Source organism: Streptosporangium sp. NPDC002721, from assembly GCF_042888905.1.
GTDB lineage: Bacteria > Actinomycetota > Actinomycetes > Streptosporangiales > Streptosporangiaceae > Streptosporangium.
On record NZ_JBIAQI010000024.1, the window covers coordinates 1 to 115,343 of the forward strand.

Here is a 115,343-nt window from a genome sequence, read left to right on the forward strand (position 1 = left end):
CGGGGGGTGCGCGGGCTCCCGGTACTGGCGGCGCCCCGGGGGGGCGGGCGGGGCCCCCGCCGGGGGCGACGGCCCCCTGACGAAAGTAAGGGGGGCGCCGGGGGCCCCCCCCCCGCGGCCTCCCTCTTTTCGCCGTTCCGGGTACGCCATCACTGGAACGCGTTCCACCTTTTTCCCGCTTCATTACTCGCGAGTAGCTTAGGGTTCCAGGGAGAAGAAATATTCTGGAATAGAACACGTTGCAGTTCGTTCCCGGCCGGTCGTACAGTCGGGGTATGCGGACACGTGTTACCGACATGCTCGGTATAGAGTTGCCGATCTTCGCTTTCAGTCACTGCCGTGACGTCGTCGCCGCGGTCAGCCGCGCGGGGGGCATGGGCGTGCTCGGCGCCCTGTACTTCACCCCCGAGGAGCTCGAGATGGAGCTCAAGTGGATCGACGACCACGTCGACGGCAAGCCGTACGGCGTCGACGTGGTCATGCCCGCCTCCTACGCCGGCTCCGACCTCGGCGTCGACTCCCCCGAGGACCTCGTGGGACGGCTCCAGGGGATGATCCCCCAGGGGCACCGGGACTTCGTCGACGGCCTGCTCGCCGCCCACGGCGTGCCGCCGCTGTCGGCCGACGCGGACGCGGGCAGGGTGCTGCTCGGCTGGACCGACGCCACCGCCCGCCCGCAGGTCGAGGTGGCCCTGCGGCACCCGATCGCGCTGCTCGCCAACGCGCTGGGCCCGCCCCCCGCCGACGTGGTCGAGCAGGCCCACGCCAAGGGGGTGAAGGTCGCCGCGCTCGCCTCCACCCCCCGGCACGCGGTCAAGCAGGTCGAGGTCGGCGTGGACATCGTCGTGGCCCAGGGCACCGAGGCGGGCGGGCACACCGGGGAGATCTCCACGATGGTCCTCATCCCGCAGGTCGTGGACGCCGTCGACGTCCCCGTGCTGGCCGCGGGCGGCATCGGCGACGGCCGCCAGATGGCGGCAGGGCTCGCGCTCGGCGCCGAGGGCGTGTGGACGGGGTCGATCTGGCTCGCCGTGGAGGAGGCCGACACCTCCGAGACGGTCAAGCGCCGCATCCTGGAGGCCACCTCGCGCGACACCGTGCGCTCGCGGTCCTGGACCGGCAAGCCCGCGCGGCTGCTCAGGAACGAGTGGACCGAGGCCTGGGAGTCCCAGGAGTCGCCCGGCACGCTCCCGATGCCGCTGCAGTTCATGCTGATCTCCGACGCGCTCCGCCGGATCGGCCGCTCCGACGCGACCGAGCTGGCGACCTTCCCCGCCGGGCAGATCATCGGCACGATGAACCAGGTCAGGTCCACCCGGGACGTCGTCTTCGGCATGATCGAGCAGTACGTCGAGACAATGGAACGATTGGGCCGCATTACCGACGAGTAGGTAGCTCATACCTGGACGAATGGGCTAAGAACTCATCAGAGCCGATGAGTTTGGAGAACGATGGCGTCGCCCCAGGTCACCGACCGTGCCCCCAAGCCCCCGACGAGGGCCGCCCGGCCCTTCCCCGGGAGCCGGCGGGTGCTCGGCGCCGCGCTCGTCCTCGTCACGGCCCAGCTCGTCTGGCGGGCCCTGGTCCTGCAGCGGGGTGGTTTCTTCGGCGACGACCTCAACATGGTGGGCCGGGCCGCGGCCGAGCCGTTCGGGCTCGACTACCTCTTCGGCGTCTACTCCGCGCACGTGATGCCGGTCGGGATGATCGCCAACTCGGTCGTCACCTCGCTCGGCGCGTACAACTGGACGGTGACCGCGGCGGCGCTGCTGCTCTTCCAGCTCGCCGCCTCGCTCGCCGTGTACCGCATGCTGCGCGTGCTGTTCGGGGCCCGCTGGGCGATCCTGGTGCCGCTGTCCCTCTACCTGTTCACGCCGCTGGCCCTGCCCGCCTTCTACTGGTGGGCGGCGGCGGTCCAGGCCCTGCCGCTGCAGATCGCCATCGCGATGGCGGTCGCCTCCCACGTGACGTTCCTGCGGTCGGGGCGGGGCGTGGACGCGGTCGTGACGGGCCTGTGGTTCCTGTTCGGGCTCGGGTCCTTCCACCTCAAGGCCGTCTTCGCCATCCCCCTGCTGCTCGTGCTGGTCACCGTCCTGTACTTCCCGGTCCGCGAGCGCCTGCGCTCCCTGGCGGTCGTGTTCGGCGCGTACGCCGTCATGGCCGGCGCCTACTCGGTCCTGTTCGTCCTGCAGCTCGACCGCCTGCACGGGCAGAGCATCGGGGCGCCCGCGTCGGAGGTGGCGGGCCGGGCGACGGCGCGGATGCTGGGCGTCACCCTCCCGGTCCTCGCGGCAGGCGGCCCCGGGCCCTGGTGGTTCAAGTTCTACGCGGTCCCGCCGCAGGTGATGATCGGCGCCGCCTGGGCGCTCGTCGCGGTGGTCGTCGCCGTCACCCTGTTCTTCCGGCGCGGGGCGTGGAAGGCGTGGCTGATCATGGCCGTCTACCCGCCCGTCCTCATGGTGCCGATCCTGGCCGGGCGCTCCCTGGACCGCGCCCTGGGCGAGGAGGCCCGCTACCTCGCGGACGTGACCCCGGTGATCGCGCTCTGCCTGGCGCTGGCGATGCTCCCGCTGCTGGGCGAGGCGCGCCCGTACCGCAGAAGGATCCCGGCCCGTGCCGCCGTCAGGACCGCCTGCGCGCTGCTGGCGGCCGGGGTCGCCGCCTTCTCCGTCTACTCCGCGCACAGATACGTGACGGGGACGGAGCCGGGACGGGCCGAGATCCGCTCCTACCTCGCCTCGGTGCGGAACACGCTGGCCGCCGCCCCGCCGGGCAGCGACGTCTACCCCCAGCAGACCCCCTACGACCAGTTCGGCTTCGGGTACGGCGACGAGGGGCTCAGCAACCTCACCCTCAGCCCGCTCGCCCCGCCCGAGCTGGCCGCCCTGATGCGCAACCCCCGGCCCGCCGCCGCCCCGCTCGTGCTCGACCGCTCCGGGCGCCGTCTCCTCCCGGCCCGTCTCACCGGCCCCTACGTCGCCGCCCCCGGAGGCTGCTTCCCCCAGCGGGGCGGCCTGATCTCGGTCCCCCTCTCGCACAAGGGCGGCATGGTCGTCCTCGGCCTGGACTACCGCTCCAGCGCCAGGACGGCGGCCTACGTGCGCGTCGGGGAGCAGGAGACCGAGGTCGTCTTCGAGCCGGGAGCCGGCAGGATCCACATTCCCTTCACCGCCCCCGGCGCCTCCGTACGGCTGGAGATCCTCTCGGCCGATGTCCAGGTCTGCGTCATCGGCGGCCTCTTCGGCGGCCCGGTTCCGCGCTAGAAGGGTGATTCCGGGGCATCCCGCCCCTTAGGGAGGCGACATCACACCCTTCTGCTGTGATGAGTGCGACTTTCGTCGATTTATGGCAGAAAGGTATGGGCAAGTCGAAGATCTTGCCTTAGATTACGGCGCAGAGCAGCGTTAGCCTCCTGCGTCACAACGAAAGAGACCCGGCGCCCGCCGTCCGATCGGCCATACCGGCGGTGCCGCAACCCCCCGTGCCGCGTTCGACGCGGCACCTCACCGAGATGGGACCGGCCATGCGGAAAATACCCCTGTTATCCGTCTCACTGCTCACCGCGCTCTCATGGCTCGTCGTACCAGCTCAGGCGCAGGCGGCGGTGCCGCCGCAGCAGCCGGGTGTCACCCTGCGCACCTACGACGTCCAGGTCGAGCTGTCCAAGCTCTGCACGCTCAAGCCCGGCCAGACGCCCAACGTGGACAAGCTGATGCCCACGATCGACTGGACCTCCGACGCCGACTTCGGGCTGGTCGACACGTTCGTCACCGAGGCGATCGGCAACATCTCCATCGCCACCGCGGGCACGTACGAGTTCCGGCTCACCAGCGACGACGGCTCCCGGCTGCGCATCGACGACACCGTCGTGATCACCAACGACGGGCGGCACGCGCCGATCGCCGTGGACGGCACGATCAACCTGACCACCGGCTACCACGCGCTGCGCGTCGACCACTTCGAGCACCTGTACGGCCAGCAGCTCAAGCTGGAGTGGAAGCCGCCGGGCGCCTCGGGGTTCACCGTCGTGCCGAACTCGGTGCTGAGCACGGACGCCGACGTGGTGCGGGTCACCGCCCCGGGGCGCAAGGAGTGCGAGAGCGGCGCCGACTCCCCGGGTGACGGGCTGCCGCTGGAGTCGGTGCACCCCGACTTCACGCTCACCGACCTGCGACCGGCCGGTTTCGAGCCGCAGGTGAGCGCGATGGACTGGCTGCCCGACGGCCGGCTGGCGATCGCCACGTGGGGCGGCTCGGAGAAGACGCTCGGCGAGGTCTACCTGCTCGACAAGGTCACGGGCGACACCTCACCCGCGAAGGTGACCACCAAGAAGATCGCCAGTGGGCTCCAGGAGCCCATGGGCATCAAGTACGTGGACGGCAAGCTCTACGTGTCGGAGAAGTCCCGGCTGGTGGAGCTGAACGACACCAACGGCGACGAGGTCGCCGACAGCCTCAGGACCGTGGCGACCTGGCCGTTCGGCGGCAACTTCCACGAGTTCGCGTTCGGGATGCTCTACCGCGACGGCCACTTCTACATCAACCTCTCCGTCGCCATCAACTACGGCGGCGCCACCACCGACCCGCAGCCGGCGCGGGACCGGGGCACGACCATCAAGGTCAACAAGGCCACCGGCGAGATCGAGTACGTCGCCGGCGGCCTGCGCACGCCCAACGGGCTCGGCTGGGGCCCGGAGGACGAGCTGTTCGTCATGGACAACCAGGGCGGCTGGCTGCCCGCCTCGAAACTGGTGCACGTCAAGAAGGACCGGTTCTTCAACCACTACACCAACCCCGACGGCCGGTTCGACAACAACCCGGTGACCGCGCCCGTCCTCTGGCTGCCGCACAACGAGATCGCCAACTCCCCCAGCACGCCGCTGCTCCTGAAGGAGGGCAGGTTCGCGGGGCAGATGCTGTTCGGCGACGTCACCTACGGCGGGCTCCAGCGCGGCTACCTGGAGAAGGTCAACGGCGAGTACCAGGGCGCGGTCTTCCGCCTCACCCAGGGTCTTGAGGCGGGGATCAACCGCATCAGCCTGGGTCCCGACGGCGCCATCTACACCGGAGGCCTCGGCGCCGGCGGTAACTGGGGCCAGACCGGCAAGCTCACCTACGGTCTGCAGAAGCTGACCCCCGGCGACAACAAGGCCTTCGACATCCTGAGGATGCGCGCGATCAAGGACGGCTTCGAGCTGGAGTACACCCAGCCGCTGTCGGACGCGACCGCCGCGTCGCTGGCGGCCAAGTACCAGGCCGTCCAGTGGCGGTACGCCGCGTCCTCCACCTACGGCGGCCCCAAGGTGGACGAGGAGCCGCTGCCCGTCACCTCCGCGGACCTGAGCTCCGACAAGAAGAAGGTCACGCTGAAGCTCACGGGCCTCAAGCCGGGGCGCGTGGTGCACCTGCGGTCGCCGCGCCCGTTCAGCTCGGCGTCGGGGCAGCCGCTGTGGAGCACCGAGGCCTGGTACACCCTCAACTCGATGGTCGACGGACCGGAGACGGACACCGTGTACGAGGCGGAGAGCGCCTCGCACAGCGGCGGCGCGAAGCTGAACACCGACCACCTGAGCTACTCGGGAAGCGGCTTCGTCGACGGCTACCAGAACGTGGGAGCGGCCACGCAGTTCGCCGTACGCGTGCCCAGGGAGGGCACGTACCACGTCGGCCTGCGCTACTCCAACGGCCCGAACCCCGCGCCCGGCACCAAGTCCCTGAGCGTGTACGTCAACGGGACCAAGGTCAGGCAGGTGCCGCTGCCCAGCACGGGGACGTGGGACCTGTGGGCCACCCGGGTCGAACCGCTCACGCTGAGGGAGGGCACCAACCTCATCACCTACAGGTTCGACAGCGGTGACGTGGGCAACGTCAACCTGGACTCCGTCACCGTGGCCGCGCAACGGGTGTTCGAGGCGGAGAACGCCACGCTGTCCGGTGGCGCGAAGGCGAACCAGAACCACCCGGGCCACACCTACAAGGGCTTCGTCGACGGCTACTGGAACCAGGGCGCGAGCACGTCGTTCTCCGTGTGGTCGGACTCGACCGGCACGCACAACGTGGGCCTCCGCTACGCGTCCGACACCGGCAGGACGGTGAGCGTGTACGTCAACGGCACCAAGGTCAGGCAGGTGCGGCTCGCCGCCACCGGCGGCTGGGACGCCTGGGCCGTCCAGACCGAGCCGCTCCCCCTGGTCCGGGGCACGAACACGATCGCCTACAAGTACGACTCCGGCGACTCGGGCAACGTCAACCTCGACCACATCTCCGTGTCGAAGGCGGAGCGGATCACGCTGTTCGACGGGTCCAGCCTGGCGGCGTGGGAGAAGCGGGCCGGCGGAGCGGCCACCTGGCCGGTCGCGAACGGCTCCGTGGAGTCCTACGGCGGCGACATCCGCACCCGGCGGACGTTCGGTGACTTCAAGCTCCACGCCGAGTGGTACGAGCCGGAGTACCCGCCGAACGTGACCGGGCAGCAGCGCGGCAACAGCGGCATCTTCCTCCAGGAACGCTACGAGGTCCAGGTCCTGGAGTCGTTCGGCGACACCACACTCGCCGCCAACGAGGCGGGCTCGATCTACAACAAGCGCGCGCCCGACCGCAACATGGCCACCGCCTCGGGGACGTGGCAGACCTACGAGATCACCTTCCGCGCGGCCCGCTACACCAGCGCGGGAGTGAAGACCGACAACGCGCGGGTCACGGTCGTCTGGAACGGCGAGGTGGTGCACAACGACGTGGCCATCGACGGCGGCACGGGCGACAACATCCCGGAGAACGCGGCGACGGGCGCGATCCGCCTCCAGGACCACGGCGACGCGGGCGAGAACCCCCGCTTCCGCAACATCTGGATCGAACCGGTCTCCTGACCTCGTCCGGCCGGCGGGCCGTCCCGTGCTCAGCGCGGGGCGGCCCGCCTTTCGTGTGGGGCGGGCCGCCCTTTGTATGGGGCGGCCCGCCGGGCCATGGGCGCGCCGCGAGGCCCTCGCCCTCCCCGCTGTCCGCCCGGGAACCGGGCTCCGCCCGTGGCGGTGCCGTTCACGACCGCTCGGGCCGTACCGCCCCTCCGGCCAGTTCCCGGACGCCCTTGAGGAGCCTGTCGACGTCGGACTCGTCGGTGTAGGGCGCGATCCCGGCCCGGACCGCCCCGGCGTCGCCGAGGCCCAGGCGGCGGGAGCACTCCAGCGCGTAGAAGTTGCTCGCGGGCGCGTTGACGCCGCGCTCGGCCAGGAAGCGGTAGGCGTCGGCGGGCCTGAGGCCGTCGACGGAGAACAGCGTCGTGGGGGTGCGGCGGCGTGACGCCGAGCCGTGGACGGTCACCCCGGAGATCCCGGCCAGACCGGCGTCGAGCCGGTCGAGCATCGCCCGCTCGTGCTCCTCCAGCGCGGTCATCGAGACGGTCAGGCGCTCGCGCCGGGTCCCCTCACCCGGCACGAGACCGGCCAGGAAGTCGACGGCCGCCGTCGTACCGGCGAGCAGCTCGTACGGCAGCGTGCCCAGCTCGAAGCGCTCGGGCACCGCGTCGCTGGAGGGGAGCAGCTTGTCGGGGTGGACGCTCTCCAGCAGGCCGGGGTCGGCGGCGAGCACGCCCAGGTGCGGCCCGAGGAACTTGTACGGCGAGCAGGCGTAGAAGTCGGCGCCCAGCTCTCCGACGTCGACCAGGGCGTGCGGCGTCAGGTGCACGCCGTCGATGTAGAGCAGCGCCCCCGCCCCGTGCACCCGCTCGGCGATCGCCGGGACGTCCGGGCGGGTGCCCAGCAGGTTCGACGCGGCCGTGACGGCCACCAGCCTGGTGCGCCCGCTGAGCAGGCCGGCGACGGCCTCGACGTCCAGCTCGCCACTGGCCGGGTCAAAGTCGGCCCGGCGCACCGTGACCCCGCGCGCCTCGGCGGCCTGCACCCAGGGCCGGATGTTCGCGTCGTGGTCCAGCGTGGTGACCACGACCTCGTCACCGGGCCCCCACTCCTTGGCGAGCGCGCGGGCCATGTCGTAGGTGAGCTGCGTCATGCTCCGGCCGAACACGACCCCCTCGGGCGTGGCGCCGAGCAGGTCGGCCATCGCCCGCCGCGCCCCGGCCACGATCCCGTCGGCACGCCGCTCGGCGGCGGTCTCCACCCCCCGGTTGGAGACCGCGGCCCGCAGCGCCCCGGCCACGGCCTCCGCGACCACCGTGGGCACCTGCGAACCCCCCGGCCCGTCGAAGTGCGCCGCGCCCTCGTCAAGCGCGGGAAAGTGCGCCCGTACGGCCGCCACGTCGTATGCCATGAAACCTCCAGGATCGCTGTCGACATCGGTGTTCCGCCAGGCGTCCCCGTTGGATCTGCCCTTCACGGTACGAGGCCGGGGGCCTGTCCTCAAACCTTGGGCAGCGGGTTTGGGTGTTCGGGAAATCGGCGGTTTCCGCTGTCAGCGGAGATGAGCTGTTTCCCGAACAGCCGCCGAGCGTGAGGGTGAACCAGGTCAGCGTCTTTCCTCCGGAAATCGTTACGCCGGCCCGGCTGCCTGGGGGATCACCGAGCCGTGGACCCGCCTGAGATACTCCATCGCGTGTTCCGTGGCCGGATCGTGGTTCAGGCGGTCGCGGTAGAAGTGGAGACGGTCCTCGCAGTCGTCGATGATCTCGCTCCACGTCCTCGCCCAGATGCGGATGCCGCCCTCCCACTCGGCGATGCACCCCGGCGGGCGGTTCGGGGCCGTCGCGTCCCTCCGGACGATGTCGTCCATCTGCGTGGAGACGACCCAGAAATCCCAGGAGACACCGGCATCGCGGAACTGGGAATCCTCGGCGACCGCCTGTGCGTAACTCTTGATCTGGCCGACCTCCGCCTGGCCGATCCTCACCTTGGGAGCCTTGAGTTCGACGACGAGGTGCTCTCTCCCGGAACTTCCCCGGTGCGCCTTGCCCTGCATGAGGTCGACGATTCCCTGCCGGCCGTCCTCCCTGCGTACCGGATGGAGCCGCTCGGTCTCCGGATCCCGGCCCAGAGCCCTCAGATGACGAACGAGCACCGCGTCCAGGCTCTGGTCGCTGACCATAAGGGCGTACGCGTCCCCGAACACCCAGGTCTCACGCTCCAGGAGCTTGTGAAGCTCGCTCCGTTCCTTGAGCGTCCTGCTCATCTCCGGCTCGAACAGGAGTTTCTTGAGCGCGGCGACGAAGTCCAGCCGGTCGGCCACCTGCCCCGTCGCCTTGATCACCTCGGAGAGGCTCGTCCGCTGCAGGAGGCGCTTGAGCTCCTCCTGTTCCGACTGCGGCAGCCGGAACAGCTCGTCCAGCACCGGGTAGAGCCCGCCGGGATCATGGGCGATGATCTCCTTGAGGAGCCGGAGGGTGGTTTTCCGGCTCTGCTGGGAGCCGGGAAGGCGGCGGGCGATCGTGGTCGCCACCTCGTCGAACATCTGACGCTCGACCGCCTGCGCGGGCTCAGTGGGTTCCCCGGGGTAGGGGTAGACGTCCTCCTGCTTCCACTCCTGGATCTGCCGGGCCCTGCGCTGGCGGTCGCGGTCACGGAAGTGTGAGCGCAGCTTCTCCCTGGCCGCTTCGAGCAGGCCGGAGATCTCGTCCAGCTCCGCCAGATGCAGGTCGTTCCGGCGCTCGACGAAGCCGTCCCACAACAGGTACGCCGTGAAGTGGTAGCCCGGGGCCTGGATTCCCGGCGAAACCTCGTCCAGGACCACGCCGTTGGCGTCACAGAGGGCGAGCACCCGGCCCACGTCCTTGCGCCACTCGATGACGCGAAGGAGCGGGGCCGGCTGTTCGGGAGCGCTCTGCCAGGAGACGGGATACTGCTCCATGTCGGCCCAGACGGTCGCCGGATCGAGTCGCTTTCCCTGGTAGACGATGCTCACATCGGGGTTCGCGGCGAGAAAGGGAGCGAAGATCGAGGCCAGTTGCTGCGCGGTGTCGTCCTGGACCAGCCGGCTGACGTAGCCCGCGGGCACCGACGCCTCGACCCGCGTCCCGGCCGGGGCGTCCAGATACTCCGGTTCGGAGATGTCGAAGTCCGCGGGCCGGTCGATGGTGCCGCTGATGATCGTACGTTCGGTCCGGCCGTCGACCGTGGTGGCGACCGTGACCCACCGCACCTGCTCACCCAGCGCGAACGCCCGGAGCCTTCCCTGCCCGCTGTGGCCGTGCAGCCCGCGCTTCAGTTCGGACGAGACCCTGGCCTTGGTCTTCCACGAACCGCCCAGCCCGCTGAAGTTCTTCTCGCAGGAGGCGTTCGGCATCCCGTGGCCGTCGTCGCCGACGCTGACGTACTCGATGCCGCCCAGTTCGTTGGTCTCGACGTCCACCGTGATGGTGCAGGCCTCGGCGTCCAGCGCGTTCCAGATCATCTCCGCGACCGCGCCCACCGGGTCCTTCAGGCGGGCGAGGCGAAGGAGGTGATCCGGCTTGGCCTCGATGTGAATCGTGCGCACACGGTCACTATCCCAGGCCGTGTACGAGATCGCGCGGAAGACCGCCGTACGGGAAAACCATGAAGGGGGTCATTCGCCCCGGTAGGCGGCCGGGCGCTTCTCCCGGAAGGCTCGGGAGCCCTCCTTGGCGTCCTCGGAGCCGATGACGGGCCAGCCGATGGTGTCGGAGACCTTCAGGGCCTCGGCCTCGGGCAGGCCCAGGGTCTCGCGGTAGGTGCGCAGGATGGCCTGGACGGCGAGGGGGCCGCACTCGGCGATCTGGGCGGCGATCTCCAGGGCGGCCGTCAGCGCCTCCCCGTCGGGGACGACCCGGTTCACCAGGCCCATGGCCAGCGCCTCCCGGGCGGTGACGGCGCGGCCGGTGAGCAGGATGTCCATGGCGAAGGCGTACGGGATCTGGCGGGGCAGGCGGATCGCGGAGCCGCCCATGGGGAAGAGGGCGCGGCGGGCCTCGAACAGGCCGAGGGTGGCGGACTCGGCGACCACCCGCATGTCGGTGCCGACGAGCAGCTCGGTGCCCCCGGCCACCGCGTACCCCTCGACCGCGCAGACGATCGGCTTCGTCGGCAGCGCGCCGGAGTCGCGCAGCAGGCCCTTCCAGTGGAAGTCGGGGATGGCCGCGGCCCGCTCCCGCACCCGGGCGTCCTGCGACGGGCTGCCCATCGCCTTCAGGTCGGCGCCCGCGCAGAACGTCCCGTGCGCGCCGGTGAGCACGGCGACGCGGACCTCCGGCTCCTCCGAGACGTACGCCCAGGCGTCGGCCAGGCCGACCAGCATGTCGGTGGAGAGCGCGTTCTTCGCCTCCGGCCGGTCCATGGTGACGACCACGACGTGACCGTCACGCTCGACCCGGCAGTGCGGCGTGCTGATCGGCAGGAGTTCCACGGGACGACCTCCGTTGATTCACCAGGTGCCTGATGGGAAATTCTGGACTCGTGGCGTTCCCGCCCGGCTCCCCGAGAGGGCGGGCGAAGGGGTGCCGATCCTGCATTGAAAGGGTGGGGCACGGGCTGAGTCAAGCGCTTGCTAGGCGTACCTCACGGGGTTAGTCTGCCCATGCGTACAAGAACAGATTCTTGTTCTGAATACCCCGTTCCGCCAGGGCTTGTCGCGATAAAGAGAACGTGATTCACTCCGCCGTGCCGAGGCCTTTCCACCGAGAGGATTTCCGATGGGTACGCTCGGTTTCTGGAGATTGGCGCAGGCGGACCCCGACTGGGTGGCCGCCGTCGATCCGGACGGTACCGAACACCGCGCCGGCGACCTGCTCGCCCGCGCCAACCGTCTCGTCCACGGCCTGAGGGAACTCGGCCTCAAGGCGGGCGACGGTGTCTGCGGGCTGGTGCCCAACGGCTCCGACGGGCTCACCCTCTATCTCGCCGCCCTGCAGGCCGGCTGGTACTACACACCGATCAACTGGCACCTCACCGGCCCCGAGATCGGCTACATCGTCGCCGACAGCGAGGCGCGCGCCTTCTTCGTCCACGAGCGCTACGCCGAGGAGGGCCTGCGCGGCGCCGCCGAGTCGGGCCTCGCCGCCGAACGCCTCTTCGCGTTCGGGCGGGTCGAGGGGGCGCGGCCCGTCGAGGAGCTGACCGCCGGGCAGCCGGACACCGCCCCCGCCGACCGTACGGCCGGCGCCACCATGCACTACACCTCCGGCACCACCGGCAAGCCCAAGGGCGTGCGCCGCCCGCTCAGCGGCATGGACCCGGACGAGGCCGCCGGGCTGATGACGTTCCTGCTCACCCTGTTCGGCATCACCCCGGGCGAGGAGAACGTCCACCTGGTCACCTCGCCGAACTACCACACCGCCGTCACCCAGTTCGGGGGGACGGCCCTGCAGATGGGGCACACCCTCGTCTACATGGACAAGTGGGACGCCGAGGAGACGCTCCGGCTCTGCGAGAAGTACCGGGTGACCAACTCGCACATGGTCCCCACCCACTTCAAGCGCCTGCTCGCGCTCCCCGCCGACGTGCGCTCCAAGTACGACCTCTCCTCGCTCAGGTGGATGATCCACGCCGCCGCCCCCTGCCCGGTCCCCGTCAAGTGGGCGATGTTGGAGTGGTGGGGCGACTGCATCTACGAGTACTACGCGGCCACCGAGGGCGGCGGCACCATCGCCACCCCGGAGGGCTGGCGCAGCCACCCCGGCACCGTCGGCACCGCCTGGCCGATCAGCGAGCTGCTCATCGTGGACGAGAACCTGGAGCCCGTCCCGACCGGGACCCCCGGCACCATCTACATGAAGATGCTGGGTGTCCAGTTCGAGTACAAGGGCGACCCGGCGAAGACCGCGGCCAACCGGCTGCGCGACCACTTCACCGTCGGCGACATCGGCTACCTGGACGAGGAGGGCTACCTCTTCCTCTGCGACCGCAAGGCCGACATGATCATCTCCGGCGGGACCAACATCTACCCGGCCGAGATCGAGAACGAGCTCATGGTCCACCCCAAGATCGCCGACGTGGCCGTGTTCGGCATCCCCGACGAGGAGTGGGGCGAGCAGATCAAGGCCGTGGTCGAGCCCGCGGCCGGTGTCGCCCCCTCACCCGAGCTGGCGGCCGAGCTCATCGAGTCGCTGCGGGGCCGCCTGTCGAAGATGAAGTGGCCGAAATCCGTCGACTTCATCGCGGAGATGCCCCGCGAACCCAACGGCAAGCTCCTCAAACGCAAGCTGCGTGACCCGTACTGGGAGGGACACGAACGTGCCATCTAGCGAAGACACTCCGGCGCCGCTGCGGGCGCGGCACGTGCTGGAGTTCCCCGGCGGGTACACGCGCACGACGGGACCGGTGATCGGGCGCTTCCTCACCGAGCTGCGGGACGGGCGGCTCGTCGGGGTCCGCACCGCGGCCGGGCGCACGCTGGTGCCGCCGCTGGAGTACGACCCGGAGACCGGCGACTCCGTGACGGACGAGTTCGTCGAGGTCGGCCCCGCCGGAACCGTGGAGAGCTGGGCGTGGGTGACCACCCCCAGGAAGAACCACCCGCTGGACCGGCCGTTCGCCTGGGCCCTGATCCGGCTGGACGGCGCCGACACCTCGCTGGTGCACGCGGTGGACGCCGGGGACGCCAGGGCGATGCGCCCCGGGCTGCGGGTGCGCCCCCGCTGGCGGGCCGGGCGCACCGGGCACATCACCGACATCGAGAGCTTCGTCCCCGAGGTCACCAGGATCGTCTCCGAGGTCAGCGCCGAGTACACCGTGACGCCCGGCCTGGCGCTGACCCGCTTCCTTCAGGGGGTCGCCGAGGGCGTGTTCATCGGCTGCCGGTGCGGCAGCTGCCACAAGGTCTACGTGCCCTACCGACTGTCCTGCCCCGAGTGCGGGGTGGCGATCACCGAGGAGACGGTCGTCCCGGACACCGGCACGATCACCACCTTCGCCATCAACAACCTGCCCGACCCCCGGGCCCCCGAGGTGCCGTTCGTCTCGGCGTACATCCAGCTCGACGGCACCGACATCCCGATGATCGCCCTGGTCGGCGGGATCCCGGCCCACGAGGTGCGCCAGGGCATGCGGGTGCGGGCCGTGTGGGTGCCTGAGGAGGAGCGGACGATGTCCATGTCGAACATCAAGTGGTTCGCCCCCACCGGCGAGCCGGACGCGGAGCTGTAGATGCGGGAGATAGCGGTCGTCGCGTTCGCGCAGACCCGGCACAGTGCCGTCGACGAGGGACAGAGCGAGGCCGAGCTCATCCTGCCCCCGCTGGAGGAGGTGAGGGCCGCCACCGGGCTGCGCAGGTTCGGGTTCACCTGCTCGGGCTCGTGCGACTACCTGGCGGGCGCGCCGTTCTCGTTCGTCTCCGCGCTCGACGCGCTCGGCGCCTGGCCGCCGATCTCGGAGAGCCACGTCGAGATGGACGCGGCCTGGGCGCTGTACGAGGCCTGGGTGAGGCTCCAGCACGGCGACGTCGACTCGGCCCTGGTCTACGGCTTCGGCAAGTCGTCCCAGGGGGACCTGCGGGAGATCATGACGCTCCAGCTGGACCCGTACTACCTCGCCCCCCTCGGGCTGGACCAGGTCTCCTTCGCGGCGCTGCAGGCGTCGGCCACCGGGGCCGGCCGGGCCGAGCTGGACGAGATCGTGCGGCGCAGCCGCGCCGACGGCAGGGCGAACCCCTACGCCCTCGACCTGCCCGACCCCGCCGGGGAGGAGGCGGAGGTCGCGCCGCTGCGGCCGTACGACATCGCCCCGATCACCGACGGCGCCGCCGCGGTGGTGCTGGCGGCCGGTGACCTGGCCAGGGAGCTGTGCGAGCGGCCCGCGTGGATAACGGGGATCGCCCACCGCATAGAGCCGCATTACCTGGGCATGAGGGATCTCGCCCGGTCGACCTCCGCCGCCGACGCCGCACGCGCGGCGGGGGTCGGCAAGGGTGACGTCGACGTGGCCGAGCTGCACGTCCAGTTCAGCCACGAGGAGATCGTCCTGCGCGAGGCGCTGGAGCTCCCCGAGGGCACCCGCGTCAACCCCAGCGGCGGCCCGCTCGCCGCGAACCCGGTCATGGCCACCGGCCTCATCAGGATCGGCGAGGCGGCCGGGCGCATCATGGACGGCACCGCGGGCCGCGCCCTCGGGCACGCCACGAGCGGCCCCTGCCTCCAGCACAACCTCGTCACCGTGATGGAGGCTTAGAAGACCATGGGCAACCCTTGTGCCGTCATCGGTGTCGGCCAGACCCACTACACGACCAAGCGGCGCGACGTCTCCCTCGCCGGGCTGGTCCGCGAGGCGGCGCTGCGCGCGCTGGAGGACGCGGGCCTGACCTGGAAGGACATCGACGCGGTCGTCATCGGCAAGGCGCCCGACCTGTTCGAGGGCGTGATGATGCCCGAGGCATATCTCGCCGACGCGCTGGGCGCCGCGGGCAAGCCGATGATGCGGGTCCACACGGCCGGGTCGGTCGGCGGGTCCACCGCGCTCGTCGGCGCCTCGCTGATCCAGGGCGGCGTGCACGACCGGGTGCTGGTGGTGGCCTTCGAGAAGCAGTCGGAGTCGAACGCGACCTGGGCGCTCTCCACCCACCTGCCGTTCAGCGCCTCGCTGGTCGTCGGCGCGGGCGGCTACTTCGCCCCGCACATCCGCGAGTACATCCGCCGCTCCGGCGCCCCCGAGCACATCGGCCACCTGGTGGCCGTCAAGGACCGGCGCAACGCGCTGAAGAACCCGTACGCCCACCTGAGGATCCCCGGCATCGACCAGAAGATGGTCGAGTCGACGCCGATGCTCTGGGAGCCGATCCGCTACCTCGACACGTGCCCGTCCTCCGACGGCGCCTGCGCGATGGTGCTGGCCGCGGAGGACAAGCTCACCGGCAGCACTCCGGCATGGGTGCTCGGCGCGGCCTCGCGCTCCGAGCCGATCTTCCGCGCGGGCCGCGACACCGTGAACCCGCAGGGCGGCAAGGACTGCGCCGCCGACGTCTACCGGCAGGCCGGGATCACCGACCCGCGCCGGGAGATCGACGTGGCGGAGGTGTACGTGCCCTTCTCGTGGTACGAGCCGATGTGGCTGGAGAACCTCGGCTTCGCCGCCGAGGGGGAGGGCTGGAAGCTCACCGAGTCCGGGGCCACCGCCCTGGACGGCGACACCCCGTGGAACGCCTCGGGCGGCGTGCTGTCGAGCAACCCGATCGGCGCCTCCGGGCTGATCCGGTTCGCCGAGGCGGCGCTCCAGGTGCGGGGGATGGCGGGGGAGCACCAGGTGGACGGCGCCAGGCGGGCCCTCGGGCACGCCTACGGGGGAGGCGCGCAGTTCTTCGCGATGTGGATGGTCGGCAGCGACAAACCCTGATCCCCCAGGAGGGGTGCGAATGGAGTTCAACCACGCGGATCTGTTCGAAGGAGTCGCCGACGCGGTCGGGGGGCGCACGGCCGTCATCTGCGGGGACCACCGCATGACCTACGCCGAACTGGACGCGCACGCCAACCGGCTCGCGCACTTCCTCCAGGGCAGGGGGGTGCGCCCCGGGCAGCACGTCGGGATCCACCTGTACAACGGCATCGAGTACGTGGCCGCGCTGCTGGCCGCCCTCAAGATCCGGGCGGTGCCGGTCAACGTGAACTACCGCTACGTCGAGGCGGAGCTGCTCTACCTCTACCGCGACTCCGACATCGTGGCCCTGCTGTTCGACGTGGAGTTCGACGCCCGGGTGGCGGCCACCGCCCCGGACGCCCCCGCCCTGGAACACCTGATCGCGGTGGGCGGACCGTCCCAGGTCGAGGGCGCGGTGCCGTACGAGGAGGCATTGGCCGGGCAGCCGGAGACGCGCGGGTTCCCCGAGCGGTCGGGCGACGACCTCTACATCATCTACACCGGCGGCACGACCGGCATGCCCAAGGGCGTGATGTGGCGCACCGAGGACCTGTTCTTCGCCTTCGGCGGCGGCAACCCCTACGGCGAGCCGCGCGCCACCCCGGCCGAGGTGGTCGAGGCGGCCGTCGAGGCGAGCGAGATGACCATGATGGCCGCGGCCCCGCTCATGCACGGCGCCGCCCAGATGGGCACCTTCATCACCTGGTGCATGGGCGGCACGATCGCGTACGTCCGCAAGTTCGACGCGGCCGACGTACTGCGGACGATCGAGCGGGAGAAGGTGCTGACGCTCAACATCACCGGGGACGCGATGGCCCGGCCGCTGGTCGAGGAGATCGCCACCGGCGCCTACGACCTGTCCTCGCTGTTCGTGCTGAGCTCCACCGGCGCGATCCTCAGCGGCTCGGTGCGCGAGCGCCTGGAGGAGCTGCTGCCCGGCAAGATGCTCATCGACAGCTTCGGCTCCACCGAGTCCGGCTACACCGCCTCGGCGGTGCCCGGCTCCTCTCCCGAGTCCGGGCTGCGCTACCAGGCGAACCCCCAGGCCACCATGGCCGTGCTCAACGAGGTCCTGGAACCGGTCAAGCCCGGCTCGGAGGAGATAGGCACCGTGGCCAGGACCGGCCGCATCGCCTCCGGCTACTACAAGGACGAGGAGAAGACGGCCCGTACCTTCGTGACGGACAGGAACGGCGTCCGCTGGCTGCTCACCGGGGACATGGCCAAGGTCGAGGAGGACGGCACCATCGCGATCTTCGGCCGGGGCTCCGCCTGCATCAACACCGGCGGGGAGAAGGTCTTCCCCGAGGAGGTCGAGGCGGTGCTCAAGGGCCACCCGGCGGTCTTCGACGCGGTGGTGACCGGCATCCCGGACGAGCGGTGGGGCAACCGGGTCGCGGCGGTGATCGAGCCGCGCCCCGGCACGTCGCCGACGGCCGAGGAACTGGAGGCCCACTGCCGGGAGAAGATCTCCGGCTACAAGGTGCCCAGGGTCTTCGCCTTCGTCGACGAGATGGTCCGTTCCCCGGCGGGCAAGGCCGACTACCGCTGGGCCAGGACGACCGCCGAGGCCGCCCGTTCCTGACGCTCCCTTCCGTGTCACCCACCCCCCGGCGCCCCCCGGTGCCCCCTGGCGAGCCGATGAGCGGTCAGGGGCCCGGCGGCGGTTCGCGGGCGATGACGGCGACGGCGGTCAGGGGCCCGACGGCGGTACGAGGGCGACGGTGAGGGTTTTCCAGGGATGACGGCGACGGCGATCAGGGGTCCGGTGAGGGTTTTCCGGGGATGACGGCGACGGCGGTCAGGGGTCCGGCGAGGGTTTTCTGGCGATGACGGCGACGGCGATCAGGTGGTCGCGGTGAAGGCGGAAGGTGCGGCGCATGGCGAGGACGCGCCGGCGGGCGTCGGGATTGGCGAGCAGGTTCCGGACGAAGCGCAGCGCGCCGAGCGGGCCCTCGTCGGCGACGATCCGCCGGGGCCGCAGCAGGGCCATGGGCGCGGTGTCGACCCGCTCGACGACCAGTCCGTGCGCCTGGAGCAGGGACCGCCATTCGGTGATCGTCTGAGGGCGGGCGTTGACCTTGACGGCCCGGGCGAGAGCCTGGCGGATGCCCGTCTTGACCGGCTCGGGCAGCGAGTCGGGAGTGAGCCCGAGTTCATGGATGGCGTAGCGGCCGCCGGGCCGCAGCAGGCGGGCGGCCTCGGCGACGACGGTGTCCTTCGCCCAGTCGCTCCGCATGGTGAGCATGGCCTCGCCGATCACCACGTCGGCCGAGGCGTCGGGCAGCCCGGTGGCGGCGGCGTCGCCGAGGACGGCGGTGCCGTGCCCGGCGACGACGCGGCCGACCGCGGCCACCGCCACCGGGTCCTGCTCGACGCCGAGGTAGGAGCGCGGGTGCCGGTCGAGGATCTCCCGCGCGGTACGCCCGAGGCCCGGGGCGAACTCGACCACGTCGGCACCGGTGATCTCCGCCCGTGCCAGGAGGACCCGGGTGAGTTCGGCACCGCCGGGGCGCAGGACGCGTTTGCCCAGGCGGGCGAGGAGGGAGTGGCCCGGCGCGTCACCGTCGGCGCGGTCGCCCGGCAGGGACGCCCCGCCGGTCGGGCGTGGTCCAGGGCCGGTCGCCGATGGGTTCGAGTCGCCCGCTCGTGGTGCGGGGCCGGTCGTCCGCGGCCCGGGGCCGGCTGTCTGCGGCTCGCGGCCGGTCGTCTGCGACTCGGGCGGGAGCGGGACCGTGGTCATCGGACGGGGCTTCCGACGACGGGCGCCAGCACCAGGGCCTGACGGCCGCGGTGGACGGTGAGGTAGCTCAGCCCGTCGGGCCCGGCGGTGAAGGCGCGCCTGGACCGCCTCGGCAGCCACACCAGCTCGCCGGGCCGCAGGTCCAGGGTGTCGAGTTCGGTGGTGAGCAGGCCGGTGCCGTGCAGGACGTGCAGCAGGACGTCGAGGTCCGGGCCGGTGTGCGCGTCGATGGTGGCCTCGGGGGCGAGCTGGATCACGTTGGCGTCCAGGTCGCGCTCGCGCATCCCCAGTTTCCAGGCCGCGCCGGTCACGCCAGGGGTGACCGTGCCGGTGTCGTGCAGGACGCGGGGCAGCGGGGTGGCGGCCAGTTTGGTGATCCGGATCCGCCAAACCTTGGGGCCCTTGTCGAGATAGTCCCAGCCGTAGCCGCCGGGGTACTCGGCGTCGAACTCGTCGTGCAGGTGCCGGGGATCGTGGTTGTTGACCAGCACGAAGGAGCCGCCGACGGCGAGGGCCCCGTAGGTCGCGAAGATCGTCGGATGCTTGTCGGGCTTGGGCAGGGCGCGTACGTCAAGTTCCTGGTCGTCCATGAGATTTCCTCTCGTTCCCCCTATTTATACAATAACTTTTTGTATAAACTCAAGTCCATGACCCAAGTGATCGGACGACGACGTCTGGACGTGCTGGGCCGGGCCCGCGTGGAGGAGTGCCGGGGGGAGGGCACGTCATGAGCGAGATGCAGGCGCTCTCCATCGGCGCCGCCGTGACGTTCGTCTGGCTCGGCATGGTGCTGGCGATCTCGTTCCTGGAGGCGCCGCTGAAGTTCCGCGCCCCCGGTGTGACCACGAAGATCGGGCTCGGCATCGGGCGGCTGGTCTTCCGCGCCCTCAACACGGCCGAGACCGTGCTCGCCGCCGTGCTCCTGAGCGTGCTGGCGGTCGAGACCGCCGTCGTCTCCGGCCTCCCACCGGCCGGCGCCGTCACCCCGGCGGCGGTCGCGGTCGTGACCCTGGCCGTGCAACTCGCGGTGGTACGGCCACGGCTGATGCGCAGATCCAACCGGATCCTCGCCGGACGGGACGCGCCGCGCTCGAAGGGCCACCACGCCTACATCGCCCTGGAGATCGTGAAGGTCGTCGCCCTGGGCTCCGCCGGGGTCATGCTCCTGGTGAGCTGACCCTCACCGGTGTACGGCCCACCGGTCCGACGAGGTCCGAAGAGGGCCGGGAAGGTCCGGGAAGGTCCGGGAGGGGGATCGCGTACCTCGGTGGGGCGTGAACCGCCCGGGTGCCCGATCCGTTTCCGGGGTGTGATGCGTTTTCTGCGGACCGCCGTCCTGCTCCCGTTCCTCCTCGTGATCGGCTGCTCGGGAAACGGCACCACCGCCGCCGTCGAGACCGCCGCGCCCGCCGGGGAACGGCCGGGTGCCGTCGTCGTCCGGTACGTCAGCTGCGGCGGGATGACGTGCGAGGGCGGCGACAGCATGAGCGTCACCGCCGACGGGCGGGCCGTCTCGCTGCGCGACGCGGAGCTCGTCGCCGTCCCGCTCCCGGAGGCCGAGCTGCGCGACCTGCGGGCCGGGCTCGTCGAATCCCTGGCCGGGCGGGAGGGCACGATCGACCGTACCGGAGGGGCCACCGACCAGCCCTTCGCGGTCGTCACCGTGATCGACTCCGGTGGGAAGACCCACGAGACCCGGCTGGAGGGGACGCCGACGCCGGAGGACGCGCCGGTCGTCACCGCGACCGAGCGCCTCTCGAAGCTGACCGCCAGGATCCGCTCCACCGGCACCCCCGACGTCACCGCGCCGATCACGGTGACGATGTACGAGGACCCGAGCGCCCGGCCCATCCGGCAGGCGACCTGGCCCGAGGGCGTCACCACGCCGATCGAGGCCGGGACCGGCGGCAACTTCGGCACCCTGACCTACCGGGGAGGCGAGGCGACCACGCTGCGCGCGGCCCTGGGTAAGGCGGGGGACAACGTGACGGTGACGGCCGGGGGCAAGACCGTGATCGCCCGCTGGGAGGCTGTACTTCCCTGATCGGGAGATCTTTTGCAGGGCAGTCCGGCTCGTGTCACGGCCGGTAGGTCAGCCGCCGCGATGGCCGTTGCCCGACACGCCGGCCGAGGACATGGACACGGCCGGGCTGGCCAGGGGAAGGCGGACGACGAAGCGGGTGCCGCCCAGCGAGGAGTCCTCGACGTGGATCGTGCCGCCGTGGGAACTGACGATGTCGCGGGCGATCGTCAGGCCCAGGCCGGTGCCGCCGAGATCGCGGGAGCGGGCCTCGTCCAGCCGGATGAACCGGTCGAAGACGCGCTGCCTGTCGGCTTCGGCGATGCCGGGACCGTCGTCGGCGACGGTCAGGACGGCGTAGCGGGAATCGTTGCTCAGCTCGACCTCCACGACGTGTTCGGCGTGGCGCTGGGCGTTGTCGAGCAGCTCGGCGAGCATCCGGCCGATCTTCTCCGGAGCGGCCTTCACGAGGATTCCCGGCCGGCAACGCAGGTTGATCCTGTGCTGGTCCACCCGCCGGTAGACCTGCATCTGAAAGATCTTGGCCAGGTCGATCGCCTGGCACTCGCCGGCGCCCGTGCTCGCCTCCAGCTCCGCGAGAACGAACAGGTCGGTCACGATCGCCTGCAGCCGGTCGACGTTGCTCAGCGCGTGCGAGAGAAGATTCTCCAGGTCGGTGTTCTGGGGGTTGAGCGCGGCCTCTTCGAGAGAGACGCGCAGGCCCGCGATGGGAGTACGCAGCTCGTGGGAGGCGTCGGCGGCGAACCGGCGCTGCCGGCGGATCTCACGGCTCAGCTTGCATCGCATGCCGGTTATGGTGTCTTCGAGTTTGTCCAGCTCTTCGACGCATTCACGTAGATCGGTCATGTCCGGATTTCTCCTGCCCCTGACCTGCTGTGGGCCATTGAGAGCTTGCGTTTGGTTCCGCTCCGGCCTGGTGTCCGGGACGCGGTGACGCTCGGTGGGCGTCTCACCCATCTGGATGAGCGTTTCAGCTCGGAGATCTCCCTGCGGGGAGCACGAACCTTCGCTACCTGGTCATTCGATCCCGCGCTGTCCCATGGATGTCAACGGCCAGCCATATGCTTCCCAAGCCTTGGCCGGGGCGATCGCTGCGGCTCTTGGCCGCGCACCACCGCTTGCGAGGGGTATGGGCGCGACGGCACCGGAGGCTGTCGCCGTGCCGTCGCGCTGTTCTCGGAGCGTTGATCGGCTCAGGGCCTGGTTCGCCACAGGTCGAGATCTACCCGCTGTATGCGGTCCCACAGTTCGGCGGCACTACTGGCGTGGACGGTGCGGCACCGGGCCGGGTCGGTGCACTCCCATGCCTCGAACCGGCGGAAACGCAGGCTCCAGATGATCCACCAGGTGGGTGCGTACCGCTGCACCTGTTCGGCGGCGCGTGTCGCGTCGGCGTCATCGCGGGACGACATGGTCGGCCGTGAGGGCGTCGGCGAGCAGTGGCAGTTCGCTCTCCAGCACGCTGGTGGCGGGACGGGCGCGCAGGATCGTGTGGTGCTCGGCGAGCTGTTCGGCGGCGAGGGGCAGCGTCAGCTCGGAGCTGAGGAGGGGCGCGCCGGAGTCGCTGAGCTCGGGGCCGGTCCACCAGAACCTCTCGCCGTCGGTGTAGGCCAGCAGCCCGAGGAAGACGGACACGATGGCGTTGCCGGAGCGCAGCTCGTGCACGTCGGCCTTGATGCCGTAGACGTCGTCCAGGACGGCGGCCAAGTCCTCGGCGCGGCGTAAGGCGGGCGGCGATTCGGTGGTCGGCGGCGCGGCGGCGCACGTCTGGGACGGGGACACATCGCCGCGCCTGCTGGTGGGATCGTACTGCGAGGTCGCGTTCATGCCGCGACCTCTCGCCGGCAGGGCTGGTGCCGCCAGGACGGAGGGGTGTCCGGGGAACAGCCATGGCCGATGCCGAGCCGGTGGCGCGAGTCGAGGCGCTCGGCCATCAGCGCACCGGACGGCTGTGTGTACTCGTGGTCGGCGCTTCGGCCGGGGCAGCCGTGCGCGTAGGGGGCGTGCCCGCAGCCGGCGCAGCCCATCGGCAGAGGCGGCGCGTCGGTGAAGCAAGCGCAGTGCCTTGCTGCAGTTCGGTCGAGAACCGGAGCATTAGGGTTGTTCACGGGTCAGGAGAGCCTTCCTGATCAAGGGGCCCGTCCCGGTGTCAGCTACCGGTGGCGGGCTCCGCTTTTCTGTCGCGTCTCTTCACATCCAAACGCTGCGTAACCTGCCCGGTACAGGTGCACGTGGGGGACACTGGGGGACAGGCGGATGTCCCTCATCCCACGGAGGTGCGCTCATGGCCGCTGATGACCTGCCTGGATGGGCCTTACGGTTACGCACCGAACGGCACGATCGGCTGTGGGGTCAGCGCGAGATGGCGCGCGAGCTCATCAAGGCGGCCGACGGGCACACCGCCTTGCCGTCCACGGAGTCCGTCATACGCCGGATCAAGGCGTACGAGGCCGGGCACAACCAGCCGGACGAGCCGTACCGAACGCTGCTGTGCCGCGTGTTCGGGCTGAGTGAGGCCGAGCTGTTCGGGTCTGCGGACATGCCGCTTCCCGCTCTCGCCCTGCCGTCTCTCGCGCCCGACCCGGAGTTGTACGAACGGATCACGAAGGCGATCGGCGAACCGCGACGGGTGGACCTGGAAACGATCGAATGGCTGGAGCGCTGCCTCGCCGAGCATCGCCGCGCCGAGGACACGATGGGCAGCCGTCCTCTCATGCCCGTGGTCCGCGCGCAGCTCTCCACCGTGACCGATCTCGCCCGGGGCGTGTCCGGGGCGCCGGGCGACCGGATGGTGAGCATGGCCGCCCAGTACGCCCAGTTCCTCGCGTGGATGTGTCAGGACTCCGGCGATCTGGCCGCCGCGCTGGCGTGGTACGACCGCTCCCACGGCTGGGCGCTGGAGGCGGGAGACGCAGCCCTGGCCGCTACGACGCTCAACATGCGGGCGCACCTGTCATGGAGTGTCGGGGATCCACAGCGCTGCGTACGGCTGGCCGAGGCGTCTCGCTGGCACGACGGCCGCACAACCCGTGGCGTGCGGGGCATGGCCGCCCAGATGGCCGCTCGCGGACACGCGCAGATGGGGGAAGCGCAGGCCACGCGCTCCCTGCTCGGTGAGGCCGAGGAACTCATCAAGAGCGCGGCCGAGCGTCCCGACGACGAGCCGCCGTGGATGTACTTCTATGACGAGGGCTGGTTCCTCATGCAACGAGGTATGGCCGAGTTGGAGCTCGGCGACGGTCGGCGCGCGGTGACGCTTCTTGAACAAGGGCTGTCAAGGCTTCCGGAGTCGTACCGGCGCGACCGCGCGTGGTTCGGGGCATGCCTGGCGCGTGCCCATGTGATCGCGAGTGAGGCCGGAGCCGCGACGGAGACGGCGCTCAGCGTCGCGCCCGACGCCGTGGCCGTGAACACCTACGCCGTCCGGGACCTCCGGAAGGTGGCCAGGCTGCTCGACCGGATGCGCGCGCCTGGCGCGCGGGACATCGAAGAGGCGCTCTCGATGTCGGCCTGACCGGCAGAACGCCTCGCCGATGACCACCGGTTCGTCGCCGTACGGCGACGTCATGGAGCCGGTCGGCAGCGCCGGCCGCACGCGGAGATCGCGACGCGGCGAGACCCTACGACGGTCGTTCAGCCGAGTTGCCGGGTGATCGTCGGGTCGGTGATCGCCGTGTCGTCGGCCAGGAGGTACGCCTTCGAAAGGATCACCGACAGCGTCCCCCCGTCGTCCTCGAACGGCAGGAACTCCGATCCGGCCGCGCGCCCGTTCGCCGGGACGATGCACAGGTACGTGTCGTTGGGCTCCATCAGGATGTTCGTCGACCCTAGATGGATCTTGTACGTCCTCAGGTCACCCCGTACGAGAAGGAATCTGTCGGTCAGCTCCACCCGCGAGGCGATCTTCAGTTTCGGCAGCAGCCGTACCAGCGCCTCGCGCCGGGTCCTGGCCGTCTCCGCCAGCTCGCCGAAGCCGTGGGAGTGCCAGTAGCGTTCGTGGCCGGTCAGCGCCTGGTCGTCGCGGGCGACGGAGGCCACACCCACGGCGAGGTCGGCCTCGCGGAGGATCTCCGACAGCACCAGCGGCGGCAGATCGGCCATCGACGCCGGTTGCCCGTCGCGGTGGAAGGTGATGCCCTCGGTGGCGCACAGCATGGTGGTCCCCTCCCCGGGGGCGGAGACGATGTGCATGGCCCAGCGGGCCTGCCAGCCCGCCAGGTCGCGCACCACCTCGCCCTGGTCGCCGCCGTTCACGTAGTCCCAGTTGCCGATCGACCGGCCGGTCCAGCCGCGCTGGCCCAGAAGGGTCCGGGCCTGGCCGTAGCGCAGGACGTGGCCGGCGAAACGGTTGGAGAAGGTGCCGGTCCGCTCCTCGGCGGGGGTCAGCAGGTAGAGCTCGCGGAAGACCTGCTTGAACGGCTGGCGTACACCATTCTCAAGAAGACGGTCGCGCCACGCCGCCACCTCGTCGGCGGTCGCGTGGATCGGGTGCCACAGGCCTGCCACGGCGTCGGGGGCGGGTCGGTGGCCGGCCAGTTCCCAGCCGTCGGCGGTCTTGACCGGCAGGGCCGCGGGGCCGCCGGCGATCTGCCAGAGCAGGGTGCGGGCGTAGGGGCCGGTGACGGGATGGTCGAGGAAGTACTCGGTCACCTCACTCCAGCGCCACGTCCGTTCGTGGACGATCGCCTGTTCCAGGCGGGACCGCTCGGCCGCCTGGGCCAGTTTGAGCTCCTTCAGGACGGCCCGCAGATCGGACAGCTCCGCGCGCAGATCCTTCGGCAGCGACTTGACGGTCTTGCCGGCGGCGTTCACGTAGCGCAGGGCGGGCACGTCGGCGCACAGCCTGACCCGGTAGTCGCCGATCTGCTCCTCGCGGACGCCGTCGGTGTCCAGGCCGAAGGTGGGGACCGTCCGGTCGAGCAGTTGCTCGCGGGTCAGCCCGTTCTCGTCGGCCACCGCGTCGAGGGCGAGGCTCAGATTCCTCTGTACGGACCTCGCGCGCACCTTCGCCTGGATCCTGGACAGCGGGACGATCACGTCGAGGCCGCCCCTGCGGGCCAGGACGCCGACGGCGGCGTTGGTGACGGGTTCGCAGCGGCACGTGGAGCCCATCCCGTTGCTGCCGGTGCCGCAGGTCATCGCGACGTCGGTGACGAGCGAGGTCACCCAGCGCTCGTCGATGACCTGGCAGGTCCACAGGATGCCGCGTACCACGACGATGGTCTCCTCCTTGAGGAAGACCTTGTCCCGCCACTCCTCGTCGCCGTGGCGGACGACCCGTTCTCCACCCCGGTAGGCCACCAGCCGCGTGAGCAGCTCGCGGACCAGGGCGATGGCGCCGGGGGTGAGCATCCGTGAGGCGTTCCTGAGCCATCGTGCGCTGGGTCTGGTCGAGCGGGCGGTGTTCCAGTGGCGGAACAGCGGCAGCACCTCGGCCAGGCGCGGGCCGTACTCCTCGGCCAGCATGCGGGCGAAGGGGTCGGTGTCCCCGATCTCGGTCCGGACCGCCCCGGCCGGGCCGTGCTCGGCGGGTTCGGTGAGCAGCTCGGTCACCTGCCCGGCCAGGAGCGCCCGCGCGTCCTTCAGCCGCGATGCCGACATCAGCCCGCGCAGCAGGTCCCGGCGCAGCCGGTGGTCGAACCGGCGGACCGCCGCGAGCGGGATCCGGAACAGCTCCTCGTAGCGGGTGTGCCCCAGCCGCACCCAGTACCCCGTCCGTTCCATGAGGTAGTGCGCTTCCTGGTAGGTGAAGTCGATGTCGCGCCCGGCCACCGACCGGACCACGCGCAGCACCCGCTCGTCGTAGTCGTGGCCGCCTTCCGGCCCGAGCCAGAGCCTCATCTGCGCGTAGGTGCCGTAGACCCGCCAGTCGACGTCGGGGCCGGGGTCGAGTCCCCGCTCGGTGAGCTCGTCGAACCGCTGGTAGGCGGCCCTCGTGGCCGGGTCCAGGTAGTCCCATCTGCCCGCTGGCGTCATGACACGGCTCCACTGATGATCGGAAACACTGGGTGATCATGGATATCAGCCGGAACCGACAGATTTTTCCTGCGGTGATCCGGGCATGTCCGTGAAAGCCCGGGGTCGGAGTTCTGACTCGTCACCTCGCGCCCCTCGCGCGCGTCCGGAAAGGTGGCCATCCGGCCCGGCGGCACGAAGATGACCTACGGCGGCGTTCTGAGGGGGATCGGCGGGGCATGCACGTAGGGGATCGGCCAGGGTAGAGGGAGAGGACGGCTGCTTCGTACCTGCCTCGGCCGGTTGGTCTCTGGTAAGGAAAGCGCTTACCTTAGGAGGATGGTCCGGCGTGGCAGGATCCGTTGAGGAAAGGCTTTCGTTTTGATCCACTCAATCGACCCCAGGACCGGCGAGTCCGCCGGCGATCCCTTCCCCCTGACCTCGGACGACGAGGTGGACGCGATCGTCGGGGCGGCTCTCGCGGCCGGGCGTGCCTGGCGTACGGCGGACCGGGCGGCGGCGCTGGAGGCGGTCGCGGCGGCGCTGGAGGCGAACGTCGAGGAGCTCTGGCGGGCGGCCGACGCGGAGACCGCGCTCGGGGAGACCCGGCTGCGCGGGGAGGTGGGGCGGGCCGCGGGCCAGTTCCGGCTCTTCGCCCAGGTGCTGCGCGACGGCGGGCACGTGGAGGCGGTGATCGACCACGCGACGGCCCAGCCGCCGGTGCCCGACCTGCGGCGGATGAACCACCCGCTGCCCGGTGTGGCCGGGGTGTTCGCGGCGAGCAACTTCCCGTTCGCCTTCTCGGTCGCGGGCGGTGACACGGCCTCGGCGCTCGCCGCCGGATGCGCGGTGGTGGTCAAGGCCCACGACGGGCACCCGGCCACCTCGGAGCTGTCGTGGCAGATCATCCGGCGGGCCCTGCCCGACCCGGACCTGCTCGGCCTGGTCCGCGGGCTCGACGCGGGCAAGCGGCTGGCCGGGCACCCGTCCGTGGCGGCCGTGGGGTTCACCGGCTCCATCCCCGGGGGCAAGGCCATCCAGGCGCTCATCGCCGAGCGTCCCGACCCCATCCCGTTCTACGGCGAGCTGGGCAGTGTCAACCCCGTCGTCGTGCTGCCCTCGGCCGCCCGCGAGGGCCTCGCCGAGGGGTTCGCCGGCTCGCTCACCCTCGGCGTCGGCCAGTTCTGCACCAACCCCGGGCTGGTGTTCGTCCCCGACGACACCGAGCTCCTGGTGTCGGTCTCCGAGGCCGTCTCCGGAACCGTGGGCGGGCCGATGCTCACCGAGCGGATGCAGGGCGGCTACCTGCGCGGGCTGGCCAGGCTCGGCAAGCTCACCCCGCTGGCCGAGGGGCAGCCGGGGGAGGGGGCGTTCGCGGTGACCCCGCAGGTGTTCGTCACCGACCTGGCGACGTTCGCCGCCGACCTGCCCGACCTCGTGGAGGAGTGCTTCGGCCCGGCCGCCCTCGTGGTGGTCTACGACGACCCCGCGGACCTGCCCGCCGTACTGGAGAGGCTGGACGGCTCGCTCACCGCGACGATCCACGCGACCGACCCCGCCGAGGCGCGGGGGAGCGCGGAGGTGCTGCTCAGGAAGGCCGGACGGCTGATCTGGAACGGCTGGCCAACCGGGGTGGCGGTCCGCTGGGCCATGCACCACGGCGGTCCCTGGCCCGCCAGCACGGCCGCCGCCCACACCTCGGTCGGCGCCGCCGCGATCCGCAGGTGGCTGGTGCCGACCGCCTACCAGGACTGGCCGGCCGCGCTCCTGCCGCCCGAGCTGCGCGACGACAACCCGCTGGGCATCCCGCGCCGGGTCGACGGGATCCTCGTCGAGGGACGTGCCTGACGGTTTCGACGCCCGGATTTCCGCCGATCTCCGGCCCCACCGGAGATCGGCTCGGAGCCGTTCCGGCTCTGTGTCGCCAAGCGGCACGAGAGTGGACGCCTGTTCGGCGATCTCAGGCGACTTGGATGACGCCGTGGACGATCCGGCCGATGCGTGTCCCACCGCCACCGCGACATACCTTGCCCATCGGACCGACCTGACGAAGTACTGCTAGGCGTCGCGGCGCAGCGTGAACCAGAAGGTCGGCACCGAGTTGGTGCCCGGTGTGACGTCGAGCAGTTCCCAGCCGGCGAATCTGGCGTGGAGTTCGTCGGCCGTGACGCCCGCCGCCCATGACGTGATCTCGGTGGTCGGGTTGCCGAGCGGCTCGGGGCCGTACCCGAACATCAGCAGCCGTGCTCCGGGAGCGGCGCGGTGGGTGAGCCCGGCGGCGTAGGCGTCGCGGCGGTGCAGCGGGATCCCGCAGTAGCAGCTCAGGTCGAAGAACAGGTCGAAGGGGCCGGGCACGTCCAGCTCGTCGAGGCGGGTGGCGTCTCCGTGCAGCAGCCGTACCGTCACTCCCGCCGCCTCGGCCTTCTCCCTGGCCTGGTCGACGGCGCGGTCGATCAGGTCGACGGCCGCCACCTCCCAGCCGTGCCGCGCGAGGTAGGTGGCGTTGGTCCCCGTGCCGCAGCCGAGTTCGAGGGCGCGGCCGGGCGGCAGCGCGCCGTGCCCCTCCACCAGGGCGACCAGCTCGGGCGGCGTCACGCCGGTGTCCCATGGCGGCTTGCCGGCGCGGTAGTAGCCCTCCAGTGCGCGGTGGACGGTCTCCTCCTCCCGGTCTCGCCGCGGTGAGGCCGGTTCCGTGCCCGGCTTCCGGGCGGTGGTGGGCCGGTCCATCGTCTCCTCCAACAATTTAGAGTTGAACTCTAGTGGCACACTCTATATTTATACTCGTGACATGGACAGGGTCAAGCGGCCGGACAAGCGGGCCGAGCGCTCACGCCACACCCGTGAAAAGATCGTCGAGGCGGCTCGCGAGCTGTTCGTCGCGCGGGGTTACGGGGCGACGAGCCTGCAGGAGATCGCGGACAGCGCGGGGGTGGCCGTCCAGACGGTCTACTTCGTCTTCCACAACAAGCGCACACTGTTCAAGGACGTCGTCGACACGTCCATCGCCGGGGACGCCGAGCCTGTCGCCACCATGGATCGTGAGTGGTTTCGCACCGCGTGCGCCGAGCCCACCGCGTCCGGGCAACTGCGCGTACACGTCCGCGGCACCCGCGAGATCCTGGGCCGGGTCGCTCCGATCATGCCGCTGATCACGGCTGCCGCGGCCACCGACCCTGAGATCGCCGCGCAGTGGCCCGACGGCCCCGACCCGCGTTACACCGTGCACCACGCGGCGGCCGAAGCCCTGACCGGCAAGCCCGACGCCCGTCCCGGCCTCTCCGTCGAGATGGCGGCGGACCTGCTGTTCGGCCTGCTCAGCCCGCAGCTCTATCTGATCTTCGTCCGCGACCGCGGCTGGTCACCGGACACGTGGGAGGAGTGGGCCCGCACCTCGCTGACCTCCCAGCTCTGCGCCGACCCGGGGTAGAGCGGGTGGGCGGACGTCACCCGGACGGCCGGGCGGGCGGCCTCGTCCGCGGGCCGCGGGCCGCGCCTGGCCGGGGTGCTCGCGGTGGGTGTACCCGGGACGCGGTCGATCAGCGGTGTCGACGGTGTCGACGGTGTCGACGGTGTCGACGGTGTCAGCGGTGTCAGCGGTGTCAGCGGTGTCAGCGGTGTCGACGGTGTCGGCGGTCAGTGTCTGTGCGTCTTGGTGGATACCGACACTCTCGTGTCGTTCGGCATGTGTCGCTCGGGTCCCGCGCCGCTCCGGCGCGGGACCTGTTTCGGCTTGCCCTAACCGCCTATTAAAACGTAATAACAAAAAACGTTTTACCTGGGTGAAGATCTGTCGGAAATGTCGCGTTAATCGACCATTGACGGTCACGAAATGCTGATCTACTGTCCAGTCAGCTTTAAATCGATTTACTCCGTCTTGGTTCGCCCTGCCTTTTCGCCCCCCACGGATCGCAAGGAGACGGCATGCCATTCCCCTCCCTCCGCCCCGGCCGGTTACGCACCGTCCTCTGGACACTCGCCCTCTGCGCGCTGGTGGCGGGGCTGCTGCCCGCCGTCGCCGCCCCGGCGCGGGCCGCCGCCCCGGTCGGGCTCGCCGGGGCCAACTGGATCTGGTCGCCGGGCGGTGACGCGCGGCAGTCCGTCCCCGCGGGGACCCGCTACCTGCGGCGTACGTTCACCGTCCCGGCGGGCGCCGTCACCGAGGCGCAGCTCGTCGCGACCGGGGACGACACCCTCGACGTCTGGCTCAACGGGGTCCCGCTCGCGACCTCGCCCAGGGCCGAGCACTCCTGGCGGCGGTCGCTCTACGTCGACCTCGCCGCGGCCGTCCGCTCCGGGGCCAACACCCTCGCGGTGGCGGCCCGCAACACCACGGCCGGAGCGGCCGGGGTGATCGGCAGGCTGCGGGTCGTCACCGCGGGCGGCACGGTGGAGCTGGTCACCGACGGCGCGTGGAAGGCCGCCGAGACGGTCGTCCCCGGCTGGACCGAGCCCGGGTTCGCCGACTCCTCCTGGCCCGCCGCCGCCGTATCCGGGGCGTACGGCATCACCCCCTGGAACAGCGACGTCGTCGCCCCCGACCTCGCCGCGGCCTCGCCGCTGGCGGTCACCGCGCCCGTCACCGAGCGCCGCGTCGCCCCGATCGGCGTCGACGCCCCCCGGCCCCGGTTCGGCTGGCAGCTCACCTCGAACACCCCTGGCCAGGTCCAGGCGGCGTACCAGATCATCGTCGCCTCGACGGAGGCCCGCGCGCAGGCCGGTACCGGCGACGTGTGGGACAGCGGGCGCGTCGTGTCCGGGAAGTCGGTGGACGCGGTCTACGGGGGTGGCGCGCTGGCCTCCCAGACCCGCTACCACTGGCGGGTGCGGGTCTGGGACACCCAGGGCCGCGCCGCCGGGTGGGGCCCGGCGCACTGGTTCGAGACCGGCCTGCTCGCCCCGGCGACGGAGTGGCGGGCGGCCTTCGTCGGCGCGCCCGGCAGCGCGCCCAGCCTGTTCGGCGCGAGCTGGATCTGGTACCCGGAGGGCGACCCGGCGGTGAGCGCGCCGCAGGCCACCCGGTTCCTGCGCCGCCAGTTCACGCTGCCCTCGGGGGCGATCACCCGCGCCAGGCTCACCGTCACCGGCGACGACACCGCCGACGTGTGGGTCAACGGCGTCCAGGTCAGCACGTCGCCCCGCGCCACCGACTCCTGGAAGTCCGCCGCGGTCGTCGACGTCGCCTCCCGCCTCCAGGCCGGGACCAACACGCTCGCCGTCTCCACCCAGAACACCACCGTCTCCCCGGCCGGGGCGATCGCCGCGCTGGAGGTCGTCATCGGCGGCGCCACCACCCGGATCGTCACCGACGCGGCGTGGAAGGCCGCGCAGAGCGGCCCGTCCGGCTGGGAGCAGCCCGGCTTCTCCGACGCCTCCTGGCCCGCCGCGCGGGTCGTCGCCGCCTACGGTTCGGGGCCGTGGGCCTCGAACGTCACGGCCGCCGAAGCCGCCCCGTACGTCAGGAAGGGGTTCTCGCTCGGCAAGCCGGTGGCCGAGGCGCGGCTGCTGGTCACCGCGCTGGGCCTGCACGAGACCCGGATCAACGGCACGAGGGTCGGCCAGGAGGTCCTCGCCCCCGGCTGGACCGACTACGACAAGCGCCTGGCCTACCGCGCCTTCGACGTGACCTCGCTGGTCCGCCAGGGTGACAACGCCGTCGGCGCGCAGCTCGGCCGGGGCTGGTACGCCGGGTCGCTCGGCTTCGCCGGGAGCCAGAGGTACGGCACCCAGCCCTGGTACTCGGCGCAGCTGCGGGTCCGCTTCACCGACGGCACCGAGACCACCGTGCTGACCGACTCGTCCTGGCGCACCGCGCCGGGGCCGATCACCGCCGACGACCTCTACCACGGCGAGGAGTACGACGCCCGCGCCGCCCGTACCGGCTGGGACGCCTCCGGGTTCGACGACTCGAGCTGGAGCGCGGTGCGGGTGCGCGCGGAGGCGAAGCCCAACCTCGTGTCGGCCGTCGACCCGGGCGTGGTCGTGCAGCAGGACATCGCCGCGCGGTCGGTGACCCAGCCCAGGCCCGGCGTGTGGGTGGTCGACCTGGGACAGAACTTCACCGGCTGGAACCGGTTGCGGGTACGCGGCCCGGCGGGCACCACTGTGACCATGCGGCACGCCGAGGTGCTCAACGCCGACGGCACGATCTACACCGCCAACCTGCGCGCCGCCCGGCAGACCGACCGGTTCACCCTCGCCGGGACCGGCGCCGACGAGGTGTACGAACCGAGGTTCACCGTGCACGGCTACCGGTACGTGGAGCTGACCGGCTTCCCCGGCACGCCGACCACCGCGAGCCTCACCGGCCGGGCCGCCTGGACCGGGGGCGCGCCGACCGGCACCTTCGACTCCTCCAGCGCGCTGGTCGACCAGCTGCAGCACAACATCGTGTGGGGCGCCCGCTCCAACATGCTGTCGGTGCCCACCGACTGCCCGCAGCGCGACGAGCGGCTCGGCTGGACCGGGGACATCGCGATCTTCGCGCAGACCTCGACGTTCAACTTCGACGTCCACGGCCTGCTGGACAAGTTCTCCGACGACCTGACCGACGCGCAGCGCGCGGACGGCGCCTTCACCGACGTGGTCCCGGACGTCTGCTGCGGCGCGGGCAAGGCGGGCTGGGCGGACGCGGGCGTCATCGTGCCCTACACGCTGTGGCAGCGGTACGGGGACCTGCGCGTCGTCGACGAGCACTACGCGGGGATGAAGCGCTGGGTCGACTACTCGCGCTCCACCTCGGGCTCCGACCTGATCCGCAACCAGGACACCTACGGCGACTGGCTGAACGTCAACGACAACACGGCGAACGACCTGATCTCCACCGCCTACTTCGGGTACAGCGCCAGGCTGCTGTCGCGGATGGCCGCGGCCACCGGGCGGACCGCCGACGCCGCCTCCTACGGCACCCTGGCCGACCAGGTGGCCCAGGCGTTCACCTCCAGGTTCGTCGCCGCCGACGGGACCGTGTCGGGCAACACGCAGACCGGGTACGTGCTCGCGCTGTCGTTCGGGATGGTGCCGCAGAACCGGGCCCAGGCGGTCGCGGACAAACTCGCCGCGAAGGTGGCCTCGCGTGACGGCCACCTCAGCGTGGGCTTCCTCGGGGTGGAGAACCTGCTGCCCGTGCTGGCCGACCACGGCCATCTCGGCACCGCGTACCAGATCCTGCTGCAGCCCGGCTATCCCGGCTGGGGGTACATGAGCGGCCGCGGGGCCACCACCATCTGGGAGCGCTGGGACGGCATCCGCACCGACGGCTCCTTCCAGGACCCGGGGATGAACTCCTTCAACCACTACGGGCTCGGCTCGGTGGGCGACTGGCTGTACCGGACGGTGGGCGGCCTCGGCCCCGACACCCGCGACCCCGGCTACCGCCGCCTCACCATCGCGCCGCGCCCCGGCGGCGGGCTCACCTCGGGCAAATCCGACCTGCGGACGCCGTACGGCAGGGCGCTCAGCGACTGGTCGATCGGCGGCGGGACGCTGACGCTGCGGGTGGAGATCCCGGCGAACGCCACGGCCACGGTCCGGGTCCCCGCGACCTCGGCCGCGGCGGTCACCGGCCCGGCGGAGGCGGTGCCCATGGGGTACGAGGGCGGCACGGCCGTCTTCCGGCTCGGCGCCGGCTCCTACACGTTCACGGCACCCGCCTGACGACGAGAGAGGAACCGGTCTGAAACGGGCGGACCCGGGCGGCTCGTCGTTCACGAGCCACCCGGGTCCACCGGGTCCCGCGGTGATCCTGGGGGTACCAGGGGGTCCTCAGGCGTCCCCAGGTGTCCTCGGGTGTCCCTCGACGTCCGCCGGATTCGCCGGGTTTCCGGGGGCCACCGGTCTCCGTGCGAATCCGCCGGGTCCGTCAGGGACCCCGGACGCCACCGCGGGCCGTCCGGGGCCGTGCGGCGGTCCTCAGCGGGGTCCGTTCACGCTCGCGTGCGGCGATACGCGACTGATTCGCCCACGTCCGCGTGTGACGGTCCTCAGCGGATCTCGCCCACGCCCGCGTGCCGGGAGACCGAGCGGTCCACCGTCCGGGCCGGGTCGATCGCCGTGTGCAGGACGGGGGTCCAGCCCGCGTCCGTGCCGAGGTCGGGGTCGTAGGCGGCGTTGTGCACGGCGACGAGGTCGACGGGGGCGACCCTGCCGCCGACGCGGAGCACGTTCCCCCTGGCGGTGAGGGTGGTCCCGCCCCAGTTGTAGAGGAGGTCGGCCGGGGCGACCGCCCGGCCCAGCCGGAAGAAGTTGTTCTCCGCGAAGATCTGCGACTGCACGCCCACGCCGAGGGCGTACTCGAAGGTCGAGGCGTCGGGGATCTCGTAGTAGTTGTTGTAGACGTGCACCTGGCCGAAGCGCACGCGCGGGAGCCGCTGGAGCACGTTGTCGAAGTGGTTGTGGTGGACGGTGACCTTCAGCTTGCCCGAGTCGTTCGCCGGGTTGTTGGTCGAGCCGATCAGCATCGTCTTGTCGTGGCCGGAGAACCGGTTCCAGGAGGCCGTGACGAAGTTGGCGGCGTTGGTGATGTCGAGCTGCCCGTCGTGCACCTGGTAGGGCCTGCCGAAGTAGCGTGGCTGGTTCGAGTCCGGGTTGTCGCCGTCGGTGAAGGTGTTGTGGTCCACCCACACGTGCGTCGAGCCGGTCACCGAGATGTTGTCGTAGAGGGAGTTCCAGTTGCCCTCGGCGCCGTCGGTCGGGTCCCACTGCGGGAAGCAGTCGGCGGTGTCCTCGAAGAGGACGTTGCGGATGATGACGTTGTCGGCCTTGTCGACGTGCAGGTTGACGCCGCGGATCCGCGCGTTCTTGCCGAGGCCGACGATGGTGGTGTTCGAGCCGACCTTGAGCTTGATGTTGGCGGTCTGCCGGGCGGCCGAGGCGGCCCGCGCGTCCTCCAGCGGGCCCGAGGGCTCGGCGTCCCTGCCCCACACCGCGGGGTCGTACGCGGCGAGGTAGGCCTCCAGCGTGTAGCCGCCGGTCGCGTAGTCGGCGCAGGTCCTGTCGGTGTCGATCGTCCCCTTCACGTAGATGATCTTCGGGGAGGGGGCGGCGAGCGCGGTGGCCAGCTCGGTGCGGGTGGAGACGACGTGCACGTTCGACGCGGGCGCGGCGGCGCCGCCGGTGGTTCCGGTGCCCTCGGCGGCCCAGCCGTCGTTGGCGGGCAGGGTCTGGCGGCCCAGGTCGGGCCTTCGCTTATCGATCTCCGGCGAGGCGGTGGCGGACGCGGGCGGGGCGGCGAGGATCGCCAGGGACAGCAGGGCGGTGAGCGCGACGGCTCGTTTCACGGGTGTTCCTCCGCAGGTCAGGTGGGAGGGAGGCTCCGTACGGCCCCCGAGAGCCTTCCGGATGGTGGAGGCGGGCGCGCCCAGGTCAGGGATGGGCGCGCCCGCCCCGCTTTGACGGCTCAGCCGCCGTTGCGCTGCCTGTAGGACGTCTGCGCTTCGGTCAGCTTGGCCGCGAACGTGTCCAGGAAGTCCTTGGGGGCGAGGCTGCCCTGCAGGACCTTCTGGAATTCCGGCTCCATGTCGGTCTTGGTGATCGCGTTGAACTCCGGCAGGTGGTACGGCATCTGCACGACCTTGGTCGCCGGGTCGTTGAGCACCTTCAGCGCCGTGGAGACGTGCTGCAGGCCCGAGATCCAGGGTTCGTCGTCGACCTGCGTGTTGGCCGGGAGCACGCCGGTCTTCTCGGACCAGTAACTGTTCATCGCCTTGGAGGCCGCGAACTCGGCGAACCTGAACGCGGCGTCCTTCTTCTCGCCCGAGGCGAACAGGCCGATGCCCGAGACCGGGTTGGACAGGATCGACTGGACGCCGCTGTCGGATTTCGGCACGGCCATCGCCGCCACCTTGTCCGCGCCGAGCGTCTTGAGGTGGTCCTGGTACGACCCCAGGTTGTGCTGCATGATCCCGATGTTGCCGCCGTCGAACTGGGCGACCATCTTCGTGTAGTCGTTGCTGACGTCGGCCTCGGGCGTGACCCTGTCGTACGTCCCGGCCAGCTTCGTGAGGGCCGCCACGTTCCTCGGGTCGTTGACGGTGGCCTTCCCCGAGGCGTCGAAGATCTCGGTGATGCCGGACTGGCCGTACACCACCTCCAGCATCTGCGCGATCGAGCCCGCCCCGCCGCGGATGGTGAAGCCGTAGCGGTTCTCGTCCTTGTCGGTCAGCTTCTCGGTGGCGGCGAAGAAGTCGGCCCAGTTCTCGGGCGGGGCGAGCCCGGCCTCCTTGAACCAGTCGGTCCGGTACCAGAAGACGCCCATATTTGTGGACATCGGCACCAGGTAGGTCTTGCCGTCGGGCACCGTGCCCTTCACCGTGGCCAGGACCTGCTCGTTCAGCACGCCGTTCAGGGCGCCGCCGGAGATCCGGGTGTCCACCGGCTCCAGCGCCTTCTGCGCCACCAGGCTCGACAGCATCGCGGTGGAGACGCCGCCCACGTCGGGCAGGCCCCCTCCGGCGATGGCGGTGTCGTACTTCTGCTGCGCCTGGGCGATCGGGATGCCGACGTACTTCACCTCGACGGACGGGTTGGCCTTCTGGAACTCGGCGATGATGTGCCGCCACACCGGGGTGCGGGCCGGGCCGCCGTTGTCGTCCCAGAAGGTGATCGAGGTCTTCCCGCCGGAGGAGCCCGGCGGCTCCTCCGAGCCGCAGGCGGCGAGTCCCGCGCCGAGCACGAGAGCCGTGGCCAGGACCGCCAGGCGCTTCGAGCGTGTGATCATCTGCTCTCTACCTCTCCGTGTCGTGTCCATCGACGTGTCGTGACCGCGCGGGCGCCGACTGTGCGGGCGTCGGCCGTACGGGCGCCGACCGCGCCGCCTCGGGCAGGCCGTAGCCGGACGCCTTGGGCCGTAGCCCGCTCCAGGGCACCCGGAGTTCCGAGTAGAGGGCGAGCCGTTCGGCGCTCGCCGCCGTCACCTCGGCGATCCTGGGCAGCACCCGGCGCTCGTCGCCGACCTCCTGGAACACGTCCGGGATGGCCAGGGGCTCGGGCGCCAGCCGCACCGCCTCCAGGACGCGCATGAAACCGGCGGTCCTCTCCAGCGGCACGAGCAGGCCCGTGCCGTCGCGGACGTGCGCGACGAGGTTCTCCAGCAGGTCGGTCCTGGGGTGGACGACCGAGGTCCCCTCGAACTCGACCCGGTCCTCGGTGTAGGTCAGCCGGATCCGCCCGCGCTCACCGTGCACGATCAGGTACGGCTCGTGCCGCCGGTCCGCGCACAGCGAGACCGCGACCGTCACGACCGTGCCGTCGTCCATCCGCGCCCGCACGCACGAGGTGTCGTCCGCCTCGATCGCGTTGGCCCGGTAGAGCTCGACCTCGACCTCCTCGACCTCCGCGCCGGAGACGGCCAGCGCGGTCGCGGTCGCGTGCGCGAGCGGGTTGGTGAGGACGCCGTCCATCACCGGGACGCCGCCGGCCTCACGTCTCCCGGCCCACGGCACCCGGCCGTAGTAGGAGTAGGGGCGCTCCCAGGCGCCCGCCGCGCCGATCCCGGTGACCCGGCCGATCGCCCCCTCGGCGACCATCCGCCGGACGGCCGGGATCGCCTCCGAGCCCAGGCTCTGGAACCCCACCTGGCAGGCGCGCCCGGTCTCCCCGGCCACCTCGGCGATCCGCAGGTAGTCCTCGTACGTGGCGGCGGGCGGCTTCTCCAGCAGCACGTGCGAGCCCGCGCGCAGCGCCTTCTCCGCCAGCTCGGCGTGGGTGTGGATGGGCGTGCACAGGATCGTCACCTCGGCGCCGGTACGCCCGATCAGCTCGGCCAGGTCGCCGGAGAACTCCGTCCCCTCGGGCAGGTCGCCGGCGGGCCGCACGTCGCACACCCCGGCCAGGCGCACCACCCCGGCCCCGGCCAGTCGCCGGACGTTCGACAGGTGCCACCAGCCGTGCCCGTGCGCCCCGGCGAGCACCACGCGAACCGGTTCCATCACGCCACCTCCCATCGCAGTCCCCGCGCGCCGGGCCGGGCTCGCCGCACCGTCATCGGCCGCTCGCCGCCCGACCGGCGCCGGGCCGGACCCGTTCGTGTCATCGGTCGCTCACCGCTCCTCGCTCGTCAGGGGAACCGCCGCCATGAGGACCGCCGTCACAGAGCCCGCCGCCATGGGAACCGCCGTCACAGAGCCCGCCGTCACAGAGCCCGCCGCCGTGGGAACCGCCGTCACAGAGCCCGCCGTCACGAGGGCCGTCATCCCTTCACCGCCCCCGCCGACAACCCCTGCACCAGGTAGCGCTGGATCACCGCGAAGACCAGCACCACCGGCACCGCGGCGACGACCCCGCCCGCGGCCAGCGCGCCGAAGTCCACGCTGAACTCGCCCAGGGTGTACGCGAGCCCGACGGGCACCGTGAACTTCTCCTGCTCGTTGACGAACATCAGCGCGAACAGGAAGTTGTTCCAGCTGTGGATGAAGGCGAACGAGCCGACCGCGACCAGGGCGGGGCGCAGCAGCGGCAGCACCACCGCGAAGAACCCGCGCAGCCGCCCGCAGCCGTCCACCCAGGCGGCCTGCTCCAGCTCCACCGGGACGTTCCCGATGAAGCCGCTGATCAGGATGAGGGAGAGCGGCAGCTGGAAGACCGTCTCGGCGATCACCAGGCTCCACAGCGAGTTGACCAGGCCGAGGGTGCGGAAGATCTCGAACAGCGGGATCAGCATCATCGCGCCGGGGATGAACTGGGTGCAGAGCATCCCGATCATGAACAGCTTCCTGCCCCTGAAGTCGTAACGGGCCAGGGCGTAGCCGCCCGCGAGGGCGACCACCGTCGTCATGACCAGCGAGGCGATGCCGACCATCAGGCTGTTTTTGAAGAAGAGCGCGAAGCTCAGGTCGTTCCAGACCGTCTCGAAGTTGTCGAAGGTGATCGGCCAGGGGAGCAGCGAGCTCGAACCCCGGGGCCGGAACGCGAACACCAGCATCCAGTAGAAGGGGACCAGCGTGAACAGCAGGTAGAGCCCGAGCGGGACCCAGATCTGCCAGCGGCCGACCCGCCCCCGCTCCTTCGGCCCCGATCGCGGCGCGGGCGCGGGCGGGGCCATGCGTGGCCGTTCGGTCGTCCGGAGTGTCATGACTTCGCTCCGAACTTGCTCAGCCGCAGGTAGGCGATCGAGAAGAAGGTGAGGATCAGGAAGGCGGCCGTCGTGAGCGCCGACCCGTACCCGAAGTCGTGGGACTGGACGGCCTTGGCCGCCACGTACAGCGGCAGCGTGGTCGTCGCGTGCGCCGGGCCGCCGCCGGTCAGCGTGTAGAGCAGGTCGACGTTGTTGAACTCCCACACGCAGCGCAGCAGCGTGGACAGGATGATCGCGTCCTTGAGGTGCGGCAGCGTGATGTGGACGAACCGCCGGACGCGCGAGGCGCCGTCCACCGAGGCCGCCTCGTACAGGTCCCTGGGGATGCTCTGCAGGTCGGCCAGGAGCAGGATCGCGAAGAACGGCACCCCGCGCCAGAGCTCGGTGAGCACGGCCGCCCAGAAGACGGTGTCGGGATCGGCCAGCGGCGCGGCCCCGTACCTGATGAGGCCCAGGTCGGCGAGATAGCGCGAGACGCCGGTGGTCGGGTTGTAGAGCAGCACCCAGATGCCGGTGGTCAGCACCCCCGAGACCGCCCACGGGGAGAACACCATCGCCCGCGCCAGGCCGCGGCCGACGAAGGTCTCGTTCACGATCAGGGCCAGGCCCAGGCCGAACACCAGCTGGAGGGCCACCTCGACGCCGACCCACTTGACGCTGAAGCCGAGGCTCTGCCAGAACAGCGGGTCCTCGAACAGCAGCCTGCGGAAGTTGTCGAGCCCGGCGAAGCCGTTGTCCCACGGTTTCGTGACGTTGTAGTGCTGGAGGCTGTAGTAGAGGACGCCGGCCATCGGGTAGACGAGGAAGCCGAGCATCGCGATCACCGCGGGGGCGATCAGCAGGTAGGGGGTCCTGGCGGCGCGGCCCGGACGGCGACGTGCCCGGGGATCCGCCGTGGTGACTGCCATCGCCGGTGACTCCTTCCAGGTCGGCACCGCACGCTGCAACCGGTTGCAAGAAACATTGCGGACATATTCCAGCAACGTCAAGGGCCCAATTTGGTAAAGCGTTGCCCATCTGCGGATTTTTCGGTATTTCTGATAGCCAGAGGCGCGTGACCGATCCCGTACCGCTTCGCAAAGCATCTGATTCCGGCGTTGACAGTCACGCAACCGCTTGCACTAATGTGCTTCAGGGCCCGGTGCCGGCCCAGGGCGAAGGAGCATGGTGGCAGCGACGATCAGGGATGTGGCGCGGGCGTCGGGAGTGCACGTCTCGACAGTGTCCCGCACCTTCTCCGCGCCGCATCTGGTGAACACCGAGACCCGCAACCGCGTGCTCGCCGTCGCCGAGGATCTCGGCTACCGCCCCAACCGCGCCGCGCGGGCCCTCACCACCGGCAGGACCCACAACATCGGCCTCATCGTCGCCGACATCTCCAACCCGTTCTTCCCGCCGCTGATCAAGGCCGCCCAGGCCCACGCCAGGGGGCGCGACTACCACGTGTTCGTGGCCGACACCGACGAGGACCCGCAGGTCGAGGAGGAGCTGATCCAGACCCTCGCCAAGCAGGTCGACGGGGTCCTGCTCTGCAGCCCCCGCCTGTCGAACCGGGTCATCGAGCGCCTCCACGCCGACGTGCCGTTCGTGGTGGTCAACCGGCGGGTGAAGGGCATGCCGACGATACTGATGGACGTCGGCCAGGGCGCCCGCCTCGCGATCGAGCACCTCACCGGCCTCGGCCACCGCAGGATCGCCCTGCTGCTGGGGCCGAGCGGCTCCTGGACCAGCGGCGAGATGCGCGCCGCCGCCACCGCGACGCAGGGCGTCGAGCTGGTGATCCTCGGCCCGAACGCCCCCACCGAGCAGGGCGGCCTCGCCGTCGCCGCCGAGGTCGTCGCCTCAGGGGTGACGGGCGTGCTCGCCTACAACGACCTGGTGGCCATCGGTCTCATCGAGGGCCTGTACGAGCGAGGCGTGCGCGTCCCCGACGACGTCAGCGTGGTCGGCGTCGACGACATCGTCCCGGGACGGCTGAACCGGCCCAAGCTGACCACCGTGGCCATGCCCACGGCCGCCGCCGGGCGGATGGCGGTGGACCTGCTGCTGCAGTCGTTCGGCGACGGCGCCACCCCTACCCTGGCCACCCTGGACACCAGCCTGGTCGTCCGTGAATCCACCGGAGAGGTGCGCACATGAGCTTCGGAACCACCCCCTCGGGCGAGCGGGTCGAACGGCACGTGCTGTCGAACGGGCCGATGCGCGCCGCGATCCTCAGCTACGGGGCGATCCTGCAGTCGCTGGAGGTCTCCGGCCGAGACGTGGTACTCGGCTACGACAACCTCGGCGACTACCTGACGCGCAGCCGCTACTTCGGGGCCGTGGTCGGCCGGTACGGCAACCGCATCGCGAACGGGCGCTTCACCCTCGACGGCCGCGACCACGAGCTGCCGGTCAACAACGGCCCCAACAGCCTGCACGGCGGGCCGCACGGCTTCGACACCCGGGTCTGGCGGACCACCGAGGCCTCGGACACCGCCGTGACCCTGGAGCACGTGAGCCCGGACGGCGAGCAGGGCTACCCCGGCACGCTCACCGCCTCGGTCACCTACACGCTGACCGGCGACACGATCCGGCTCGACTACCACGCGGTCACCGACGCGCCGACCGTGCTGAACCTCACCAACCACTCCTACTTCAACCTCGCCGGGGGCGGCGACGTCCTCAAGCACGTGGTCCGCATCGACGCCGACCACTACCTGCCGGTCGACGCCACGCTGATCCCGACCGGGGAGATCGCCGCGGTCGCCGGGACCCCGTTCGACTTCACCTCGCCGTACGAGATCGGCGAGCGGATCGCCGACCCCCGGCTGGGCGGCGGCTACGACCACTGCTACGTCCTGCGCGGCGGCATCGAGGTCCGTGACCCGGCCGGAGGGCTCACCATGGAGGTCACCACCACCGAGCCGGGCGTGCAGTTCTACTCGGGCAACTTCCTGGACGGCGTCGCCACCGCGTACGGCAAGCACGCGGGCCTGTGCCTGGAGACCCAGCACTTCCCCGACTCGCCCAACCAGCCGCACTTCCCCTCGGTGGTCCTGCGCCCCGGCGAGCGGTTCGCCTCCACCACTACCTACCGCTTCACCTGACGGCTCCGGGAGCCCCGCCCGGCTCCCCGGTGGGCCCTCCGGTGGGCCAGAAGTAGAAGGTCAGCGAGGGGCGGCGCGGGTCGCCGCCCAGCGCGACCAGTCCCAGCCTGACCCCGGCCCCGCGGACCGCCATCGCCTCCCGCAGGCACAGCAGCGGGCGGAGGTCGTGCTCGTACGACCTCCGCAGGTGTCCGAGCAGCTCCGCGAGCCCCGCCGGGTCGTCCCACCCCCACGCGGCGCAGAAGAAGAAGATCTTCTGCCGCGTCGCGGTCCCGTCGTGCGACACCTGCAGGAAGAGCGACCGGTCGGTGGGCCTCGGCCGCGACGCGCCCGCGAAGAGGTCGTGCAGCCGGACGGCGGGGAGCAGGTCCGGGTGCGTCCCCGCGCGCTTGCCGAGCGTGCGGCCCCGGCTCGCGGGCAGCCACTTGTAGGTCTTCCACGCCGTGGGCTCGCCGCCCGCGAAGTCGTACCCGATCACCTCGACGGCGCCGGGAAGCCCGCAGCCGTGCAGGCGCTCCGCCCGCCCCAGGGTCTCCACCAGCGAGGGAAACCTGGCGGCGAGCTCGTACGGGCGCAGCCAGCCGGTCCTGAAGTAGACCGTCCCGCGCCCTCGGCCACCGGCCTCGTAACCCAGCCCGAGCATCAGCGGCGCCGGGAGGTCGGCGGGGGCGCCGGTCAGGTGCGCCTCGAACAGGCCGGACATCCGGGCGGCCTGCTCGCGGGTGGAGCACCCGGCGACGTACCGGGCCCGCGCCAGGGAGTCCGCCCAGTCGCCGAGCCGGTGCCCGACCAGGTCGACGACGCAGCGCAGGGACGGGACACCCCGCTCGTCGAGCTTCAGCGAGACCTCGACCGGCACGGCCGAGCCGGTGAGCAGGGAACGCCGCCGGTGCTCCCCGGTGACCCGCAGCAGCTCGTACGTGACGGCGCCCGCGTCGTCCCGCACGCCGAGCCGCACGGCGAGATCCCCGAACGCGGCGGCCAGCCGCTCCGTCGGCTTGAGGCCTGTCGCCTCCGTCGGCGTGAGGCCTGTCGCGTCCGTCAGAGGGGGTGCCGGTTTCGCAAGGCGGGGGGACCGCCCCCCTGTTACGGTGCTGCTGTTCGGAACGCCGCTGCTCAGGATGTCGCCCTTCGCAAGGCCGCCGTTCGGAACGCCACTGTTTGGAACGCCGCTGTTCGGAACGGTCAGGGCCTGACCGTCGCCCGTCCCGTTGGTGCCGGGCGACGAGCCGCTCCCATGGGGAAACGGGGGAGTGGAGGCCACGGTTCTCTCCTCGGATCGGGTGGGGCACGGTGACGGCCGAGACAGCCGACGTGGTGGTCATCGGAGCGGGTGTCTCCGGGCTCGCCTGCGCGAGGGAGCTGTCCGCGCGGGGGTTCGGCGTCGTGGTCGTCGAGGCCAGGCCCGCGATCGGCGGCAGGGTCCGCACCCTCAGGACGGGCCTGGCGGGACCGGTCGAGCTGGGAGCCCAGGTCGTCCACCCGGCACACTGCGACGCCTTCGACGCGCTGCTCCGCGAGGCGCGGATCACCACCGCGCCCATGGAGACCGCGGCCGGGTTCACGGTCGTCTCCGAAGGCGCGCACCACGACTCCACCGCCCTCGCCGCGCGGGTGCGCCCCCTGCCCTGGGCCGCCGAGGCCGGGCTGTACTCCTCGCGGCCGCTGTCCGGCACGGTCGACCGCGCGCTCTCCGGCCTCGTCCCGCCCGCCCGCGCGCTGGCGCGCTCCTGGATGGAACAGGTGGTGGGACACGACCCGGCGCTGCTCGACCTGGCGGAGACCGCCGCGTCGTACCACGGCCGGGGGCGGGGCGGGGAGCGCGTGGTCGTGGACGGGTTCGACCGGGTGGTCCACGCGCTGGCCGGAGGGCTGGAGATCCGTACGGGATCCCCGGTCGAGCGGCTGCGCCGGGGGGCCGGGGGCGTGGAGGTCGCGACCGCCTCGGCGGTGATCCGCGCGCGTGCGGCCGTGGTCACCCCACCCCCGCCGGTGGTCGCCGCCGGGGACCTCGTCCTCGACCCGCCACTGCCACGGAGCAAGATCGAAGCGGCCGGGGTCCTCGCCTCGTGCGACGCCGTCGCGGTCGTGCTGGTCACCGCCGTCCCCGCCGCCCGCTCCCGCTCGTTCCTGCTGGTCGACCCTCCCGGGGGCCTCTGGACCCGCCGGGCCGGTTCGCGCCTCACGACCGGCCACGTCAAGGGCCCCTCCGCGCGGCTGGTACGGCGGCCCGGATGGGAGAGCGACCTGATCGGATCGCTCAGCTCCCACCTCGGAGCCGTCGACGACGTGCTCGTCATGGACTGGGGGCGCGACCCGTGGTCGCGCGGCGCCTACAGCGTTCCGGTGGCCGGTGCCGGGGCCGCCTCCGCCACGTGGGCCGAGCCGCTCGGCGGGACCGTCTTCTTCGCCGGGGAGGCGTCGGCGGCACCCGGCCTGCGCGGCCTCGTCCAGGGCGCGCTGGCCGGTGGCCGGAGAGCCGCCGCCGAGGTGGCTCTCAACCTGTCCGGCGGCCCTCACGACCAGCGCACCGGCAGGGACGCGTAGCCACGGGGGACGGTGCCCGGCCGGCGGACGGCGGGCGCGCCCGGCCTCGGCTCGGCCCCGCATCCCCGGACCGCCGCGACCAGCAGCCGTGCGAGCAGCCTGACCAGGGGAGCGCCGAGGCAGGTGTGCGGTCCCGCCCCGAAGGACAGGTGCGGGTTGACGCGGCGGCCCAGATCGAGCCGGTCGGGGTCGGCGAACCTCGCGCCGTCGCGGTTGGCCGCCCCGAGCAGCGGCACGACGCCGTCCCCCCGGCGGATGGACCGCCCGCCGACGACGACATCCTCCCTGGCGGTACGCGCGGTGAACTGGATGGGCGGGTCGATCCTCAGCAACTCCTCCACGGCCCTCCTCTCCGGTGACCGGGTCTCTTCGGGTGAGCGGTTCCCTTCCGCTGACCGGGTCCCTTCGGGTGACCAGATCTCTTCAGGTGGCCGGTTCCCTCCCGGTGGCCGGTTCCCTCCCGGTGGCCGGTTCCCTCCCGGTGGCCGGTTCCCTCCCGGTGGCCGGTTCCCTCCCGGTGGTCGGGGCTCTTCCGGTGACCGGGTCCCTTCCGCTGGCCGGGTCCTTCCCGACGGCCAGGTCTCCGGAGCCAGGTTCCTCTCCGGTGACCGGCCGAGGTTCGCCAGGTCGTGCCAGCGGCCCGGTTCGGCGAGCAGGGCGGCGACGGCGTTGGTGATCATGTCGGCGAGCGGCTCGACGCCGCCGACGACGAGGAGACCCGCCGTGGCCATCGCCTCCGCAGGGGCGAGCAGCCCTTCGGCGTGCCCCCGCGCCAGGACGGTGAACGCGTCCGGGCGCGGGTCGGCGATCCTGGCGAACAGATGGTCGGCGAAACGGTCGCACATCGCCGACATCGCCTCCTCCCCGCGCCCGGCCGGATCGGCGAACGGGTCGAGGTTGCCCGCCACGGCGTCGGCCCAGCCGCCGAAGTCGGGCAGGTCCTCGTCCGGCAGCCCGAGGAAACCGGCGATCACCCGGAGGGCCAACGGGCGGGCGAACTCAGCGGCGAGGTCGATCTCCCTGCCCGCGCCCGCCGCCTCGCGGACCTGCAACACCCACGCGGTGACCAGCGGGACGAGCGCGCGTTCGTGCTCGCGGAGCGCCCGAGGCCGGAACGCGGGCGACGCGGCCCGCCGGAGCCTGGTGTGGTCGGGCGGGTCGGTGTTCAGCATGGACACCGGCAGCGCCGTGTGTCCCTGCCGCAACCGCTGCCCCTGCCGTGCGGAGAAACGGGCGTCGCCGAGCACGGCCAGGCAGTCGCGGTGCCCGGTGAGGAACCACAGACGGGCCCCCGGCACGAGACGCACCGGATCGTGCTCGCGCATGGCGCGGTAGACCGGATAGGGATCGGCATGGATCTCCGGGGCACGAGGGTCGTACACGGGCTCTGTCATCGGTGCCAATCAGCGTCAATCGGCGTCATTTGGTGTCGGCCGGTGTCATCCGGTGTCGGTCGGCGCGGCCCGGTGTCGGTCGGTGTGGTCCGGCGCGGCCCGGCGTCGTGCGGTGGGGGCGATGCGCCTGGTGTCGTGCGGTGTCATCCGGTGTCATCCGGTGTCATCCGGTGTCATGGGGTGGGTGGGCGGGATGGCCCGGTGGTGCCGGGCGCCGTCTGGTTTCAGGACGTGGCGGTTCGTGGCCGGGACATGGTCAACGCAGGGTCGGTGCGGGATCAGTGCGGAGTCAGTGGGGGCGGCGCGGGGTCAGTGCATGGTGAGGCCGCCGTCGACCGTCAGGACCTGGCCGCTCATGAAGTCCGAGTCGGAGGAGCAGAGGAACAGCATGGTGCCGACGAGGTCGCGGGGGTGCTGGTGCCGTTTGACGGACTGGTACTGCAGGATCTCCGTCACGGCCTCCTCGCCCGCCGGAGTGAGCCGGCGGTCCGGGAGGTCGGGGACCACCGCCCCCGGGGCCAGCGCGTTCACCCGGACGCCGTGCTCGCCGTATTCGCGGGCGAGGGCCCTGGTCAGCCCGACCACCCCCGACTTGGCCGCGATGTAGTGGGCCATGTTGGACAGCCCCGCCCACACCAGGTTCGTCGTCACGTTGACGATCACGCCGTGCCCCTGCTTCCGCATCACCGGCAGCACCGCCCGGCAGCACAGGAACACGCTGTCGAGGTTCAGGGCGACCACCCGCCGCCAGGCGTCGTGGTCGATGTCCTCGAACGCCACGTGCGGGTAGCTGCCCGCGTTGTTGACCAGCACGTCGACGCCGCCGAACCGCGACAGCACGGTGGAGGCCATCCCCGCGGTCTCGTCGGGAGAGGTCACGTCGACCCCGAGGGGATGCGCGCGCTCCGCGCCCGCCCGCTCGTTGAGCCAGGTGGCGAAACCGGCCGCGCCCTGCCCGTCGATGTCGCACACCACGACCCGGGCGCCCTCCTGGACGAGGGCCGTGCAGTACCAGCGGCCGATGCCGTTGGCCCCGCCCGTCACGATGACGACGCTGTCGTCCAGCCTGCCCATCAGATCCTCTCCCGCTCGTCGTCCGGCTCGTCGTCCGGCTGGTAGAACATCAACCGGTTCCCGTCGATGTCGCTCGCCTCCAGGAACCGCGCGACGCCCGCGACGTCGCGGGCGCGGGCCGGTGGGGTCGTGCCGTCGCCGTCGAGCAGCTCGCGGACGCGTTCCAGGTCGTCCACCCGGAAGTCGAGCACCGCCCCGCCGCTCACCCCGGCGGTGGGGATCTCCGACAGCCCGATGCTCACCCCCGCCACCGGGGACGCCAGCTCGATCCAGCCGAACTCGGGGATCCTGGACAGGACGCGGCAGCCGAGCACCCGTTCGTACCATCCCGCCGCGACCTCGGCGTTCGCCACGGTCAGCACGCACTGCAACCTGCGGTCGTCCGCGTCGGCGGCCGGGGCCCGGGCGGCCGTCCGGGCGGCGGCGCTGCCCGGGGTGACCGAGGTCGCCACCGGCAGGTCGCCGTCCAGTGACAGCGCCCTGAGCGCGTCGATCAGCTCCTCCCGCCGCTCCGCCAGGAACCCGGCCACCGTGCCCGTCGCGTCGTCCGTCGCGTCATCCGTCGTACCGCTCGCGGTGCCCGCCACCGTGACGCACGCCTTCCCGGAGCCCTCCTCTGGCAGATCCCCGGACGGCTTCCCGGGCGGGTCCCCGGACAGACCCCCGGACAGACCCCCGGACAGACCCCCGGACAGACCCCCGGACAGACCCCCGGACAGACCCCCGGACGGCCTCCTGGCCGTTCCGCCGGTCGCGGGCAGGCCCGAGCGCCAGGCCTCCCGCTCCTCCAGGCGGGGTCTGACCGCGTCGGTGAGGAGCCTGAGGACGTCGGCGGGGGCGAACGCGATGTTGACGGCGAGGGAGTGTCCCACCGCCTTCGCGCTGTGCCACGTCCCCGCCGGCAGGCACAGGACGTCGCCGGGGCCCAGCAGGACCTCGGCGAACGTCTCCTCGGCGATCTCCGGCCGCTCCCAGGGGCGGACCGAGCTGGGAGCCCGCCCGATGTAGCGCACCCCGCCGTCCGGACCGGCGAAGGCGTTGCCCAGCGGGAACGGGACACCGGGCGCCCGCGAAAGGCGCCAGCGCTTGTGCCCGTCCAGCTGCAGCGTCGTCACGACGTGGGCGTCGAAGTGGGTGTTGAAGCCGTAGCCGTGCGGTGAGAGATAGCACTTGACGCTCGCGTCGCCGTGGTGGCCCAGCTCGTCCTTGAGCCGGGCGGCCAGCTCCGCGACCCGGGGGGCGGCGCGCTCGATGGGCTCCACGCAGATCGAGGCGCCCCGACCGAGATGCCCGGCCACGTCGGCGGCCTCCACCGCGACGTGCGCCCCGGCGGCGCCCCCGTCGCCCTCGCGGTCGCCGCTGGCGCGGATGAGCAGGCCGAGCTCGTGCTGGCGGCTCACCGCCTCGCGCAGGTCGGCCAGGGTGAACAGGTCGCGGAACCGGTCGGCGGGCCCCCGGACGTGCAGCGGCCTGCGCTGCCAGTACGCGGCGCGGAACACCTCGGGGTCGAGCGGGTGCACCAGCGAGGCCAGCGTGGAGGCGCCCTGCCGCGCGGGACCGGGGGCGACGACGGTCAGTGGCCAGGAGCCCGTGGTCCCGGCCGCCTCGCTCACCCCGGCCGCCTCGCTCATCCGGGACGCCCCGGCCGTCTCGCTCATCCCGGACATCTCGGTCATTCCACCTCCCGGGAACCGAGGAGAAGGCTGTAGACGACCGACTCGTGCAACCCGTCGAAGCCGAGCAGGTCGTCGAGCTCGCGGTCGAAGTAGCCGCCGACGGGCACCGCCGCCAGGCCGCGCCCGGAGGCGGCCAGCATCGCGTTGTGCACGGCGTGCCCCGCCTCGATGAGCACGAAGCGGTAGCCGCGCTCGCCGTACTTGAAGGCGGAGCGCTGGAACACCGCCGACACCAGCACCACGGCCGGTGCCGAGGCGACGAGCTCGGACTGGACGAAACAGCTCCCGGCCTCGAACTCGCCCAGCTCGTGCAGCTCGTGCGCCGTCGGGTCGTAGTGGTAGAGCCCCTTGACCAGCCCGGACACGTCGCGGGCCCAGAGATACAGCTCCAGGGGGTACAGGGCGCCGCCCGAGGGGACGGCGCGGAAGGGGCGCGGGTAGCGGCCGTCGGCGTTGGGTCTCGTCACCCCGTACGCGCACCGCAGGACCTTCGACACGTCGGGCAGCCCCACCGGCCCCCGGCCGAACCCCCGCGCGGACTCGCGGCCGATCAGCGCCTCGTCAAGACCGATCTTGGAGGGCGGGAGCTCGTACGGGAGCGCGACGCGGGGACGGTCGCGGTACGGCTTCGTCTCGCGCAGCCCGTTCATCGCCGCGACGACCGTGCTGTCGGCGGGGTGCCTGTCGAAGTACAGGTGGGGGGTGGCCCGGCTCGTCTTGGAGTTCTCGTGGTAGCTCTCCCAGACCGCCTCCTCGCTCTCCTCCAGCAGGAACGCGTCGACCGGATGCATGGTGGCCCTTCCTCGTCGGGGAATCGTCGGGGAATCGTCAGGGGAACGGGTGGGGGTGCGGGTTGTCCTCGCCGGGGGACCAGCCGGGCAGCGAGGTCAGCCGCCACCCGCCCGTCGCCCGGTTGGAGTGGCCCATGTGCAGCGGGTGCAGGCCGGGGACGACCACCCGCACCACCGACAGGCCGAGCTCCGCGACGTCCGGCGTCGTGAGGTCGCAGGCGATCACGTCCTCACCGGTCGCCGCCACGCTCGCGACGAGCGTGCGGAGGGACGGGTCGCGGTCGCCGGACAGGTCGAGGTCGGTCTCCTGGGGGGAGCTCCAGGAGAAACGGGCGTACTCCTTGGACTCCTGCGGGCAGTAGTAGCGCAGATGGGCCCGCTGGCCGTCGACGGCCGGGTGGCCGGACTCCACGTCGACGGGGACGGGCGGCAGGTAGTCCATCACCTGGACGGAGAACTTCCGCGTGTGCGCCAGCTCCTCCAGGCTCTTGCGGCAGGCGACCTCGGCGTCGGGGTGGGAGGCCGCGGCGAAGGCGAGGGCGGGTGACGTCCGGGTGAAGCCCTCCGCGATCGTCATGACGGACGGGCAGTCGACGTCGGTGCCGATGTCGACCATGTGCACCACCAGCCCGACGTCCTCGAAGCGCCGCACCAGGTCGGTGAGGGAGTCGGGCAGGCGGTCGAGCCTGATCCGGGGACGGCTCAGCCGCCCCTGCCACATGAGCGTGAACGCGTCGCGCTCGACGACCTCGCACAGGGCCGACAGGGTGGCCTCCTGGACGGAGGACCCGCAGGCCAGCCCGGTGGAGATGGGCTGGGCGATCGGCGTCTCCGCCCGGTAGTGGTAGGGCACGTGGACGAAGGCGGCGGGCAGCAGGATCTCCTCCCCGGTGACCAGGGAGCGGCCGCGCGTCCAGGCGACCCGGGTGGCCGACGTGAACGGCCGCCAGGGGAAGCCCGGGGTGGCGTACTGCTCGGGCCGGTAGAGGGCGTAGGTGCCCGGCGGGGTGGCCGGGCCGTCGAGGTCGTCGTAGGCGGCGACCAGGAGGTCGTCGTAGGAGAAGCAGGCCGAGCAGTAGCGCTCGACCGCCTCGCCGACCGCCTTGGCCAGGGCCCTGCGCCGGTCGGTCGCGGCGCCGCCGTTGTTGCCGAAGTTCTTCAGGAAGCCCATCGCCTCGGTGGAACAGGCCTCGGACAGGTAGTGGACGAAGCGCGGGTCGTCGTCGTCGATCCGCAGCTCGGTGATCTCGCGGACGATGCCCGTGCGGGGATCCACGAGATCCGTCCACGCGTCGAGCAGATCCATCGGCCTCCTTCTCCGGCGATCCCGGTGACCGTCTCCCGGCGTCTCCCGGTGACTCCGGTGATCGCGCTGGTGTCTTCTTCCTTCGCGTCACCGCCGACCCGTGACAGGCCCGGACCGGCCAGGGATTTCACCACGGGTTCGTACGGATCCGCCGCCGGTCACTCGGAGAGCTGGGAGCCGTGAGTGATCACGGGTGCGCTCTGCCTGGCCGTCCCGCCGCAGTCGGGACAGCGCGGCACTCGCAGCACCCGGCGCACGGCCGCGCGGAACGGCACCAGGCTGACCTCGATGACCCGGCCGCACGCGGTCACCGGCAGGCCGGTGAGGTGCTTGACGGCCTCGGTCGCCGCGATCTCCCCGGCCACCGAGGGAATCGAGGGCAGGAACCCGGCGCCGGGCGAGCGCTGGCCGCGCAGCATCGCGTGGGCCTCGCGCCACACGTCGCCGGAGTCGATCCTGAGCAGGTAGCAGCGCAGGCAGGCGGTGTCGAAGGGATGGGTGAGCGGGCCGACCCGGATGACGAGGTCGTCGATCCAGACGGGCAGCAGGACGGCGCGCGTGTCGAGCGCGCGCCGCGCCACGTCGACGAGGGCGGGGTCGGCCGGGCCGTCGGCCGCGGCGCACCAGAGGTCCCAGCCGTCGTCACCGGCCGCCGGGGTGGGGCGCGTCCCGACGCGGCCCACACCGCACGCCACCAGCGACCGGGCCAGCGCGTCGGCGACCTGGCCGGTGCCGGTCACGAACACCGACGACTTCGCGATCTCACCGGGCCCGTCGGGGGACAGCCGCGCCATGCTCGCCCAGAACCGGGCCACCGGGTCGTCTCCCGCGTCCTCGCCGAGCAGGCCCCGCGCGTGCAGGGTGACGGCCACCTCGCGGGCCTCCTCCCGCTCCTGCGGGGGGAAGGCGTCGACGAGCTCGTCCAGCGAACGCGATCCGTCCGCGAGCTCGACGATCCGGGTGAGCAGGGCGCCGACTCCCGGTGCGGCCAGCCGCACCTCCGTCAGCCCACGTTTCACGACGGCCTCGTCGGGGCCCAGGTGGGCGATCCGGAGCTCCCGGCCGCTCAGCGGTTCCTGTGTCGCCAAGGCGCTAGGAGGCCGTGGAGGTCATGTCGGCCACCGCGCAGCAGCAGCAGGGCGTGCAGCAGCAGCACGAGACGTCGACGCTGCTCACCGTGGCCCTGCGGCTGACGAGATCGCTGCCGACGGAGCGCTTGAACTCGAAGAACACGCCTTCCAGGTCCTGCAGGTCGTCGACGCTCAGGGACGCGACGCGGCGGTTCGTGGTCGGGATGCCGCTGAACTCGGCGGCGAGGTCGTTGAGGTCGTGGACCGTCAGGTCGCGGATCCTGGGCAGCTGCTCCAGCTGCTCGGGGGACGCGAGGCCCAGGTCGGCGACGGTCCTCATCCGCTCCTTCTTCCGGAGGTTCTCCGCGCGCTGCAGGTCGTCGGGATCTCTCCCGGGCGCCGCGGGCAGATCCTTGAAGGGATTGTTCTCGGTCATTCGAGCCACCTCTTTCGGTTGGTCGCCGTTCCTGTACCGTAAACTTTTGTAGCTTGACAGGCAATGGCGAATAATTATTCGAGAATACGTTTCCATGGTGAGGTAATCGCGGTTTCGGACCAATCAAAAGGAGGGGGAATTGTCGATCTCCCCGGGGTGGACGCAGCTGGCGTTCGGCGCCGATCTCGGTGACGACGTCACCGCCCTCGACCTCGCCGGCCGCTCGCTGATGGCCGTACGAAGCGGTGATGACGTGGGGGTTTATGACGCGACATGTCCGCACAGAGGTGCCCATCTCGGGCACGGCGGAAAGGTCGATGGAAAGGCAATTATTTGCCCTTTTCACGGACACCGAGTGCAACTGGGAGGTGAGAGTTCCGGCCGTTTCCGGACCGACCGCCATCGCTCGGCGCTCCGGGCCGGAGGCCTTTTCGTGCTGCTCGACCCGTCGTTCGACACCGGGCTCGAATATTTCCTGACAAACTTACAGAAAAGCCACAGAATCGTGTCGGGATTCTCGCTGCCCGTCAAGGTCTCGGCGGAATACGTCATCGAGAACGTCTTCGACGCCGACCATTTCGCTCCCGTCCACGGGCTCGGCGGGCGTCCCCGGCTGACCGTCCGCCCGGCGGAGGGCGGGGTGCTCTGCGTCGAGGGGGACCTCGACATGGCGCGTCCCAACCGCTGGCAGGCGGGGGAGGCGGGAGAGCCCGGGGGCGACCCGGCCAGCGCCCACTTCCGGGCCCTGGTGTTCAGCCCGAACCTGGTGGCCACCGAGCTTGGGCCGCCGGACGAGCCCAACGTCGTCATCACCGCGGCCACCCCGGCGGGCGACGGGTCCTGCGTGGTCAGGGTGACGGTCGCGGTGCCCGCCCGCAGGGCCTCCGGCTCCCCGACCGTCCGGGAGATCGCCTCGCTCGTCGGCGGCAGCCGCACGGCGTTCGAGCAGGACATCCTGATCTGGGAACACCTCGACACCACCGTCGTCCCCCGCTACACCGAGGGGGACGAGCTCGTGCGCGCCTACCGGTCCTACTGCCAGAGGTTCCAGGGGGCCCGATGAGCGTCACCCGGCCTGACCCCTCCGGCGTGCCCCCCGTCGAGGGCGGCGACTGGGACGGCCTGGCCGTCACCGCGAGCGGCGCGGGGACCGGGGTGCTGTGGCTGCACGGCTACACCATGAGCTCCGCCATATGGCCGCCGCTGTGGAAACACCTGCCCGGCCACCGGCACGTGGCCGTCGACCTCCCCTGGCACGGGCGCTCCCGGCCGCCGCGCGACGGCGAGGACCGCGCCGCGCTCGCCGACCTGCTGGTGGGGCGCGCCCTGGACGCGGGCGTACGGCATGTCGTCGCCCTGTCGTTCGGCACCGTGGTGGCCCTGGAGATGGCGCTGCGCCACCCGCGCGCGTTCGCCTCCTGGACGCTCGCCGCCCCGTCCTACGCGGGCGGCCCGCGGGACCGGACGGTCGAGCGCCACTACCTCGACCTGCTCCTGGCGCACCGCGGCGCGGGTTCGAGGGCGCGGACGACCGCGCTGTGGCTGTCGTGCGTTCCCGTCTTTGGCGGGGTCGCGGCGCGGCCCGAGGCGTGCTCCGCGCTCGCCGCCGTCATCGGCGAGCACGCCTGGGGCGAGCTCGACGGCACCGGCCTGCGTCCCCTCCTGGAGCCCCGGCAGCCGGTGGCCCGCCTGTCGGCGCTGGCCGCCCCCCTCCTCGTGCTCGTGGGCGACGGCGAGATCCCGGCGCACCGCGCCTGCGCGGAGACGATCGCGGCGGCGGCCCCCCGGGCTCTCCTGCGGGTCCTTCCCGGTACGGGACACCTCGCCCTGCTGGAGGAGCCGCGCGCCGCCCTGGAGCTCGTCGGCGCGCACCTCGCCGCCGCCGACGCCACTGCCAACACCGGCGCTGACCCAGACACCGACACCGCCGCCGACACCCACACCGCCGCCCGCGTCGACCACGGCTGACCGGTCCCGGCCGGGGCCGGTCAGCCGTTGACCCACCTGACCAGCCGGTTGAGCACCCGCATGCCGTCGTGCGGGCGTCCGGCGTATCCGTGCTCGGCCGAGCCCAGCGGGACGACGTTGTCCACCCCGCACGCGGCGACCGCGTCCCGCAGCGCGAGCCGGGTCTCCTCGGGGGCGATCCCGACCGTCGAGACGGCCGGTCCCAGCAGGGGCAGCGCCCGCCGCAGGTCGTCGACCGCGCGGACCAGGACGAGCCGCGAGCCGGGGTGCCGCGCGAGGTCGAAGGCGCCGTCGACCAGGACGACCGCCGACGACACCTCGGGCCACTCCCCGTTGACGTACCAGCGCCCGGTGCCGAGCAACCCCCTGCGCAGCCGGGTAAGGCGTTCCCGCGCCTGCCGCGAGGGCCGGTGCGGGAGTGCCCTGTCCCACTCGGCCAGCACCCCGGCGAGCGTACGGGCGTACGCGTCGGCCGTGGCGGCGTCGCACTCCACGACGTGCAGCAGCGAGGACGTGCAGGCGGCCTGGTTGGCGATCAGCGAGTCGACCGCGGCCAGGCGGGCCGCGGCCTCCGGGTCCCGGCCGACCAGGGCGGCCCCGATCATGCTCAGCGAGAACCGGGGGCCCATGACCAGGGTGTCGGTGCTCCCGCCGCGGGCCGCCACGCTGCCGACGGTCTCCGCGGAGCCCCAGACGACCCGCCGGTCGAAGGCCCCGTCGGCGAACAGGGTCGCCTCCACCCGCCGGTCACCGCCCCGCCAGTACGCGAGCGTCGTGTGCCTGGCCAGCGGATGGCCGGGGTCGGTGTCGCGCAGCGCCGTACCCAGCGCGGCCACGAGCGCGGCGGCCTCGGCGGCGGGTTTGATCACACCGGCCCCCTTGGTCGCCCACGCCCACAGCAGGGAGACCACCGGGACGACCGGGGCGTTCCCCGCGGTCAGGTGGAGTTGCCTGGTGGGGAACGCGCGCAGCGCGGGCGGCGTCTCGTGGGCGTGACCCGCCATGCGCGCGGTCACTCCCCGTACGGGCGCCTCGCCGACCTCCCGCCAGGTGTCGAGCGGGTTCGTACCGAGGTCGCGCTCGATCATGCGGCCGACGGCGTCGCCGTCGAAGAGCGCCGGGAGCTGGGCGAGGAAGGCGCGGTGCGCGCGGTCGGTGACCAGCGAGGTCGCCGCCAGCAGCGCTCCCGCCTCGGTGGCCTCGGGGCGGCCCGCCAGCAGCGCCCGCCCGACCGCGTCCACGAAGGAGAGCACCTCGGACACGGGGGTGCGCGCGAGCTCCAGCAGCGCCCCCGCGGAGTCGGGTTCGAGCAGGGAGGCAGGGTCGGGGGCGGGCAGCACGAGCACCTGCGTCTCGCCGGTGAGAGCGAGCGAGTCGCGGTCCACCACCGGCCGCCCGATCAGGTAGCAGCCGTCGTCGCCCGTCCCCTGAACGTGGTGCGACCCCCGTTCGGCGACCGCCAGGCGGACGTCACCCACCCGGGGCCAGGGGGGCATGACGAGCTCGCCCCGGATCACGGCGGGGAGCCGGACGATCTGGGCGCCGGCGACGGTGCGGGCGTCGAGCGTCATCGGGCCGTTCCCCCCGCCTCGTCCCCGGCGGCGCATCCGCGCTCGCCCGCGCCGGCGGCACGGACGATCGGACCGGCCAGGGCCGGTCCCGCCAGGCCGCATCCGCAGGGGTCGCGGCGGAGCCGGACGGCGTCCCCCGTGACGACGAACCCCGGGTAGGACAGCGCGAACGGGTCCAGCACGGCCAGCACGCCCTCCACGTCGTCGCCGTCGACGGGGGTCAGGAGCCCGTCCACGACGACCGGTTCGACGCAGGGAGGGATGTGGTAGCGGTCGTTGACGCAGCCGGGGAAGACCGTGTTCAGCTCTGAGGTGGAGTAGGTGTCGACGTACCGCTCGCGCGGCACGCCGAGGTGTTCGGACAGGCGTTCCACCAGGTCCTCCCGGGGGATCGCCGTGCGGCCCTTCCAGCCGCCCCCGGTGACGACCTGGCTGCCGGGGGGCAGCCGGATCCGCCGGGCCGCCGACGAGAGGTGGGCGAGGAGGCCGGAGAGTTCCGGGGGCGTCCCGAACACGAGCACGGGCCGTTCGGCGCCCTCCAGGAACCAGGCCGCGGCCTCGTAGCCGGGAGGCGCTCCGCCGGGGCGGGCCGGTGCCTCGCCGGCGAGGGAGCCCGGGTCGAACGGGGCGGCCCGCAGCCGGTGGACGCGGACGGCTCCCGAGGCCAGGCCGGTCGCCCCCGACTGGATTCCGGTGCCCAGCCCGGGGGCGACGAGCTGGAGGAGGTCGTAGCCGCCGGTCGCCGGGGTCCAGGGCAGCCGCACGCCGGAGGTGGCGCGCAGCGCGGCCAGGGTCAGGCGGTCGCGGGGGACGAGGGACGGCCGCCCGCCGGTACCGCTGGAGAACGTGACGTACACCCCGTGCCGCTTCAGGGCGGCCCGCCACTGGTCGACGTCGCCGGCGTGCGGGCCGGGATCGGCGAGCCGCTCGACGAAGATCGACCCCAGCCAGCGCGTCAGCTCGGACAGCCCTCCCCGCAGCCAGGCCGGGTCGTAGCCCTTGAAGAGCTCGTCGGTGACCAGAAACCGGTTGCGGATGTCGGCGAGGGTGACCGTCCCGGTGGAGGACGACTCGCCGACCAGCGCCGCGTACGCGGGGATGGCGGCGGCGTAGCGGTGGTGGTTGCCGACGAGGGCGGCCTCCCTGAGCCTGGCCGCCAGGCCCTCGTCGATCGCGGCCCCCGAGGACCAGAGCCGGGCACAGACGAGCAGGGACTGTACGGGGGAAACGGCCGTCAGCCGTGAATTCGGACCGGGCACCGTCCGATCGTCGCCCCTATTCGACGGCCTGACCACCCCCGCGAGCCGCGAATGCTCGCGCCGTTGTCAATCGGTGGAGATGGTAAGTCGATATTTAACAGGAAATGTCATGGAATTCGCCTGCGGCGCCGACGGCGTCGACAGGCGAGAGGGCCGTGATGTGCCGGATGTGATGGCCGTGGGGCGGCTGATCTGCGCGTATCCCGTACGTCTCCCGTACGCCCCGCGAGAGGGGTCATCGCCCCGAGCCGGTCGGCGGGCGACGGATCGGTTCTCGCGGTGGAGCGGGATCCCGCCCGGCGCGAGCATTCACCCCAAAGGGCGACTCGCTCGCATTTAATAACAAAAACGCTAGTTGTTGTGACATCAATAGATTGTCGAGAATCGAACAACCGGCGGGGAGCGTCTCGGCGCCACCCGGTGCCCCACGGTGAAGGGCGCCGGGACATGCCCCGTTCTCAGGCCCTGGCCGTGGAGTGCTCGCCGCTGAGGGCGGCGGCGGCTCCCAGACCGAGGTAGACGACACCGCTGGTGACGTCCAGGCGGCGGCGGGCACGGGCCGAGCGGCGCAGGCGGCCGGCCATGGCCGAGGCGAGCAGGGCGAAGGCGCCGTCGCTGGCCACGCCGAGCACCGTCCAGATCAGGCCGAGCAGCACGATCTGCGGGGCGATCGGCCCGGCCTCCGGGTCGGCGAACTGCGGCAGGAAGGCGAGGAAGAAGATCGCGGTCTTCGGGTTGAGCACGTTGACCACGAAGCCCTCCCAGAACATCCGGGACCTGGTGTCGATCCGGGGCTCGAAGGACTCCTCCCCGTTCGAACGGGTCATGAGCTTGCGCACGCCCAGCCAGACGAGGTAGGCGGCACCGAGATACTTCACGATCGTGAACCCGGTCGCCGAGGCGGCGAGCAGGGCGCTGATGCCCAGGGCGGCGGCGGCCACGTGGACCAGCGAGCCGAGGTGGATGCCGAGCACCGACACCAGCCCGGCGGACCGGCCCTGGGCGACGCTGCGGGTCACGATGTAGAGCACCGCGGGCCCCGGGACGAGCAGCAGGGCGAGGGTCGCCGCGGTGAAGAGCGCGAGAGCTGGCAGATCCGGCATGTTCGGATCGTAGGCTCACCGCTTTTCCCGGCGCCTCACATTTTCGCCGCCGTACGGCCCCCGCCCGAGGCGGGGCGTCCGTGCCGTCAAACGGTTAGGAGGGCTCGGCCGAGCCGTCGGAAGGGTCCGGCCGAGCCGTCACGAGGGTCCGGCCGGGAGGATCACGAGTGTTCCACCAGGGGCCGCGAAGATGTCACCGGCAGGGGCCGCGAAGACGTCACCGAGGTGAGGGCGGTCAGCAGGGCGGTGGTGGCCGGGGGGTCGGGGGGCTCGCCGTAGGTGGCGGCGTAGACGTGGCGGGTCGAGCCGGGAAGCTCGGTCGTGCTGATCCTCGGGTGCCGGTGGGCGTGCAGGGCGAGCCCCGGCAGTGCGCTCACCCCGATCCCGGCGGCGACCAGGGCCTGGACGGCGACGACGTCGTCGGTGGTGAAGGCGATCTCCGGCTCGAAGCCGGCCCTGGCGCACAGCTCCAGCAGGTGGGTCCGGCACCGGTCGCAGCCGCCGATCCACCGGGAGTCGCGATAGGAGGTCAGCTCACCGGCCGGACCCGCGGTGATCAGATAGCTGGGGTCGTCCATCAGGTGGAGCAGCCGGATCCCGTCGGCCTCGGGGGCGGTGTCGTCGTAGCGGAAGATGACCGCCACGTCCACGTAGCCGGCCTTGAGCATGCGCAGCGCGTCGGGGGGCTCCGTCTCGGTGAGCCGCAGTTCCAGGCCGGGGTGCCCCCCGGCGAGGACGGCGGCGGCCTCCGGCACGAACGTCCCCAGGGCGGAGGGGAAGGCGGCGAGCCTGACCCGCCCGGCACGCAGGCCCACGTGCGCCGACAGTTCCGCGGACGCGGAGTCGAGACGGCCGATGATCTCGGTGGCCCGCTCGGCGAGCAGCCGGCCCGCCTCGGTGAGCCGGATGCCCCGGCCGACCCGCTGGATCAGCTTGGCCCCGGTCTCGGCCTCCAGCTTCGCGAGGTGGTGGCTCACCGAGGGCTGGGAGTAGTGCAACTCCCTGGCCGCCGCGGTCACCGAGCCGTGCCGGGACACCGAGGCGAGGACGCGAAGGCGCACGATATCGAGCATGTATTAACTTTATCTATGTATAACCGGGAAGATGGGCATTAGACGTTATGGATCTCCCCGTCGCATCCTTGAGACATGACAACCTTGACGCTCACCCGCCCGGGCCTGGCCGAACTGGTCGCGGGGGTCCGGCACCTCCTCGACCCGTCCGCCGACCCTCGGAGCACGGCCTTCGCCGTAGCCGGGATGCTGCGTGAACGGCTGCCGTCCCCCGAGATCCTCACCGAGGAGGAGCGCCTCGGCGACCCCGACCACTACGTCGGCCACACCCTCCACGCCGAGAAGGACTTCTCGATCGTGGCCGTGGTCTGGCGGCCCGGACAGAAGACCGTGATCCACGACCACATCGCGTGGTGCGTGTTCGGCGTGCTGCAGGGCGTGGAGTACGAGACCCTCTACCGCGACCACGGCGACCACCTGACCGAGATCGGCAGGGCCGCCAACCAGACCGGTGAGGTGAGCGGTTTCGCACCGCCCGGTGACATCCACCGCGTCCACAACACGGGTGACGAGACGGCCATCTCGCTGCACATCTACGGGGCCGACCTCAGCGCCGCCCCCACCAGCGTCCGTCGCGTCTACGAGCTGCCCGTCCGCTGAACGGAGCCATCCCGTTGAGCAGGGCTGAACAGGGCTGAACAGGGTCGTCCCGCGCCCCGCCCGTCCGGTGAGCGGGGATCAGGGGCCCGGCTTCCCCATCGAGACCGAGCCGGGCCCACCCCCCTTATTTCCCGACCTCGGGCTTCCCTTCCGGGTCCAGGCTCCTCCTGATGGCCTCCAGGCGGGCGGCGCCCTCGGCGTCGAGGGCGGCGCGCTCGACCTCGATCATCCGGGCCTCCACGGAGCCGGAGGTCAGCTCGGCCTCGCCCAGGGCGCGGGCGTAGCGCTTCTCGATCTTGTCGCGGACCTCGTCCATGGTGGGCGTCTCGCCGGCGGGGGTGAGGCCGGACAGGTCGCCCATGGCCCTGTTGAGCTCCTCCTGCATCTTGGCCTGGTCGAGCTGGGAGAGCAGGCGCATCCGCTCGGCGATCTTCTTCTGCAGGGCCATCGCGTTGGTCTCGACCGCGGCCCGCGCCTGGGCCGAGGCTCGCGCGGCCCGCTCGTGCGCCAGCCGCGACTCCCGCTGCGCGCCCTCCGCCGCCACCAGGCGCGAGGCGAAGGCGCGGGCCGAGTCCTCGTACGACAGGGCCTTGCGCTCGTCGCCCTCGGCCCGGGTCCGCTCGGCCAGCAGGAGGGCCTGGCGGGCGTTGGCCTGCAGCCTCTCGGTCTCCTCCATGGAGCGGGCGAGCCTCATCTCCAGCTCGCGCTCGTTGCCGATCACCGCCGCGGCCTGCTCGCTCAGCCGCCGGTGCCGCTCCTTGGCCTCCTGGACGGCCTGCTCGATCTGGACCCGGGGGTCGGACAGCTCGTCCAGCCGCCCGGAGAGGGCGAAGACCAGATAGCGCCAGGCCCGACGGACGACCTTGAACATGAGGGCTCCCTATCCATCCAGCGCGTCGCGCGTGATCTGCTCGGTCTCGTGAAGGCCCTGACGGACTCCTTCGAGGGTGTCGGCGAGCTCGTCCAGCACCCGGAGCGGCTCCAGCGGGCCGTTCGCCGACACCGCCGACAGCTCCACCAGGCGGGCGAGGAGCCCTTCGATGCCGATGGCGCTCGACTCCATCCGGGCGAGCACCCGTTCCCGGGTAGCGGTGAGCCGCTCGACCACCGCCCGCTGGGAGGCGAGCGAGGCGAGGGCGCGGTCGATGTCCCGGGTCAGGCCCTGCCCCGCCCGCTCGCGGGCCCGCGCCAGCCTGGCCTGCTCGCGCCCGAGAGCGTCGAGGTCGAACCTGGCCAGCGCGACGCCGGTGAGCGAGGCCTGCTCGGCCAGCCGCCGCAGCGTGGCCGTCGAGTCGTCGATCCGGGGCCGCATCAGCGCGATCCGCCCGGCCAGCGGGCCGTGCTCCAGCGGGCCGCGCTCCATCGAGGCGCTCAGCTCGCCGAAGCCGTACGCGGCCGATCCGGCCCGTTCCAGCCAGTACTCCTCCGGGCTGCCGGGGGTGACCGCGAGCCCGTCGCCGCGCTCGCGGTCCTGCAGGGTCGCGACGCCCGCCCTGGACAGCCAGACGACCACGCCCACGAACACGGCGGCGGCCGGGTGCACGCTGACGGCCCACGCGGCGCCGCCCGCGGTCGCCCCCAGCAGCAGGCCCCACGGTTCCCTGAGCTCGTCGGCGAGGCGTGCCATCAGAAGTTGGACACCACCGCGGTGAACACCCGGTCGATGCTGCCGGATTCGCGGGAGTCGTACGCGGCGGCGGTGGTCGCCTCGGAGATCTGCTTGAGCACGCCGAGATCGGCGTCCTGGCCGTAGGCGATCGTGAACATCCGCACCGTCTCCTGGCCAGGTTCGGTACGCAGGTCGGGCAGCAGGTTCTCCAGGGAGAGGCTGTCGGGGTCCTCGTTCTTGCCGTCGGTCAGGAAGACCACCGCGTTGATCGCGTCACCGCCGCCCAGCTTCCGCACCTGCTCGTGGGCCGCGAGCGCGGTGTCGTACAGGCCGGTGCCGCCGTCGGGGGTGAGGCCGTCGAGCCTGGCGCGCAGTCTCTCGCGCTGGGCGGCGTCGACGGTGGCGAGCGGGGCCAGCTCCAGGTGGTCCTTCGCGCCGTCGCGCTGGGTGGAGAACATCCACAGTCCCACCTTGTCGTGCGGGCCGAACTGGGGCAGCGCGTTGATCGCGGCCTGCTTGGCCAGGTCGAGCTTGCTCTTGCCGGTGCCGGGCACGGAGGCGCCCATCGAGCCCGAGACGTCCATGACCAGCAGGACGTTCGCGGGTTTGCGCAGGTCGGCCCAGCCGGTGAGCATCTTGTCGAGCACGTTCGGGGCGGGCGGGCTCAGCGTCGTCCTCGGCTCGGCCGGCAGCAGCCCGTTCGCCTGGGTGATCAGCTTTCCCGCCCTGCCGTCGTGCGAGCGGAAGGCGAACTCGGCGAACCTGGCCTGCTGCGCCGGAGCCTGGAGGTGCGCCAGGAAGTCGGCCGCGACCGCGCGCTTGGCGTCGTCGACCCACGGGGCGTCCAGCACCGCGTACGGGTTGTCGGACATGAGCGTGCCCTCCTTGGGATAGATCGCCGCCAGCGGCACCTTGGGCCTGGCGTGCTTGCCCAGCGTGGCGGGGTCACCGGTCGGGTTGCCCTGGTTGTAGTCCCAGACCGACTTCTCCTCCACGGCCACCGCGGAGATGTAGCTCAGGCCCGCGCCCGCGTCGTCGGCCCGCTGGAGGTTCGACAGGAACGTCAGCGTCGTGTCGCCGTAGTGCACGATCGAGCGTTCCACGTCCCGTACGAAGTCCCTGGCCTTCGCGTCGGCCACGTTCTTCTCCGACAGGTCGCCGGACAGGCCGGTCGCCGCGAAGTAGGCGCCGACGGTGGCGTTCAGGCCGCTGGTGGAGAAGTTGGGGTTGGTCTTGCCGAGCTTGAAACGCCCCCATTCGGGGTGGCCGTACTTCGCCCACGAACCGGCCGACACGGCGAGCAGGTCGGACCAGCCGAGCTTCTTGCCCGGCCACCCCAGCGCCTGGGCCATCGGCAGGGGCATCGCGACGACCAGCGGCGTCTTGGCGATCGACGGGTTGTCGGCGGCGACCAGGGAGGCGGAGTCGTTCGCCGCGGCGCGCTGCTGGAGCAGGGTGATCCAGCCGCTGCTGGCGGGCGACCACACGTCGGGGCGGGGGCCGTCCTGGCGCTCGTCCCAGCCCCTGGCCAGCGCCTGCATGGCGCCGCCGCTCGCCTTGGTCTCGACGACGACGTCGGCGCAGTGCCCGCCCACCGACCTGCCGTTGTAGCCGGAGGCGATCGTCCTGAGCAGCTCGGCCTTCTCCGACGAGGCGGCGACGGTCAGGGTGACGCCCTTCTCGCAGACCTTGGACTGTTCGTCGACTTCTTGCGCGGCCCCTGTTCCGGGCTCGTTCGCGCCGACGAGGATCCGCAGGGCGACGATCAGGGCTCCGGCGAGAATGACGGCGACGATGAACGGGGCGAAGTTCCTCGGCCGACGCTGTGGTTGCTGATACAACCCTGCCTCCCGGGGGGATGTCTGTACTTATCCGACGAACGAATCGCCCCGAGAGTTCTCCGCGACCGGAGTTCGTCGCGGACACCGGAATCGGTGTGCTTCCGGCACCGGAAACCGGTGAGGGCGCGGGGGACCGGTGAGGGCCCGGAGCACGCCGGGGCCGGATGGGCCAGAGCACGCCGGGACCGCATGAGTACGGGCGTACTCATGCGCGGCCTGGTGCCCCAGGACGACGCTGGAGTCCTCGAAACGGGCACCGGACGACGGAAGGGGCGGCTGGCATGAAGGAGGCGCGGAAACGGCAGGGGATCGCCGAGGTCGGCGACGAGGCGGTCGTCCAGGCCGAGACGCGGAAGGCGACCCTGGCGCGGCAGGAGATGGCCGAGGCCGGGCTGAAGGTCCAGCGGGAGCGGGCGGCGTCGAGCAAGGCCGCGCGAAGGACGATCGGGGAGACCCTCCAGCGGCTGGTCACCCAGGACGAGGCCGGACGGGAGGCGGCCCGGAGCCTCGTCGCCGCCCGCGAGGCGGCCTCGCCGGACGACTCCGCCTCCTCACCGCACGACCTCGCCTCACCGTCGGAGAGGCGACACGCGTCCTGGTCGTCGTTCGACGCGATGGCCGGCTCGGAGATCGTGCCGGGCGGGGAGACACTGGTCTTCACCGGGCAGTCGTACGGATACTGGGACATCGGAAACACGTGGGGCTCCCTCGTGTACGGCCACGAGCCGGCCGACGAGTACGCCCTCAGGGTGCAGTCCATCGACGGGGAACCCGACTACGCCTACGGGGCGTACGGCTTCAACCTCGTCCTCCAGGCGCCGACCGCCACCACGGTCGAGGTGCGGCCCTTCATGAGGTACGAGTACCAGACCCGGCTGGAGGGGCCGACGAGTTTCTGGGGCGACGGGGAGGCGTGGTTCCGCTGGGGGCTGGAGATGGGGGTCTGGCAGGACGGGAACCCGGTCGTCGGCTTCTCCACCACGCAGATCGCCAACGGGAGCATCAGCGGCGGGGCCCCCATCGAGAGCTGGGACGGGGGCTACGCGCCCTCCGACCTCAAGGTGGGCTTCCTGATGGAGGCCGGCCGTCCCTACACGGTCACGATCGGCGCCTGGGCGAACTGCGACTCCTGGTGCAGTCCGGGAGCCTGCGGCAAGGTGAGCGTCGACATGTGGCTCAAGCTGCCCCTGGTCTTCGTCGACCCGGTGTGAGCCGGGCCACGCCAGAAGGACCACCGCGTGATGTGCCCCGGAGGATACGGCCGGGGTAGCACGTCACAGGTGTTCGACCGTGGTATTGAACCTAGTCGCATGTACGCGTACGTGCCCCGCCACACGCTCGATCCTGGCGATGCGGAAGTCGGCGGGAACCACCGAAGATTTCCCGCCCATCGGAACGCGGGAAGGAGACGGCTCGTCCGGGAGGTAGGCGACGACGTGATCGACGAGTCCGGCGGCGACGAACGGCCCGGCGAGATCCGGACCCACGTCGAGCAGCAGGAAGCGGATTCCGTCCGCGTACAGCGCCCGTAATGTGCTCGCCGGGTCGAGAACTGGCAGGTGCGGCGGAACGCGCAGGACGCCCGCGCCGTGAGCATCCGGTACGCCTTCCTCAAGGTGTCCGTCCACGCGGAGGACCGCATCGGCGCCAATCCTGAGCTGACCGGCGGCGGAAACCCGTTCCAGCGCGCCGGAAGTCCCGGTGTCATCGGTGACGTACGCCCACGTGACAACCGGCCTGCCCAGACGCAGCGCGCCGAGCCAGGGGCCGAGCACGAGCCGGGCCTCATCGGCCAGTACGCCGGTCTCGACATCGACTCCCGCGTTCCGCAGCGCGGTCACCCCGCCCTCGTCCCGGGACGTCGGGTCGATCAGGGCGACGACCGCGCGGGCGATCCCCGCCTCGATGAGCAACTGTCTGCACGCGGGCGCGCGTCCCACGTGGTTGCAGGGTTCCAGCGTGACGACGGCCGTACCGCCCCGGGCCGCGACACCGGCCGCGCGCAGGGCGTTCCCCTCGGCGTGCGCCTCGCCCTTGCGGCGGTGGTACCCCTCACCGACGGGGTGACCCCGCGCGTCCAGGATGACGCAGCCGACCGGTGGATTGGGGCTGGTGGTGCCCAGTCCGTGGGCTGACAGGGCGATGGCGCGCCGCATCGCCCGGATCTCGGAGGGGGAGGCCATCAGACCGCCGGATCGGCGTGCAGCGCGGCCTGGAACCTGGTGACGGCGGGAAGTGTGTGATGCGATTTCAGTGACCGGTCGACTGACTTGACCACATTCAAGATCCTAGTCGACCCGGCACTCCTGGCGATCTCCAACGCCTCCTCCGCCACGGCGACCGCCTTCTCCGGTTCGCGGGTGGCGGCGTAGGCGGCGGCCATCCCCGCCAGAGCCATGCCCCGGTCGCGGCGGTACACCGGTGGCAGCATGGGTAGGGCGGCCTCGTAGGCGGCCACGGCTCGGGACGGTTGCCTGAGCCGAAGCCAGCAGCGGGCTCGTTGGATCTCGATGTAGGCGACCGAGCAGAACGAGCCATGCCCGCCACGGGCATCGCCGTCGTCGTTGATCGCCGCCGCGTGCGATTGCGCTCTGTCCAACATCGAGTGGCAGGACGTCTCCGCACCGTCCAAGGCGTGTCCGTGGGCTTCCTGTTGAAGGATGGCGGCTCGCATGGGGGCGGGCAGCCGATCGGCCTCGCGACGGGCGGCGATCGCCAGACCGATCACTTCACCGGGATGCCGTTCGACCATCGCCTGCTGGCTCCGACGGAACATCGTCCAGGCGAGCATCAAGTGGTCATCGGCTTCGTGGGCCCAGGCCGTCGCGCGGTCGGTCCAATGGCGGGCCTGATCCAGATCTCCCGCGTCCTCGTGCAGCCATGCCGCCGATTCGGCGTACTTGGCCGCCAGCCTGAGCACGTCGAGCCGGACACTCCCGCGTGCCGCTCCCAGGAGCGATTCCAGGATGGCCAGCTGGTCATGCACGGCGATCAGAGCGTGTTGCGGCCCCAAAAGATTGTCCCGTTTGACCAGCAGGTGCCACTGATCATGGAGATGCTCCACCAACTCCGCGAACTGGTCATTGGAGAACGCCTGCACGCGGACGGTTGCCGGTCCCCGCTGCCCCGCACGGGCCGATCCGGGACTCTGTGTCCCGCCGTCGTCGAACAGGACGGTCTCCGCGATGCCGAACGCTCGCGCGAACAGCTGGGGATAGGGATCGCGCGGACGGTGCCTCCCCGACTCCCAGGTTTTGAGGCTCCGGACCAAGGACTCCCGGATGGGCAGCTGGGCACGGACACGATCGTCTGCTGCCTCGGCCAGCTGCTTGGCCATCTCCCTCTGGGACCAGCAGCGGCTACGGCGCTCGGCTCGCAGGCGGGCGGCCCAGGGTGGGACTTCGTTCACGTGGCACCTCACGGAAGTGAGGATCCGCTTGTCTCCTCCAGTTTTCACTGTCAGGGGGCGGTCACGCAGCGTTGCGACGGAAGTGTGCCGGCATTCGACCGCACACCGCCGCTTTCGCGCCCGGCGGCCCCCGCTGGTCCGGGGGCCCGCCGTGCCCGGGGACGTGCCGGGTCCGGCCGTCAGAACGCCGCGGAGCCGTACTCCTGGAGGAAGAGCGCCTCGGCGGTGGCGGTGCGGCGCAGCTCCTCGATGTTCACCCGCTCGTTGGGGGCGTGGATCGCCGCGTCGTCGTCCTCGGCGCCGAAGAGCAGGATCGTGGCGGCGGGGAACTGCCTGACGAAGGTGGAGACGAGCGGGATCGAGCCGCCGGCGCCGACGTCGCGCGGGGGACGGCCGAAGGCGCGCTCCATCGCCCGGTTCAGCGCGGAACGGGCCGCGCCGCCGGTGTCGGCCAGGTAGCCGGAGCCCATGGTGTGGTCGCTCACCTCGACCTGGACACCCCAGGGGGCGACCTGCCGCAGGAAGTCGACGACGGCCTCGACGGTGGTCTTCGGGTCGCCGGCCGGGGGCACCCGGACGGTCACCCGGGCCCTGGCGACGGCCTGGACGGCGTTGATCGCACCGGAGACCGTCGGCACGTCCAGGCCGGTGACCGTGATCGCGTACGAGGCCCACAGCCGGTCGGCCAGCGAGCCGGAGCCGATCGTGGAGACGCCGTCGAGGATGCCCGCGGTGGCGCGGAAGTCCTCCTCGGAGGGACCGGAGCCCAGGAAGCTGCCGCGCGGCAGGCCGGGGACGCGGATGTCGCCGTGGTCGTCGTGCAGGGCGGCCAGCATCCGGATCAGCGCCGCGAGGGCGTCGGGGGCGGCGCCGCCGAACGAGCCACTGTGCAGCGACTCCTTGAGGGTGCGGACCTCGACGGTGAAGGCGCCCATGCCGCGCAGCGAGGTCGTCACCGCCGGGTCGCCCACCCGGGGGTTGCCGGTGTCGGCGACCACGATCGCGTCGGCGCGGAACAGCTCGGGGTTGTGCTCGACGAAGGACTCCAGGCGCTCGCCGGCGTACTCCTCCTGGCCCTCGACGATCACCTTGACGCCGACCGGGAAGCGTCCCTGGAAGGCGCGCAGCGCCGCGACGTGGGAGATGACGCCCGACTTGTCGTCGGCCGCGCCGCGGCCGTGGATCGCGCCGTCGATCTCCGTCGGCTCGAAGGGCGGGGTGCGCCAGAGCGCGAGGTCGCCGGTGGGCTGCACGTCGTAGTGGGCGTACAGGAGCACGGTCGGCGCGCCGGGCGGGGCGGGGGCCTCGGCGTAGACCGCCGGGAAGCTGCCCTCGACGGGGATCTGCTGGACGCGCGGCAGGCCGGTGCTCCGCAGCAGCTCCTCGGTCACCGCGGCGGCCGCGTGCACGGGCTCCTCGGGATGGCCGGGGAAGGCCACCGAGGGGATGGCGACGAGCCTTTTGAGGTCCGCCACCGCCTGGGGCATACCGGCGGTGACGGCGTTCTCGATCTCGTCAGGAGTCACGACTTTCCCCCGCATCTCAATATCTGGTGCGTCCTATTGGATCACAACCGCAGGTACGGCCGCTCTCGCGCACGGTTCCGGCACATCAGGGTTCCGCCAAGTGGAACCGGGGTTTGGGCAATGATCCGGCGCTCTTCTCGGCTGATCGCGGATTTCGTCGTTGTTGCATGTGGGTTTTGCGGATTCCGAGGTTCTCGTACTTTAATGCCACGTTTTCACTTGGCAAGAGCTGTTCTGGCAGGCAGACTGTTGGAAGCTCAGCTCAACGAGGGAAGATCGTGATGACGCACCCTGAAAACACCGACGTGACCTCGCTCATGAAGGCCGCGCAGGACAACCTGTGGATGCACTTCACCCGGCACAGCTCGTACGAGGGCGCCGAGGTGCCGATCATCGTGCGGGGTGAGGGCTCCTACATCTACGACGTGCACGGCAAGCGCTACCTCGACGGCCTCGCCGGGCTCTTCGTGGTCCAGGCGGGTCACGGCCGCAGCGAGCTGGCCGAGGCCGCCGCCAAGCAGGCCCAGGAGCTGGCGTTCTTCCCGCTGTGGTCGTACGCGCACCCCAAGGCCGTCGAGCTGGCCCAGCGTCTCGCCGCCGAGACCCCCGGCGACCTCAACCGCGTCTTCTTCACCACCGGCGGCGGCGAGGCCGTCGAGAGCGCGTGGAAGCTCGCCAAGCAGTACTTCAAGATCACTGGCAAGCCGCTCAAGCACAAGGTCATCAGCCGCCAGATCGCCTACCACGGCACCCCGCAGGGCGCCCTGTCGATCACCGGCATCCCGGCCTTCAAGCAGATGTTCGAGCCGCTGGTCCCGGGTTCCGTCAGGGTGCCCAACACCAACCACTACCGCGCCGACGAGATCACCGGCGTACCGGGCATGACGCCCGAGCAGTACGGCTACTGGGCCGCCGAGCGCGTCGCCCGCGCCATCGAGATGGAGGGCCCCGACACCGTGGCCGCCGTCTTCGTCGAGCCGGTGCAGAACGCGGGCGGCTGCTTCCCGCCGCCCCCCGGATACTTCAAGCGCCTGCGCGAGATCTGCGACGAGTACGACGTCCTGCTCGTCTCGGACGAGGTCATCTGCGCCTTCGGCCGCCTCGGCACCATGTTCGGCGGGCAGAAGTTCGACTACGTCCCCGACATCATCACCTGCGCCAAGGGCATGACCAGCGGCTACTCGCCGATCGGGGCCATGATCGCCTCCGAGCGCCTCTTCGAGCCGTTCAAGAACGGCACCGAGATGTTCGCCCACGGCTACACCTTCGGCGGCCACCCGGTGTCCTCGGCCGTCGCGCTGGCCAACCTCGACCTGTTCGAGCGGGAGGACCTGCTCGGCCACGTCACCCGCAACGAGCCGGTCTTCCGCTCCACCCTGGAGAAGCTCCGCGACCTGCCCATCGTCGGCGACGTGCGCGGCTCCGGCTACTTCTGGGGCATCGAGCTCGTCAAGGACAAGGCCACCAAGGAGACCTTCGACACGGAGGAGTCCGAGCGCCTCATCAGGAACTTCCTCTCCGGCGCTCTTTACGAGGCGGGCCTGTACTGCCGCGCCGACGACCGGGGCGACCCGGTCATCCAGCTCGCCCCGCCGCTCATCTGCGGTCCCAAGGAGTTCGACGAGATCGAGTCCATCCTCCGCTCGGTGTTGACGGAGGCATGGAGCCGCCTCTGAGCGCGCACGGCCGCGCCCCCTCCGGACCGCCACGGGCGGCCCGGAGAGGCGCGTCGTACTCACCGGCGGTCGCGTCGGTCCGGAGAGACGTGTCGTACTCACCGGCGGTCGCGTCGGTCCGGAGAGACGTGTCCTACCCACCGGCGGTCGCGTCGGTCCGGTCCTCCCGCCCCCGTGCCGCCGTTCGCGGGCCCGGCGGGACGCCGCACTCCTCGCCGTACCCCCGCCGCGTGCCCGCTCGGCGCCAGGTCCGCCGGAGTGGGCGCGCACCGCACCCACAGAAGCCTCGCTGTGCCACTCCGTCGAAACAACGAAAGGAAATCCCATGAAGATCGGCGTGCCTGCCGAGGTCAAGAACCACGAGTACCGCGTCGCCGCGACCCCGGCCGGCGTGCACGAGCTCGTCCGTCACGGCCACGACGTCTACGTCCAGCGTGACGCGGGCCTCGGCTCGCACCTCACCGACGAGGAGTACCTCTTCGCCGGGGCCAAGATCCTCGACAGCGCCGACGAGGTGTGGGACCAGGCCGAGATGATCCTCAAGGTGAAGGAGCCCATCGCGGAGGAGTACCACCGCATGCGCCCCGGCCAGGTGCTCTTCACCTACCTGCACCTCGCGGCCGGCCGCGAGTGCACCGCCGCCCTCCTCGACCGTCAGGTCACCGGCATCGCGTACGAGACCGTCCAGGTCGGCAACACCCTGCCGCTGCTCGCCCCGATGTCCGAGGTCGCGGGCCGGCTGGCCCCGCAGGTCGGCGCCTACAACCTCATGCGCTTCAACGGCGGGCGCGGCGTGCTGCCCGGCGGCGTGCCCGGCGTGGCCCCCGCCAAGGTCGTCGTCATCGGCGCGGGCGTCTCCGGGCTCAACGCCGCGCAGATCGCGGTCGGCATGGGCGCGGACGTCACCGTCCTCGACCTCAACATCGACCGCCTGCGCTTCGTCGACGCCATCTACCAGGGCCGTCTCAAGACCCTCGTCTCGACCTCGTACGCGATCGAGAAGGAGGTCCTGGAGGCCGACCTGGTCATCGGCGCCGTGCTGATCCCCGGGGCCAAGGCCCCGACCCTGGTCTCCAACGAGCTGGTCTCCCGGATGAAGCCGGGCTCCGTGCTCGTCGACATCGCCATCGACCAGGGCGGCTGCTTCGAGGACTCCCGTCCGACCACGCACGCCGAGCCGACCTACCAGGTCCACAACTCGATCTTCTACTGCGTGGCCAACATGCCCGGGTCCGTCGCCAACACCTCCACCTACGCGCTGACCAACGCCACGCTGCCCTACGCGGTCAAGCTGGCCGGTCTCGGCTGGAAGGCCGCCCTCCAGGGGGACGCCTCCCTCGCGCTGGGCCTCAACACCCACGCGGGACGGCTCACCAACGAGCAGGTCGCCATCGCCCTCGACCTGCCGTACGTGCCGGTCTCCGAGGTCATCGCGGCCTGAGCCGTCTGAGCCGTCTGAACCGCCTGAACCGTCCGACCACTTGGGCCGTCCGACCGCCTGAGCGGGGATCCGCGGCCCCGTGCCTCACCGGCGCGGGGCCGCGGACGGTTTCCGGCGGCGGGCGGCGCCGGTCACGGCGACAGGCCGGAACGCAGGGCGCGGGCGGTGACCAGGACGTGCTCGATCTCCACCGGGGTCGGCCAGGGGGCGCCGCCGGGACGCAACAGCGTGGCCCGTACGGACGCCAGGTGCTCGATCGCGCCCGACGGCAGCCCGCTCCGCTCGGTCAGCCACGCGGTGACGTCGGTGTGGTCGCGCAGCGGCCGGGTGACGAGATCCCAGGTGCCGAGGATCTCGGTCAGGTCGGCGATCCTCAGGGGCGCGCCACCTCGCCGGGCGACGGCGGCCACCGCCAGCTCGGCGCGGGCGACGAGCTCGGGCTCGGTGGTCCGGCCCCACGGGGGAGAGGGGGGGTCGGCGAGCCACCGCTCCGCCTCGCGGGAGAAGCCCGCCGCCGACAGCAGCGCGGCGAGCTCGACCGCGGCCCGGTGGTGCCCGGCCTGTGCCGCCTGGCGGAACCAGTGCTGCCCGCCCTGCAGGTCGCTGTGCTCGGCGATGAGCAGCAGGCCGAAATTGAAGGCGGCCTCCGGGTCGCCGCCCGCCGCGGCCCGGCCGAACCAGTGGCCGGCCCCCCGCGCGTCGCTCATCTCCACGCACACGAACCCGGCCGTCCGCTGGTCGTCGATCCTGCCGGTGCAGGCGGCCCGCTCGAACCAGGCGCGCGCGGTGCGCAGGTCGCCGAGGGAGAGCGCGATCCCGCCGAGCTGGGACGCGGCGCCGGGGTGCTCGTTCCTGGCGGCCAGGCGGAAGAACGCCTCCGCCCCCTCGGGATCCCGGTTGGCCTGCAGGAACAGCCCCAGATGGTAGGCCGCGTCGGCATGGCCGCCACGGGCGGCCAGCTCCCACCAGCGCAACGTCTCGTCCTCCTCGCCGGAGGCGTAGGCGAGGAATCCGAGGTCGTGGGCCGAGGCCAGGTCGCCGTCCGTCGCGGCCCTGCGGTGCCACTCCCCGGCGGCCTTCGCCTCGCCGTTGTCCTCGCAGAGCAGCGCGAGCCGCCTGGTCGCCGCGCGGGAGCCCGCCCTGGCCGCCGTCTCGAACCACCGCCGGGCGGCGGGGACGTCGCCGTGCTGGTCCAGCAGGAGGGTCGCCAGGTTCACCGCGGCCTCGACGTCCCCGGCGTTCGCCGCCAGCTCATACCACCTCGCGGCCTCGGCGGGGGTGCCGTGCTTCTCGTGCCAGACGCCCAGGTTGTAGGCGCTGTCGAGGTTTCCCGCCGCCGCCGCGCGCTCCCACCAGTGCCGTGCCGCCGAGCGGTCGCCCCGCTGCGCGAAGTGGCGGCCCAGCTGGTGGGCGGCCTGGACGTCACCGCCGTGCGCGGCGAGCAGCAGCGTCGTCTCGCCGTCCGTGTCGTTCTCGTGCTCGGTGCTCCGGGGAGTGGGCACCAGCCCCGCGGTCGCCTCCGGGTCCTCAGGCCACCACCCCATGTCACCCTCCTCGCCGACGTCGCGCAGCCGACGGATCACAGGGTTTCATGTAACCGCTCGGTGTCGGAGGGTAATCATAACTTCCGTCCTCCGGTACGGCCGCCGATCCGCCTCCCATGTCCGGGCCGATCTCCCGGTGCCCGGCCCCCGGCGCTCAGACGAAGCGCACGAACCCCACGTACATGCCCATCGAGCAGGCGTAACGCAGGGAGCCCGCCTCTCGCGCGCCCAGCCGTACGGTGGCGGGCAGCGTCACGTCGCGGCCGTCGATCGTGACCGTCCGCGTGCAGCCGGGGACGCCCTCGAGGCGGAAGACGAGTTCGGTGGGAACCCCCGCGCGGACGGTCACCACGCCCGGCCGGTAACCGTGGTCGGTGGCCCGCACCTCGATCCGCTGGACGCCGCCGGAGCGTACGGCCGCTCCCGCCGGGCCGGCCGCTCCTGCCGGGCCAGTCGTTCCCGTGAGACCGGCCGCTCCCGCGGGGCCGGTCGCTTCGGTGAGATCGGCCGCGGCCATCGCCGGGCCGCCGGATCCGGGGAGCCATCCCCCGAGACTCAGCCCCGAGGAGATCGTCCACAGGCCCGTCGCCAGCGCGACGACCCCCGCCAGCGCCGCCAGCCTGGTCGTCGCGGCCCGCCGCAGGGCCAGCCCCAGCAGGGCGAACACGGGAGCCGTCCCCACCACGAACCCCGCCATCACCGCGGCCCCGCCCAGCGCCGACCCGCTGGAGACCGCGACCATCTCGGTGCTGAGCGTCACCCCGCACGGCAGCAGGATCGTCGCGGCACCGAGCGCCAGCGCCCTGGGCACGGGAGCGGCGATCCCGGACAGGCCGCCGCGCGGGGACGCGCGCCCGCTCGACGGGGTGTCCGGACGGCATCCGTCCTCCGGCCCGCGGCCGAACATGCGGAGCCCGAAGAACACGACCGCGATCCCGGCCACGACGAGCAGCGCCGCCCTGGCCTGGGGACCCAGCCGCACCGCGGACCCGGCCAGCCCGAGCAGGGCCCCGGCCGCCAGGTGGGAGGCGAGGCGCCCGGCGAGGAACAGCGCGACGACAGTGGAACCCGAAGGGCCCGCCCCGGTCCCGCTGGTCCTGTCGCGCCCACCGCAGCGGGGCGAGCGGCCGCGGGAGGTGAGGCCGGTGAGCAGGCCGCCCTGCACGGCCGCGCACGAGGCCGTACCCGCGACCAGTCCCGCGGCGAGCCCCCCGGCGAACAGCGCGGCCGGTCCCGCGCTCAGCGGACGTCCCCGGTGACCATCCAGATCCCCACGGACCAAACGTAAGCTCGCCGAAGGGGGACTGAAGGTGACATTTCCTTACCGAGCGCTCACGCTGTCCTTACCGGATGTCCAGCTGTCCCGGCGGGTTCGCGCCCGGGCTGCACGCCACCTCGCCCCTCACCCGCTACGGCGTGGTCCGGGTGTCCGTGAAGATCGAGGTGTCGAGGGTGAAGTCGATCGGCTCGGGGAGGTGGAGGGACGAACCCATCTCGACCCGGGTGGAGGTCCGGTAATCGCCCTCCTTGGGGTCGCTGAGAACCGTCACGGTGGCGGGCGCGGCCACGGGATCGACGAGGAGCATCACGGGGACCCCGCCGGAGGCGTAGATGGCGGGCTTGCGGTCGCGGTCGTCGACGGTGCTGCCCGGGGACACGATCTCGGCGACCATGAGGAGACCGGAGGAGAGCAGCTCGCGGGTGCCCCGGCGAGGGCAGCTGGCGAGCGCCAGGACGAAGTCGGGAACGACCGAATCGTGGGAGCCGTCGACGCGGACCGCGACGTTGCTCGTGTACGCGTTCAGGTCGCCGTCCGCGATCGGATGATGGAGTTCGGAGAAGAGGCGCATCGCCGTTCGGGCGTGTTCCGGGGTGCCCAGCGGGCTCACCACCAACCTTTCGCCGATCACCTCGGCTCGCAGTCCCGGAAGGGACGGGAGGGCGTCGAAGAGTTCGCGTGGCGTGTGCGGCAGACGACGGGACGCGGTTGCGGGGGAGGGCCTCAGATCCGCGTGGCGCGGCCGTGGTGCTGTCTCCATGGTCATGTGCCTCTCCGTTCCGGCTTGAACACGGTGAGTATTCCAGGGGGGAAGTGAGGCGCGGGGTTCTCGCGGAAGGGCGGCGGGGTCAGATCCAGCCGGGGCGGACGAGGCCGGATTCGTAGGCGATGACGACCAGCTGGGCGCGGTCGCGGGCGTGGAGTTTGGTCATGGTCCGGCTGACGTGGGTCTTGGCGGTGGCGGGGCTCATGAAGAGCGCGCCCGCGATCTCGTCGTTGGTCATGCCGGTGCCGACCAGGGTGAGGACCTCGCGCTCGCGGTCGGTGAGCAGGCCGAGGTCGCGGGTGTGGCGCGGCTCCTTGGCGCGGCTCGCGTACTCGGAGATCAGGCGGCGGGTCACGCCGGGGGAGAGCAGGGCGTCGCCCCCGGCGACCACCCGGACGGCCTGGATGAGCTCGGCCGGTTCGGTGTCCTTGACCAGGAAGCCGCTGGCGCCGCCGCGCAGGGCCTCGAAGACGTACTCGTCCAGCTCGAAGGTCGTCAGGATGATGATCCTCGGCCCGGGGGGCATCTCGCGGGTGGCGGTCAGCCCGTCCATGCCGGGCATGCGGATGTCCATCAGGACCACGTCCGGCTCGTGCTCGGCGGCCAGCCGCAGGGCCTGCGCCCCGTCGGCGGCCTCGCCCACCACGGTCATCCCCGGCTGCGCGTCCAGCAGGGCACGGAACCCGGCCCTGACGAGGGCCTGGTCGTCGGCGAGGACAATCCTGATCATCGGGGTTCCTCCGGGATCGGCAGCCGGGCCTCGACGCGGAAGCCCCGGCCGTGGTGGGCGGCGGTCAGCGTTCCCCCCAGGGCCGCAGCCCGCTCCCGCATGCCCGGGACGCCGTTCCCGCCGCCCAGGCTCTCCCCGGGGGCGTCGCCCCCGGAGTCGGTGACCTGGACGGTCAGCGCGTGGGGCTCGTAGCCGAGCACGACCGTGACCGACGCGCCGGGGGCGTGCCGGGTGACGTTGGTGAGGGCCTCCTGCACGATGCGGTACCCGGCCCGGTCGACGCCGGGAGGCAGCGGCCCCGCCTCGCCGACGATCTCCTTGGTGACCGGCAGCCCGCTGCGCTCGATGAGCTCGTCGAGCCGGTCCAGCCCGGCGGTGGGGGAGCGGGGCGCGCCGTCGCGCAGGACGTTGAGCACCGACCGCATCTCGGTCAGCACGTCCTTGGACGCCTGCTTGATCGTGGTGAGCGCGGTCCGCGCCTGCTCGGGGTGGTCGTCGATGAGGTGCAGCGCCGTGGACGCCTGCACGTGGATGAGGGAGATGTTGTGCGCGAGCACGTCGTGCAGCTCCTGGGCCATGGTCAGCCGCTCCTCGCTGGCCTGCCGCCGCACCTCCTCCTCCTTGCCCCGTTCGCGCTCGGCCTGCCGCTCCCTCCTGGCCCGCGAGAACTCCGCCACCACCAGGATCAGGCCCATCAGCGCGGCCAGTGCGAGGTCGTGGAACCACCCGGCCGTCCGGACGGGGGCGAACCAGGACGTGTAGACCACGAAGAACACGTAGGCCAGGCCCCATATCGACCAGGCCACCCGCCGGTGGCCGCCCGCCACGGCGGTGTGGAGCGCGACGATCGGGCTGAGGAAGACCGGGCCGTAGGGGTGGCCAAGGGCGATGAAGACCACGGTCGAGCCCGCCGCGACCGCCAGGCAGAGCACAGGGTGGCGGCGGCGTACGATCAGAGCCAGGGGTCCGGCCAGCAGGAGCGCGCAGCCCAGAAGGTCGAGCGGGACCCTGAGCATGCCGGGGTCGTGGACCTGCCACCACTGCACGCCGCGGGTGCCCACGCCCTGGAAGACCCCCGCGAACAGCGGGAGCAGGACCTCGGCCCAGCGGGGTTTGGCGTGCACGTTCAGCACTGTACGTGCGCCCGCCGCAGAAGCGCGTCCGTCTCGTGAGGCATGTGGTACTACATCCCCCGCGGTAGGGAAAGGGCTGACAAGGCTCACGGGCTGAGTCAAGCTGTCTGCGGGAGGTCTCATGATCAATCGTCGATTCGCCACCCCCCTGGCGGGGATCCTGGTGGGAAGTTCCTTACTGCTCGTCCAACCCGCCGCCGCATCTCCGCAGGCGTCACAGGCGTGGCCGGGGGCGGAGAAGAAACCCGTCGCGGAGGGGTACGGGGGCGCGGTCTCGACCGTCGACCTCGACGCCAGCGAGGCCGCGCTGGGCGTGCTGCGCCAGGGCGGCAACGCCGTCGACGCGGCGGTCGCCGCCGCGGCCGTCCTGGGCGTGACCGAGCCCTACTCGGCCGGGCTGGCCGGGGGCGGGTTCATCGTCTACTACGACGCGCGCCGCAAGAAGGTCCACACGATCGACGGCCGGGAGACCGCGCCGAAGGCGATGGGGCCGTCCTCGCTGGAGGGCATCCCGTTCGAGGAGGCCGTGACCAGCGGGCTGTCCGCGGGGGTGCCCGGCAGCGTGGCCCAGTGGGAGCTGGCGCTGCGCAGGTTCGGCACGCTCTCGCTGCGCCAGGCGCTCAGGCCCGCGGTCGAGGTCGCCTCCAAGGGGTTCAAGGTCGACCAGACCTTCTACGACCAGACCGCCGCCAACGCCGCCCGTTTCAAGGACTTCACCTCCACCGCCAAGCTCTACCTGCCGGGCGGTGCCCCGCCGCCGGTCGGCTCCACCTTCCGCAACCCCGAGCTGGCCGACACCTACCGCAGGCTCGGCAGGCAGGGAGGCGAGTGGCTGTACGGCGGCTCCCTCGGCGCCGAGATCGTGGCCACCGTCAAGAAGCCGCCGGTCACCCCGGGCTCCACCCGCAACGTACGGCCCGGCCTGATGGAACTGCCCGACCTGAAGGCCTACCGGGCGCTCGAACGGCCGCCCACGAAGGTGACGTACAAGGGCATGGACGTGTACGGCATGGCGCCGCCGTCCTCGGGGGGATCGACGGTCGGCGAGGCGCTCAACATCCTTGAGGCCCTGCCGAAGGTCGGCGAGCACGAGTACCTGGAGGCGTCCAGGCTCTCCTTCGCCGACCGGGGCAGGTACGTGGGCGACATCCCGGGCGTCCCGCTCAAGGAGCTGCTGTCCGACGGGTTCGCCAAGGAGCGCGCCTGCCTGATCGGGGAGCGGGCGCTGACGAGCCCGGCCGCGCCGGGCAACCCCGACGGGACGTACGGGCCGTGCGCGCCCGCGCCCCCGGCGGAGGCCACCCCTTCGGCTCCCGAGGGGCCGGAGACGACCCACCTGGTGGTCACGGACCGGTGGGGCAACGTGGTCGCCTACAACATCACCATCGAGTCGACCGGCGGCAACGGCATCGTCGTCCCCGGCCGGGGCTTCCTGCTCAACAACGAGCTGACCGACTTCACCTTCGGCCCGGCTCCCGGCGACCCGAACCTGCCCGCGCCGGGCAAGCGGCCCCGCTCCTCGATGGCGCCGACGATCGTCCTGGACGACGGCAGGCCGCTGCTCGCGCTGGGTTCCCCCGGCGGCTCGACGATCATCACCACCGTGCTGCAGATCCTGGTCAACCGCTGGGACCTCGGCATGTCGCTCCCCGAGGCGCTCGCCGCGCCCCGGGCCACCCAGCGCAACACCGCCCAGACCCAGGCCGAGCAGGGCTTCATCGACCGCTACGGCGCCGAGCTCACCGCGCGGGGCCACAGCCTCGTGCTGAACCCCGAGATCGGCGCGGCCACGGCGGTCGAGTTCCTGCGGAACGGGAGGCTCCAGGCGGTGGCGGAGCCGACCCGCCGCGGCGGCGGCAGCGCGCTGGTGGTGAGCGGGCGCAGATAGTGCCTGACGGTACGTGCGGGTGCCGGCCCCGGTGGCGCGGTTTCGATCGCGCCGCCGGGGCGCCGGCGGGGGCTGTCAGGGGATCAGCTCGTAGGCCGCGCGGTTCGGCGTGCGGGTGCGTGCCCAGTACTCGAAGGTGAAGCCCGGCCAGAGGGTCCTGTTGGCGCCGTGCTCGTCGAGGTACCAGCTGCCGCAGCCGCCGGTGTTCCAGACGCGGCGGTTCAGGCGGCTCTGGAGGCGGTCGTTGTGGGCGCGCTGCGCCTCGGGGCGGACGTCCAGGGCCCTCGCCCTCGTCCTGGACAGCAGGCGCAGGCAGTCGAGGACGTACCGGACCTGGGATTCGATCATGAAGACGACCGAGTTGTGGCCCAGGCCGGTGTTCGGGCCGAGCAGGAGGAACAGGTTCGGGAACCCGGCGACGGTGATGCCGTAGTAGGCCCGTACGCCGTCCTGCCAGGCGTCCTGGATCCTCCTGCCGTTCCTGCCGACGATCCGCCGCTCGTTCAGCGCGGAGGTGGTCCTGAAGCCGGTGCCGTAGACGAGCACGTCGATCTCGGTCTCCCTGCCGGTGGAGTCGACGATCGAGCTCTCCCTGATCTCGCGCACTCCGTCGGTGATCACCTCGACGTTGTCCCTGCCCAGTGCCGGGTAGTAGTCGCTGGAGATCAGGACGCGCTTGCAGCCGATCGTGTAGTCCGGGGTGAGCTTGGCGCGCAGCACCGGGTCGGGGACCTGGGCTGCCAGGTGGCGCAGGGCCGCCTTCCGGTGGGCCCCCATCAGGCGCGGGTCGACGACGAAGCCCAGCGCGCGACCCTCCAGCGCCCAGTAGATCGCGTTGCGCAGCGCGCGGGTGGCGCCGGGCAGGCCGAGGAGCCGCCTCGCCCGGGAGGAGAAGGGGAAGTCGGGCCTGGGATGGATCCAGGGAGGCGTGCGCTGGAAGAGGTGAAGGCGGGAGACCTGTCCGGCGATCCTCGGGACGAACTGGACCGCCGACGCGCCGGTGCCGATGACCGCGACCCGCTTGCCGGTGAGGTCCACCGAGTGGTCCCACTCGGCCGAGTGGAAGGACGGGCCCCCGAAGCTCTCGCGGCCGGGGATCGCGGGCAGCGACGGCACGTGCAGCGCGCCGGTGCCCGAGACCACGGCGTTGGTGGTGAGGATCTCGCCCCCGGCGACCTCCACCCGCCAGGCGCGCGCCGCGTCGTCGTACTCCAGCCCCACGACCTCCGCGCCGAAGCGCAGGTGGGGGGCGAGGCCGTACTTCCCGACGCAGGCCCGCAGGTAGTCCTGGATCTCGGCCTGAGGGGAGAACATCCGCGACCAGCCGGGGTTGAGCTCGTACGAGAAGGAGTACAGGTGCGAGGGGACGTCGGAGGCGCAGCCGGGGTAGGTGTTGTCGCGCCAGGTCCCGCCCAGGTCGCCGGCCTTCTCCAGGATGACGAAGTCGTGGTAGCCGGCTTCCTTGAGCTTGATCGCCATGCCCAGCCCGGCGAAGCCGGAGCCGATGATCGTGATCCCGGGGTGCGTGCTCATCGGGCCTCCTCGCTCCCCGCCGCCGGTGTCTCCCGCGTGGCGCGGGCTTCGCGTCGGTCCCGGCCGTGGCGATGAGAGCGTCATCGTATTCGTTTCTATTGGATTATTGGTCCAATGTAATGAGCGGGGAGGGGGGCGTCCATCCTCGCTTCGTGACGGAGCGTTCCGGACCGACCGGTCGGTGTCCTTGCCGCCTCCGGGAGCGGCCGGGCTTCGGGCCTTCCGGGCTTCGGGTCTTCCGGGCTTCGGAAACACGAAAAGCGCCGAGGGCGATGCCTTCGGCGCTGTGGACCCTCGGGTCGTTAGAGCAGCAGGTACGCGGCCACGGCGACGACGACCAGCACCGCGACCACCACCGCCGCCGTGATCGGCAGGGCGAGCGACCGCTTCTCGGGAGCGGCCTCCGGGTCCTTGCGCTGGGCGAACGCACGGAACGCCTGGGTGTTGCCCGCGGGGTCAATCGGCTGAGGATCAGACATGGGGATGACTTTAGCGATACGGCATACCCTCCAACACTGATTTGTCCACTTTCACGAGAAGGATGTCCGGCGCCGGGCCAAGGGCGGGTGCTGGGGACGGGACCGCCCGCAGGGGCGGATAGCGTGGTGTCATGCTCCGCATCCTGTTCTCCGCCCGCGTGGTGGCGCTTCACCTGCTCGCGGTCGGAGCCCTCGTCGTGTGCGGGCTGCTGGGCAGGTGGCAGCTCGGCGTCTTCGAGGAGTCGGGCAGGCCGCAGTCGCTGCTCGACCCCGCCCCCGTGGCGGTCGCCACCCTCACCGAGCCCGGGAAGCACCTGACGACCGACAAGGCCAGCCGCCGGGTGACCGCCGAGGGCACCTTCGACGCCTCGAAGCAGCTCCTGGTGGCCGAGCGTGACGGGGGCCTGTGGCTGCTCGCGCCGCTCGACCTCGGCGACGGCACCTCCATCCCGGTCGTACGCGGCTGGGTGGCCACGGCGGGGGACCCCGCCGTCACGGCCCCGGTCGGGGGCAGGGTGACCGTCAGCGGGCGCCTGCAGCCCTCGGAGGCCACCGACAGCGTGCAGCGCCGGACGCGGCAGCTGCCGCCGGGACAGGTGCTGACCGTCTCGTCGGCCGAACTGATCAACGTCTGGCGGGGGACGAGGCTGCGCGACGGGTTCGTGGTGGCCGCCACCCAGTCACCGGCTCCCGAGGCCGCGGCCAGGCCGGTGAGCGTTCCCCCGCCGACCGAGCCGGGCGGGCTCACCTGGCGCAACCTCGCCTACGCCGCCCAGTGGTGGATCTTCGGGCTGTTCGCGGTCTTCATGTGGTGGCATTTCGTCCGCGACGCGCTGCGCGGCGGCACCCGGAAGCGCGACGCCGGCACTTCTCCAGGCGCTTCAGGCGCTTCAGGCGTCGACCCCGACGCCGTCCCCGATTCCGGGGCAGGTCCGGAGGCCGAGCCGGAGACCCCCGCCCTACCAGCCCGTACCGCCCCGTGAACCGAACCCCAAGACCGAGGTAACCGACCGTGGAATCCGCTCTCAAGCCCTTTCGCATCCTGGCCTACATCGTCGGCGTGATGCTGCTCGTCCTGGTCACCTGCATCGTGCTCAGGTACGGCTTCGGCATCGAGGGGCCATCGAAGATCGTCTCTCCGATCCATGGCTTCCTCTACATGCTCTATCTCGTGGCCACGATGAACCTGGGCATGAAGGCGCGCTGGACGTGGTCGTACATCCTGGGGGTGATGCTCGCGGGCACCGTGCCGCTGCTCTCGTTCGTGTTCGAGCGCAGGGTCACCCGCCGGGTGGAGTCGGAGCTCGCGACCGCCGCCGCCTGAGCGGCCCGGCCTGGCCCGGCCCGGTTCAACCCGGTTCGGCCCGGAGACGCGGGTTCCGCGTGGCCGGGCCGGGTCGTGGCGGTCGCGTGCCGCCTCAGCGGCCGAGACCCCGGCGACGCGAGCGCTTGAGGCGCTCGCGCTGTGAGGGGTCGAGCATCAGGTAGCCGACGACCGGGGCGGCGATGACGCCCAGGAAGATCAGCAGCGTCACGAAACTCGGCAGGAACAGCCACGACAGGAACACCACTGCTCCGGCGCCGATCGCGTACTTCTGGACGGGCGACATCCTCAACATCCTCCGAACGCGGGGCGGGCGCCCCGTCTGTAGTTCATTGTGCGTCGCCGGTCCAACGTGTGGACCTACCGGCGTGGTTCCAACCGAGATATATCGTGATTTTTGCTATCCGGCCAGTGCCTTGAGCGTCGCCACGCCGCCGGGGTCGGCGTCCGTGCTGACCGGGACCAGCGCCACCTCGTCCACGCCCGCGTCGGCGTACGCGCGCAGGCGCTCGCGGGCCGTGGCCACGTCGCCGAGCAGGGCGACCGACTCCAGCAGGCCGTCGGGGACGGCGGCCAGCAGCTCGCGGGGGTGCGGGCGGGTCCTGGCGAACGCGACCACGTCCCCGAACCCGGCCTCGACGAACATCTCGCCGTACCCGGGCGCGGCGAGATAGCCCACGACGGCGCGCCGGATCCGGTCGACCGCCTCGCGCCCCGGGTCGATCGCGGCCGTCACCCAGGCCGCCACCCTCGGAGCCTGTGCCTGTTCCTGTGCCGCATCCGGCGCCGGTGCCGCCTTCGGTGCCGGTATCGCCAGGGCCGCCGTGCGGAGGTCGGCGGTGAGGCGGGCGGCGGAGGCGGGGGTGATCAGGTTGAGCACCATCCGGTCGGCCGTCGCGGCGGTCCGTACGGCGGAGGCACCGAAGGCGGCCACGGTCAGCTCGGCGCGGGGCGCCGGGAGCCGGAGCCGATAGCCGCGACTCTTCACACATTCACCTGAAAAATCGGATTTTTCGCCATCGAGCAGCGGCCTGAGCGCCCGTACCGCCTCCCGCAGCACGGTGGCCGAGCGCGCCCGTGACCTGCCGTGCCACTCCTCGACGACCAGCGGGCTCGACGTGCCGACCGCCACGTTCACCGGCCGCCCGACCAGGGAGGCCACCGACGCCACCCCCATCGCGATCATCATGGGGTCCCGGACGGCCACCGCGAGCGGCCCGACGGTGAGCCCGATCCGGCCGGTGGCCAGCCCGGCCGCGGTGGCGAGCGCGAAGGCGTCGTAGGTGGCCATCTCGCCCACCCACAGCTCGTCGTAACCCAGCTCGTCGGCGGCTCTCGCGGTCAGCAGGGCCTCCTCGGCGGGCCGGTCCTGCCAGAGTCCCAGGGAGACGCCCAGTTTCACGCGACACGCTCCAGCAGCACGGCCGAACCGCTGCCCGCGGCCCCGCTGACCGCGGCGACGCCGTACCGGGCCCCGCGGCGTTCGAGCTCGTCGGCGCAGGCGGCGATGAGGATGGCCCCGGTGGCGCCGAAGGCGTGACCCATCGCGATGGTGCCGCCGTTGACGTTGAAGCGGTCCTCGCCGACCTTCAGGTCCCGCTGGAACTTCAGGCACAGCGCGGCGAACGCCTCGGCGAACTCGTACACCTCGACGTCGTCGGGGGTGAGCCCGGCCCCGGCGACGACCCGCTCGACCGCGAGCTGGCCCGCGGTGAGCATGGTGACCGGGTCGACGGAGGCGGTCGCGGTGCCCACGATCCTGGCCCTGGGCCGCAGGCCGAGCTCCGCGCCGGCCGGTTCGGAGCCGACCAGGAGCAGGCCCGCCGCGTCGCACAGGCTGGGGGAGGTACCCCGGGTGTGCAGGTGGCGCAGCTCGCCGACCTCGGGGCGGTGCCTGCGGACGATGGCGTCCTGGTCGTCCTGACCGGCGAAGGCGGGTCCCATCGCGGCGAGCGCCTCCAGGGTCACGCCCGGCCGCACGTGCTCGTCGTGCCGCAGGTCGCCGACCGGTACCAGCGAGCGCTCGTAGCGCCCGGCGGCCCACGCCTCGGCGGCCAGGGTCTGGGTGCGCAGGCCGTACGCGTCGAGCTCCTCGCGTTCGAAGCCCTCGACCGTCGCGACCAGGTCCGCCGCGATGCCCATGTGGATCGACCCGACCCTGTCCACCACCGCGGGGTCGGCCCACAGCGGCCCGCCGTCGGAGAACATCGGCACCCGGGAGACCGACTCGACCCCTCCGGCGACCACGACGCGGCTCTGCCCGGACTCCACGAGCGCGAAGGCCGTGCGGACCGCGTCGATGCCCGAGGTGCAGTAGCGGTTGACGGTCATGCCCGGCGTGTCGAAGCCCGCGGTCAGCGCCGCGGTCCTGGCCAGGTTGCCGCCCTGGTCGGCGTTCTGCGAGGCGCAGCCGACGATCATGTCGTCCGCCCGCTCGACGCCGGTCCGCTCGCGCAGTGCGTCCAGGAGCCTCTCCAGCATGGTGAGCGGCGTCACGTCCGCGAGCCCTCCGCCGGGCCTGGCCTTGCCCCGGGGAGTCCTGACCGTCTCGTAGATGTATGTCGTCATACGTCCTGCTCCTGTCGGGGGTCGTGCGCGGTCCTCACGCGGTCGGTCCTCGCGCGGCTGGTTCTCACGCGGTCGGTCCTCACGCGGCTGGTTCTCACGCGGTCGGTCCTGGTGCGGTCGCGCTCTTCAGCTGGTCCGCGCGTACCCAGGTGGCGTGGAAGCCGAGCGGCACCCGCTGGGGCAGGACGATCCGGGCGACCGGCCCGGCGGCGAGGTTCGCCGCGTGCAGGACCTGCACCTCGGAGGTGCCCTCGCGCTCGTCGGTGACGAAGCTGACGAGGTAGCCGTCCTCCTCGTCCGTCGCGCCGTCGCGCGGCGCGAACGGGGCCTCGCTGCCGTAGCGGTGCTCGCCGTAGTAGTACGTCTCCTTGCCGCCCGTCACGTTGTCGTAGCGGACCAGGCCGTCGAAGAGGTTGGTCGCGGCGTCCTTGACCGACACGTTGTAGGCGTAGCGAGACCGCAGGCCCGTCAGCCGGGCGTCCACCGAGGGGAACTCGGTGTTGTGGTCCTCGTCTACGAACCCCTCCGACGTGCGGCCGGTGCGCAGGTCGAAGCGGTAGCGGTACATCCGCGCGTCGAGCTTGAGGTAGGAGATCATGCGGGCCAGCGGGCTGCCGCTCCCGGCGGGCGCGGGCCGGCCCACCCTGCAGACGTCCAGGACGATCTCCCCGTCCTCCTCCCAGGAGTTGACGACGTGGTAGATGTAGCAGGGTTTCGCGTCGAACCAGCGGATCTCGTGCGCCTGCCCGCGCCGGGGGATGACGCCGAAGCGCGAGGGCAGCTCCCGGTCGAACGTCAGCTTGTAGCGGCCCTGCCCGGCGGCGTCCATGTCCTGGTAGAGCGGCAGGTCCATCAGGATCGCGTGGTTCTCGGTGATCGCCATGTCGTGCGGCAGCCGCGCCCCCGGCAGCTCCAGCTCCACGCTGTGCTCGACCCGCCCGCCCGCGCCGACCACCCCGTAGCGCAGGTACGGCCTGCGGGGCCCGTAGTCGAACCAGAACAGCTCCCCGGTCCGCTCGTCGACCTTGGGATGGGCCATGAAGTCGCCGGTAAGCGTGTCGAGGAAGGTCTCGACGCCGAGCGTCTCCAGGCTGAGGGGGTCCATGCCGTACGGGGAGCCGCACAGGTACCACGTGGTGAGGACCTGGCCGCGGTGGAAGACCACGTCGGTGTTGGCGGAGTCCTTGAGGCCGAGCCCGCGGGTGTTGCCGAACGGGTTGCCCTTCGGGTTCTCCATCACGCCGGTCCACAGCGACCGCCCGGCCGCCGACTCGGCCTCGAACGCCCTGGTCCTGACGTAGCGGTTGCGGTAACGGGCCCTGCCGTTCTCGAAGTGCATCGCGTGCACCATGCCGTCGCCGTCGAACCAGTGGTAGCGCCCCTTCATCGGGAACCGCGCGTTGGGCCCGTTGCGCAGGTAGACGCCGTTGAGATCCTTCGGGATCTCGCCGATGACCTTGAGGTTCTCGGCCGTGATCTCGTCCTGGACCGGCGCGTAGACGCCGAGCAGGTACGGATTCGGCTCGCCGGACTCGTCCATGACCACCACAGGTTCCGCCATGTCCTTGACGCTATGATAGAAGAAGTCAGCCCGTCAACGCCCGTTCTCCGCAGGTGGCGTGGCCGGGAGGGGCGCCGGGCTGTCCGTGCGGCGCCGGGTTGGTAGTTTGGCGGTTTCGCCGGGAGCGGGACGATCGTGCCCGCCGGAAACGGGCATGATCATGCTTGATGCCGACGAACACGGCCGTGTTCGTTGAAAACGGGCACGATCCCGCCCGCCGGAGACGAGCACGACCACGCGACCACGCGACCATCGGGAGGACAGTCTGTGAACGGCACTGGGCGGGAGCCGGCGCGAACCGAGCTCAGTGCGATCGGGCAGGCACTGGCGATCCTGGGGGACCGGTGGGTGCTGCTGATCCTGCAGCGGGCGTTCCTGCTGCGGATCAGGACCTTCGCCGGCTGGCGCGACGCGCTGGGCATCTCCGAGTCGGTCCTCGCCGCCAGGCTCAGGGAACTGGTCGAGCACGGCATCTTCGAGCTGTCGGCGTACCGCAACGGCCGCACCCGCTACGAGTACCGGCTGACGGAGCGCGGGCTCCAGCTGTGGGCCCTGCTGGTGGCCATCCAGGCCTGGGAGCGCGACTGGGTCGCCCCGGGGCGGCTCCCGCCGCTGCTGCACGAGCAGTGCGGCGAGGACGCCAAGCCGCACCTCGGGTGCGGTTCCTGCCTGGAGCCGATGAGCGCCCGCGACACCCGGACCGAGCCCGGCCCGCTGGCCACGTTCTCCAGGATCGGCCCGCCGAGGCGGCACCGGCGCACGGTCCGCTCCGACGCCTCGCCCGACCTGATCGGCTACTGCCCGGCGTCGATGGAGATCCTGGGCGACCGGTGGAGCACCAGCGTCCTGGCCGGGGCGTTCCTGGGCATCCGGCGCTTCGTCGACTTCCAGTCGGGGCTCGGCATCGCTCCCTCGGTGCTCACCGACCGGCTGCGCCGCTTCGTCGAGCTGCGCGTCTTCGACGCCCGGCCCGACGGCTCGTACCGGCTCACCGACAAGGGGCTGGCCTTCTTCGAGGTCTTCGCCTTCCTGGTCGACTGGGCCCAGCGCGAACTTCCCGCCCCCGAGGGCTCGGCCCTGTCGATCACCCACGCGCTCTGCGGCGCCGCCTTCCAGCCGGTTCTGCTGTGCAGGGCGTGCGGCCGGCCGCTCCGGCGGCGCGAGGTCCGTTTCGTCCTACCCGGCTGACGGTGGCCCGGAGTTCCCGGGTGACGGCGGTCAGGGCTTCCCGGGGGACGACGGCTTCCAGGGGGGTCTCATTTCCGGCCGCGTAGCGAGTCGACCACCCAGCGGGCCGCCTGGAGCGCCCCGGCGCGTCCCTTGCCGCCGGTGTCCGGGACGGTGAACCGGTGATACTGCAGGGCCGTCACGATGTTCCCCGCCCGCAGGACGATCACCGAGTTGACGCTCGAATGGCCGTTGCTGAGCTGGTAGACGTAGGCCTCGTCGGCGAGGCCGGGCATGTCGGCCGGAGCGCTCACGATCCGCGTGTCCTTCGCGTCCCTTGCGCGGAGGCGGAGGTAGGTCGCGTGGGCGAGCTCCGCCTTCGGCTCGCGGACGAGGGTGATCTCCAGCGTGTTCTTGAGGCTGTCCGGTGCCTTCGGGTCCGCCGCGGACCAGACGCACGACGTCTTCTCCTTCGCCGGGGAGGTCGCGAGGTAGAGGCGGTCGGCCTGTTCCCCCGAGATCAGGGAACACGGGTCCGGGGACTTCGCGAAGAAGGTGGGCAGCGGGGCCGGGGCCGCGCTCTGCTGGGCCGCGGGGCGGGACCAGAACCAGAACGCCGTACCTCCGGCGACCAGGAGGACGAGCGCGGCGGCCACGAGGAGCAGGGGGCTGGGACGGGGCCTCGCGGGGCGGGAGGTGAGCCCCAGCAGGACCATGCGGGTCGTGGTGGCGTCCGGGCGGTGGGCGGGGTCGGCCGCGAGCAGGCCCTCCAGCAGCGGCGCCAGCGGGCCGGAGTCCGCCGCGCCGGCGCCCCCGGCGGGACCGTGACCGCCGGTGCCTCCGGTGAGTCCGTGGCCGCCGGTGTTCTCCAGGGCCGGGCCGGTGCCGTCCGCCGGGCGCGATCCGGTGTCCGGTCCGGTGCGCGGTCCGGCGTACGAACCGGTATGCGGGCCGGTGTGCGGCCCGGGGCCCGGTGCCTGTCCCTCGACGGCGGTGAACAGGACGGCGCCCAGGTCGCGCAGCTCGTCGGTGGCGTCGAAGATGGCGAAGCCGGTGACCACGACCCTGCCGTCCGGGGTGAGAAGCACGCTCTCCGGACCGGCCAGGAGATGGACGCCCCGCCCGTGGGCGGCGGTCTGCGCGTCCAGCACGTGCAGCCCGACCTCGGCCGCCCGCTCGGAGGTGAGCGGTCCCCCGGCCCGGACGGTCTGCAGCACCGAGCGGCCCTCGACCGACTCCAGGATCAGCCACACCCGGTCGGGGAGGGAGACGACGTCGTGCAGGGTGATGACGTTCGGGTGCCTGAAGTCGGCCGTGGCGCGGATCTGGCCGAGAAGCCGGTCGCGGTGCGGGCCGGGCGGCGGGAGTGGTATCCCGGTGATCGTGACGTCGCGCTGGAGCAGCTCGTCGCGGGCACGCCAGGTGGTCCCGGCCCGGTCGCGGCGCTCCAGCAGCCGGTAGCGCCCGGCCAGCAGGTTCGGATCGGTCATGCGGGCCGTCCGGGGGTGGTGATGGCGGTGCGGAGCCGTGCCGGTCGTGCGAGCGCGGTGGCGGTGGCGGCGGTGTCGAACGGTGCCGGTCGTGCGAGGGCGGTGGCGGCGCCGGGTGCGGGGTGGGGGTGCTCAGTCACGGCTGTTCAGCTTCTCCGCGACCTGGCGGGCGACGCGGAGGGCCTGCCCGCGCAGCGCGGCGTCCGGCCGCTCGCCCTTCCGCGACACGTCGACCTCGACCATCAGGTTGCTGATCCGGAAACGGACTGTGGAGTGGACCTGGTCCAGCGCGATCACGTCGTAGGTGAAGGCCTCCGCGCCCAGCCGGGTGACGTTCCGCAGGGCGCCGGTCGCGCCCAGGAGACCCTCTCCCTCGTCGGCGACGATCTTGGCGCGTTCGGAGGCGAAGAACTCGCGGGCCACCTCCGGGGCGGCCTTCGCCCTCACGGGCGCCTTGTGGGTCAGCGAGAGCTGTAACCAGCGCACCTCTGTCGGGTCGCCCCAGCCGCAGTAGGACTCCCCCTCCTGCAGTTTCATCGTGCTCGGCGCGGACTTCGGGGTCGAGCCGGGCGCCACGGCCCGGCTCTGGGCGCCGGACAGCAGCGAGCAGGCGTCGGGCACGCCGGCGAACCGCCCGGCACCGGCCGCCGACGGCGAGGGCCGGGGCGGCGCCTCGGGATCGTCCGCGGTCGTCGTCAGCAGCACCGCCCCGGTCGCCAGGATCGCCACCGCGGCCAGCGCGACCCCGGCGATCAGGCCGGTACGGCGGCTCGGGGCAGCCCGCCTCCCGGGCACGGTCTCCTGCGAGGAGAGGGACGGAGCGGGCGGGGCGGGAGAGAGCTGGAAGAGCGGTCCCGGGGGCAGGCCCTGGGAGATCTGCCGCAGGGCGGCGCGAAGCCCGGCCTCTCCCGGGCGCTGCCGGGGGTCCTTGGCCAGCGCCGCGACGAGCACCGGACCCAGATCCCCCGCCCGGCGGGGCGGCGGAGCCTCCTGGGTGAGGATCGCGCCGATGGTCGCGGCCGAGGTGTCGCGACGGAAGGGGCTGCGGCCCTCGACGGCCGTGTACAGGGTCGCCCCCAGGGCCCACAGGTCGGTGGCCGGGCCGTCGCCGGTGCCACGCAGCCGTTCGGGGGCCATGTACGCGGGGGAGCCGACCAGCGCGTCCGGGGAGGTGAGCTGGACGTCCCCCTCCAGGGTGGCGATGCCGAAGTCGGTCAGCAGCACCCCGCCGTTCCTGGCGAGCATGATGTTGGCCGGTTTCACGTCGCGGTGCACGATGCCCCGGCTGTGCGCGAGGGCCAGCGCGTCCAGCACGGCCAGGCCGATCACGGCCACCCGCCGCGGCGGCAGCGGTCCCTCGTCCTGGACCGCCTGTTCCAGCGAATGGCCGTCGACCAGGTCCATCACGATCCACGGGCGGCCGTCCTGCGCCACGACGTCGTGCACGGCCACGATGGACGGGTGCCCCAGCCGGGCCGCGGCGCGCGCCTCGCGCAGGGTGCGCTCCCGCGCCTCGGCGCGCCGCGCCTCGGGCAGGTTCGGGTCGAGCCTGACCTCCTTGATCGCCACTTCGCGGTGGAGCAGCTCGTCGCGAGCCCGCCACACCACGCCCATCCCTCCCGCCCCGAGCTTCGCGGTCGCCCGGTAGCGGCCCGCCAGCACGGGCAGCGGGCCGGCCACCCGATCAGTCATCGGTCTTCAGGGACTCGGTGAGCCAGCGGGCCACCTTCAGCGCGCCCTCGGAGATCTTGCCGTCGGGGTCCTCCTTGACCCCGCCCCGCTCGTACTCGACCTCGGCGATCAGGTTGCTGACCCGGAAGACCACGGTCGCCTTGTAGGAGCCCCCGTACAGGTTGATGGGGTTGTGCGCGCCGGCGGTGAACGCCTCCTCGCCGACGCCCCGCAGGTCCTTGGGAGGCGCGGGCCTGGGGGTGGCGAACTGGCCCTTGTCGACGAGGTCCTTCTTCTTGCCCGCGAGATACTCCCTGGCCCTCGCGACCTCCGATCCGTCCTGCTTCTGGGCGATCAACCGGACCCGCAGGTCGTACTTCTCGACGTTGGGCTTGCGCCAGTCGTGCTGGTTGAGCCAGTCGCACGCGGAGCGCTCCACCTCCGAGCTCCTGAAGCCCGGTACGACCTCGTTCACCTGCTTGTCGTCGAGCAGGCTGCAGGCCCGGGGGGCCGTGGCGAAGCGGCCCTTGGCGCCGGAGGGCTCGGCGGTGGAGAGGCCGTCGTCCGAGTTCGCGACCACCGAGGTGAGCAGGACGCCGATGGTGACCGCCATGCCGAAGAGCAGCACACCGGTCAGCGCCACGACCGGCTTGGGTACGAGCACCCCCGCCGCCCGCGCCGGAGACCCGGCGGACGCGTTCCCCGGGGCCGGGACGGGCAGGAGGGCCGGCTCGCCCGAGGCGGGGGCGGAGACGGGGACGTCCTGCGGCTTCGGGCCGGGCGGGACGAGACCGGGAGGGATAGGGCCGGGCGGGATGGGGCCGGGAGGGAAGGGCGCGCCCGAGGGGGACGCTCCCCCCGGGGGGGTCGCCTGCCGGGGCGGTCCCTGCTGAGGCGGTCCCTGTGAAGGCGGTCCCTGGGGAGGCGATCCTTGCTGAGACGGTCCTTGCTGAGACGGTCCCTGCTGGGGGAAGCCGGGGTGGGCCGGGCCCTGATGAGGGGCGTCCTGCTGCGGCGGGACCGGGGGCGGGGCCTGCCAGACGATCGGCATGCCCGGGGAGGAGGAAAGCACGCCCTGCGGCGGGACGGGGATGTCCTGCTGGGGAAGTCTCGCCGTGATGTCGGACATCTGGTCGGCCAGGGTCTTCCTGAAGGGCGCGGTCACGGGACCCTCGGAGGCCGGGGCGCCCCCGCCGTCATCCTGCCCTTCGGAGCCTCCAGCGGTTCCGGGAGCTCCCGGGGTTCCGAAAGGTCCGGGACTCCCGAGCGGCGGGATCGTGTCACGACCCTGGGGTCCGGCGGCCGTGTTCGGCCCGGTCACCCCCGGTCCTGCCGCGGTGTGCGGTCCCGGCGTCCCGGGCACACCGGCCCCCTGGAGGGGGGCCTGCCCGAAGGCCGCCGTGGTCCCGGGGGCGGGGGAAAAGGGAATGGTTGGAGGAAAGGGAGCGGCCGGCGGGAAGGGGACGGAGGGGGCGGACGCTCCCGGGTCGAAGGTTCCCGGACCCTGGGGGAGCGAGCCCCCCGGAGGCGGCGGGAACGTACCCGAGGGGGGCGGCGCGGCCGGAGGTTCGGGACGGTACTGGGAGACCTCGATCAGGGCGCCGCGCAGGACGCCCGGGTCGGGCCGCTGGGCGGGGTCGCCCGCGAGCAGGTGGAACAGGACGGGCGCGATCGGGCCCGCGTTGTCCAGGGAGCCGCCGGGCGACGGCGGCCGGCCCTCGACGGCGGTGTAGAGGGTCGCGCCGAGCGACCACAGGTCGGCGGCCGGGCTGGTCACCCCCTCGGGAGAGGTGAAGAGCGACGAGGGCAGGGAGGGCGAGGCGAGGACGATCTGGTCGTACGGGCCGAGCAGCACCGAACTCGGCCGCACGTCGCCGTGCAGCATGCCCTGCCGGTGCATCGCCACGAGCTGGTCCAGCACGGCCACCCCGACCACCGCGGCCTGCTGCGGGGACATCGGCCCGAACCGGGCGATCACCTGTTCCAGGGAGCTCTGCTCAAGCATCGGCGGGCCCTCGGCTCCGGCGATCCCGGGGCCCGGCGCGGGAGGGGCGGTGGGGCCGCCCGCGTGCCTGCCCTGCGATCGAGGGACGTCTGGATGGTTCATCCGTTCGCTTTCTGGTTGTTCAACGCGTTGGCGATCCACGTCGCGGTGGTGTGGGCGCCGGCCTGGATCGCCGGGCCGTCCTTGCTGCCGTCCACCACGGTGTAACCGACGTCGAGGACGAGGTTGTCCACGCGCACGACCACGTAGCTCTGCTCCAGCCTGCCTGTCTTGCGGTTCTCGTAGACGTCGTAGCCGAACGCCTCGTCCCCGACGGGTTTCACCGCGGTCGGCGCCGTGGAGCGGGAGGAGCGGACGCCGGCCTGGATCTCCGGCCAGCTCCAGGCGTTCTCCCCGCTCGGTATGACGCCCTGGCGCCGGTTCACGAACAGCTCGTGGGCCTGCCGCGGGCTCTTGCCCCACTGGTCGGCGCCGGACAGGCGCACCTCCAGCCCCATGCCCCTGGCCGGCCACTGGCAGCCGCCGTCGTTGGTCGGCTTGCCCTCTCCCGCCAGCGCGGGCAGCAGCTGCCTGGCCATGGGGCCGGGGACGAGCTCGCACACGTCCACCGGCGTGGCGAAGGCGCCGGGACTCTCGCTGAGCCTGACCCGCTTCTCGGCGGACGTGGGGTCCGAGGTCAGCAGGAACGTCACCCCGAAGGTGACCGCGACGACCACCGCGATCCCGGCCGTCTCGACGGCGGCCCACACCGCCGTGCGGCTCGGGCGGGGCGGTGCGGGCCGTCCGGAGACGGAGACGGGCGCGGGTGACGGCGGGGTGACGGACGGCGCGGTCTGTGTCTCGTTGACCGTACGACCGGCGGCGAGCTCTCCCAGCGCGCGGGCGGCGGCCTCGAAGGACGGCCGGGCCCCGGGGACCGGGTCGAGCATGCGCGTCAGCAGCGGGCCCAGCTCGCCCGCGCGCTCCGGCGGCCTCGGCGGCTCGGTGAGCACCTTGCCGATCGCCGCGATGGGGCTCTCCGCCGGGTGCGGCGGCACCCCCTCGACGGCGAAGTAGAGCGTGGCGCCGAGGGACCACAGGTCGGAGGCGGGGCCGCCGCGTTCGCCGCGCAGCCGTTCGGGCGCGATGTAGTTGGGCGAGCCGACCAGGTGGCCGGTCCGGCCCGAGGTGGCCTCGCCCTCGGCGACCGCGAAGCCGAAGTCGGTGAGGACGGCCTTGCCGGTCCTGGTGAGGAAGACGTTGCCCGGCTTGACGTCGCGGTGGACCACCCCGGCGGAGTGGGCGGCGCCGAGCGCGCCGAGGATGCCCACGCCGATCCTGGCCGCCTGGTGCGCGGGCAGCGGGCTGCGGTCGCGGACGGTCTGCTCCAGGGACGTGCCCGACAGCAGCTCCATGACGAGCCAGGGCCGGTCCTGGTCGACGACCACGTCGTGGACGGTCACGATCGAGGGGTGTTTGAGCCGGGCGGCGAGGTTCGCCTCCCGGATCGCCGAGGCGAAGACCTCCTGCCGCTTGACGGGGTCGAGGTCGGGCGGGAGCCGCACCTCCTTCACCGCCACGTCACGGCCGAGCGTCTCGTCGGTGGCGAGCCAGACCGTGCCGGCCCCACCCTCGGCGAGAGGGTTCAGAAGCCGGTAACGGCCTGCCAGCACTCGAGTGTCGATCCCGCTCACCCCGTTCGCTTATCCCGTCGCGGACAGCAACATAGTCACTTAGTGGCACATGAACCAATGAACAATGATTCCGCCTCATCCATTGACCCCTAGCTTCTGTTTTCGTAGTGTCGCGACCATCCTCACGACGCCTCTGGAGCCGCGATGAAGCGCCTGCACACGCAAGAGCGGATCGACCATCACACCGCCGGTGGCTGGTGGACCGGAGACACGATCGACCAGCTGTTGCGTGCCCAGGTGAGCGCCCGTCCCGGCGCTCTCGCGATCGCCGACCCGTCCAACAAGGCCGACCTGCTGCCCGGTGAGGTCAAGAGGCTCACCTGGTCCGAGCTGGACGCCGAGGTCGACCGGGTGGCGGGGGTGTTGCGCGGCCGGGGCGTCGGTCCCGGGGACGTGGTCGCCGTCCAGCTGCCCAACAGCGTGGAGCTCGCGGTCACCTTCCTCGCCGTGGTCAGGGTGGGCGCGGTGCTCACGCCGTTTCCCGTGCAGTACCGCGAGTACGAGCTGAACCAGCTTTGTGCCCTCGCCGAGGTCACGGTCTTCGTCACCTCGACGACCGCCGCCGCCCGCGTGCCTACGAGCATCCCGTCCCTCACCTGGGGCGCCGACCTCGACACCGCGACCGCCTCCCCGTCCCTGGAAGGGGTCCTGTACGAGGCGCACCCCGCCGACCTCGTCACGATCTGCTGGACCTCCGGCACCGAGGCCACTCCCAAAGGGGTGCCGAGGTGTCACTACGACTGGCTCGCGGTCGCGTCCACCTGTGCCGAGGCTCCCGGCCTCACCGCGGACGACGTCATCCTCAACCCCTTCCCCATGGTCAACATGGCGGGGATCGGCGGGGTCTTCCTGCCCTGGCTGAAGACCGGCGCGGTGCTCGTCCAGCACCACCCGTTCGACCTGCCGACCTACCTCGGGCAGATCGCGGCCGAGGGCGTCACCTACACCCTGGCCCCGCCCGCGCTGCTGACGATGCTGCTCCAGCAGGAGGCGATCCTCGCCAGGACCGACCTCACCACGCTGACCCGGATCGGCTCGGGCTCGGCGCCGCTGCCCCCGCCGATGGTCAAGGGCTGGCAGGACCGGTACGGCATCGCGATCATCAACTTCTTCGGGTCCAACGAGGGCGTCGCGCTCCTCTCGGACCCGGTGCGCATGCCCGACCCCGAGGACAGGGCCCGCTTCTTCCCCCGGCCCGACGCCCCGGGCGCCGGCTGGCCCGGCACCCTCGGTGCGACCAGGACCAAGCTCGTCGACCCGCTCGGCAACGAGATCGTCGAGGCCGGGGTCCCCGGCGAGCTCCACCTGTGGGGGCCGACCGTCTTCTCCGGCTACCTGCCGGGCACGGCCGCCGCCGACCCGTTCGACGGGGACGGCTACCTGATGACCGGCGACGTGTTCGAGATCGCCGGGGACCAGGGACAGTACCTGCGCTATGTCGACCGGGCCAAGGACCTGGTCATCCGGGGCGGGATGAACATCGCCCCCGCCGAGCTGGAGGCACTGGTCTCCGGGCACCCGGCGGTGGCCGAGGTGGCGGTGGTCGGCTACGCCGACGAGGTCCTCGGGGAACGGGTCTGCGTCGTGCTCGTCCCCAAACCCGGCCGGACCGTGGACCTCGCCTCGATCGTGGACCACCTGCGGGACAAGGGCATCGCCTCGTACAAGCTCCCCGAACGCCTGGAGCTCGTCGAGGCGCTGCCCCGCAACCCGCTGGGCAAGATCCTCAAGCGGGAGCTGAAGGAGTCGCTGGCGGCGAGCGGCTGACAGCGGCGCGGCGGTCGTGGTCCTCCGCCCCTCACCCGCGACGCTTCGAGGCCGCGCCCCGGCGGGTGCGATCCCCCGGCTCCTCACCCATGACGCTTCGAGGCCGCGCCCCGGTGGGTGCCGGGGCGCGGCCTGTGACGCGTCAGGCGAGGTCAGGTGTGCTCAGGCTCGCTTCGGTGAGGTCAGGCGCGGCGCATGGCCCGGGTGCCGACGAGCAGGCCCAGCGCGGCCACGACCACGGCCGCGACCAGGCCGCCGCCGGTGGCCGCCGAGACGATCTCGCCGTTGAACAGGGCGCGCTCGGCCTCCACGACGTACGTCAGCGGGTTGAGCCGCGAGAGGGCCTGCAACCAGCCGGGGCCGCCGTCGACGGGCAGCAGCATCCCGGCGAGCAGCATCAGCGGGAAGAGCAGCGTCTGCTGGACGCCCCAGAACATCCACTCGCTGTCCTTGGACGCCAGCGCCAGCGTGTAGGACAGCGCGCCGAGGCCCACGCAGAAGACGGCGAGGATCAGCAGGCCGAGGAGGGCTCCCACCGGGTTCGGGCGGAACCCGAACGGGAGGGTGACGGCGACGACGACCACCGTCTGGGCGAGCGTCGGCACGATCTCCTTCAGGGCCCGCCCGACGATCAGGGCGGGCCTGCGCAGCGGGGAGACGAGCATCCGCTCGTGCGAGCCGGTCTGGATCTCGAACAGCAGGTTCGCCCCGGTGGAGGAGGTGCCGAACAGGCAGGACATCACCACGATGCCGGGGACGAACCACTGCAGCGCGGACCCGCCCTCCACGGCCGGGAGCAGGGGTGCGAACAGCGCCAGGAAGAACAGCGGCTGCACCATCGTGAAGATCACGGAGAACGGGTCGCGCAGCACGGGGCGCAGCTCGCGGTTGAAGACTGTGAGGGTGTCGGTGACCATCGTGGTGCCGCTCATGCCGTGCTCTCCTCGGGGGTGACGACGCCGGACCCGGCGGCGCGCTTCGTGGCCGTGGACTTCGTGCTCGCGTTCGTGGTCGTGGGGTTCCCGGACCCGGAGTCCGCGGTCCCGGGGCCGGAGGTGCCGTCCTCGCGGAGGCTGCGGCCGGTCAGGTTGAGGAAGACGTCGTCGAGGGTGGGGCGGGTGACCTCGACACCGGTCACCTCGACGCCCGCCTCGTCCAGGCCGCGCAGCAGCTTCGGCGCGAGCTGGACGCCACCGGCCACCTCGATCACGACCCGCGCGCCGGTCCGCTCGACCCGCGCGCCCGCCACGACGCCCAGCGACTCGGTGACGGCCCGCCGGGCGTCCCGCTCGCCGCCGAACGACAGGGTGACGCGGTCGCCCGCGTGGTCGGCCTTGAGCCGCGCCGGGGTGTCGTCGGCGATGATCCGCCCGTGGTCGATCACGATGACCCGCTCGGCCAGCTGGTCGGCCTCGTCGAGGTAGTGGGTGGTCAGGACGATCGTGGTGCCGTGCTCGGCGCGCAGCGCGCGGATGTGCTCCGAGAGGTTGGCCCGGTTCTGCGGGTCGAGGCCGGTGGAGGGCTCGTCCAGGAACAACAGGTCGGGGGCGTGGATCAGGCCCATCGCGATGTCCAGCCGCCGCCGCTGGCCGCCGGACAGCGACGACACCGTCCGGTCGGCGACGCCCTCCAGGTCCAGGGAGGCGATCAGCTCGGCCGCCCGGTCGCGTGACGCGCGGGCGCCGAGCCCGTACGCGCGGCCCTGGCTGATCAGCTCGTCGCGGCCCCGCTGGTTGTGCGCGGCCCCGTTGCCCTGGCCGATGTAGCCGATCCGGGCGCGCACGCCGCGCTGCCCGGTCGTCACGTCGTGTCCGGCGACCTCCGCGCTGCCCGAGGTCGGGGGGAGCAGTGTGGTGAGCATCCGCAGGGTGGTCGACTTTCCTGCGCCGTTCGGTCCCAGTAGTGCCACCATCTCGCCGGAGGCGACGTGCAGGTCGAGGCCGCGTACCGCCTCGACCGTCTCTTTCCTGACGGTGAAGTGCCTGGTCAGCCCGCTCGTGCGGATCATCGTGCTGTTCATGTGAACCACGCTAGAATCCATTCAGGCCACTTTCTGACCGGAATCAGCGGGAATCTGGATCCATGGCGAACACGAGTGCGCGGATGCTGCGGTTGCTGTCCCTGCTGCAGACCCATCGATACTGGCCGGGCGGTGAGCTCGCCGACCGGCTGAACGTGAGCGAGCGGACGCTGCGGCGCGACGTCGACAGGCTGCGCGAGCTGGGTTACCCGGTCGACGCCAACCGGGGCGTCGCGGGCGGCTACCAGCTCCAGACCGGTGCGACCATGCCGCCCCTGCTGCTCGACGACGAGGAGGCGGTGGCCATCGCCGTCGGGCTGCGTACGGCGGCGGGAGGTGCCGTGGCCGGTATCGAGGAGACCTCGGTACGGGCGCTGACCAAGGTCATCCAGGTGATGCCGCCCCGGTTGCGGCGGAGGGTCGACGCGCTGCGGGCCTACACCGTCCCCGCCGTCTTCGGCGGGGGGCCCACGGTCGACTCGCTCGCCCTGACGGCGATCGCCCAGGCGTGCCGGGACGACGAGCGGCTGCGGTTCGAGTACACCGCGCGCGACGGCGACCGGACGACCCGGCTGGTCGAGCCGCACCGGCTCGTGTCGCTGGGACGCCGCTGGTATCTCGTCGCCTGGGACGTCGAACGCCACGGCTGGCGGACCTTCCGCGTCGACCGGCTGACCGGCGCGGAGCCGACCGGGGCCCGCTTCCGCCCGCGCGAGCTGCCCGGTGGCGACGCGGGGGCGTTCGTCCGCGACAGCATCACGTCGATGCCGGCGCAGTACCGGATCGAGGTCGTCGTACGGGCGCCGGTCGCCGACGTCGAGCGCGTCGCCTCGTACCTTGGAGGCACGGTCGAGGCCGTCGACGAACGGTCGTGCCGGTTGCAGATGAACGCCGACGGGATGGAGTGGCCGGTCCTGCTCCTCGCCGCGCTGGGCGCGGACTTCGAGGTGGTCCGGCCGGCCGAGTTCCGTGACTACCTGCGCGCGACCGGCGAACGGTTCGCCCGCGCGGGGAGCGGAGGCGCGGAGGGAGAGAACGGGGAAGTCGTGGCGCCCTGAACAGGACACGGGGGCCGTCACGTGGCCCCGGAGTCCGCGTCGTGTCCATATCCGCGTCCGTGTCGTATCCGTGCCTATATTCGCACCTATGTCCGTGTTGTGTCCGTGTCCGTTTATCCGGTTGAGGGCGCGCCGGGCACGACGGTAGCCTGACCGTCCCTTCGAGTGTGAGGAGGTGAGGAGCAGATGTTCGCCATCCTGGTCACGCGCTCCCGCCTCGGGCGACAGGCCGCCTGAGCCCGGGAAGCGCATTCGCTTTCTGGAGTTTCGCTTGTCCAAGCTGTCCAAACCGTCCGACCTGTCTGACCCGTCCATGCCCGATGTGCGGTTCCGCCCGCTCGAAGCGGGCGAGTTCCACCTGTTCCACCGCTACGGCCCGCTCCCCGCCTCCGGGGTCGGCGCCCGCCACCTGCCCTTCGACGAGCTCGGCTACCGGCCCGGCTGGGTCTGGGTCGCGCTGCGCGGCGACGAGGTCGTCGCCAGGGCCGCCTTCTGGGGCCCGCCGGGCTCCGAGCACCCCTTCAGCCTCGACTGGCTCGACCCCGGGTCCGGCCCCGACCGGATCGAGGTGGGAGCCGCCCTGCTGCGAGCCGCGTACGCGGCCCTGGTCACGCCCGGGTACGCCACCCCGTCCGGGGCGCGGCCCGACTACCACCTGTTCCTGCCCGCCGACTGGCGCGAGCGCCCCGACGCGTTCGCGGACGCCTCCGACCGGATCGCCGCCGCCGAGAAGGCCGGGCTGCGGCGGACCGTCGAGCGGCTCAACCTGAGCTGGCTCCCCGAGTACGGCCTGCCGCCCAGGCCGGCCCGGCTCACCTTCGCCCCGGCCGACGACGACGAGGTGGTGGTGAACCTGCTGGCCCGCGTCGCCGAGGGCAGCCTCGACGACTGGGACCGGCGCAACCTCGCGGAAGGCGGCGCGAGGGCGACGGCCGGGAAGACCTTGGCCGAGGTCGCGGACATGCCCGGCGGGCGCCACCGGTGGCGGCTCGCCCGCGACGCGTCGGGGGAGCTCGTCGGCATCGTGATGGCGACGCGCAACTCCAGGAACGCCACGATCGGCTACCTCGGGATCGACCCGGCCCACCGGGGTCACGGCTACGCCGACGACCTGGTCACCGAGGCGCTGCACATCTTCGTCGCCGAGGGCGAGCCCGAGGTGAAGGACAACACCGACGTGGGCAACGCGCCCATGGCGGCCTCGTTCGCCCGGATCGGCTACCGGATCACCGGCCGCCGGCTGATCCTCGCCTGATGGCGAGGGCGGGGACGAACGCCTTCGGGTGATTTGGTCTGGTTTCGGTCTCTCCGGCCCGGGCGGGGTTCTCGTACGCGCGAGGACCCCGCCCGGTGGTCGCCCTGACCAGCGGGTGCGCAGAATCTTCACAATTCGCCACAGGTCTTCTGCACGGCCCAGGTCTACGCTGCCGGGCATGGCATCCCCTCAGCAACGACGTGTCCTCGTGGTCGAGGACGACGAGACGATCGCGCGGGCCGTACGCCACAGGCTGGCCGCCGAGGGTTTCGACGTGCAGGTCGTCGGGGACGGGCAGGCGGCGCTGGCCGCCTACGCGAGGACGGGGCCCGACGTGGTGGTGCTCGACCGGCTGCTGCCCGGCCTCGACGGGCTGGAGGTGTGCCGGAGGATGCAGGCGGCCAGGCCGGTGCCGGTGCTCATGCTCACCGCGCTGGGCGAGGAGACCGACCTGCTCGTGGGACTCGGGGTCGGGGCCGACGACTACATGGCCAAGCCGTTCAGCATGCGCGAGCTGGTCGCCCGGGTGCACGCGCTGCTGCGCAGGGTCGAGCGGGCCTCCCAGCTGGCCGTGACCGACACGGTCATCCGCCTCGCCGACGTCGAGATCGACACGGCGGAGCGCCGCGTCTACGTGCGGGGCACCGAGGCCCAGCTGACCAGGACCGAGTTCGACCTGCTCTGCCGCCTCGCCGAGCGTCCCGGCCAGGTCTTCGAGCGGGAGCGGCTGCTGGCCGACATATGGGGCTTCTCCGAGGCCGCGGCCACCCGCACGGTCGACAGCCACGTGCGGGCCCTGCGTCGCAAGCTCGGCCCCGGCGTCGTCCGTACCGTCCACGGCGTCGGCTACGCCCTCGTCAAGCCGTGAACGGCGACGTTCCGGCGCGGCCGTGCCCGTACGCCCGCGAAACGGCGGCACTCATGTCGGGACGAGAACCGATCGTCCTCTCCGTCACTCAGACACTCATGTGCACTTCCACTCCAACACCGAGAAGCGCCGATCATTGAGACCTCTCGACTTCCTGGGCCGGATCAAGATAAAGCTCGGACTGGTGATCCTGCTGGCCGTGGTGACGGCGTTCGTCGTCAACGAGGTCGGCATCAACGCCGGATACTCGCGCAACGTGCGCGTCGCGGTGGCCGCGGTGTTCGCGATGATCATGGTGCAGCTGCTCGCGCGGGGGATGACCAAGCCGCTGCGTGAGATGGCCGCCGCCGCGCAGACCATCGCCAAGGGCCGGTACGGCCTGCGGGTCACCGCGTCCTCCCGTGACGAGGTCGGCGAGCTCGCCCGCGCCTTCAACGCGATGGCCGCCGACCTGGGCGAGGTGGACCGGCAGCGACGGGAACTGGTGGCCAACGTCAGCCACGAGCTCCGCACGCCGATCACCGCGCTCCGGGCGGTGCTGGAGAACGTGGTCGACGGGGTCTCGGACCCCGATCCCGTCACCCTCGGCACCGCGCTCGCCCAGACCGAGCGGCTGGGCCGGCTGGTCGCGCAACTGCTCGACCTGTCCCGCCTGGAGTCGGGGGCCCGGCTGATCGAGCGCGAGGACGTCGAGCTGCTCCCGCTGTGCGAGCAGGCCCTGCGGGAGGCCGTACTGGCCAGGGAGGGCGTGGTGGCGCGCTGCGAGGTCCCCGAGGGGCTGAGCCTGCGCGCCGATCCCGACCTGCTCGCGCAGGTCCTCGCCAACCTGCTGGACAACGCGGTACGGCACAGTCCGGCCGGGGGACTGGTGGTGCTGACGGCCACGGCCAGGGGAGAGGGCGTCCGGCTGCGGGTGAGCGACCAGGGGCCGGGGATCGCGGCCGAGGACCGGGCGCGGGCGTTCGAGCGCTTCTCGCGCCTGGACGCGGGCCGGGCCGCCGACGACGGCGGCGCCGGGCTCGGCCTCGCCATCACCAAGGAGATCGTCGAACTTCACGGCGGCTCCGTCCACGTCGACGACGGTGTCGGCTGCCACGTCGTGGCCGACCTTCCGGAAAGGATCGAGATGAACCCCCCGTCTCCCGCCGCGAAGGGCTCCCTCCCCTCGGGGGCGGACGCCGTCGCCCCGGACAAGGCCTCCTCCGGTGAGGCTCCCGCGCCCTCCGCCCCGTACGAGGCCGGTGCACCGCCCGGACCTCGCGAGATCGGTGAGGCGCCCAGGACCCTCGGCGTCTCCGGCGTCTCCGGCGTCTCCGGCGTCTCCGGCATTTCCGGCCCGGTCACGGCCATGGTTCCCGGTGAGGTCTCGGGCCAGATCTCGAAGCAGGCTTCGGGGCAGGTGCCGGGTCAGGTCCCGGAAGGTTCCGGGCGCGACGTGACGACGTCCGTTCCGGTGCCCGGCTCTCCAGCCCCTGGAACGGACACCGGCACGGCTCCCGAAACGGCCACCGGCACGGACACCGGCACGGACTCGAAAACGGACTCGGGAGCGAGCCCGGGAACGGGAGCAGGCGCGGGAGCAGGCCACGGAGCCGTCGTCCCCGATGCCGCCAACCCGCCGCCCCCCGTACGGCCTCCCGCGCAGCCGTACCCCCCGAGGCCCGTTCTCGACCGGCAGGGGAGCGCGCGGCAGAAGGCGGTCGTGATGCGGAACTGGCCGGGAGCGTTCATCGGGGTGTTCCTCGGTGGCGTCGGAGGGCTGGTTTGCGCCGTGCTCGTGGGCATCGCCCTCGCGACCGTCGACCCTCTGCTGGGTGGGTTCGCCGGAGGCGTCGTCTTCGCCATCGGCGCGTTCGTCGGCACGGTCATCGGCGCCACCACGCCCACCGACGACTTCCTGGCAGTCGCCGAGCAGCTCCCGCACCGGCCTCCGGCGCAGGGACCCGTCGCGCAGCGCGTCACCGTACCGGCTCCGGCGGCTCCGCACGGGGAAGGGGTGACGAGTTCACCGGCGGTCTCCCGGCCGGGAGGAGGTCCGGTGGAACCGGGCGGGGGAAGGGGGCCGGGGATCCCCGGCGAACACGAGACACCGGGCGGAGGGAAGGGGCCGGGTGCTCCCGGCGGGTACGAGGCCCCGCCGATCTTCCCCCGGCCCGAGCTGCCGGACACGCCCAGGTGGGTGCTGCCGGTGTCGGCCGCCGTCGGGGCGCTCGCCGCGGTCGCGGTGCCGTACAGCAGGGCGGGGCTGGGGATCGTGCTGGTGTCCGCGGCGATGGGGATCGCGGCGATCCCCGCGGCGCGCAGGAGGATCAACCCCTGGTCGGCCGGGATGGGGGCGATCGCCTACGGGCTGGTCGCGACGGTGATGTTCAGGGACGCGGACTGGCTGGTCGGCATCCTCCTGCTGGCCGGGTTCCTGACGGCCGCGCTCGCCCTGTCGGGGGCCGGGCGCGGCTGGCTCGGGGTGATCAGGGGCGGCGCGTCGGTGGTCCTGGGCCTGCTGCCGGTGCCGTGGTTCCTCGGCGCGAGGCTGAAGGGCCTCGCGTCCCGCCGCCGGGTGGTGCCCGTGCTGCTGGGGGGCGGGCTCACCGTCGTGCTGCTCGCGGTCTTCGGGGCGCTGTTCGCCTCGGCGGACGCGGTCTTCGCCGAGGCCGTCGAGCGGGTGTTCAGCGCGCAGGCGTGGGCGGAGTCGATGCCGCTGCGGATCCTCCTCTTCGTCGTCTTCGCGGTCGTGGTCGCCTCCTCGGTACTGGTCGGGCTGCGGCCCGTGGCCGAGCCGAAGGCCCCCGACCTGAAGGTCACGGTCGGCCGCGGCCTCTGGGTGACCCCGCTGACGGCGCTCAACCTGCTGTTCGCCACGTTCGTGGGGATGCAGCTGACGGTGCTGTTCGGCAGTACCCGGTGGGTGCTGGAGGCCACCGGCCTGACCTACGCCGAGTACGCGCGCTCGGGGTTCTTCCAGCTCGTCGTCGTCAGCGTCTTCGTGCTGGCCATCGTGGCGGTCGCCTCCGGGACGCTGGAGCTCAAGGGGTTCGACCGCTGGCTGATGGCCGGGCTGCTCGGCGTGCTCTGCGTGCTGACCCTGGTGATCCTGTTCTCCGCGCTGCATCGCCTGGACCTGTACGCCGACGCCTACGGGCTCTCCCGTCTGCGGGCCTCGGTGTCGGCCACGGTGCTGTGGCTGGGCGGGGTCTTCGCGCTCGTCCTCGCCGCGGGCGCGGCCCGGCTCACCGGGCGCGGGCACGCGCGCTGGCTGCCCAGGACCGTCGTCGTCATGACGAGCGCCTCCCTGCTCGCGTTCGCGGTCTGGAACCCCGACCTGCGGGTCGCGGAGACCCAGATCGCCGTACGGGGCGTGGAGCGGGTCGACCTCGAATACCTGGGCGACCTCGGCGCGGAGGCCGTGCCCGCCCTGGACAGGCTGCCGGAACCGGCCCGCAGCTGCGTCCTGCGGGACGTGGTCGCGGCCAACGAGCTCGCCGGGCCCGACCCCTGGAACGGCTGGAACCTGGCCCGCCGCGAGGCGAGGGAACTGCTGGAACGGCGCCCGGTCGACAGGGGCGCCTCATGCCCGCGGACGCCCTCCCGGCTGGAGACTCCGTACCAGGACTGAGCGCCCCTGTGGGACTGATCTAACAGCCGGCCACACGAAACGGCGTCTGACCAGGGAACCGGCCCTGGTGAGGCGCCGCCGGGCGTCGTCCGGACGGGTGACCGTACGTCGCCCTGAACCGGTGTTCGAGGTCCGGCTGCCCGGACTACTCTCCGGCTTTGACCTTCTTCTTGCGCGGACGACGCAGTGATTTCAGGACCAGCGATCGATCGTGTTCGTCCGCCGCCGTGTCAAGCCCGATGCCACTGCGCTCCAGCAGTTCCACGATGTTCAGAACGGAATCCTGGAGTCGTCGGGTCTCCTCGCCGGACAGCACCGCCGCGGGCGGGGCGGCGGGTGCCGTCGCCGCGGCCTCCAACGCCACCTTGCGCAACCACGCGCTCAGTTTCATCCCCGCCGCCGTGGCGGCCTCGGTCAGCAGGCCGAGATCTTCGGGGCTGACCCGTACCGATACGACTCGGTCAAGAACGGCGGGTGTGGATTCTTCGGCGACCCGCTCGCGGTTGTCATAGAACCACTGGGCGCGCTCAGCCTCGTCCATCGCGGCGATGTCTTGCGCGGCCGGTTCGTGCTCGGTCATGCTCAGCCCTTCCTCGGGGTGTCGTACGCGGTAACCGGCCGTGCGATTTCCAGCTCGTACACACCCCAGTCACGCTTTTTGGTGACGGGATAGAGGATGACCACGGTGACACATCGCCCCGCGTCGGTCACCCCCACCAGGAGGTAGTGATCGGGGACGGGCTTCCCCTCCCTACGTGACTGGCGCACGTCAGGCAGGTTGCGGACGACCTGCTCGATCTCCTCCCGCGAGACTCCGTGCCGCTGCGCGTGGTCGATGTTCCACTCGTCCCAATCCAGCGGCAGTTCGATGATCGGGAGCGGGTTGCTCATCCATGGCCTTCCTCGTCATACAAGCTACCCTGTTTTTGTCATACGAATCAGCCTCGAAGGCAGAGCGTCAGACAGGCTTGTCGCAGGTCAACGTTGCACGCTATGGATATGTCTCGTCACCCAGATCGCGAAAATCGCCTCCTCTGTGGCGTCGAGGCCGTCTTCCGAAGCATCGATTTCGGACATCCGGGTGCCTCTGTGCGGGGGGAAGCGGATCGGCCGGGCGAGTACGGCTTACGTAAACGGGCTCGGTTTCGTGCCCACCGCCGTCGCGGCTGCTATCAGCAAGCCGGCACCCACTCTGCCGCAAGAAGGCGGGCCGACGATTGGATGATTCTGGTCACGTGGAACAGTTCTGGGCTTGCGGTCCGCGGCAGGCTCACATGCATTTCCCGGCACCCGCCGGGAGATGTCAGTTCATGATCGTAGGCTTGCCGCTCATGACCGATTCTCGCAGCGTGTCGTTCGATCTGCGTGTTTCCTACCGGCAGGCGTATCTCGTCGACGAGACCGATGACGCCATGGGCCCGGACGACCTGCTCGATGACCATCCCACCCATCCTGTCGGGATCGTACGGGTGGCGGACGGCTGCGCCTTTCTGATCACAGGCCTGCACACGGGCACGGTCGGCTTCTCGGTGACGGTGGCCGACCACGACCCGGGGGCGGACACCGACGGCTACGAGGACATCGTGGAGATCAGCTTCGAGTCCGAGGCCGGGCGGGTCTCCTTGCACGAGTGGGGCTTCGGGAGCCACGAGCTTCCCGAACTGCCCGCAGGACCGGCGTGGTACCGGTTGCGCTACCACGCCCAGAACATGGACGAGGCCGCGGAGGCGGACACTTCAGAGGAGATCATCGACCGCTATCTGCTGCAGATCTGGCCTGAGAGCGAGTCCGTCCCGCGCGTGGTCAAGAGCACGAGCGGATCGCTCGCCCAATGGCGCCGACCGGGCTGACACCCGGGAGGCTCCGCCGCCCGACGAGCAGGGAGAGCCGCCCGACGAGCAGGGGGAGAAGAAGGACGCGGTCCCCGACCCGAGCGCGGGGACCGCGTCACCCGAGGGTCAGGGCACCCAGTGGTTGCCGGTCACGGTGATCATGACCTGGAGCTGGACGCTGGTCGAGTAGTAGTCGTTGGCGGTGAACGGGGTGTTGAGCATCTTGTTCCACAGGGCGTCCAGCCAGGACTGGCTGCCGGGATCGGTCATCGCCGCCACCGCGAACGGGGCGAAGTGGGCCGGTGCGCTGCCGCTGGAGATCTGGGTGCCGTTGAGGGAGTAGCCGATCGCGATGTTGTTCGGGTTGCCGCCGGTCTTGCCCTTGATCCAGGTGTTGAGCTTGCGCGCGGCGGCGAGCGATTTGGCGTCGCCGCTGGTCACCGCGTCGTTGCCGATCCGCCACGGGTCGCGGCAGGCGTTCCACCAGAACTTGCCGTCGTTGGCGGACTCCAGTACCTGGTTCGGCGCGGGCCTCGGGGTGGTGTTGGTGTCGACCACGAAGTCGGCGAGCAGGCCCGTGTTGGGGGCGTAGGTCGCCTGCTGGGAGGCGATCAGGTTCTGGTGGTTGGTGCGGACGGTGTCCCAGGTCGTGTCGCCGGTGGCCTTACGGAACGCCCGGAAGTGGTCGATCATCCAGTCCGAGGAGCGGCTGATCCAGTAGTACTGGTCGCCCGCGCTGCTCCAGTCGCCGAGCTTCATCAGCTTGGTGGTCGCGTTGACCTCGCCGGACTTGATGGCGTTGATGTGGTTGATCGCGAGCTGCCTGTAGTTGTAGGTGCCCGAGCTGCCCCACTGCCGGTCGGCGAGCAGCAGGCCGTAGGCCACGTCCAGGTCGCCGTCGGTGGCGGAGTCGCCGCCGTTCACGCTCTGGCAGGCGGTGTTCTGCTCGGCGGCGAGCAGGCCGGGGGTGATCGACGACGGGTGGGCCAGGACGTACTTCACCAGGCCGTCGAAGATCTTCTTGGCGTCGGGGTCGGCCCCGGCCATCGTGGCGGTGATGACCATGCCGTAGCCCTGCGCCTCGGCGACGTAGGGGTGGTCGGCGTCGGGGGAGATGATCTGGTACCAGCCGTTGCCGCAGTTCTGCTTGACGAACGCGGCCTTCCAGCGCTGGTAGTAGTCGATCACCTTCTGGTCGAGCGTCGCCTGCGCGCCGGTCGGGCGCAGGATCCCGGACGCGTAGGGGAACTTGCGGGAGCCGAACGGCACGCCGGGGCTACCGGGGGGCGGGGTGACCGTGGGCGTGGGGGTCGGGGTCGTGCCGCCGGTGCTGCCGTAGACCTCCATCTCGTACAGCGAGTAGCCGTAGGAGGTGCCCCGCGCGGTTCCGTACATCCGCACGTAGCGGCCGGTGCCGGACAGGGTCAGGTCGTCGACGCCGCCGTCGCCGGTGGTGGTCGAGTAGGCGGGGGTCCAGGTGGAGCCGTCGGGCGAGACCTCGACGCGGTACGACCTCCCGTACGCGGCCTCCCAGGTCAGCTTGACCCGGGAGATGGTGGCCGAGGCGCCGAGGTCGACGCGGATCCACTCGGGGTCGCGGCCCTCGGCCGAGGCCCAGCGGGTGCCGGTGTCGCCGTCGAAGGCGGCGGCGGGCAGGAACGTGGAGTCCTCGTTGGAGGACGAGACGGCCGGACGGCCCTGGGAGAGCAGGGAGTCGGCGGCGAGGCCGGGCGGGGCCGCCAGCACGGACACCGATGCGATCAGTGCCGACGCCAGTGCCAGGGTGAGGACGGTCGAGGGGCGTTGGAGACGCGGTCTCGCATGCACAGGGGGTGCCCTCTCTGCGATCATCTAGTTAGGAAAGATTCCTAACTAGGGAAAGATGGCACCACCTTTGACACATTACGGTCAAGGGGTGTGGGGGACCCAAATTCCCCCGGCCCGCGATCGGGTCCGTGATCCAGGGGAAATCCAGGACGTGGGCAGGGAGAACGAAGGTGAGCGCTGGATGTGGCGAAGACCATCCGAATGATTGAATCCCGACATGTCGTTCGATGTATTGATCAAGGATGGCTGGGTGCTCGACGGCACCGGAGCCCCGGCCCACCGGGCCGACGTCGGTGTCGAGGGTGACCGGATCACCGCCGTCGGCCGCCTGGACGGCGCGGACGCCACGACCGTCGTCGAGGCAGCCGGGCGCCACGTCATGCCCGGCCTCGTCGACTGCCACGCCCACGGCGACGCCCTCGTCCTCGACAAGGAGGTGCAGCTCGCCGCGCTCCGCCAGGGGGTGACCACGTTCGTCCTCGGCCAGGACGGGCTCTCCTTCGCCCCCTCCACCACCCCGGAGACCTTCGCCTACGCCACCCGCTACTTCGCGGCGATCAACGGCGTCCACCCCTCGGCGGACGGGCCGGTCGGCGTCGGGGAACTGCTCGCGGGCTACGACCGGGCGACCGCGCTGAACACCGCGTACCTGCTGCCGCACGGCACGATCCGCCACGACGTGATGGGCGCCGCCGAGCGGGCCGCCACCGCCGACGAGCTGGCCGCGATGCTGGCCCGCGTCGAGCGCGGCCTGTCGGAGGGCGCCTCCGGCCTCTCCACCGGCCTGGAGTACGCCCCGGGCCGCTACGCCGACGCCGCCGAGATCGCCGCGCTCTGCGCGCCGCTGGGCCGCCTGCCGTACGTGACGCACATGCGCGGGTACGGGGCCGCGGCCCCCGAGGGGATGGCCGAGGTGATGGACATCGCCCGGCGCTCGGGCGCCGCCGTGCACGTCTCGCACTACCACGGCCCGGCCGCCACGCTCCTGCCGCTCGTCGACGAGGCCCGGATCAGGGGGATCGACATCACCTTCGACACCTACCCCTACCTGCGGGGCAGCACGATCCTCGCGATGGTCGCGCTGCCGAGGTGGATCCCGGCCGCCGACACCGTCCGCGCGCTGGAGCTGCTGGAGTCCGAGCCGATCGAGTGGGACGAGACGCTCTGGCCGAGGATCACCTTCTCCCACGTGCCCGGCGCCGAGTGGGCCGAGGGGATGACGCTGCCCGACGCCGCTGCCGAGGCAGGGATGGAGCCGGGGGAGTTCTGCCGCAGGATCCTGATCGACACCCGGCTGGAGGCCGGATGCGTGACGGCCCGTCCCGACGAGGGCCCCGAGGGTGAGGCGTCGGTCCGCGCGGTCCTGCGCCACCCGGCCCACACCGGCGGCTCCGACGGCATCTACGTGGGCGGTCACCCCCATCCCCGGGGCTACGGGGCGTTCGCCAGGATGCTCGGCCACCACGTCCGCGAGACCGGCGACTGGACCCTGGAGCAGGCCGTCGTCCACCTCGCCTCGCACCCGGCCCGCCGCTTCGGCCTCGAAGGGCGGGGCCTCGTCCGTCCCGGCCAGGTCGCCGACCTGGCCGTCCTCGACGCCGGCGCGGTCGCCGACCTGGCCACGTACGCCGTCCCGCGCACCCCGGCCACCGGGATCGGCGACGTCCTCGTCTCCGGGGTCCCGGTCCTCGCCGGAGGCGAGCTCACCGGGGCCACCCCCGGCAGGGCGCTGCGCCCCTGATCCCCTGGAAGCCCCGGGGGTCCCTCAAGAAGCCCGGGGGTCCCTTGAGAGGCCCCGAGGGCGCGGCCCTGGAGAGGCCGCCGTGAGGATAGGGTCCTCAGGGCGGCCAAAGGGGGACAAGATCTCCCGCGCCCGGATCCGGCGGCCGGTGAGCCGGCGGGTCCGCCGAGGCGACCGGAGGGGGACGGCACGTGAAGGGGATCGTGGATCCCGGGGCCGCGCTGGGGGCCTCGCTGTTCGGCGGGGTGTTCACCTTCCCCGTGATGGTGGCCCACCGCGGCGCGCTGGAGCACAACATCGCCACCCTCGCGGCCTTCACCCGGGAGTACGGGCTCACCTTCGCCCCGCACGCCAAGACCACCATGTCCCCCGAACTCGTCAGGGCGCAGCTCGACGCGGGCGCGTGGGGGCTCACGGTCGCCACCCCCAGCCAGGCGCTCACCCTGCGCGAGTTCGGCGTCTCCCGGATCGTCCTCGCCAACCAGGTCTTCGACCCGGCCGGGCTGACGGCCCTCGCCGCCCAGCTGGCCGGGGACCCCGCGTTCGAGTTCCTCTGCTTCGTCGACTCGGCGGCCGGGGTCGAGGCGCTCTCCCGGCACGCCGGGCCCAGGCCGTTCCGGGTGCTGGCCGAGCTCGGCCACGAGGGCGGACGGGGCGGCAGCCGGACCCTCGCCCAGCTGCTGGAGGTCGCCTCGGCGGCGCAGGCGGCCGAGGGCGTGGAGCTCGCGGGCGTCGCCGGGTACGAGGGGTCGCTGGGCTCGGCCGCGGAGGTGCGGGCCTACCTGCACCGGCTGCTGGAGGCGCTGGAGCACCTGCGGGTGCGCGACCCGATCCTGTCGGTGGGCGGCAGCCAGTGGTTCGACGTGATCGGCCGTGAACTGGCCGCCTGCCAGGCCAGGGTGATGCTGCGTAGCGGCGCTTACATCTCCCACGACGACGGCTACTACCGCGAGCGCACCCCGTACACCAGGATCGACGGGGAGCTGCGCGCGGCGCTGGAGATCTGGGCGCACGTGCTGAGCGTCCCCGAGCCCGGTCTGGCCGTGGTCGGCTTCGGCAAGCGCGACGCGCCCTTCGACGAGGGGCTGCCGATCCCGCGCGGAGCCGTCGCGGACGCGACGGTGCTCAAGGTACAGGACCAGCACACGGTCCTGAGGCTGGCGCCGGGCTCGCCGGTGGGGCCGGGGGACCTGGTGTCGTTCGGCATCTCCCACCCGTGCACCGCCTTCGACAAGTGGCGGGTCATTCCGGTGGTCGACGAGGAGTACGTCGTCGTCGATCTGATAAACACCTTCTTCTAATTTCTTGTTCTTTCCGTTGTTGAGGTTCTTCCCGTTGCTGAGGATTGGTGAGATGAGCGACAAGCAGGAGCTGAGGACCGACGAGGGCGCGGCGCCCGTCGGGGCGTACTCGCAGGGCCTCGTGGTCGGCGACTTCGTCTACACCTCGGGCATGGGGCCGCTGAGCCCGGAGACCGGCGAGGTCGTCGGGACCGACGTGGCCGAGCAGACCCACCAGGTGATGCGCAACCTCGGCGCGATCCTCGCGGCGCACGGGCTCGGCTTCGACGACGTGGTGAAGTCGACCGTGCACCTGGAGCACCTCAAGCGTGACTTCGCCGCCTACAACGAGGTGTACAAGTCGTATTTCACCCGCCCGTACCCGGTTCGCACGACGGTCGGCTCCGACCTGATGGACATCCTCGTCGAGATCGACTTCGTGGCCTACAAGCCGCGTTAGAGTCTGACCGACTTCGTGGGAGGGCGGCGGCTTGGACAGCTCGCTATACGTCTACGTCGAGGACGTACGCGGGGAGGGCCTCGATGCGGTCCTCGACCGGATCACCGGGTACGGCGTGACGGGCGTGACCGTGGCCGCGGCCTACCACCGTGCCCGTGACGTCACCCCGCACGGCCGCTCCCGGGTGACGCTGCGCAGCGACGGCGCGCACTTCACGCCGCCCGCCGACCTGTTCGACGGCCTGCGGCTCGTCCCGCCCGTCCAGAACGGCGCGGGGGACGAGCCGCTCGCCGCCCTGCGCCGGGCCACCGCCGAGCGCGGGCTCGCGCTGCACGGCTGGACCGTCTTCCTGCAGAACACCACGCTCGGGCTGGCCGACCCGGACGTGACCGTGCGCAACTGCTTCGGCGACCGCGGCTCGCCCGCCGACCTGTGCCCCTCCCACCCCGACGTGCGCCTGTACGCGGTCGCGCTGGGCCGGGCGGTGGCCAGGCAGGGCGTCGACAGCGTGGTGGCCGAGGCGCTGCACTTCGGCACGTTCGGCCACGGCTACCACCACGAGCGCAGCTTCGTCCCGCTCGGGCCGATGGACGCCTTCCTGCTCGGCCTGTGCTTCTGCGGCTTCTGCATGCGCCGCGCCGCCGACCTGGGCGTCAACGCCGAGGTGGCGCGAGAGGAGTGCTCCAGGATCGTGGGCGCGGTGCTCGACGGCGACCCTCCCGCCCAGGGCGAGGTGACCCGCGCGGCCCTCACCGCGTACGCGGGGCCCGAGGTGGTCGCCTACGCGCGGGCCCGCTCGGAGGTGGTGACCTCGCTCGTCTCCGACGTCTCCACCGCCGTCACCGACGAGGGCTCGCGCCTCGTCTTCCTCGACGCCACCGGCGCCGTCAAGGGCTACACCGACGGCCTGCCCTCGCCGGGGCTCGCCGCGCACGACTCCTGGCAGCTCGGCGTGGACCTGGTCGCCCTCGGCGACCTGGTGCCCTCGCTGGGCGTGCTCGCCTACGCCCGCGACGCGGCCAGGGTCGCCGACGACGTGGTCGCCTACCGGCGCTCGACGGGCAAGGACAAGGAGCTGCGGGTCGTCCTGCGGCCGGGCCTTCCCGACACCGACTCGGCCGACCGCCTCGCCGCCAAGGTCCGCGCGGTGCGGGCCGCGGGGGCGGACGCGGTCGACTTCTACGCGTACGGGCTGATGCCCTACCCGATCCTGGACCGCATCCCGGGCGCCCTCTCGGCCTGACTCGGGTGTTCGGAAGGCTGTTCGTTCAGACGGAGCGGCCGGAGAGGGCGGTCGCGACGCCCAGGCCCAGGTAGACGATCCCGCTGGCCCTGCCGATCAGGGGTGCCCTGCTCCTCAGCCGCCCGCCGACGGCGCCCGCCGCCATGGCGTAGACGAGGTCGGAGAGCAGGCCCAGAAGCAACAGGATTCCGCCCAGGACGGCGATCTGCAGCGGCACCGCGCCCGCCTCGGGCACCACGAACTGGGGCAGGAACGCCAGGAAGAAGAGGATCACCTTGGGGTTGAGCACGTTGACGACCACGCCCTCGAAGAAGATCGACCGAAGCGGCTGCGGCGCGGCCTCCCCGCTCGCGAACTCCTGCCTGCTCGTCAGCGCCCGGATGCCCAGATAGACCAGGTAGGCCACACCCGCCCACTTGATCACGTTGAACAGGGTCGCCGACCGCGCGATCACGTACGACAGGCCGGCGGCCGCCGCGGCGATGTGCACCATCGTGCCCACCTCGACGCCGCACGCGCTCGCCACACCGGCGGCGCGGCCCTGCGAGACGGCGCGGGTGATGATGTAGACGTGGTTCGGGCCCGGTACCAGCACCAGCGCCAGCGAGGCGAGCGAGAAGATCAGCAATGTGGACGGGGAGATCATGCCCCCGAGCCTAGGGTCGTCCCGGTCCTCGTCGTCAGGACCAATGCGCGGGCCCTTTGGTGTACCAATCGGTCTGGGTTTGTCGCTTTATGGGGTACCAATGGGGGCCTGCCGGCGGGATGTCGATTCCGTCGGTACCCCGTGCCATACTCGCCGACGTGGGGTGGCAAAGTACGCGGAGCGTTCTGATCGGGCGATCGGCGGAGCTCGACCGCCTGACCGCCGTGCTCGACACCGCGGCCACGGGACGGGCGGGGGTCGCCCTCGTGGGAGGTGACGCGGGCATCGGCAAGACCCGCCTCATCACCGAGCTGGCCGGGCGGGCCGAGGCCGCCGGGTTCGCCGTGCTCGTCGGCCAGTGCGCCGAACTCGGCGACGCCCTTCCCTACCTCCCGCTCGCCGACGCCCTGCGCTC

92 protein-coding genes and 1 pseudogene (1 of these 93 running past the window's edge) are annotated in these 115,343 nt (G+C 71.9%); 39 read left to right on the forward strand and 54 right to left on the reverse strand.

What is annotated here, in order from left to right:
• The first annotated feature begins 275 nt into the window (after nt 1–275).
• The 3 genes from ACFYWM_RS30925 to ACFYWM_RS30935 all read left to right on the forward strand — a co-directional run bounded on the left by ACFYWM_RS30925 (nt 276) and on the right by ACFYWM_RS30935 (nt 6,865).
• Nucleotides 276–1,391, forward strand: a complete 1,116-nt coding sequence (locus tag ACFYWM_RS30925) for an NAD(P)H-dependent flavin oxidoreductase (protein WP_389920724.1) — start codon at nt 276–278, stop codon at nt 1,389–1,391.
• A 60-nt stretch (nt 1,392–1,451) separates the two neighbouring features.
• Nucleotides 1,452–3,263: a hypothetical protein gene (locus tag ACFYWM_RS30930; protein ID WP_389920727.1), complete on the forward strand. Its 1,812-nt coding sequence runs from the start codon at nt 1,452–1,454 to the stop codon at nt 3,261–3,263.
• 260 nt (nt 3,264–3,523) lie between these two features.
• Entirely contained in the window at nt 3,524–6,865 is a 3,342-nt protein-coding gene (locus ACFYWM_RS30935; RefSeq protein ID WP_389920730.1) for a family 16 glycoside hydrolase, read from the forward strand.
• A gap of 169 nt (nt 6,866–7,034) precedes the next feature.
• Here the strand turns inward: ACFYWM_RS30935 and ACFYWM_RS30940 are convergent, their stop codons facing one another.
• The 3 genes from ACFYWM_RS30940 to ACFYWM_RS30950 form a co-directional block, all read right to left on the reverse strand.
• A complete protein-coding gene (locus ACFYWM_RS30940; protein ID WP_389920733.1) occupies nt 7,035–8,261 on the reverse strand; it encodes a cysteine desulfurase-like protein in 1,227 nt (408 codons plus the stop codon).
• Between the two features lie 219 nt (nt 8,262–8,480).
• Nucleotides 8,481–10,418 (reverse strand): ATP-binding protein, encoded by a 1,938-nt coding sequence (locus ACFYWM_RS30945; RefSeq protein ID WP_389920736.1) that lies wholly within the window; start codon nt 10,416–10,418, stop codon nt 8,481–8,483.
• 69 nt (nt 10,419–10,487) lie between these two features.
• Nucleotides 10,488–11,303, reverse strand: a complete 816-nt coding sequence (locus tag ACFYWM_RS30950; protein WP_389920739.1) for a crotonase/enoyl-CoA hydratase family protein — start codon at nt 11,301–11,303, stop codon at nt 10,488–10,490.
• A gap of 286 nt (nt 11,304–11,589) precedes the next feature.
• On the opposite strand from ACFYWM_RS30950, the gene ACFYWM_RS30955 reads away from it, so the two are divergent.
• From ACFYWM_RS30955 to ACFYWM_RS30975, 5 genes are read left to right on the forward strand one after another with little or no spacing between them, the layout of a single operon-like run.
• The gene (locus ACFYWM_RS30955; RefSeq protein ID WP_389920741.1) at nt 11,590–13,140 is read left to right on the forward strand and encodes an acyl-CoA synthetase; all 1,551 of its coding nucleotides are present in this window, start codon (nt 11,590–11,592) and stop codon (nt 13,138–13,140) included.
• On the forward strand, nt 13,130–14,041 hold the full coding sequence (locus tag ACFYWM_RS30960) for a Zn-ribbon domain-containing OB-fold protein (RefSeq protein ID WP_389920744.1): 912 nt from the start codon (nt 13,130–13,132) through the stop codon (nt 14,039–14,041). Before ACFYWM_RS30955 ends, ACFYWM_RS30960 begins: the two co-directional genes overlap by 11 nt.
• Entirely contained in the window at nt 14,042–15,061 is a 1,020-nt protein-coding gene (locus ACFYWM_RS30965; protein ID WP_389920746.1) for a thiolase domain-containing protein, read from the forward strand.
• Between the two features lie 6 nt (nt 15,062–15,067).
• Nucleotides 15,068–16,219, forward strand: coding sequence for a thiolase domain-containing protein (locus ACFYWM_RS30970; RefSeq protein WP_389920748.1), 1,152 nt, complete (start codon nt 15,068–15,070; stop codon nt 16,217–16,219).
• A gap of 19 nt (nt 16,220–16,238) precedes the next feature.
• Complete coding sequence (locus ACFYWM_RS30975; RefSeq protein ID WP_389920751.1) at nt 16,239–17,825, forward strand: acyl-CoA synthetase; 1,587 nt, start codon at nt 16,239–16,241, stop codon at nt 17,823–17,825.
• A 216-nt stretch (nt 17,826–18,041) separates the two neighbouring features.
• Here ACFYWM_RS30975 and ACFYWM_RS30980 read toward each other — a convergent pair whose 3' ends face one another.
• A complete protein-coding gene (locus ACFYWM_RS30980; protein WP_389920754.1) occupies nt 18,042–18,983 on the reverse strand; it encodes a methyltransferase domain-containing protein in 942 nt (313 codons plus the stop codon).
• Nucleotides 18,980–19,573, reverse strand: a complete 594-nt coding sequence (locus tag ACFYWM_RS30985; RefSeq protein ID WP_389920757.1) for a DUF2249 domain-containing protein — start codon at nt 19,571–19,573, stop codon at nt 18,980–18,982. Before ACFYWM_RS30985 ends, ACFYWM_RS30980 begins: the two co-directional genes overlap by 4 nt.
• Before the next feature lie 137 nt (nt 19,574–19,710).
• Between ACFYWM_RS30985 and ACFYWM_RS30990 the strand changes: the two genes are divergently transcribed.
• Nucleotides 19,711–20,160, forward strand: coding sequence for a hypothetical protein (locus tag ACFYWM_RS30990; protein WP_389920760.1), 450 nt, complete (start codon nt 19,711–19,713; stop codon nt 20,158–20,160).
• Between the two features lie 135 nt (nt 20,161–20,295).
• Entirely contained in the window at nt 20,296–21,027 is a 732-nt protein-coding gene (locus ACFYWM_RS30995) for a hypothetical protein (RefSeq protein WP_389920763.1), read from the forward strand.
• Between the two features lie 48 nt (nt 21,028–21,075).
• Here ACFYWM_RS30995 and ACFYWM_RS31000 read toward each other — a convergent pair whose 3' ends face one another.
• Complete coding sequence (locus ACFYWM_RS31000) at nt 21,076–21,870, reverse strand: sensor histidine kinase (RefSeq protein ID WP_389920765.1); 795 nt, start codon at nt 21,868–21,870, stop codon at nt 21,076–21,078.
• A 549-nt stretch (nt 21,871–22,419) separates the two neighbouring features.
• Complete coding sequence (locus ACFYWM_RS31005) at nt 22,420–22,851, reverse strand: hypothetical protein (RefSeq protein WP_389920768.1); 432 nt, start codon at nt 22,849–22,851, stop codon at nt 22,420–22,422.
• A 457-nt stretch (nt 22,852–23,308) separates the two neighbouring features.
• Between ACFYWM_RS31005 and ACFYWM_RS31010 the strand changes: the two genes are divergently transcribed.
• On the forward strand, nt 23,309–24,538 hold the full coding sequence (locus ACFYWM_RS31010) for an XRE family transcriptional regulator (RefSeq protein ID WP_389920771.1): 1,230 nt from the start codon (nt 23,309–23,311) through the stop codon (nt 24,536–24,538).
• Nucleotides 24,539–24,657: 119 nt separating this feature from the next.
• Here ACFYWM_RS31010 and ACFYWM_RS31015 read toward each other — a convergent pair whose 3' ends face one another.
• The gene (locus tag ACFYWM_RS31015; protein WP_389920774.1) at nt 24,658–27,000 is read right to left on the reverse strand and encodes a DUF4132 domain-containing protein; all 2,343 of its coding nucleotides are present in this window, start codon (nt 26,998–27,000) and stop codon (nt 24,658–24,660) included.
• A 360-nt stretch (nt 27,001–27,360) separates the two neighbouring features.
• On the opposite strand from ACFYWM_RS31015, the gene ACFYWM_RS31020 reads away from it, so the two are divergent.
• Entirely contained in the window at nt 27,361–28,827 is a 1,467-nt protein-coding gene (locus ACFYWM_RS31020; protein WP_389920777.1) for an aldehyde dehydrogenase (NADP(+)), read from the forward strand.
• A gap of 210 nt (nt 28,828–29,037) precedes the next feature.
• Here ACFYWM_RS31020 and ACFYWM_RS31025 read toward each other — a convergent pair whose 3' ends face one another.
• Nucleotides 29,038–29,706: a class I SAM-dependent methyltransferase gene (locus ACFYWM_RS31025; RefSeq protein ID WP_389920780.1), complete on the reverse strand. Its 669-nt coding sequence runs from the start codon at nt 29,704–29,706 to the stop codon at nt 29,038–29,040.
• A gap of 61 nt (nt 29,707–29,767) precedes the next feature.
• Between ACFYWM_RS31025 and ACFYWM_RS31030 the strand changes: the two genes are divergently transcribed.
• On the forward strand, nt 29,768–30,406 hold the full coding sequence (locus tag ACFYWM_RS31030; RefSeq protein WP_389920782.1) for a TetR/AcrR family transcriptional regulator: 639 nt from the start codon (nt 29,768–29,770) through the stop codon (nt 30,404–30,406).
• A gap of 494 nt (nt 30,407–30,900) precedes the next feature.
• On the forward strand, nt 30,901–34,632 hold the full coding sequence (locus tag ACFYWM_RS31035; RefSeq protein ID WP_389920784.1) for a family 78 glycoside hydrolase catalytic domain: 3,732 nt from the start codon (nt 30,901–30,903) through the stop codon (nt 34,630–34,632).
• A 326-nt stretch (nt 34,633–34,958) separates the two neighbouring features.
• On the opposite strand, the gene ACFYWM_RS31040 is transcribed toward ACFYWM_RS31035, so the two are convergent.
• From ACFYWM_RS31040 to ACFYWM_RS31060, 5 genes are all read right to left on the reverse strand, one after another.
• Entirely contained in the window at nt 34,959–36,254 is a 1,296-nt protein-coding gene (locus ACFYWM_RS31040; RefSeq protein ID WP_389920787.1) for a polysaccharide lyase family 1 protein, read from the reverse strand.
• Between the two features lie 119 nt (nt 36,255–36,373).
• Nucleotides 36,374–37,693, reverse strand: a complete 1,320-nt coding sequence (locus ACFYWM_RS31045; RefSeq protein ID WP_389920789.1) for an ABC transporter substrate-binding protein — start codon at nt 37,691–37,693, stop codon at nt 36,374–36,376.
• Between the two features lie 7 nt (nt 37,694–37,700).
• Entirely contained in the window at nt 37,701–38,903 is a 1,203-nt protein-coding gene (locus tag ACFYWM_RS31050; RefSeq protein ID WP_389920791.1) for a Gfo/Idh/MocA family protein, read from the reverse strand.
• Nucleotides 38,904–39,163: 260 nt separating this feature from the next.
• On the reverse strand, nt 39,164–40,045 hold the full coding sequence (locus ACFYWM_RS31055) for a carbohydrate ABC transporter permease (protein ID WP_389920794.1): 882 nt from the start codon (nt 40,043–40,045) through the stop codon (nt 39,164–39,166).
• Nucleotides 40,042–40,956, reverse strand: a complete 915-nt coding sequence (locus ACFYWM_RS31060) for a carbohydrate ABC transporter permease (RefSeq protein WP_389920797.1) — start codon at nt 40,954–40,956, stop codon at nt 40,042–40,044. The genes ACFYWM_RS31055 and ACFYWM_RS31060 overlap by 4 nt, the downstream gene beginning before the upstream one ends.
• A 259-nt stretch (nt 40,957–41,215) precedes the next feature.
• Here ACFYWM_RS31060 and ACFYWM_RS31065 point away from each other — a divergent pair, with 259 nt between their 5' ends.
• Both ACFYWM_RS31065 and ACFYWM_RS31070 read left to right on the forward strand, forming a co-directional pair.
• Entirely contained in the window at nt 41,216–42,187 is a 972-nt protein-coding gene (locus ACFYWM_RS31065) for a LacI family DNA-binding transcriptional regulator (RefSeq protein WP_389920800.1), read from the forward strand.
• On the forward strand, nt 42,184–43,137 hold the full coding sequence (locus ACFYWM_RS31070) for an aldose epimerase family protein (protein ID WP_389920802.1): 954 nt from the start codon (nt 42,184–42,186) through the stop codon (nt 43,135–43,137). The genes ACFYWM_RS31065 and ACFYWM_RS31070 overlap by 4 nt, the downstream gene beginning before the upstream one ends.
• Here the strand turns inward: ACFYWM_RS31070 and ACFYWM_RS31075 are convergent.
• Nucleotides 43,130–44,095: a hypothetical protein gene (locus ACFYWM_RS31075; RefSeq protein ID WP_389920805.1), complete on the reverse strand. Its 966-nt coding sequence runs from the start codon at nt 44,093–44,095 to the stop codon at nt 43,130–43,132. The genes ACFYWM_RS31070 and ACFYWM_RS31075 overlap by 8 nt on opposite strands.
• 335 nt (nt 44,096–44,430) lie before the next feature.
• Between ACFYWM_RS31075 and ACFYWM_RS31080 the strand changes: the two genes are divergently transcribed.
• Nucleotides 44,431–45,684, forward strand: coding sequence for a flavin monoamine oxidase family protein (locus tag ACFYWM_RS31080; protein ID WP_389920808.1), 1,254 nt, complete (start codon nt 44,431–44,433; stop codon nt 45,682–45,684).
• Here ACFYWM_RS31080 and ACFYWM_RS31085 read toward each other — a convergent pair.
• The 7 genes from ACFYWM_RS31085 to ACFYWM_RS31115 all read right to left on the reverse strand — a co-directional run bounded on the left by ACFYWM_RS31085 (nt 45,654) and on the right by ACFYWM_RS31115 (nt 53,431).
• A complete protein-coding gene (locus ACFYWM_RS31085; protein WP_389920811.1) occupies nt 45,654–47,078 on the reverse strand; it encodes a cytochrome P450 in 1,425 nt (474 codons plus the stop codon). The genes ACFYWM_RS31080 and ACFYWM_RS31085 overlap by 31 nt on opposite strands.
• 309 nt (nt 47,079–47,387) lie before the next feature.
• The gene (locus ACFYWM_RS31090) at nt 47,388–48,152 is read right to left on the reverse strand and encodes an SDR family NAD(P)-dependent oxidoreductase (RefSeq protein ID WP_389920814.1); all 765 of its coding nucleotides are present in this window, start codon (nt 48,150–48,152) and stop codon (nt 47,388–47,390) included.
• Nucleotides 48,152–49,828, reverse strand: a complete 1,677-nt coding sequence (locus ACFYWM_RS31095) for a JmjC domain-containing protein (RefSeq protein ID WP_389920817.1) — start codon at nt 49,826–49,828, stop codon at nt 48,152–48,154. The genes ACFYWM_RS31090 and ACFYWM_RS31095 overlap by 1 nt, the downstream gene beginning before the upstream one ends.
• Entirely contained in the window at nt 49,825–50,619 is a 795-nt protein-coding gene (locus tag ACFYWM_RS31100; RefSeq protein WP_389920820.1) for a SagB family peptide dehydrogenase, read from the reverse strand. The genes ACFYWM_RS31095 and ACFYWM_RS31100 overlap by 4 nt, the downstream gene beginning before the upstream one ends.
• Before the next feature lie 37 nt (nt 50,620–50,656).
• Complete coding sequence (locus tag ACFYWM_RS31105; protein WP_389920822.1) at nt 50,657–51,925, reverse strand: YcaO-like family protein; 1,269 nt, start codon at nt 51,923–51,925, stop codon at nt 50,657–50,659.
• A gap of 158 nt (nt 51,926–52,083) precedes the next feature.
• Nucleotides 52,084–53,013, reverse strand: coding sequence for a TOMM precursor leader peptide-binding protein (locus ACFYWM_RS31110; protein ID WP_389920825.1), 930 nt, complete (start codon nt 53,011–53,013; stop codon nt 52,084–52,086).
• A gap of 4 nt (nt 53,014–53,017) precedes the next feature.
• A complete protein-coding gene (locus ACFYWM_RS31115; RefSeq protein ID WP_389920828.1) occupies nt 53,018–53,431 on the reverse strand; it encodes a hypothetical protein in 414 nt (137 codons plus the stop codon).
• Between the two features lie 139 nt (nt 53,432–53,570).
• Here ACFYWM_RS31115 and ACFYWM_RS31120 point away from each other — a divergent pair.
• The 3 genes and pseudogenes from ACFYWM_RS31120 to ACFYWM_RS31130 all read left to right on the forward strand — a co-directional run.
• Nucleotides 53,571–53,792: pseudogene (locus ACFYWM_RS31120) on the forward strand (Rieske 2Fe-2S domain-containing protein); the annotation flags it as partial.
• A gap of 144 nt (nt 53,793–53,936) precedes the next feature.
• On the forward strand, nt 53,937–54,494 hold the full coding sequence (locus tag ACFYWM_RS31125) for a hypothetical protein (protein WP_389921088.1): 558 nt from the start codon (nt 53,937–53,939) through the stop codon (nt 54,492–54,494).
• Nucleotides 54,491–55,399, forward strand: coding sequence for an alpha/beta fold hydrolase (locus ACFYWM_RS31130; protein ID WP_389920830.1), 909 nt, complete (start codon nt 54,491–54,493; stop codon nt 55,397–55,399). Before ACFYWM_RS31125 ends, ACFYWM_RS31130 begins: the two co-directional genes overlap by 4 nt.
• 20 nt (nt 55,400–55,419) lie before the next feature.
• Here the strand turns inward: ACFYWM_RS31130 and ACFYWM_RS31135 are convergent, their stop codons facing one another.
• From ACFYWM_RS31135 to ACFYWM_RS31150, 4 genes are all read right to left on the reverse strand, one after another.
• The gene (locus ACFYWM_RS31135) at nt 55,420–56,970 is read right to left on the reverse strand and encodes an acyl-CoA reductase (RefSeq protein WP_389920832.1); all 1,551 of its coding nucleotides are present in this window, start codon (nt 56,968–56,970) and stop codon (nt 55,420–55,422) included.
• Nucleotides 56,967–58,229, reverse strand: a complete 1,263-nt coding sequence (locus tag ACFYWM_RS31140) for a hypothetical protein (protein ID WP_389920834.1) — start codon at nt 58,227–58,229, stop codon at nt 56,967–56,969. Before ACFYWM_RS31140 ends, ACFYWM_RS31135 begins: the two co-directional genes overlap by 4 nt.
• Nucleotides 58,230–58,687: 458 nt before the next feature.
• Nucleotides 58,688–59,332 carry a LysE family translocator gene (locus ACFYWM_RS31145; protein ID WP_389920837.1) on the reverse strand — a complete coding sequence of 215 codons (645 nt, stop codon included), beginning with the start codon at nt 59,330–59,332 and terminating at the stop codon, nt 58,688–58,690.
• Nucleotides 59,333–59,493: 161 nt separating this feature from the next.
• Nucleotides 59,494–60,405 (reverse strand): LysR family transcriptional regulator, encoded by a 912-nt coding sequence (locus tag ACFYWM_RS31150; RefSeq protein ID WP_389920839.1) that lies wholly within the window; start codon nt 60,403–60,405, stop codon nt 59,494–59,496.
• Nucleotides 60,406–60,480: 75 nt separating this feature from the next.
• Between ACFYWM_RS31150 and ACFYWM_RS31155 the strand changes: the two genes are divergently transcribed.
• Entirely contained in the window at nt 60,481–61,005 is a 525-nt protein-coding gene (locus ACFYWM_RS31155) for a cysteine dioxygenase (protein ID WP_389920842.1), read from the forward strand.
• A gap of 124 nt (nt 61,006–61,129) precedes the next feature.
• Here the strand turns inward: ACFYWM_RS31155 and ACFYWM_RS31160 are convergent, their stop codons facing one another.
• Genes ACFYWM_RS31160 through ACFYWM_RS31170 form a run of 3 tightly spaced genes read right to left on the reverse strand, consistent with a single transcriptional unit; the run spans nt 61,130 to nt 64,455 of the window.
• Nucleotides 61,130–61,876, reverse strand: coding sequence for a PspA/IM30 family protein (locus tag ACFYWM_RS31160; protein ID WP_389920844.1), 747 nt, complete (start codon nt 61,874–61,876; stop codon nt 61,130–61,132).
• Between the two features lie 9 nt (nt 61,877–61,885).
• Nucleotides 61,886–62,632 carry a hypothetical protein gene (locus ACFYWM_RS31165; RefSeq protein WP_389920847.1) on the reverse strand — a complete coding sequence of 249 codons (747 nt, stop codon included), beginning with the start codon at nt 62,630–62,632 and terminating at the stop codon, nt 61,886–61,888.
• Nucleotides 62,632–64,455: an extracellular solute-binding protein gene (locus ACFYWM_RS31170; RefSeq protein WP_389920849.1), complete on the reverse strand. Its 1,824-nt coding sequence runs from the start codon at nt 64,453–64,455 to the stop codon at nt 62,632–62,634. The genes ACFYWM_RS31165 and ACFYWM_RS31170 overlap by 1 nt, the downstream gene beginning before the upstream one ends.
• Nucleotides 64,456–64,736: 281 nt before the next feature.
• Here ACFYWM_RS31170 and ACFYWM_RS31175 point away from each other — a divergent pair, with 281 nt between their 5' ends.
• Complete coding sequence (locus ACFYWM_RS31175; RefSeq protein ID WP_389920852.1) at nt 64,737–65,666, forward strand: hypothetical protein; 930 nt, start codon at nt 64,737–64,739, stop codon at nt 65,664–65,666.
• A gap of 63 nt (nt 65,667–65,729) precedes the next feature.
• Here the strand turns inward: ACFYWM_RS31175 and ribD are convergent, their stop codons facing one another.
• From ribD to ACFYWM_RS31190, 3 genes are all read right to left on the reverse strand, one after another.
• Nucleotides 65,730–66,638: a bifunctional diaminohydroxyphosphoribosylaminopyrimidine deaminase/5-amino-6-(5-phosphoribosylamino)uracil reductase RibD gene (ribD, locus tag ACFYWM_RS31180; RefSeq protein WP_389920855.1), complete on the reverse strand. Its 909-nt coding sequence runs from the start codon at nt 66,636–66,638 to the stop codon at nt 65,730–65,732.
• Nucleotides 66,638–67,792 carry a hypothetical protein gene (locus tag ACFYWM_RS31185; protein WP_389920857.1) on the reverse strand — a complete coding sequence of 385 codons (1,155 nt, stop codon included), beginning with the start codon at nt 67,790–67,792 and terminating at the stop codon, nt 66,638–66,640. Before ACFYWM_RS31185 ends, ribD begins: the two co-directional genes overlap by 1 nt.
• Before the next feature lie 251 nt (nt 67,793–68,043).
• The gene (locus tag ACFYWM_RS31190; protein WP_389920860.1) at nt 68,044–69,390 is read right to left on the reverse strand and encodes a M20/M25/M40 family metallo-hydrolase; all 1,347 of its coding nucleotides are present in this window, start codon (nt 69,388–69,390) and stop codon (nt 68,044–68,046) included.
• 281 nt (nt 69,391–69,671) lie between these two features.
• On the opposite strand from ACFYWM_RS31190, the gene ACFYWM_RS31195 reads away from it, so the two are divergent.
• Together ACFYWM_RS31195 and ald are read left to right on the forward strand one after the other, a co-directional pair.
• On the forward strand, nt 69,672–71,066 hold the full coding sequence (locus ACFYWM_RS31195) for an aspartate aminotransferase family protein (RefSeq protein WP_389920862.1): 1,395 nt from the start codon (nt 69,672–69,674) through the stop codon (nt 71,064–71,066).
• 325 nt (nt 71,067–71,391) lie between these two features.
• Nucleotides 71,392–72,507 (forward strand): alanine dehydrogenase, encoded by a 1,116-nt coding sequence (gene ald / locus ACFYWM_RS31200; protein ID WP_389920864.1) that lies wholly within the window; start codon nt 71,392–71,394, stop codon nt 72,505–72,507.
• Between the two features lie 131 nt (nt 72,508–72,638).
• Here the strand turns inward: ald and ACFYWM_RS31205 are convergent, their stop codons facing one another.
• The 5 genes from ACFYWM_RS31205 to ACFYWM_RS31225 all read right to left on the reverse strand — a co-directional run bounded on the left by ACFYWM_RS31205 (nt 72,639) and on the right by ACFYWM_RS31225 (nt 77,950).
• The gene (locus ACFYWM_RS31205; protein ID WP_389920866.1) at nt 72,639–74,051 is read right to left on the reverse strand and encodes a tetratricopeptide repeat protein; all 1,413 of its coding nucleotides are present in this window, start codon (nt 74,049–74,051) and stop codon (nt 72,639–72,641) included.
• A 154-nt stretch (nt 74,052–74,205) separates the two neighbouring features.
• On the reverse strand, nt 74,206–75,333 hold the full coding sequence (locus ACFYWM_RS31210) for a sulfite exporter TauE/SafE family protein (protein ID WP_389920869.1): 1,128 nt from the start codon (nt 75,331–75,333) through the stop codon (nt 74,206–74,208).
• A gap of 127 nt (nt 75,334–75,460) precedes the next feature.
• A complete protein-coding gene (locus tag ACFYWM_RS31215) occupies nt 75,461–76,096 on the reverse strand; it encodes a Uma2 family endonuclease (protein ID WP_389920872.1) in 636 nt (211 codons plus the stop codon).
• 82 nt (nt 76,097–76,178) lie between these two features.
• On the reverse strand, nt 76,179–76,826 hold the full coding sequence (locus tag ACFYWM_RS31220; protein ID WP_389920875.1) for a response regulator: 648 nt from the start codon (nt 76,824–76,826) through the stop codon (nt 76,179–76,181).
• Nucleotides 76,823–77,950, reverse strand: a complete 1,128-nt coding sequence (locus ACFYWM_RS31225; protein WP_389920878.1) for a sensor histidine kinase — start codon at nt 77,948–77,950, stop codon at nt 76,823–76,825. The genes ACFYWM_RS31220 and ACFYWM_RS31225 overlap by 4 nt, the downstream gene beginning before the upstream one ends.
• A gap of 130 nt (nt 77,951–78,080) precedes the next feature.
• Between ACFYWM_RS31225 and ACFYWM_RS31230 the strand changes: the two genes are divergently transcribed.
• The gene (locus ACFYWM_RS31230; RefSeq protein ID WP_389920881.1) at nt 78,081–79,847 is read left to right on the forward strand and encodes a gamma-glutamyltransferase family protein; all 1,767 of its coding nucleotides are present in this window, start codon (nt 78,081–78,083) and stop codon (nt 79,845–79,847) included.
• A 75-nt stretch (nt 79,848–79,922) separates the two neighbouring features.
• On the opposite strand, the gene ACFYWM_RS31235 is transcribed toward ACFYWM_RS31230, so the two are convergent.
• A complete protein-coding gene (locus ACFYWM_RS31235; RefSeq protein WP_389920883.1) occupies nt 79,923–81,380 on the reverse strand; it encodes a flavin-containing monooxygenase in 1,458 nt (485 codons plus the stop codon).
• Nucleotides 81,381–81,682: 302 nt separating this feature from the next.
• Complete coding sequence (locus ACFYWM_RS31240; protein ID WP_350971244.1) at nt 81,683–81,859, reverse strand: hypothetical protein; 177 nt, start codon at nt 81,857–81,859, stop codon at nt 81,683–81,685.
• A 131-nt stretch (nt 81,860–81,990) separates the two neighbouring features.
• On the opposite strand from ACFYWM_RS31240, the gene ACFYWM_RS31245 reads away from it, so the two are divergent.
• Nucleotides 81,991–82,842 (forward strand): SURF1 family cytochrome oxidase biogenesis protein, encoded by an 852-nt coding sequence (locus tag ACFYWM_RS31245; RefSeq protein WP_389920887.1) that lies wholly within the window; start codon nt 81,991–81,993, stop codon nt 82,840–82,842.
• 29 nt (nt 82,843–82,871) lie between these two features.
• On the forward strand, nt 82,872–83,183 hold the full coding sequence (locus tag ACFYWM_RS31250) for a DUF3817 domain-containing protein (protein ID WP_389920890.1): 312 nt from the start codon (nt 82,872–82,874) through the stop codon (nt 83,181–83,183).
• A gap of 94 nt (nt 83,184–83,277) precedes the next feature.
• On the opposite strand, the gene ACFYWM_RS31255 is transcribed toward ACFYWM_RS31250, so the two are convergent.
• From ACFYWM_RS31255 to ACFYWM_RS31270, 4 genes are all read right to left on the reverse strand, one after another.
• Entirely contained in the window at nt 83,278–83,469 is a 192-nt protein-coding gene (locus tag ACFYWM_RS31255; RefSeq protein ID WP_389920893.1) for a hypothetical protein, read from the reverse strand.
• A 114-nt stretch (nt 83,470–83,583) separates the two neighbouring features.
• Nucleotides 83,584–84,585 carry an LLM class F420-dependent oxidoreductase gene (locus tag ACFYWM_RS31260; protein ID WP_389920896.1) on the reverse strand — a complete coding sequence of 334 codons (1,002 nt, stop codon included), beginning with the start codon at nt 84,583–84,585 and terminating at the stop codon, nt 83,584–83,586.
• Nucleotides 84,582–85,751 carry an acetyl-CoA C-acyltransferase gene (locus tag ACFYWM_RS31265; protein WP_389920899.1) on the reverse strand — a complete coding sequence of 390 codons (1,170 nt, stop codon included), beginning with the start codon at nt 85,749–85,751 and terminating at the stop codon, nt 84,582–84,584. Before ACFYWM_RS31265 ends, ACFYWM_RS31260 begins: the two co-directional genes overlap by 4 nt.
• A gap of 94 nt (nt 85,752–85,845) precedes the next feature.
• Nucleotides 85,846–87,312: a carotenoid oxygenase family protein gene (locus tag ACFYWM_RS31270; RefSeq protein ID WP_389920901.1), complete on the reverse strand. Its 1,467-nt coding sequence runs from the start codon at nt 87,310–87,312 to the stop codon at nt 85,846–85,848.
• A gap of 267 nt (nt 87,313–87,579) precedes the next feature.
• On the opposite strand from ACFYWM_RS31270, the gene ACFYWM_RS31275 reads away from it, so the two are divergent.
• Nucleotides 87,580–88,500, forward strand: coding sequence for a winged helix-turn-helix transcriptional regulator (locus ACFYWM_RS31275; protein WP_389920904.1), 921 nt, complete (start codon nt 87,580–87,582; stop codon nt 88,498–88,500).
• Between the two features lie 68 nt (nt 88,501–88,568).
• On the opposite strand, the gene ACFYWM_RS31280 is transcribed toward ACFYWM_RS31275, so the two are convergent.
• The 5 genes from ACFYWM_RS31280 to ACFYWM_RS31300 form a co-directional block, all read right to left on the reverse strand.
• Nucleotides 88,569–89,969 (reverse strand): hypothetical protein, encoded by a 1,401-nt coding sequence (locus ACFYWM_RS31280; protein WP_389920907.1) that lies wholly within the window; start codon nt 89,967–89,969, stop codon nt 88,569–88,571.
• On the reverse strand, nt 89,966–90,109 hold the full coding sequence (locus tag ACFYWM_RS31285; RefSeq protein WP_389920910.1) for a hypothetical protein: 144 nt from the start codon (nt 90,107–90,109) through the stop codon (nt 89,966–89,968). The genes ACFYWM_RS31280 and ACFYWM_RS31285 overlap by 4 nt, the downstream gene beginning before the upstream one ends.
• Nucleotides 90,102–91,661, reverse strand: a complete 1,560-nt coding sequence (locus ACFYWM_RS31290; RefSeq protein WP_389920912.1) for a serine/threonine-protein kinase — start codon at nt 91,659–91,661, stop codon at nt 90,102–90,104. The genes ACFYWM_RS31285 and ACFYWM_RS31290 overlap by 8 nt, the downstream gene beginning before the upstream one ends.
• Nucleotides 91,654–93,645, reverse strand: a complete 1,992-nt coding sequence (locus tag ACFYWM_RS31295) for a hypothetical protein (RefSeq protein ID WP_389920914.1) — start codon at nt 93,643–93,645, stop codon at nt 91,654–91,656. Before ACFYWM_RS31295 ends, ACFYWM_RS31290 begins: the two co-directional genes overlap by 8 nt.
• A gap of 98 nt (nt 93,646–93,743) precedes the next feature.
• A complete protein-coding gene (locus tag ACFYWM_RS31300; protein WP_389920917.1) occupies nt 93,744–95,318 on the reverse strand; it encodes a protein kinase in 1,575 nt (524 codons plus the stop codon).
• A 144-nt stretch (nt 95,319–95,462) separates the two neighbouring features.
• Between ACFYWM_RS31300 and ACFYWM_RS31305 the strand changes: the two genes are divergently transcribed.
• Nucleotides 95,463–97,085, forward strand: coding sequence for a class I adenylate-forming enzyme family protein (locus ACFYWM_RS31305; RefSeq protein ID WP_389920919.1), 1,623 nt, complete (start codon nt 95,463–95,465; stop codon nt 97,083–97,085).
• A gap of 182 nt (nt 97,086–97,267) precedes the next feature.
• Here ACFYWM_RS31305 and ACFYWM_RS31310 read toward each other — a convergent pair whose 3' ends face one another.
• Entirely contained in the window at nt 97,268–98,017 is a 750-nt protein-coding gene (locus tag ACFYWM_RS31310) for an ABC transporter permease (protein ID WP_389920922.1), read from the reverse strand.
• Nucleotides 98,014–99,093, reverse strand: coding sequence for an ATP-binding cassette domain-containing protein (locus ACFYWM_RS31315; RefSeq protein WP_389921091.1), 1,080 nt, complete (start codon nt 99,091–99,093; stop codon nt 98,014–98,016). Before ACFYWM_RS31315 ends, ACFYWM_RS31310 begins: the two co-directional genes overlap by 4 nt.
• A gap of 74 nt (nt 99,094–99,167) precedes the next feature.
• Here ACFYWM_RS31315 and ACFYWM_RS31320 point away from each other — a divergent pair, with 74 nt between their 5' ends.
• The 4 genes from ACFYWM_RS31320 (at nt 99,168) to ACFYWM_RS31335 (ending at nt 105,899) form a co-directional block, all read left to right on the forward strand.
• Entirely contained in the window at nt 99,168–100,163 is a 996-nt protein-coding gene (locus ACFYWM_RS31320; RefSeq protein ID WP_389920924.1) for a helix-turn-helix transcriptional regulator, read from the forward strand.
• A gap of 271 nt (nt 100,164–100,434) precedes the next feature.
• A complete protein-coding gene (locus tag ACFYWM_RS31325; protein WP_389920927.1) occupies nt 100,435–101,418 on the forward strand; it encodes a GNAT family N-acetyltransferase in 984 nt (327 codons plus the stop codon).
• Nucleotides 101,419–101,596: 178 nt separating this feature from the next.
• Nucleotides 101,597–102,286, forward strand: coding sequence for a response regulator transcription factor (locus ACFYWM_RS31330; RefSeq protein ID WP_389920930.1), 690 nt, complete (start codon nt 101,597–101,599; stop codon nt 102,284–102,286).
• A 136-nt stretch (nt 102,287–102,422) separates the two neighbouring features.
• The gene (locus tag ACFYWM_RS31335) at nt 102,423–105,899 is read left to right on the forward strand and encodes a DUF4153 domain-containing protein (RefSeq protein WP_389920933.1); all 3,477 of its coding nucleotides are present in this window, start codon (nt 102,423–102,425) and stop codon (nt 105,897–105,899) included.
• 145 nt (nt 105,900–106,044) lie between these two features.
• On the opposite strand, the gene ACFYWM_RS31340 is transcribed toward ACFYWM_RS31335, so the two are convergent.
• A complete protein-coding gene (locus ACFYWM_RS31340; RefSeq protein WP_389920936.1) occupies nt 106,045–106,479 on the reverse strand; it encodes a plasmid mobilization protein in 435 nt (144 codons plus the stop codon).
• 2 nt (nt 106,480–106,481) lie between these two features.
• Nucleotides 106,482–106,790: a hypothetical protein gene (locus ACFYWM_RS31345; RefSeq protein ID WP_389920939.1), complete on the reverse strand. Its 309-nt coding sequence runs from the start codon at nt 106,788–106,790 to the stop codon at nt 106,482–106,484.
• A 440-nt stretch (nt 106,791–107,230) separates the two neighbouring features.
• Between ACFYWM_RS31345 and ACFYWM_RS31350 the strand changes: the two genes are divergently transcribed.
• Nucleotides 107,231–107,749 carry a hypothetical protein gene (locus ACFYWM_RS31350; RefSeq protein ID WP_389920942.1) on the forward strand — a complete coding sequence of 173 codons (519 nt, stop codon included), beginning with the start codon at nt 107,231–107,233 and terminating at the stop codon, nt 107,747–107,749.
• A 108-nt stretch (nt 107,750–107,857) separates the two neighbouring features.
• On the opposite strand, the gene ACFYWM_RS31355 is transcribed toward ACFYWM_RS31350, so the two are convergent.
• Nucleotides 107,858–109,558, reverse strand: a complete 1,701-nt coding sequence (locus ACFYWM_RS31355) for a glycosyl hydrolase family 8 (RefSeq protein WP_389920944.1) — start codon at nt 109,556–109,558, stop codon at nt 107,858–107,860.
• 217 nt (nt 109,559–109,775) lie between these two features.
• Between ACFYWM_RS31355 and ACFYWM_RS31360 the strand changes: the two genes are divergently transcribed.
• From ACFYWM_RS31360 to ACFYWM_RS31375, 4 genes are all read left to right on the forward strand, one after another.
• The gene (locus ACFYWM_RS31360; protein ID WP_389920947.1) at nt 109,776–111,299 is read left to right on the forward strand and encodes an amidohydrolase family protein; all 1,524 of its coding nucleotides are present in this window, start codon (nt 109,776–109,778) and stop codon (nt 111,297–111,299) included.
• Nucleotides 111,300–111,490: 191 nt separating this feature from the next.
• Nucleotides 111,491–112,600 (forward strand): alanine racemase, encoded by a 1,110-nt coding sequence (locus ACFYWM_RS31365; RefSeq protein ID WP_389920950.1) that lies wholly within the window; start codon nt 111,491–111,493, stop codon nt 112,598–112,600.
• Between the two features lie 52 nt (nt 112,601–112,652).
• Entirely contained in the window at nt 112,653–113,039 is a 387-nt protein-coding gene (locus ACFYWM_RS31370; RefSeq protein WP_362679598.1) for a Rid family detoxifying hydrolase, read from the forward strand.
• Nucleotides 113,040–113,070: 31 nt separating this feature from the next.
• Nucleotides 113,071–114,282, forward strand: coding sequence for a hypothetical protein (locus ACFYWM_RS31375; RefSeq protein ID WP_389920953.1), 1,212 nt, complete (start codon nt 113,071–113,073; stop codon nt 114,280–114,282).
• A gap of 25 nt (nt 114,283–114,307) precedes the next feature.
• Here the strand turns inward: ACFYWM_RS31375 and ACFYWM_RS31380 are convergent, their stop codons facing one another.
• Entirely contained in the window at nt 114,308–114,928 is a 621-nt protein-coding gene (locus tag ACFYWM_RS31380) for a LysE family translocator (RefSeq protein WP_389920956.1), read from the reverse strand.
• A gap of 158 nt (nt 114,929–115,086) precedes the next feature.
• Here ACFYWM_RS31380 and ACFYWM_RS31385 point away from each other — a divergent pair, with 158 nt between their 5' ends.
• Nucleotides 115,087–115,343, forward strand: partial view of an AAA family ATPase gene (locus tag ACFYWM_RS31385; protein ID WP_389920959.1) — the 5' end (the start) only. The gene runs 2,518 nt beyond the window's last position; the window shows 257 of its 2,775 coding nt (coding positions 1–257); its start codon is at nt 115,087–115,089; the stop codon falls past the right edge of the window.

Coding starts and splice junctions, on each gene's coding strand:
- ACFYWM_RS31305 (WP_389920919.1), top strand. CDS start 95,463: ATGAAGCGCCTGCACACGCAAGAGCGGATCGACCATCACACCGCCGGT.
- ACFYWM_RS30985 (WP_389920757.1), bottom strand. CDS start 19,573: ATGGACGACCAGGAACTTGACGTACGCGCCCTGCCCAAGCCCGACAAG.
- ACFYWM_RS31005 (WP_389920768.1), bottom strand. CDS start 22,851: ATGAACGCGACCTCGCAGTACGATCCCACCAGCAGGCGCGGCGATGTG.
- ACFYWM_RS31175 (WP_389920852.1), top strand. CDS start 64,737: ATGAAGGAGGCGCGGAAACGGCAGGGGATCGCCGAGGTCGGCGACGAG.
- ACFYWM_RS31025 (WP_389920780.1), bottom strand. CDS start 29,706: ATGGACCGGCCCACCACCGCCCGGAAGCCGGGCACGGAACCGGCCTCA.
- ACFYWM_RS31015 (WP_389920774.1), bottom strand. CDS start 27,000: ATGACGCCAGCGGGCAGATGGGACTACCTGGACCCGGCCACGAGGGCC.
- ACFYWM_RS31265 (WP_389920899.1), bottom strand. CDS start 85,751: ATGACGACATACATCTACGAGACGGTCAGGACTCCCCGGGGCAAGGCC.
- ACFYWM_RS31070 (WP_389920802.1), top strand. CDS start 42,184: ATGAGCTTCGGAACCACCCCCTCGGGCGAGCGGGTCGAACGGCACGTG.
- ACFYWM_RS31220 (WP_389920875.1), bottom strand. CDS start 76,826: ATGATCAGGATTGTCCTCGCCGACGACCAGGCCCTCGTCAGGGCCGGG.
- ACFYWM_RS31095 (WP_389920817.1), bottom strand. CDS start 49,828: ATGACCGAGATGTCCGGGATGAGCGAGACGGCCGGGGCGTCCCGGATG.
- ACFYWM_RS30965 (WP_389920746.1), top strand. CDS start 14,042: ATGCGGGAGATAGCGGTCGTCGCGTTCGCGCAGACCCGGCACAGTGCC.
- ACFYWM_RS31085 (WP_389920811.1), bottom strand. CDS start 47,078: ATGACAGAGCCCGTGTACGACCCTCGTGCCCCGGAGATCCATGCCGAT.
- ACFYWM_RS31330 (WP_389920930.1), top strand. CDS start 101,597: ATGGCATCCCCTCAGCAACGACGTGTCCTCGTGGTCGAGGACGACGAG.
- ACFYWM_RS31215 (WP_389920872.1), bottom strand. CDS start 76,096: ATGACCATGGAGACAGCACCACGGCCGCGCCACGCGGATCTGAGGCCC.
- ACFYWM_RS30980 (WP_389920754.1), bottom strand. CDS start 18,983: ATGACCACGGTCCCGCTCCCGCCCGAGTCGCAGACGACCGGCCGCGAG.
- ACFYWM_RS31370 (WP_362679598.1), top strand. CDS start 112,653: ATGAGCGACAAGCAGGAGCTGAGGACCGACGAGGGCGCGGCGCCCGTC.
- ACFYWM_RS31185 (WP_389920857.1), bottom strand. CDS start 67,792: ATGGCCAAGCAGCTGGCCGAGGCAGCAGACGATCGTGTCCGTGCCCAG.
- ACFYWM_RS31195 (WP_389920862.1), top strand. CDS start 69,672: ATGACGCACCCTGAAAACACCGACGTGACCTCGCTCATGAAGGCCGCG.
- ACFYWM_RS31245 (WP_389920887.1), top strand. CDS start 81,991: ATGCTCCGCATCCTGTTCTCCGCCCGCGTGGTGGCGCTTCACCTGCTC.
- ACFYWM_RS31320 (WP_389920924.1), top strand. CDS start 99,168: ATGGCGAACACGAGTGCGCGGATGCTGCGGTTGCTGTCCCTGCTGCAG.
- ACFYWM_RS30940 (WP_389920733.1), bottom strand. CDS start 8,261: ATGGCATACGACGTGGCGGCCGTACGGGCGCACTTTCCCGCGCTTGAC.
- ACFYWM_RS30970 (WP_389920748.1), top strand. CDS start 15,068: ATGGGCAACCCTTGTGCCGTCATCGGTGTCGGCCAGACCCACTACACG.
- ACFYWM_RS31205 (WP_389920866.1), bottom strand. CDS start 74,051: ATGGGGTGGTGGCCTGAGGACCCGGAGGCGACCGCGGGGCTGGTGCCC.
- ACFYWM_RS30925 (WP_389920724.1), top strand. CDS start 276: ATGCGGACACGTGTTACCGACATGCTCGGTATAGAGTTGCCGATCTTC.
- ACFYWM_RS31350 (WP_389920942.1), top strand. CDS start 107,231: ATGACCGATTCTCGCAGCGTGTCGTTCGATCTGCGTGTTTCCTACCGG.
- ACFYWM_RS31230 (WP_389920881.1), top strand. CDS start 78,081: ATGATCAATCGTCGATTCGCCACCCCCCTGGCGGGGATCCTGGTGGGA.
- ACFYWM_RS31010 (WP_389920771.1), top strand. CDS start 23,309: ATGGCCGCTGATGACCTGCCTGGATGGGCCTTACGGTTACGCACCGAA.
- ACFYWM_RS31050 (WP_389920791.1), bottom strand. CDS start 38,903: ATGGAACCGGTTCGCGTGGTGCTCGCCGGGGCGCACGGGCACGGCTGG.
- ACFYWM_RS31030 (WP_389920782.1), top strand. CDS start 29,768: ATGGACAGGGTCAAGCGGCCGGACAAGCGGGCCGAGCGCTCACGCCAC.
- ribD (WP_389920855.1), bottom strand. CDS start 66,638: ATGGCCTCCCCCTCCGAGATCCGGGCGATGCGGCGCGCCATCGCCCTG.
- ACFYWM_RS31060 (WP_389920797.1), bottom strand. CDS start 40,956: ATGGCAGTCACCACGGCGGATCCCCGGGCACGTCGCCGTCCGGGCCGC.
- ACFYWM_RS31150 (WP_389920839.1), bottom strand. CDS start 60,405: ATGCTCGATATCGTGCGCCTTCGCGTCCTCGCCTCGGTGTCCCGGCAC.
- ACFYWM_RS31145 (WP_389920837.1), bottom strand. CDS start 59,332: ATGCCGGATCTGCCAGCTCTCGCGCTCTTCACCGCGGCGACCCTCGCC.
- ACFYWM_RS31310 (WP_389920922.1), bottom strand. CDS start 98,017: ATGAGCGGCACCACGATGGTCACCGACACCCTCACAGTCTTCAACCGC.
- ACFYWM_RS31000 (WP_389920765.1), bottom strand. CDS start 21,870: ATGACCGATCTACGTGAATGCGTCGAAGAGCTGGACAAACTCGAAGAC.
- ACFYWM_RS30955 (WP_389920741.1), top strand. CDS start 11,590: ATGGGTACGCTCGGTTTCTGGAGATTGGCGCAGGCGGACCCCGACTGG.
- ACFYWM_RS31055 (WP_389920794.1), bottom strand. CDS start 40,045: ATGACACTCCGGACGACCGAACGGCCACGCATGGCCCCGCCCGCGCCC.
- ACFYWM_RS31045 (WP_389920789.1), bottom strand. CDS start 37,693: ATGATCACACGCTCGAAGCGCCTGGCGGTCCTGGCCACGGCTCTCGTG.
- ACFYWM_RS31135 (WP_389920832.1), bottom strand. CDS start 56,970: ATGACGCTCGACGCCCGCACCGTCGCCGGCGCCCAGATCGTCCGGCTC.
- ACFYWM_RS31090 (WP_389920814.1), bottom strand. CDS start 48,152: ATGGGCAGGCTGGACGACAGCGTCGTCATCGTGACGGGCGGGGCCAAC.
- ACFYWM_RS31315 (WP_389921091.1), bottom strand. CDS start 99,093: ATGATCCGCACGAGCGGGCTGACCAGGCACTTCACCGTCAGGAAAGAG.
- ACFYWM_RS31295 (WP_389920914.1), bottom strand. CDS start 93,645: ATGCTTGAGCAGAGCTCCCTGGAACAGGTGATCGCCCGGTTCGGGCCG.
- ACFYWM_RS30990 (WP_389920760.1), top strand. CDS start 19,711: ATGAGCGAGATGCAGGCGCTCTCCATCGGCGCCGCCGTGACGTTCGTC.
- ACFYWM_RS31280 (WP_389920907.1), bottom strand. CDS start 89,969: ATGACCGATCCGAACCTGCTGGCCGGGCGCTACCGGCTGCTGGAGCGC.
- ACFYWM_RS31255 (WP_389920893.1), bottom strand. CDS start 83,469: ATGTCGCCCGTCCAGAAGTACGCGATCGGCGCCGGAGCAGTGGTGTTC.
- ACFYWM_RS31155 (WP_389920842.1), top strand. CDS start 60,481: ATGACAACCTTGACGCTCACCCGCCCGGGCCTGGCCGAACTGGTCGCG.
- ACFYWM_RS31240 (WP_350971244.1), bottom strand. CDS start 81,859: ATGTCTGATCCTCAGCCGATTGACCCCGCGGGCAACACCCAGGCGTTC.
- ACFYWM_RS31160 (WP_389920844.1), bottom strand. CDS start 61,876: ATGTTCAAGGTCGTCCGTCGGGCCTGGCGCTATCTGGTCTTCGCCCTC.
- ACFYWM_RS31290 (WP_389920912.1), bottom strand. CDS start 91,661: ATGACTGATCGGGTGGCCGGCCCGCTGCCCGTGCTGGCGGGCCGCTAC.
- ACFYWM_RS31115 (WP_389920828.1), bottom strand. CDS start 53,431: ATGACCGAGAACAATCCCTTCAAGGATCTGCCCGCGGCGCCCGGGAGA.
- ACFYWM_RS31345 (WP_389920939.1), bottom strand. CDS start 106,790: ATGAGCAACCCGCTCCCGATCATCGAACTGCCGCTGGATTGGGACGAG.
- ACFYWM_RS31100 (WP_389920820.1), bottom strand. CDS start 50,619: ATGCATCCGGTCGACGCGTTCCTGCTGGAGGAGAGCGAGGAGGCGGTC.
- ACFYWM_RS30930 (WP_389920727.1), top strand. CDS start 1,452: ATGGCGTCGCCCCAGGTCACCGACCGTGCCCCCAAGCCCCCGACGAGG.
- ald (WP_389920864.1), top strand. CDS start 71,392: ATGAAGATCGGCGTGCCTGCCGAGGTCAAGAACCACGAGTACCGCGTC.
- ACFYWM_RS31360 (WP_389920947.1), top strand. CDS start 109,776: ATGTCGTTCGATGTATTGATCAAGGATGGCTGGGTGCTCGACGGCACC.
- ACFYWM_RS31105 (WP_389920822.1), bottom strand. CDS start 51,925: ATGGATCTGCTCGACGCGTGGACGGATCTCGTGGATCCCCGCACGGGC.
- ACFYWM_RS31270 (WP_389920901.1), bottom strand. CDS start 87,312: ATGGCGGAACCTGTGGTGGTCATGGACGAGTCCGGCGAGCCGAATCCG.
- ACFYWM_RS31130 (WP_389920830.1), top strand. CDS start 54,491: ATGAGCGTCACCCGGCCTGACCCCTCCGGCGTGCCCCCCGTCGAGGGC.
- ACFYWM_RS30975 (WP_389920751.1), top strand. CDS start 16,239: ATGGAGTTCAACCACGCGGATCTGTTCGAAGGAGTCGCCGACGCGGTC.
- ACFYWM_RS31380 (WP_389920956.1), bottom strand. CDS start 114,928: ATGATCTCCCCGTCCACATTGCTGATCTTCTCGCTCGCCTCGCTGGCG.
- ACFYWM_RS31035 (WP_389920784.1), top strand. CDS start 30,901: ATGCCATTCCCCTCCCTCCGCCCCGGCCGGTTACGCACCGTCCTCTGG.
- ACFYWM_RS31340 (WP_389920936.1), bottom strand. CDS start 106,479: ATGACCGAGCACGAACCGGCCGCGCAAGACATCGCCGCGATGGACGAG.
- ACFYWM_RS30935 (WP_389920730.1), top strand. CDS start 3,524: ATGCGGAAAATACCCCTGTTATCCGTCTCACTGCTCACCGCGCTCTCA.
- ACFYWM_RS30995 (WP_389920763.1), top strand. CDS start 20,296: ATGCGTTTTCTGCGGACCGCCGTCCTGCTCCCGTTCCTCCTCGTGATC.
- ACFYWM_RS31165 (WP_389920847.1), bottom strand. CDS start 62,632: ATGGCACGCCTCGCCGACGAGCTCAGGGAACCGTGGGGCCTGCTGCTG.
- ACFYWM_RS31235 (WP_389920883.1), bottom strand. CDS start 81,380: ATGAGCACGCACCCCGGGATCACGATCATCGGCTCCGGCTTCGCCGGG.